This window comes from Enterobacter sp. S-33 (assembly GCF_028735835.1).
In the GTDB taxonomy this organism is placed as follows: Bacteria; Pseudomonadota; Gammaproteobacteria; order Enterobacterales; family Enterobacteriaceae; genus Enterobacter; species Enterobacter vonholyi.
Genome location: NZ_CP117838.1, coordinates 979248 through 1092783 on the forward strand (window position 1 = coordinate 979248; position 113536 = coordinate 1092783).

Sequence of the window (113536 nt, forward strand, 5' to 3'; positions counted from 1 at the left end):
TCGCGTTCGCGAAAAAAGACGGTAACACCCTGGTGATCGTCACCGCGGACCATGCGCACGCCAGCCAGATCGTTCCGCCAGATACCAAAGCCCCTGGCCTGACGCAGGCGCTAAACACCAAAGATGGTGCCGTCATGGTGATGAGCTACGGCAACTCTGAAGAAGAGTCCATGGAGCACACGGGCACCCAGCTGCGTATTGCCGCCTACGGCCCGCACGCGGCCAACGTGGTAGGCCTGACCGATCAAACGGATCTGTTCTACACCATGAAGGCGGCGCTGGGCCTTAAATAATAAAATCCCGGCGGAAATCACATCTGCCGGGTGGTTTTTTTCCTGTCACGAACCAGACTTACAGGGAATGTTCACAAAAGGATGGTGCAATGAAAACAACATTACTGGTTACTCTGCTCTCCGGCCTGTTCCTGGTCGCATCGGCGAACGCGGAAGAGAAAACGTTAACGCCGCAGCAGCAGCGTATGACCACCTGTAATCAACAGGCGACGTCTCAGAGTCTGAAGGGCGATGCTCGTAAGACCTACATGAGCGACTGCCTCAAAAACGGCGCCTCGAAGCCAGCTGAAAAAAGCCTCACGCCTCAGCAGCAAAAGATGCGCGAGTGTAATGCCAAGGCCACCGAACAGTCCCTTAAAGGGGATGACCGCAGCAAATTCATGAGTGCCTGCCTGAAGAAAAAAGTGTAGTTCGAACGGGTGAGCGGCTCCGGCGGCTCACCCGAAATTTCATACTTTCCCCGCAGACCCCCTCTCTATAATTTGGGAAAATGTTTCAGAATATTCCCAAAAATGATGAATGATGAAACGTATTACAACAAAAAGCGCATTCGGGAAGAGTGGAATTTAACCCTTTCTCAGGATGACCCTCACCGCGCCGGCATTCAGTTTGCCCGCCGGGTTCGGCTGGCGCGCGCCGTGGGGCTGGCAGCAATGTTTTTCCCGGTTGCGGGAATGCTGGTCACCCATTTTTTACCCGGAGGCTGGTGGCTTTTACTGGTGGGGTGGGCGTTCGTCTGGCCCCATTTCGCCTGGCAGTTATCCTGCCGGGCCGCGTCACCTCAACAGCAGGAAGTGTTCAATCTTAAGATCGATGCCATCATTGCCGGGCTCTGGATCGGCGTGATGGGGATGAGCGCGTTACCCTCGGCAGCGCTGGTGATGATGGTAGGTATGAATATGATGGGCTCCGGGGGCTGTCGCCTGTTTATCCCGGGGATCCTGTTGACTCTGCTTTCCGCGCTGGTGACGCTGCCGCTTGTCGGGAGCGTGGCTGTTTTCAGGCCCGACCCGGTAGAGTGGGGCCTAACGCTGCCCGTACTGGTGCTTTATCCCATGCTTTTTGCCTGGCTCAGCCACCGCACCGCCGTCAGGCTTGCAGAGCACAAGCAGCGGCTGGAAATGATGAGCACCCGTGACGGCATGACCGGGGTCTTTAATCGCCGCCACTGGGAAATGCTGCTGCGAAATGAATTTGAGCATTGCCGCCGCGACCACTGCACCGCCACGATTTTGCTGATTGATATCGACCACTTTAAAAACATCAACGACACCTGGGGGCACGCTGTGGGCGACGAGGCGATCATCGCCATTACGCGTCAGCTCCAGCGGTCAGTACGGTCAGGCGATGCTATAGGCCGGTTTGGTGGGGATGAGTTTGCGGTGATTATGTCGCAGACCGCGGCGGAAAGCGCCATCGCGGTGATGTCGCGGTTGCATGAGCGGCTGGAAAAACTGACGTTACCGTGCGCACCAAAAGAGGCGCTGCGCATCAGCGTAGGCGTTGCCCCCTGGGGGCCGCAGTTTGGACATTATCGGGAATGGCTGAAGGCGGCTGACGTGGCGCTGTACAGGGCGAAAAATGCCGGGCGCGGCCGCACCGAAGTGGCCGCCTGACGCCCGGTCAGAAATCAGGATTTACTCAGCTTCTCTGATTTTTCCATGCATTTTGCCATTGCCTCAATGACGGCCGAGCGGAACCCGCGCTCCTCCAGCACCCGCACCGCTTCAATGGTGGTACCGCCAGGGGAGCAGACCATATCTTTCAGCTCACCCGGGTGTTTACCGGTCTCCAGCACCATTTTGGCGGAGCCCATGACGGCCTGCGCGGCGAACTTATACGCCTGGGCGCGCGGCATTCCGCCAAGCACGGCGGCATCGGCCATCGCTTCTAAAAACATGAAGACATACGCAGGGGCTGATCCACTGACGCCGACCACCGGATGGATCATCGATTCGGCAATCACTTCTGCTTCGCCGAAGCAGCGGAAAATGTTCAGTACATCAGCCACTTCTTCTGAGGTCACCAGCGCGTTAGGCGTGACGGAGGTCATGCCGGCGTTGACCAGCGAAGGGGTGTTGGGCATCGCTCGGACGATTTTACGATCGTGACCCAGCGCGCGCGCCAGCTGATCGAGGGTGACGCCCGCGGCAATCGACACCACCAGCGTCTCTTTATTCAGGCTGGAGGTGATATCGCTCAGCACTTTGATCATGATGTTCGGCTTGACGGCGCCAAAGACGATATCGGCGACCTGGGCCACTTCCTGCGCGCTTTCGGCGGCGTTGATCCCGTATTGATCGCGCAACGCGGCGACCTTGTCCGGTGACGGGGTATAGACCCAAATCTGACCCGGCAGCACCTGCCCGCTGGCGATCAGGCCGCCCAGGATGGCTTTGCCCATGTTACCGCAGCCGATAAACCCGATTTTCTTGTCCATCACGATTCTCCGTCATTATGCGTTGTTTTCTCTGATTGATAGCTTAACAACGAAATGCAGGCGACAATAGTCGGCAGAGTTATTATGGGGAGACAATATGGCGATTTGGGTTGATGCGGACGCGTGTCCGAATGTGATTAAAGAGATTTTATTTCGCGCCGCCGAGCGCGTTCAGATGCCGCTGACGCTGGTGGCGAACCAGAATATTCGCGTACCGCCTTCGCGGTTCATCCGCTCTTTGCGCGTGCCGGCCGGGTTCGACGTGGCGGATAACGAAATTGTCCGCCTGTGCAGCGCGGAGGATCTGGTGATCACGGCGGATATTCCGCTGGCTGCCGAAGTGCTGGAAAAAGGGGCGGCGGCGCTCAATCCGCGCGGAGAGCGATACTCGCCGTCGACCATTCGCGAGAAGCTCACCATGCGCGATTTTATGGATACGATGCGGGCCAGCGGCGTGCAGACCGGGGGACCGGACAGCCTGTCACAGCGCGATCGTCAGCAGTTTGCTGCCGAACTGGATAAATGGCTGCTGGAAGTAAAGCGCCGCACAGCGTAATGATAATTATTGTCAATTTGTGGTACAGTGTGGCTTCCACAGGGTTGTCATCCCGTACCGCTTTGCAGTAAAGTAATCGCAACATCTTCTGCAATTATTTCTTTACACTCTTCAGCCATCCGGCATCAAGGGGAACACCTGGCTATGACCCAACCCATCTTTTTAGTTGGCCCCCGCGGCTGTGGGAAAACCACCGTTGGCCTGGAGCTGGCACGCGTGTGTCATCGCCAGTTTGTGGATACCGACCACTGGCTGCAAACCGAGGCCGGAAAAACCATCGCTGAGATTGTTGAGCAAGAGGGATGGGAGAGCTTTCGCGCGCGCGAAACGGCCGCGCTGAAAGCGGTCACCACCCCGTCTGCCGTGATCGCGACCGGGGGTGGCATTGTTCTGGCGGAGTGTAATCGTCACTTTATGCGCGAAAAGGGGATTGTGATATACCTTAGCGCGCCGGTGTCGGCCCTGGTTGGGCGTCTGGAAGCCTTTCCGGAAGATGGGCAACGCCCTGCGCTAACCTCCAGGCCGCTGAACGAAGAGGTGAGTGAAGTGCTGGCGGAACGCGATGCGTTATACCGCGAAGCGGCTCACCACGTGGTGGATGCGTCAGCCTCTCCCGAAGACGTTGTGATTCAGATTATTACCGCCCTGCGTTTGGCTTGTGCCAGCTAAGCGGCGTCTATACTTATAGCTCAGACATAAAAAAAGGATGAGCTATGCCAACCAGACCTCCCTATCCGCGTGAAGCGCGCATTGTTACCGTTGAAAAAGGCCATACGGGTCATACCGTGACCTGGTATCAACTGCGTGCCGATCACCCCAAGCCGGACTCGCTGATCAGTGAACACGAGACTGAACAGGAAGCGCTGGATGCGAAACGGCGCTATGAAGATCCCGACATAACCTGAATGTTTTCCTAAACGCTTCAGGATCGTGCCTGAATCACACTTTTTACTCATCGTGAAAGTTAAGCAGGAGTTAATATTTAGTTATTACAAGTAACTCTTGTATCGGCAGGCGATCTTTACATTTCGATGTCGGGATCACCTGCTACGCTTGGTGCTGTTTTGTTGAAAAAACGAACTGTGCAGCGTAGTGAGCCTGTACCTGTGTGCACGATGTTGGAGTAATGGAAGGCGATAAAGATGAAGGCAACGTTGGCGATCCTCACCATTGGTGTGGTCCCTGTAAGCGAAGTGTTACCGCTCTTAACCGAGCATGTATCTGAACAACAGATAACGCATCTTAGCCTGCTGGGGAAGATGAGTCGGGAAGAGGTCATGGAGGACTACGCTGTCGAGGCGGGGGAGGATCCCCTGGCGACGTTATTAAGTGACGGTAAACTGGCGCACGTTTCACGCCAGAAAATCGAGCGCTCGCTGCAGGGCGTGATAGAAGTGCTCGATAATCAAGGTTATGACGTTATTTTGCTGATGAGCACGGCTCCCATTAAGGGGCTCACGGCGCGCAATGCGATTTTGCTGGAACCTATGCGGATCATTCCGCCGCTGGTGGCCTCCATCGTGGATGGTCATCAGGTGGGGGTGATTGTCCCCATCGAGGAGCTCATGGATAACCAGGAGGCAAAATGGCACGTGCTGGAAAAAGTGCCCTTGTACGCGCTGGCGAATCCGTTCTGGGACAGCGAGGCCAAACTCATTGCGGCCGGGAAGGAACTGCTGGAGAGAGGGGCCGATGTCCTGATTCTGGACTGCCTGGGTTTCCACCAGCATCATCGTGATTTACTGCAAAAAGCGCTGGATGTCCCGGTGCTGTTATCCAACGTTCTGATGGCTCGCCTGGCCTCGGAACTGCTCGTGTAATGATTTTGCGTGACAGGTGATGAGCATGGCCCCTATAGTGAATTTTTATCTAAAAATATAAGGGCCAGTTCATGCTTCAGAGTAACGAATACTTTTCCGGTAAAGTGAAATCCATTGGTTTTACCAGCAGCAGCACTGGCCGCGCCAGCGTTGGCGTAATGGCAGAAGGGGAATACACCTTTGGCACGGCGGAAGCGGAAGAAATGACGGTCGTCAGCGGTGCGCTGAACGTCCTGCTGCCGGGCGAAACGGAATGGAAAGTTTACGCTGCCGGGCAAGTTTTCAACGTCCCTGGCCACAGCGAATTTCATTTGCAGGTGGCTGAGCCCACCTCTTATCTGTGCCGCTACCTGAAATAAAAAATTAGCCGGGTGGCGCTAACGCTTACCCGGCCTACGTTTTGCCCGTTATCGCTGCGCTTCGCCGCCGAGACCTTCCACCAGATTCTGAATCAACGCGGCCAGCTCGCCGGTCATCAGGATGAAATCCGCGTCAAAACGCTGGGCGTAATCTTCCCTGTCTATATCTTCGTTCTGATCGCGCAGCTCGTCGCAGAACTTCAGACGCTTCACGGAGCCGTCGTCGCACATCACGAACTGGATGCGCTGCTGCCAGTCGAGCGCCAGCTTGGTGACCACTTTACCCGCTTCGATGTGTACGGCGATCTCGTCGCTGACCAGATCCTGCTTCTTCGCGCGGATCACGCCGCCATCTTCCAGCAGGGCTTTCAGCTCGGCTTCATCAAGGATCTGGAAGCCCTGGGCCGCAGCGCCGCTGCGTACCCATTCGGTCAGCGTCAGCTCGATCGGCGTTTCCAGCGCCAGCGGAACGACCGGTAAAGATCCGATGCTTTTGCGCAGCAGGGCCAGCGTATCTTCTGCTTTCTTGGCGCTGGCGCAGTCCACCATGATCAGCCCGTTGACGGTGTCGATCCACATCATGGTCTGGCTGAAGCGGCTAAAGGCGCGCGGCAGCAGGGAGTGCAGTACTTCGTCCTTCAGCGAATCTTTTTCGGTTTTTTTCAGCTTGCGGCCCTGTTCGGCTTCCAGCTTAAAAATTTTCGCCTCGAGCGCCTGCTTAACCACCGGCGTCGGCAGGATTTTCTCTTCTTTACGGGCACAGACGATAATTTGACCCGTGCTGCTGGCGTGGGTCAGTGCATCGCTTTGTGAACCCATTGGCGGAACCCAACCGGTTTTTGCCATATCCTGGCTACCGCAAGGGGAAAAGGTATAAGCGGCTAACTGTTTTTCCATCTCTTCTGCACGCAGCGAAACGTCGCGGCTGAGACGGTAAACCATCAAATTTTTGAACCACAGCATGATAATTTCCACGGCCTTGTCGTTAAATCAGCGGGCATGATAACGAATTGTCGCATCGCTTGCATTGCTAATCGGGATGCGTGCTTCTACTCTGTTGATAATCAAAATAATGAGGAGAGTCTTGTGCGTATTGGGATCGATTTGGGTGGCACCAAAACAGAAGTTATCGCACTGAGCGAGCAGGGGCAGCAGCTGTTTCGCCATCGTCTGCCAACGCCGCGCGATGATTATCGCCAGACTATCGAGACGATTGCTCAACTGGTTGAGATGGCCGAGCAGGCGACAGGGCAAACCGGGAGCGTAGGGATGGGGATCCCGGGGTCGATCTCGCCGTATACCGGCGTGGTTAAAAATGCCAACTCCACCTGGCTCAACGGTCAGCCGTTCGATAAAGATTTGAGCCAACGTCTGAACCGGGAAGTGCGTCTGGCCAACGACGCTAACTGTCTGGCGGTCTCCGAGGCCATCGACGGCGCGGCGGCAGGTGCCCAGACCGTGTTTGCCGTGATCGTCGGTACCGGCTGCGGTGCGGGCGTGGCGTTTGGCGGACGCGCCCATATCGGCGGTAACGGCACCGCGGGTGAGTGGGGTCACAACCCGCTGCCGTGGATGGATGAAGACGAGCTTAAATACCGCGCTGAAGTGCCGTGCTACTGCGGAAAGCAGGGCTGTATTGAGACGTTTATCTCCGGTACCGGTTTTGCGACCGACTACCATCGCCTGAGCGGCCAGCCGCTCAAGGGTAATGAGATCATGCGTCTGGTCGAAGCGCAGGATCCGGTGGCGGAGCTGGCGCTGAGCCGCTACGAAATGCGGCTGGCGAAATCGCTGGCCCACGTGGTGAATATTCTCGATCCGGACGTGATTGTGCTCGGCGGCGGCATGAGCAACGTCGACCGGCTGTACGCCACGGTACCGAACCTGGTGAAACAGTGGGTTTTCGGCGGCGAGTGTGAAACCCCGATCCGCAAAGCTGTCCACGGTGACTCCAGCGGCGTGCGCGGCGCGGCGTGGCTGTGGCCGGAATAAAAGCAAATAGTGTTTATTCCCTCTCCCTGTGGGAGAGGGCAAGGGTGAAGGGCACCAGAACGCACCGTTCCACCCTTCACCCCACCGCAAATTCCTTATCCAGCCTGCTATACCCCAGCCCGTTAATTTTCTTCACCTTGATCTGCACCGGAATACGCTCTTTCATCGCCTCTACGTGGCTGATCACGCCGATGGTTTTCCCGGTGGCGTTTAGTGCGTCGAGCGCATCCAGCGCCGTATCCAGCGTCTCACTGTCGAGCGTGCCGAACCCTTCATCCAGGAACAGGGAATCGATTCGCGTTTTATGACTCACCAGATCGGAAAGCGCCAGCGCCAGCGCCAGGCTGACCAGGAAGCTCTCGCCGCCTGAGAGCGTGCGGGTATCACGAACCGCATCCGCCTGCCACGTATCCACCACTTCCAGCTCCAGCGCGTCGCTGGCCTTACGCTGCAATAAATAACGCCCGTGTAAACGGTTAAGCTGCTGGTTAGCAAGCCAGACAAGATTGTCCAGCGTCAGCCCCTGGGCGAACTTGCGGAACTTGTCGCCGGTGCTCGAGCCGATCAGCGCGTTCAGGTACCCCCAGTCGTCTGCCTGGCGCGCGGCCTCTTCAATTTCCTGCATCAACGCCAGCTGATGCTGCCGGTTATCGCTGTCCTGCTTAAGCTGCTGACGGAACTCACCCTGATGCGTGGTGTTCTCGCGCAGCCGTTGCGCCAGCTGCTGCAGCTGGCTTTGCAGCGCAGGAGCATCTTCGTTGAGCCCTTCCGGCCGCAGCGCCAGATGAGACTGCAGCTGTTGGTTCGCCTGATCGCAAAGGGCCGCGGCCTGCTGTATCTGGTTTTCCAGCGACTGCTTTCGCTGTTCGAGGTGGCGAATGGCATCGTCATCCAGCAGGGCGGCAAGAAACGCGTCCTGGTCGGCAAAGCAGCTCGCCGAGAGCGCCGCGCTGAACTGCGTCTGCGACTGCTGCAGTCGCTCTTGCTCCAGCTTTTCCTGCTGCTGCTGCGCGGTGAGCTGGCTTTGCAGCGACACGCATTCGTCGTGGATGGCGCGCCAGTTATCAGGGATAACCGGTTCGGCGTCTTCGCTGTTCGTTGCCGGAAGCGCGTCGAGCAGCGGCTTCAGGGCGTTTATGCGTTCCTGAAGCACGCCGTGCTGCGCTTGCTTCTCCTGCCACTGCGCGAATTCAGCTTCACGGGCCTGAAGCCAGGCGGCTTCCTGACCCTCTTCAGGTGCGTTAAGTGAGAGCGCGAGCAGGGCATGTTCTAGCGCCTGGCGCGTGGCCGCCAGCTGCTGCTGATACTGCCGCTCCTGCGCTTCCTGTTCGTTCAGCTGGTTCTGCAGGGTCAGCCGCTGGCTGAGCTGATAAAGCTGGCGCTCGTGCTGTTCCTGTTCGTTCAGCCATGGCGCGATATCGTCCTGAATATTCAAGGTAATGTTCAGGAACGTGCAGGCTGCCACCCACTCTTTAGTGAGCGCTTGCTCTTCCTGAGAAAGCGTCTGCGCGTCGTCTGTTTCACGCTGGATCTGCTGAGTCAGGGCATTGACCTGTCCCAGCACCAGCAGGCCTTCCTCTTTAAGCGCGGCGACCTCTTTTTCCAGGGCATCACGGCGGCGCTGGTTATCCGTCAGCTCAAGCGACTGATATTGCTCAACGGCCGGATGTTCGCAGGAACCGCACAGCGGACAGGGTTTACCCGCCTCAAGCTGCGAACGGTAATGCTCCAGCTTCTTGATTGTTGCTTCGGTTTCGCACAGGGCTTTCAGGTCGAGATAGTGCTGGTTTTTTTCTTTGTACTGCTGGCGGCGCAGCGTCAGCGTTTCATTGAGTTTATTTTGTTCGGCCTGCGCCTTCTGCACGCTTTCACCGCTCTGGCGCAGGCGCTTTTGCAGCGGCTGATAGCGGGCATGCAGCGACGTCAGCTGCTGGCGCAGCGTGCGTGACCGGGACTGCTGCTCCATGGCTACGCTGACTTCGTCCGCCGTTAGCGTCAGCGCATTTTCCGGCATCTCAGCCAGCTTGTTGCGTAATTCACCTATCCGCGCCGCAAGCGAGGCTAACTGCGTTTTATCGCGGTTAAGCTGCGAGAACTGGGCACGCCAGCCTGCAATCTCCAGGCCCAGCAGGCGATAACGCTCGTGCTCCGCCAGCCACTGCGCCAGCGACGTCAGTTCGGCCTGTAGCTGCTCGTGGTTACGCAGTGCAGAGTTGCGGATCCGCGCGCGCAGTGCGGTTTTGGCTTGTAAGCGAGTATTTACTTCGATAATACGCTGCTGCGTTTGCGTCAGGCGCGCGGTTTGTTCCTGCTGATGCTCCCAAAGCGGTCGAAGCTGGGCGGCGGGCAGAGCAAGCTGGAGTTTTGCCAGCTCAGGTGCTGCGTCCGCCAGCGCCTGTTGCGCATGCTGCTGGAGCGCGTTGACGCGCTGTTGCTCTCTTACGAGCTCTTCATGGCGCGTAAGCCACTGAAAATCTTTCTGTTGGCTTTGCTGCTGTTCCAGCAGGATTTTCTCTTCGTCAGTAAGTGCCTGCAAACTTTGCTGTAACTGCTGCTGTTGCTCTTCATTCAACAGCACGACGCCCGCCGCCTGCGCCTCGCATTTTTCAAGCACGCTGCGGGCGGCTTTGTGTTTTTCAAACACCATGGCGGAAATCTGGCCGTAGATCTCGGTGCCGGTCAGCTCTTCCAGCAGCTCGGCGCGATCGCTCGGCTTGGCGTTGAGGAAGGCGGCAAACTGCCCCTGTGAGAGCAGCATCGAGCGGGTAAAGCGGCCATAGTCCAGCCCGGTGAGCGCGGCGGTTTGCTCCAGTTTATCCGTCACTTTGTCGGCCAGGATTTTGCCATCTTCGCAGCGCGCCAGCTCAACGCGCGGTGCCTGCAGGTTCCCGTCAGGCTGGTTGCGCGCCCGGTTCTGGCTCCAGAAGGCGCGGTAGGCGATGCCTTTTACCTCGAACTCCACTTCCGCCAGGCACTCGGCGGTGTCGCGCGTCATCAGATCGTTTTGCGCCTGGGAGACCTTATTCAGGCGCGGCGTTTCGTGATAAAGCGCCAGACAGATGGCGTCGAGCAGGGTAGTTTTACCTGCCCCGGTCGCGCCGGTGATGGCAAACAGCCCGTTGCTGGCAAACGGCTCAGCGGTAAAGTCAATTTTCCACTCGCCCTTGAGGGAGTTGATATTTTTCAGGCGCAGGCTCAGAATTTTCACGCGTTTTCTTCCTCATCATTGAGCGCATGCAGGGTATGGCTGAACAGTTCGCTGAGTCTTGCGCGCTTCGTGTCGTCGATTTCCTCCTGCGAGAGCCTGCGTTCAAACACCTCTTCAACCCGAAGCTCACTGAGCGTTTCGCGTTGAGCGCTTAACAGAATTTTCTCGCGCTGCTCGCGGCTGCGGCGCACCAGTAACACCTCTACCGGCAAGTCTTCGGTCAGCGCCTGGATTTTTCGCTGCATATCGTGCAGGTAGTCGTCGGTGGTGATTTCGATATCCAGCCAGATGGGGGGATCTTGCTCGACGCCGCGCCACTGCTCCAGCTGGGCGGTAATGGCGTCGAGATCGCCCTTCAGCACCGCCAGCGGCTGGGTGACGGGCACCTCCAGCGTGTCGACGGCGCTGAGTTTTCCGTCAGAGAAGGTCACCAGATGCACGGATTTGGCTTTGCCCGTTTCGTCAAAGCTGAGCGAAAGGGGGGAGCCGCAGTAGCGGATGTGCTCGCAGCCACCGACGATCTGCGCCCGGTGAATGTGGCCGAGCGCGATGTAGTCGGCTGGCGGGAAGTTTTGCGCCGGAAAGGCATCCAGCGTGCCGATATAGATGTCACGCACGGCGTCACTTTTACTGGCCCCGACCGTGGTGAGATGCCCGGTTGCAATCACCGGTATCGGCTGGTCACCGCGCAATGCACAGGCTTCGGCGTGCTGCTGGTGGTAATAGTTGGTGATGGCCTGTAATAAATGCTGCTGCTTTTCCGTGCCCGACAGCCCCGCCTGGCTTTGCACGATGTCGCGCGGACGTAAAAACGGTATCGGACACAGCACCGCCCCCGGCGACCCGTCGCGTTTTTTCAGGATCTGCGGGGCGTGCCCGGCGCTGGCGACGACGGTGGTATTGAGAAACGCCAGGATGTCGCGGGATTCATTTAGCGTTGCGACGGAATCATGGTTGCCGGCGACGATCACCAGATGACAGCCGGTTTGCTGCAAATTCACCACGAAGCGGTTATACAGCTCGCGCGCATAGCTCGGCGGCGAGCCGGTATCAAAGATGTCACCCGCCACGATAATCGCATCCACCTCGTGCGTCCGGGCCGTTTCCAGCAGCCAGCCCAGGAACGCTTCATGTTCAGCCGCACGGCTTTTGCTGTAAAAATTTTGACCCAGATGCCAGTCCGAGGTGTGAAGTATGCGCATAGCTGATCCGTGGCAAAAAAGAGAAAGCAGGATTATAAACGTTCAGAGAAGGGAAAATAACCGCTGTAATAAAACAACGGTTTGCCCGTTAACGTGGTACTGTTTTTCATAAATCTGTCATAAATCTGACGCATAATGGCGCCGAATTACAAACTTGTAACGTAAATAAGATAAGACAGGGCAAAGTATGGCGAGACGTATTCTGGTCGTAGAAGATGAAGCTCCAATTCGTGAAATGGTGTGCTTCGTGCTCGAACAAAATGGCTTCCAGCCGGTTGAAGCAGAAGATTATGACAGTGCAGTGAACCAGCTGAATGAACCCTGGCCCGATCTGATTCTGCTGGACTGGATGCTGCCCGGCGGCTCCGGGCTGCAGTTTATCAAACACCTGAAGCGTGAAGCGCTGACCCGCGATATACCTGTCGTGATGCTCACGGCGCGCGGAGAAGAAGAGGATCGCGTGCGCGGTCTGGAGACCGGCGCGGACGATTACATTACCAAACCGTTCTCCCCCAAAGAGCTGGTGGCCCGCATTAAAGCCGTAATGCGCCGTATTTCGCCGATGGCGGTGGAAGAGGTGATCGAAATGCAGGGGCTGAGCCTTGATCCTACCTCTCACCGCGTGATGACCGGGGAAAATCCCCTCGACATGGGGCCAACCGAATTTAAACTCCTGCACTTCTTTATGACCCACCCGGAACGCGTGTACAGCCGCGAGCAGTTGCTGAATAACGTCTGGGGAACTAACGTGTATGTCGAAGACCGGACGGTTGACGTACATATCCGCCGCCTGCGAAAAGCGCTGGAACTGAGCGGCCACGATCGCATGGTGCAGACGGTCCGCGGCACGGGTTATCGTTTTTCTACCCGTTTCTGAACAATGACAGGAGTGTGACGCGTGCTGGAACGTCTGTCATGGAAAAGGCTCGTCTTTGAACTGATCTTATGCTGTATTCCGGCCTTCATTCTGGGGGCCTTTCTTGGACACCTGCCGTGGTTTCTGCTGGCGTCGGTCACCGGGCTGCTCATCTGGCATTTCTGGAACCTGCTGCGCCTCTCCTGGTGGCTGTGGGTTGACCGAAGCATGACGCCGCCGCCGGGAAGCGGCAGCTGGGAGCCGCTGCTGTACGGTCTGCATCAGATGCAGATGCGTAATAAAAAGCGCCGCCGCGAGCTGGGAAGCCTGATTAAGCGTTTTCGCAGCGGTGCAGAGTCGCTGCCGGATGCCGTGATCCTGACGACCGAAGAAGGGACGATCTTCTGGTGTAACGGCCTGGCGCAGCAGCTGCTGGGCCTGCGCTGGCCGGATGACAATGGACAGAATATCCTCAACCTTCTGCGTTATCCCGAGTTAACGCTGTATCTGAAAAAGCGTGATTTCACCCGTCCGCACAATCTTAAGCTCAATAATGGCCGCCATCTGGAAATACGCGTGATGCCCTACAGCGATAAGCAGTGGCTGATGGTGGCGCGCGATGTTACCCAGATGCACCAGCTGGAAGGGGCGCGTCGCAACTTCTTCGCCAACGTCAGTCACGAACTGCGTACCCCGCTGACCGTGCTGCAGGGCTACCTGGAGATGATGCAGGAGCAAACGCTTGAAGGTGCGCCGCGTGAAAAAGCGCTGCACACCATGCGCGAGCAAACGCACCGGATGGAAGGGCTGGTGAAGCAGCTGCTGACGCTCTCGAAGATTGAAGCGGCGCCAACGCTCGCGCTGAATGACACCATTGATGTCCCGATGATGCTGCGGGTCGTGGAGCGTGAAGCGCAGACGTTAAGCCACAAAAAGCATCACCTGACCTTTGACGTCGACAACACGCTGAAGGTGCTGGGCAGCGAAGATGAGCTGCGCAGCGCCATTTCCAACCTGGTGTATAACGCGGTGAATCATACGCCGGAGGGGACGGATATCGTGGTGCGCTGGCACCATACCCCAACGGGGGCCGAGTTTAGCGTGGAGGACAACGGGCCGGGGATTGCGCCGGAGCATATTCCGCGTCTGACCGAGCGCTTCTACCGTGTGGATAAAGCGCGATCGCGCCAGACGGGCGGAAGCGGCCTGGGGCTGGCAATTGTGAAACACGCGGTGAATCACCATGAAAGCCGTCTCGATATTCAGAGTACGCTGGGTAAAGGAACCCGCTTCAGTTTCGTTATTCCGGAACGATTAATTGCCAAAAAGATCGCCTGACGGCGGGCGTGTCATTTTACCTTTCCACGGGTCAGCCATCGCTGGCCCGTTTGCTTTGCAGTCAAGCGAAACGCGGATGAATTTTATACGGCTGGCTGTTTTTTGTTCGCATGATTAGCCATGGGTTTTTCTTATAAACAGCGTATTGTGCTGGTGCGTATTTTCATGCTGGCATATTGTTCTGGTTTTGCGATCCCACCTTGCCTTTAAACGTTATAAGCGTTTAAATTGCGCCCCAGATACTGTCAGACCGACTGTATTTGCGTGGTAAATCGAAAAACTATTCTTCTCCACGCCAGGACGGGAGCATTTCCCGCTGAAATTGAGCAAATTTTCGGCTGTATCGTCCCGTGAGGGATATCGAAAATCTCAATGTTTTCAACACCACATCCACAGGCAGTAAGGTTTTATGACCCATCACTTAAAATCGCGTGACATCATCGCGCTGGGCTTTATGACATTTGCGCTGTTCGTTGGCGCAGGCAACATCATTTTCCCTCCAATGGTTGGCTTACAGGCGGGTGAACACGTCTGGACCGCCGCGTTTGGTTTCCTGATTACTGCCGTGGGTCTGCCGGTGCTGACCGTCATCGCGCTGGCGAAAGTCGGCGGCGGTGTGGATAGCCTCAGCACCCCGATTGGCAAAGTGGCGGGCGTTCTGCTGGCAACCGTCTGCTATCTCGCCGTTGGCCCGCTGTTTGCGACCCCGCGTACGGCAACCGTGTCCTTCGAAGTGGGTATTGCTCCCCTGACCGGTGACGGTGCGATGCCGCTGTTTATCTACAGCCTGATCTACTTCGCGATCGTGATTCTGGTTTCCCTCTATCCGGGCAAGCTGCTGGATACCGTGGGTAACTTCCTGGCTCCGCTGAAAATTGTGGCGCTGATTGTTCTGGCGGTAGCGGCCATCGTCTGGCCAGCCGGCCCGATTAGCGACGCGATGGACGCCTATAAAAACGCCGCGTTCTCTAACGGCTTTGTGAACGGCTACCTGACGATGGACACGCTGGGCGCGATGGTGTTTGGTATTGTTATCGTTAACGCCGCGCGTTCCCGCGGTGTGACCGAAGCGCGTCTGCTGACCCGCTACACCATCTGGGCTGGCCTGATGGCCGGCGTGGGGCTGACGCTGCTGTATCTGGCGCTGTTCCGTCTGGGTTCCGATAGCGCCATGCTGGTTGAGCAGAACGCCAACGGTGCGGCTATCCTTCACGCCTACGTGCAGCACACCTTCGGCGGTGCGGGCAGTATGCTGCTGGCAGCGCTGATCTTCCTGGCCTGTCTGGTTACCGCGGTTGGCCTGACCTGCGCCTGCGCAGAGTTCTTTGCACAGTATCTGCCGCTTTCTTACCGCACCCTGGTATTTATCCTCGGTATCTTCTCCATGGCGGTGTCTAACCTCGGTCTGAGCCACCTGATTCAGGTCTCTATTCCGGTGTTGACGGCGATTTATCCGCCGTGCATCGTACTGGTAGTGCTGAGCTTTACTCGTCCGTGGTGGAACAACTCTTCACGAATTATTGCGCCAGCCATGTTTATCAGCCTGATTTTTGGTATCCTTGACGGGATTAAAGCATCAGCTTTCGCGCACATACTGCCGGCATGGACACAGCGTCTGCCGCTGTCCGAGCAGGGTCTGGCCTGGTTGATGCCTACCGTTGTTGCACTGGTTCTGGCGATTATCTGGGACCGTGCTGCAGGGCGTCAGGTCGCATCGAACGCTCATTAATCAACGGCAACAAACTGTTTAACCACGGGGCTTAAGGCCCCGTGGTTTTTTGTTTTTTTCGTGTTGAATGGCAAGATTTAAATGGAAAGCACTAACAAACTTAAACGTGGATTGAGCACGCGCCACATCCGCTTTATGGCGCTGGGCTCTGCTATCGGCACCGGTCTTTTTTATGGCTCGGCAGATGCCATCAAAATGGCCGGTCCTAGCGTTCTGCTGGCGTACATTATCGGCGGCGTGGCGGCGTATATCATCATGCGCGCCCTCGGCGAAATGTCGGTTCACAACCCCTCCGCCAGCTCATTCTCCCGCTACGCGCAGGAAAACCTCGGCCCGCTGGCCGGGTTTATCACCGGCTGGACCTACTGCTTCGAAATCCTGATTGTTGCGATTGCCGACGTGACGGCGTTTGGCATCTACATGGGCGTCTGGTTCCCGGCGGTACCGCACTGGATTTGGGTGCTGAGCGTGGTGCTGATCATTTGCGCCGTCAACCTGATGAGCGTGAAGGTGTTCGGCGAGCTGGAGTTCTGGTTCTCCTTCTTCAAGGTCGCGACCATCATCATCATGATTGTGGCCGGTTTCGGGATTATTATCTGGGGGATTGGCAACGGCGGGCAGCCGACCGGGATCCACAACCTCTGGAGCAACGGCGGCTTCTTCAGCAACGGCTGGCTCGGGATGGTGATGTCGCTGCAGATGGTGATGTTCGCCTACGGCGGTATCGAGATTATCGGTATCACCGCCGGGGAAGCGAAAGATCCGGAGAAATCCATTCCGCGCGCCATCAACTCTGTGCCGATGCGTATTCTGGTGTTCTACGTGGGTACGCTGTTCGTGATCATGTCCATTTACCCGTGGAATCAGGTAGGCACCAACGGTAGCCCGTTTGTCCTGACCTTCCAGCATATGGGCATTGCGTTTGCGGCCAGCATTCTGAACTTTGTGGTGCTGACCGCGTCGCTTTCGGCGATTAACAGTGACGTCTTTGGCGTAGGCCGTATGCTGCACGGCATGGCGGAGCAGGGCAGTGCGCCGAAGGTGTTCGCCAAAACCTCACGCCGCGGCACGCCGTGGGTGACCGTCGTGGTGATGACCGTGGCGCTGCTGTTCTCGGTTTACCTGAACTACATCATGCCGGAGAACGTCTTCCTGGTGATTGCATCCCTGGCGACCTTCGCAACCGTCTGGGTGTGGATCATGATCCTGCTGTCGCAGATTGCCTTCCGCCGTCGCCTGTCGCCGGATGAGGCGAAAGCGCTGAAGTTCAAAGTACCGGGCGGCGTTGCGACGACCGTCGTGGGGCTGATCTTCCTGGTGTTTATCATTGGCCTGATTGGCTACCATCCGGACACCCGCATTTCACTGTACGTGGGCTGCGCGTGGATTGTGCTGCTGCTGGTGGGCTGGGTGTTTAAATGCCGCCGCGACCGTCAGCTGGCGGAAGCGCAGTAATCTTTTTTTCTCCCTCTCCTTGTGGGAGAGGGTTGGGATGAGGGCATCAGGCTGCACTGGTGCCTCCTCCCCCGTCCTCCTCCCCCAATAAATCCCATCATGGTGAGCTATCCTTAACCACCCTGTGGCAAGGTGACGTCAATTTCATCAAAGGGGATTCGTGATGTTAAATGCCTGGCACCTTCCGGTTGCCCCATTTGTTAAGCAAAACAAAGACAACCTGGTGATTACGCTCTGGCTGGCGGGTGAAAACCAGCCTGAACGCGTGACGCTCCGCGCCGAAATCGATAACGAAGAGACCGGGTTGAAAATGCACAAGCTGCGCAGCCAGCCGCAGCCTGGCATCACGGCCTGGCGGGTGAATATCGACCTGCGCAGCGGGCAGCCTCGCCGCCGCTACAGCTTTAAGCTTTTGTGGAACAACCGTCAGCTGTGGTTTACCCCGCAGGGGTTTAGCCGTTTCCCGCCCGCACGGCTGGAACAGTTTGCGGTCGATTACCCGGATAACGGCCCGCAGTGGGTTAACGATCAGGTCTTTTACCAGATTTTCCCGGACCGTTTTGCGCGCAGCGAAAAGCGCACTGCCGACCAGGATAAGATCTATCACCACCATGCGGCGGGTCATGACATTATTCTGAAAGCGTGGGACGAGCCGTTAACCGCGCAGGCGGGCGGATCGACCTTCTACGGCGGCGATCTCGACGGCATCAGCGAAAAGCTGCCGTACCTGAAAAAACTCGGCGTGACGGCGCTGTATCTCAACCCGGTATTTAAAGCCCCGAGCGTACACAAGTACGATACCGAAGATTATCGCCACGTTGACGCGCAGTTTGGCGGTGACGAGGCGCTGCTGCGCCTGCGTAAGAACACTCAAAACGAAGGCATGCGCCTGATTCTGGACGGCGTGTTCAACCACAGCGGAGATTCGCATACGTGGTTTGACCGGCATAACCAGTCGATGGGCGGGGCATGTCATAACCCGGACTCGCCGCAGCGCGACTGGTACAGCTTTAACGAGGAGGGGCGTGCGCTGGACTGGCTGGGTTACCCAAGCCTGCCGAAGCTGGATTTCCAGTCGCCGTCTCTGGTGAACGAGATTTACGGCGGGGAAGACAGCATCGTGCGCCACTGGCTTAAGGCACCATGGAATATGGACGGCTGGCGCCTGGACGTGGTGCATATGCTCGGTGAAGCGGGCGGAGCGCGGAATAACCTTCAGCACGTCGCCGGGATCACTCGCTCGGCGAAAGCGGCCCAGCCGGAGGCGTTCGTTTTTGGCGAGCACTTTGGTGACGCGCGCCAGTGGCTGCAGAACGATGCGGAAGATGCGGCGATGAACTATCGCGGCTTTACCTTCCCGCTGTGGGGATTCCTCGCCAACACCGATATCTCCTACGATCCAAATCATATCGACGCGGAAACCTGCATGGCGTGGATGGAGAACTACCGCGCCGGGCTGTCGCATCAGCAGCAGCTGCGGATGTTTAACCAGCTCGATAGCCACGATACCGCGCGCTTTAAATCCCTGCTGGGCAAGGATGTCGCGCGTCTGCCGCTGGCGGTCACCTGGCTCTTCACCTGGCCGGGCGTGCCGTGCATCTACTACGGAGACGAGGTGGGGCTGGACGGCAACAACGATCCGTTCTGCCGCAAAACCTTCCCGTGGGAGCCAGAGAAGCAGGACAAGGTGCTGTTCAGCCTGTATCAGCGCCTGGCGAAGCTGCGTAAGCAGAGCCTTGCCCTGCGCTACGGCGGCTGTCAGGTGGTCTATGCGCACGATAACGTGGTGGTGTTTGCTCGCGTCTACAATCAGCAGCGCGTGCTGGTGGCCGTTAACCGGGGCGAGGCGTGCGAAGTGGTGCTGGATGATTCACCGCTGCTGAAGGTGGCGGCGTGGAAGAATAAAGAGGGCAAGGCGACGATACAGGACGGCGTGCTGGCGCTGCCTGCGGTATCCGCGACGATCTGGTTCGGCAGTTAAGACCTGCTAATGTTTCCACCTTTTAAGATGGCGCAAATGCAACGATTTGTGTCAATCTTAACGGATCGTTTACGGTGAAGGTGGAAACATGGACGAGCTTTACATCCTTGGCTGTTTGTTCCTGGTATTTGCGCTGCTGGTTGCGCCCGTGCTTGCGGTTATCGGGTTTAACCGAAGTACGGCAGCGCGGCAGGAGATAGCCCTGCTGCGCCAGCGCATTGAGGCGCTTGAGCACCGCGGCGTGTCTGAGAACGCGCCGGAACCGGTGCAGACCGCCGCGCCGGAGGCTGTTACCGCGCCGATAGTGGAGGAAGCTCCCGCGGCTGCTGACCCCTGGCGCCCCGATATTTCCGCTTCCGTGGCAGAACCCGCTCTGGCGCCTGCGCCAGCGGCAAAACAGCCTTCAGCCTTTGGCGGCATCCTGACGTCGCTGGCGCGCTGGTTCATGCAGGGCAATCCGCTGGCGAAGCTGGGCATTCTGCTGCTCTTCCTCGGCCTCTCTTTCCTGCTGCGCTATACCGTCGAACATTCCCTGTTCCCGCTTGAGCTGCGCCTCGTGGCAACGGCGCTGTTTGCCGTTATTCTGCTGGCGATTGGGTGGCGGGTGCGGCACAGGCAGCGCGTCTATGCGCTGATCCTCCAGGGCGGGGCGACCGGCGTGCTATACCTGACGGTGTTTGGTGCATTTCGGCTCTGGCAAATGTTGCCGATGACGCTGGCCTTTACGCTGCTGGTGGTGATTTGCGCGGCGAGCGTCGGGCTGGCGGTGCTGCAGAAGGCGCTGAGCCTGGCCATGCTGGCGAGCCTTGGCGGATATCTCGCGCCGCTGCTCTTATCTACCGGGGGCGGCAGCTTTGTCGCGCTGTTCTCTTTCTATCTTCTGCTGTCCATCGGCATTCTCGCGATCAGCATCTGGCAGCACTGGCGCGAGCTGAACCTGCTCGGGCTGCTGTTCACGTTCGGCGTGGGCGGCCTGTGGGGGCTGAATGACTACCAGCCCGAAGACTATTGGATCTGCCAGCTGTTCCTGATTGCCAATACGCTGATATTCGGCGTGCTGAGCGTGGCGCTGTCGCTGCGGGCGCAGGAGAAAGGGAAGCAGATTATCGACGGCGTGCTGCTGTTCGCCCCGCCGCTGATCGGCTTCGGGATGCAGTACGGCATGACCCGACACTGGGAATATGGCCCGGCGCTGAGCGCGCTGGGATACGGAGCATTTTATCTCACCCTCGCATACCTCGCGCTGCGTCGCTATCCCTCCCTCGGACGACCGCTGGTCATGGCGGCGCTGGCGATCGGCGGCGGGTTTGCCACGCTCGCCATTCCGCTGGCGCTGTCGGCGCGCTGGACGGCGATGGCCTGGGCGCTGGAGGGGCTGGGGATTCTCTGGCTGGGCGTGCAGCAGCATCAGCGTCGCATGAGCTATAGCGGGACGGCGCTGCTGGTGCTGGCGCTCGGCAGCGCGCTGTGGGCACAAACGGACGGCGTTACGGCGCTGAGCCTGTTCCTCATCTTCGCCATCCTCAGCCTTTGCTGGCTGGCTGCGGCCTGGCTGTGGCGGAATCTCTTTCTGCCGGTCAGCTGGGCGCTACTGGCAGGCGGGCTGCTGTTCTGGATAGTGGCGCAGCTGGGCGCGTCGCAGCTGGTACTGACGAAGGAATTACCGATTCTGGCGGGCGTGCTGGCGCTGACGGCGGCGTCGGTCTGGGGCTGGCGGCAGGTGGCTGCTAGCCTGACGTGGCGGGAGCTGGATGCCAGCAAATGGCTGCTGTGGCCGGTTATGCTGCTGATGGTGGGTTATCAGCTCTGGCATCAGCAGATCGTTACCGCCGGCTGGTCAAACCTGGCCTGGTGCGTTGCGCTTCCTGCCGCGCTAATGCTGTTGCGGCGCGATGGTGAAAGACTCCTGCCGCGCATCGCGATGGGGCTGCATTTGTCGCTGTTCTGGATGATTTTGCTGGCGCTGGCCGCGGAGCTTTACTGGTTTGCCCGGTCTCTGCCGTGGGGAATGGCGGCCTGGGGAAGCGGATTAGCGATGGCCGCAGGCGGCGGGGTGATTATGGCGCTTTCTGCAGCCGTACGGCGTCGCGTGTGGCCGTTCCGGGAGTGGCCTGCGCTCTATGCGTGTCTGGCATCGATCCCTGTCGTCGTGGCGCTGCTGGTATTGCTGGTGGTGACCAATTTCCAGGACGGCGTGGTCTATCGTCAGACCTGGCTGCCGCTGGTGAACCCGCTCGAGGAAGGTGCTGCGTTCGCCTTGCTGGGGCTGGTGGTCTTTTATTGGGTGGTGGATCGCTACTACCCGTCATGGCTTGCGCAAGCGCGCCCGTGGCCTGCCGTCGCGATTATGGCGTTTGGCTTCTGGTGGCTAAACGGTGTGCTGATGCGCGCCCTGGCCTGGTACGGCGACGTGGCCTGGAATATGGCATCGCTGTGGGATTCGCGGCTGATCCAGACAAGCTTTGCCCTGTTCTGGATGTTGAGCGCGCTGGTGGTCATGATCCATGCCACCCGCAAGGCTTCCCGGCAGGAGTGGCTTTGCGGTGCCGCGCTGCTGGGTGTGGTGATGGTGAAACTGATGCTGGTGGACAGCGCGGGCGGAGGCGGTCTGTCGCGCGCGGTGGCGTTTATCGGCGTGGCGATATTGGTACTGATAGTGGGCTATTTCTCGCCGCTACCGCCAAAAACAGGAGATGAAAAATGAAATGGATGAAAGCGGTTGCGTGTACCGCGCTGCTGGCGCTTTCCGGCCCGGCGTTCTGCGACGAAGTACCAACGGAATCGCCCCGTGACTATGCCTTTGGTCGTTCACTCGACACGTCCGTTCCTTCCCGGTGGTATCGGGTAATGCTGCCGCTTGCCGTCTATGAGCAAAGCACGTCGCCGGATCTGCACGATGTCCGCGTCTTTAACCAGTCGGGTGAGCCGGTTCCCTTTAGCCTGATCGCCGCGACGCGCCCGCAGGCGACAGCGCAATCCACGGCGCTGCGCCTCTTTCCGCTTGACGCCTCGCCGCTCGCGGCTGCCTCAGACGCCGGTGACAGCGATAAGATCCGGCTCCGATCCCGAAACGGCATTGAGATTGTGCTGGAGGGGCAAAAAGCCGCTGCGGCCGGGCAACATTACCTACTGACCCTGCCGGAGCAGACGACGGGTGAACTGGTCATATCCCAGCTGCAGCTCCTCTGGAATACCCATGAGACGCCGTGGCAGGGAACGGCGTCGGTCTATTACAGCGAGGATCTCAAGCGGTGGTATACCCTGCGCGAGGATATGCCGCTGCTGGACGTCGTCAGCGGTCAGGATCGTCTTAAGCTCGATCGGCTCGATACCGATACGGTTTTATCTCCCGATGCGAATCGCTATCTCATGGTGGTGCTGAATACGCAGAGCCAGGGGGTAACGTTGACCGGCGTAAACGCAATCAGCGCACCTGCCCAGACGGCCCCGGAAGAGATTAGTCTTGAAGGGGAAGGTGAGCAGCTATCGACAAGTGAAGCTCAGTGGCGCTGGGCGCGCCCGCAGCCGCTGAGTGCTGTCAGCATCTCGCTGAACGGCGATGGCGTTCTTCCCGTGGAGATCGCGTGGCGGAGTACCGAAAAAGAGGCATGGCACCCCCTGAAGAAAGAGGTTATTTACCGTCTGGAGGGGAAAACGTCCGGACCGGTTTCGCTTAGCGGGGGCCTGGTGCAGGCAGTGAAAATCACGACGCTGAATGCGCGACTGCCAGAATACCTGCCGAGCGTTACGGGGCATCGCGACCGCTATGATCTTGTGTTCAACGCGCAGGGGAAAGCGCCGTACGTCCTCGCATGGGGCAACGGTGCCGCAAAGCCTGCCAGCGTGGAGCCTGACATGCTGATCCCAGCCGACCTGCGCAAGACCTATGATATGGCGAACCTGCCGCAGGCCGATATTGTGGATGATGTCGCGTTGGGCGGCGAGGGGCGGCTGAACGCCACCTCTGCAGCTGAGCGGGCGAGCTGGCTGAACGCCCTGCTGGTATGGGGCGTACTGATTGCGGGCGTGATCCTGCTGGCGGGCATGGCCTGGCGCATCTGGCGAGAGACGCAGCGTAAGGCATAAAAAAAGGCCCGCATAAGCGGGCCTTTTTCGTAAACCGTGCCGATTACAGGCTGGATACGTTCTCAGACAGGTATTTAGCTACGCCGTCTGGGGAAGCAGCCATACCTTCTTTACCTTTTTCCCACTGAGCCGGGCACACTTCGCCGTGCTCTTCGTGGAACTGCAGCGCGTCAACCATGCGCAGCATTTCGTCGATGTTACGACCCAGCGGCAGATCGTTCACAACCTGGTGACGAACGATGCCGTTCGCGTCGATCAGGAAGGAACCGCGCAGCGCAACGCCAGCGTCCGGATGTTCGATACCGTAAGCCTGCTGGATTTCGCGTTTGATGTCCGCAACCATTGCGTATTTCACCGCACCGATGCCGCCTTTGTCGACAGGGGTGTTACGCCATGCGTTGTGTACAAACTCAGAGTCGAAGGAGACGCCAACAACTTCCACGCCACGCTTCTGGAATTCTTCATAACGTTTGTCGAACGCGATCAGCTCAGACGGGCAAACGAAAGTGAAGTCCATTGGCCAGAAGAACAGAACGGTCGCTTTACCGTTGGTGTGCTGTTTGAAGTTGAAGTTTTCAACGATTTCACCGTTGCCCAGAACTGCTGCAGCTGTAAAATCCGGAGCCGGACGAGTTACCAGAACCATATGATTCTCCTGTAGATACTAAGGTTATTTGGAACGCAACGCGAGCCAGTATAGAGAGTGTGCATCGATAAGACAAAGAGGTGGTGACAATCGTTCCGCCAGCTTTTACCTATCAATGTCATTTTTATACACAAAATCATTCAAGTTGCATCAAGGCGGCAAGTCTGGGAATCCCCAGGAGCTTACTGAAGTAAGTGACTGGGGTGAGCAGACGTAGCCAACGCAGAGGCAGCTTGAAGGATGACGTGTATTTAAAGCTGTTTGTTTTTCGCCTGCACCATCATGCGCGGGTAAAACTGCCAGAAGCGGGTCTCCAGCGCATCGTAATGTTCATCCAGGTCATACCAGGAATCCCGCAGCGCATCCAGGCGCGGGCGACGGCTCGCCATCCCGTTCAACACGTTCTGGATGAAGTCCATCTCGCGATAGCGCTCCAGCCAGCGTTCCGACCACAGATAGTTGTTCAGATTCACAAAGCGCGGCGGCGAGTCGGGCAGAATGATCGACACCTGCTGGTGGGCATAGCGCACAAATTCTGGCAGGGGTAGCTCCGGCGAGAGCTGTGCCCAGTGGCGCGACAGGAAGTGATCCCACATCACGTCAAGCGTGATCGGCGCAACGCGGCGCGTTTCAGGGCGGAACCACGCTTTGGCTTCCGTCACTTCCGGCAGTTTATCCGTCAGCACGTCGATGCGGCGGTGCATAAAAATCCCGTCGACAACCTCAGGGGAGTAGTCTTCTGCGGGATTACCGCGTACGAAATCGGCCAGCAAATTGCCCGAGAGGGAACTGTCAGCAAGGTGCGCGAGATGCAGGTGAGCGAGAAAATTCATGCGTTTTATTTGTCCGGGGGCGGCTAGTTGTTGCAGCAAAAGGGTGTGAGCACTAGACTATGCCGCCTGTTTTTAAGTCACGAGTATACGTCATGCGCGTCGCCGATTTCTCCTTTGAACTACCTGAATCCCTGATTGCTCACTATCCCATGCCTGAGCGCAGCAGCTGTCGCTTACTGTCACTGGATGGGCCAACGGGCGAGCTGACGCACGGTACTTTCACCGATTTGCTCGACAAGCTCAACCCTGGCGATCTGCTGGTCTTTAACAATACCCGCGTGATCCCGGCGCGCCTGTTCGGCCGTAAAGCCAGCGGAGGCAAGATTGAAGTGCTGGTCGAACGTATGCTCGATGATAAACGTATTCTGGCACATATTCGCGCATCTAAGGCGCCAAAGCCGGGCGCGGAGCTGCTGCTGGGCGATGATGAGAGCATCAAAGCGACCATGACCGCGCGCCACGACGCGCTGTTCGAGGTGGAGTTCAACGACGAACGTACGGTGCTCGATATCCTGAACGCCATCGGCCACATGCCGCTGCCGCCGTATATTGAGCGTCCGGACGAAGAGGCTGACCGCGAGCTGTACCAGACCGTCTACAGCCAGAAGCCTGGCGCTGTCGCTGCGCCGACCGCGGGCCTGCATTTTGATGAGCCGCTGCTGGAGAAACTGCGCGCGAAGGGCATTGAGATGGCGTTCGTGACGCTCCACGTCGGCGCGGGTACCTTCCAGCCGGTGCGCGTGGACAGCATTGAAGATCACATCATGCACTCTGAGTATGCTGAAGTGCCTCAGGACGTGGTGGACGCGGTGCTGGCGGCGAAAGCGCGCGGCAGCCGCGTCGTGGCGGTTGGTACTACGTCCGTGCGCTCACTCGAGAGCGCCGCGCAGGCGGCTAAAAACGGTCTTATCGAGCCGTTCTTTGGCGATACGCAGATCTTTATCTACCCGGGCTATCAGTACAAAGTAATTGACGCGCTGGTGACCAACTTCCATCTGCCTGAATCGACGCTGATTATGCTGGTTTCCGCGTTTGCTGGTTATCAGCACACTATGGCGGCCTACAAGTCTGCGGTAGAACAAAAATATCGCTTTTTTAGCTACGGGGACGCGATGTTTATCACGTACAATCCGCAGGCTTTGAATGAGCGTGTCGGGGAATAAGTCCGCGGCACCGTTTTACAACGTTGGACTGTTTTTCTGACGTCGGAGAAAAAATGAAATTTGAACTCGATACCACCGACGGTCGCGCGCGTCGCGGTCGCCTGGTGTTTGATCGCGGCGTGGTGGAAACCCCCGCGTTTATGCCTGTGGGCACGTACGGCACCGTAAAAGGGATGACGCCGGAAGAAGTAGAAGCCACTGGCGCACAGATTATCCTCGGCAACACCTTCCACCTTTGGCTGCGTCCGGGTCAGGAGATCATGAAGCTCCACGGCGATCTGCACGATTTCATGCAGTGGAAAGGCCCAATCCTGACCGATTCCGGCGGCTTCCAGGTCTTCAGCCTGGGCGATATCCGTAAGATCACCGAGCAGGGCGTTCACTTCCGTAACCCGATCAACGGCGATCCGATTTTCCTCGATCCGGAAAAATCGATGGAGATTCAGTACGATCTCGGCTCTGATATCGTGATGATCTTCGACGAATGTACGCCATACCCGGCAGACTGGGATTACGCCAAGCGTTCAATGGAGATGTCTCTGCGCTGGGCGAAGCGAAGCCGTGACCGCTTTGACTCCCTGCAGAACAAAAATGCGCTGTTCGGCATTATCCAGGGCAGCGTTTACGAAGATTTACGCGATATCTCGGTTAAAGGTCTGGTAGAGATAGGTTTTGATGGCTACGCTGTCGGCGGTTTGGCTGTAGGTGAGCCGAAGGAAGACATGCACCGCATTCTGGAGCATGTTTGCCCGCAAATCCCTGCGGATAAACCACGATACCTGATGGGCGTGGGTAAACCGGAAGATCTGGTTGAAGGCGTACGCCGCGGCATTGATATGTTCGACTGCGTCATGCCAACCCGCAACGCGCGTAACGGCCATTTGTTCGTTACCGATGGCGTGGTGAAAATCCGTAACGCGAAGCATAAGAGTGACACCAGCCCGCTCGATTCTGAGTGCGATTGCTATACCTGTCGCAATTATTCTCGCGCGTATCTGCATCATCTCGATCGTTGCAACGAGATTTTGGGCGCGCGTCTCAATACCATTCATAATCTTCGTTATTATCAGCGCTTAATGGCTGGTTTACGTAAGGCTATCGAAGAGGGTAAATTAGAGAGCTTCGTGACCGATTTCTACCAACGTCAGGGGCGGGATGTTCCACCGTTGAACGTTGATTAATTTTAATAATGAGGGAATTTGAATGAGCTTTTTTATTTCTGATGCGGTAGCGGCAACAGGTGCTCCAGCGCAGGGCAGCCCGATGTCTCTGATTCTGATGCTGGTTGTGTTCGGTCTGATCTTCTACTTCATGATCCTGCGTCCACAGCAGAAGCGCACCAAAGAGCACAAAAACCTGATGAACTCCATTGCGAAAGGCGATGAAGTGCTGACTAACGGTGGTCTGGTCGGTCGCGTAACCAAAGTGGCTGAAAACGGCTACATTGCTATCGCCCTGAACGACACCACTGAAGTGGTCATCAAACGTGACTTCGTAGCTGCCGTTCTGCCGAAAGGCACCATGAAGGCGCTGTAATCCCAACTTTTCCCAAAGGGAACTGCCGTGTTAAACCGTTATCCTTTGTGGAAGTACATCATGCTGGTCGTCGTGATTCTCGTCGGCCTGCTGTACGCGCTTCCCAACCTGTATGGTGAGGATCCGGCTGTTCAAATCACTGGCGCGCGCGGTGTCGCCGCCAGTGAGCAAACGCTGATCCAGGTCCAGAAAACGTTACAAGAAGAAAAAATTACCGCTAAGTCTGTGGCTCTGGAAGAGGGCGCAATTCTTGCTCGCTTCGACACCACCGACACGCAGCTCCGCGCTCGCGAAGCGCTGATGGGCGTGCTGGGTGACAAATACGTCGTGGCGCTTAACCTTGCCCCTGCAACCCCGCGTTGGCTGGCTGCGATGAAAGCAGAGCCAATGAAACTCGGTCTTGACCTGCGTGGCGGCGTTCACTTCCTGATGGAAGTGGATATGGATACCGCGCTCGGCAAGCTGCAGGAACAGAATATCGACAGCCTGCGCAGCGATCTGCGTGATAAAGGCATCGCTTACACCACCGTGCGTAAAGAAGATAACTACGGCATGAGCATCACGTTCCGCGACAGCGCGGCGCGCGATCAGGCTGTAGATTATCTGACTCAACGTCACCGTGACCTGGTGATCTCCTCGCAGGGCAGCAACCAGCTGCGTGCGGTGATGACCGATGCGCGCCTGAAAGAAGCGCGTGAATATGCCGTTCAGCAGAACATCAACATTCTGCGTAACCGTGTAAACCAACTGGGTGTGGCCGAGCCGCTTGTACAGCGTCAGGGTGCTGACCGTATCGTGGTTGAACTGCCGGGTATTCAGGACACCGCGCGTGCGAAAGAGATTCTGGGTGCGACCGCAACCCTGGAATTCCGTCTGGTGAATACCAACGTTGACCAGTCTGCTGCCGCTTCTGGCCGTATTCCGGGTGACTCCGAAGTGAAACAGACCCGCGAAGGTCAGCCAGTTGTGCTGTACAAACGCGTGATTCTGACCGGTGATCACATCACCGACTCCACGTCGAGCCAGGACGAATACAACCAGCCGCAGGTTAACATCTCGCTCGATAGCGCGGGTGGTAACATCATGTCTAACTTCACCAAGGACAACATCGGTAAACCGATGGCAACCCTGTTCGTGGAGTACAAAGACAGCGGTAAGAAAGATGCAAACGGTCGTGCTGTGCTGGTGAAAGAGGAAGAGGTGATTAACATCGCCAATATCCAGTCTCGTCTGGGTAACAGCTTCCGTATCACCGGCATCAACAACCCGAACGAAGCGCGTCAGCTCTCCCTGCTGCTGCGTGCCGGTGCGCTGATTGCGCCAATTCAGATTGTTGAAGAACGTACCATTGGTCCAACTCTGGGTATGCAAAACATCCAGCAGGGCCTGGAAGCGTGTCTGGCCGGTCTGGTGGTCTCTATTCTGTTCATGATCTTCTTCTATAAGAAGTTTGGTCTGATTGCGACCTCTGCGCTGATTGCGAACCTGGTGCTGATTATCGGCATCATGTCCCTGCTGCCGGGGGCGACGCTGACCATGCCGGGTATTGCGGGTATCGTTCTGACCCTTGCGGTGGCGGTCGACGCCAACGTACTGATTAACGAACGTATCAAAGAAGAGTTGAGCAACGGTCGTTCTGTTCAGCAGGCGATTGACGAAGGTTATAAAGGCGCGTTCAGCTCTATCTTCGATGCGAACGTAACAACACTGATCAAGGTTCTTATCCTGTATGCAGTGGGTACCGGCGCTATCAAAGGCTTTGCGATTACAACCGGTATCGGTGTCGCAACGTCAATGTTTACCGCTATTGTCGGCACCCGTGCCATCGTGAACCTGCTGTACGGCGGCAAGCGCGTCAAAAAGCTGTCTATCTGAGGAGTGCGTTGTGGCACAGGAATATACTGTTGAACAATTGAACCACGGCCGTAAAGTCTGGGACTTTATGCGCTGGGACTACTGGGCCTTCGGCATTTCAGGTTTCCTGCTGATTCTGTCCATCGTCATTATGGGCGTGAAAGGCTTTAACTGGGGGCTCGATTTTACCGGTGGTACGGTAATTGAAATCTCCCTGGAAAAACCGGTCGATATGGACCAGATGCGCGAATCGCTGCAGAAAGCGGGCTTTGAAGAGCCGCTGCTGCAGAACTTCGGCAGCAGCCGCGACATTATGGTACGTATGCCGCCGGTGCACGATGCCAACGGCAGCCAGGAGCTGGGCAGTAAGGTTGTTAGCGTGATTAACGAAACAACCAGCCAGAACGCGGCGGTTAAGCGTATTGAGTTCGTCGGCCCAAGCGTAGGTGCTGACCTGGCGCAGACCGGCGCGATGGCGCTGCTGGTGGCGCTGATCTCCATCCTGGTGTACGTCGGTTTCCGCTTTGAGTGGCGACTGGCGGCCGGTGTGGTTATCGCCCTGGCGCACGACGTGGTGATCACCATGGGCATACTGTCGCTGTTCCACATTGAGATTGACCTGACGATCGTGGCATCACTGATGTCCGTTATCGGTTACTCGCTGAACGACAGTATCGTGGTATCTGACCGTATCCGTGAAAACTTCCGTAAGATCCGTCGCGGTACGCCGTACGAGATCTTTAACGTGTCGTTGACCCAGACGCTGCACCGTACCTTGATCACATCCGGTACCACCCTGATGGTGATCCTGATGCTGTTCCTCTTCGGTGGTCCGGTACTGGAAGGCTTCTCGCTGACCATGCTGATTGGTGTCACCATCGGTACGGCGTCGTCTATCTACGTTGCGTCCGCCCTGGCACTGAAACTCGGCATGAAGCGCGAGCACCTGCTCCAGCAGAAAGTCGAGAAAGAAGGGGCGGATCAGCCGTCCATTCTGCCGTAAGGCGACGTTTAGCGCGTTATCGAAATCCCGGTCGGTTGACCGGGATTTTTTTTATCTGCTCCTGACAAACACTCCTGACAGTATGCTGTCAGGAGCCCTGTCGTAGACTCCTTCTGAACCCAAACAACAGGCAGGAGGATGTATGAAAAGCGTCATTAACTGGTTTGAAATTCCGGTCTCGGATATGGATCGCGCCATCAAATTTTATGAGCCCGTGATGCAGCTTGCGCTGCGTCGCGAGAAAATGGACTGTGCGGAGCTGGCCGTTTTCCCGCATGAGGATCCGGGTACCGGAGGCGCACTGGCAAAATTTGACGGCGTTACACCGTCTTTGCAGGGCGCTATTATTTACCTGCATACTGACAATCTGGCGGCCACGCTCGATCGCATCGCCTCTGCGGGCGGCGAGTGCGTGTTTGGCCCGCTGGAACTGCCGCATGGCATTGGCACTATCGCCTTGTTTACCGACAGCGAGGGCAACCGCGTCGGGCTCCATCAACCTGCCTGAGAGCGGATAAAGATATGACCCGACGCGCTGACCGTTTGTTTCAGATTGTGCAGATCCTGCGGGGCAGGCGTCTGACAACGGCAGCGCATCTCGCGGACCGGCTTGGCGTGTCCGAGCGCACGGTATATCGCGATATCCGCGACCTGTCGCTTTCCGGCGTGCCGGTGGAAGGTGAGGCGGGGAGTGGATATCGGCTGATGTCGGGCTTTGACCTGCCGCCGCTGATGCTGACAAATAAGGAGTCCGAGGCGCTGATCGTCGCGATTCGCCTGCTCAAAACCTGGGGTGGGGAATCGCTGTCGCGCGAGCTGGAGTCGGCTCAGGAGAAGGTGCTGGCTATCCTGCCCGAGGAGAGCCGCCGAAAGGCGGAGCAGACGCGGATCTACGCCCCGGACTTTTGCATGCAAAGCCACTCCCGCAGCGATTTTGACATGATTCATCAGGCGATTTCCGCCCAGCGCGTGCTGGCGCTGCATTACCGTGATGAAGCAGGACAGCTCTCAAAGCGCGAGGTTCAGCCGCTGGGGCTATTCTTCTGGGGAGAGCGCTGGCTGCTGGCTGCGTGGTGTGAACGGCGCGATGACTATCGCTGTTTCCGGCTCGACCGATGCCTCAATATTGTGGCTACGGAGAGGCGTTTTAGCGAGAGCGCGGACAGGTCTCTGGCGGATTTTTTGCGGAAGGTGAAGCAGTAAAAGGCCGGGTGGCGGCTACGCCTTACCCGGCCTACATTTGGGTCGTAGGCCCGGTAAGCGTAGCGCCACCGGGCGAAACCCACACTGATTAGAAGTTGTAACCTACAACCAGGTAACCACCCCAACCGGTAGAACGGACGTTTTCTTTCATCCAATTCAGGTCGGCGTCGTCGTTCCACTGACCGCCGTTGTGCCAGTAACGCGCCACTACAGAGTAGTGCCAGTGATCGTAGTTCAGCGCCAGGATGTGGCTGGAGGCGATGGAGTCGTTAGTACGCTGTTTAATACCGTTCTCTGCGTAACCGCTCTTATCTCCCAGTTCTGAACCCCAGTCGAAGTTGGTGAAGCCGATGTAGCTCAGGTTACCGCCCCACAGCTGAGTGATTGGTACAAAGTATTTCACTTTGAAACGGTAGCCATCCCACTCATTCTGGTTTTCTGCACCGTAGTTCTGCCACTGGTATTTCGCGTAAACGTTCAGGGACAGGCTCATTGGCAGGCCGGTGTCAACATCGGTACCCAGACCCATATACCAGGTGCTCTGACGACCAGACTCGTTGCGGCCCATGTCGTAGATATAGTTGTTCGCGAAGTACCACTCTTTGAACGGACCGAAGCTGAGGTCGGTGCCGGTCAGCTTGTCGATGGAGAAGCGCGGCTCGATCTCCATGAACAGCGGAGAACCGTGGTTCCAGATACCTTTTGCCTGAGAGTTACCGCCGAAGAAGACCGGTGCATCCATGTAGCCGTAGAAATCAAACCAGTCTTTCTTGGCGAATGCTTCGTACTCCAGGTAGGTATCGTTGCGGATCTGTGGTCCGAAACGGGTGTGGTAGCTGCCGACGACGTTAACGCTCTGGTGCCACCAGTCGGAGAGGTATTGTGGTTTATCGTTTTCCGCTGCGTTAACAGTGAAAGAGGAAGAAAGTGCCAGCACGGCGCCAGCTGCGAGTAATGTTTTTTTCATAATCATGCCACTGATTGAAATTCCCTTTCGGGAGTGAAAAATGCGCGAATTGCGTTTCTAAATATTTCGTGTTTCTGCGGTGCCTATTATAGGAATCCCTGCTCACAAAAATATGTGTTGTTTCACATATTTCTCACACGCGTAATCGATTGCGTTCACGTTTGCGTACTTTAAACGGGCGGGATTGTAGCGGCAATCATTTATGTTGCCAATCCATACGAAATGTAAATGTTAGCGGAGTGACATTGCGCTCCGCTAAAAAGGAGGGGATTAGTGCGCGGCGGGTTGAATGTCGTGAATGCGGATAAAGCCTAACTGTTCCGGCGTAACGCCGCTTAACTGAAGCGGAATATCCACATCGCTTGGTGCTAAAACACTGGCCGGGGCGGTGAAGAGCTGATTCTTCACGTTCACCTCCTGGTAGTTCTCCGTTGTGCCCTGGATCTGCCCCCACTCGACGGTGCCGCTGAAGGCCGGAAGCGGATCGTTGGACTCGCCCTGAATGCGCAATGTTGCGCGAGTACCATCGGCGTTCGCCGCCACATTCACCAGAGACATTTTTAGCGTGCCGATCTGACTATTGAGACGCGCAGGCGTATTCGCGCCCGGCAGCAGATAAACTCCGCTGCTGGATTTGGCATTCAACGCGTTTTGTTGGGTGATTTTCACCGTTTCTTTGTTCAGCTTGTCCATCGCCGTATTGAGCGTATTGACGCTCTGTTTCAACTGACGGACTTCGGTTTGCTGTGCACAGGCGCTAAGGGTGAAGAGGCTCCCCACCAGCAAGATTTTCAGGTAACGTCTTGTCATTGCGTTTATTTCCTTGAAATAACGGATCGCCTTAATGTTAGCCAGCATCATCATGTGAGATATAGATCCTTTGTCTCAAAAAGCTCTTCCTTTGTTGTCAGGCCAGATCAGGGTAAAATGAAAATTAGTTAACCAGATAACAGGGATACCGTATGCATTGCCCATTCTGCTCCGCTGTGGATACCAAAGTCATCGACTCTCGTCTTGTGGGCGAAGGGTCATCCGTACGCCGTCGTCGGCAGTGTCTGGTGTGCAACGAGCGTTTCACGACCTTTGAGGTTGCAGAGCTGGTAATGCCGCGCGTGGTAAAAAGTAACGACGTGCGCGAGCCGTTTAACGAAGAGAAACTGCGCAGCGGGATGCTGAAGGCCCTCGAAAAACGTCCCGTCAGCGCGGACGACGTGGAGATGGCGTTAAACCACATAAAATCTTACCTTCGTGGTTTGGGTGAGCGTGAAGTGCCAAGCAAAATGATCGGCAACCTGGTGATGGAGCAGTTGAAAAAGCTCGATAAGGTCGCCTATATCCGCTTCGCCTCGGTCTACCGCAGCTTCGAAGACATCAAAGAGTTTGGCGAAGAGATCGCCCGCTTACAGGATTAAGCTCATGCAGGATGAGATTTACATGGCGCGAGCCATGAAGCTGGCGCAGCGCGGTCGTTTTACTACCCATCCCAACCCGAACGTCGGGTGCGTTATCGTCAACGATGGCGAGATTGTCGGAGAGGGGTTTCACTATCGGGCGGGCGAACCGCATGCCGAGGTTCATGCGTTGCGCATGGCCGGTGAGAAGGCGCGCGGTGCCACAGCCTACGTCACGCTGGAGCCCTGCAGCCATCACGGGCGTACGCCGCCGTGCTGTGAAGCGTTGATCGCGGCGGGTGTTTCACGCGTGGTCGCATCGATGCAGGACCCAAATCCGCAGGTGGCTGGACGCGGTCTGTATCGCCTGCAGCAGGAAGGCATTGACGTCAGCCATGGTCTGATGATGCAGGACGCGGAAGCGCTTAACAAAGGTTTCCTGAAGCGCATGCGCACGGGGTTCCCGTATATTCAGCTCAAGCTGGGCGCCTCGCTGGACGGCCGTACGGCAATGGCAAACGGTGAAAGCCAGTGGATCACTTCTCCACAGGCAAGGCGCGATGTGCAACGTCTGCGCGCGCAAAGCCATGCTATTCTCACCAGCAGTGAAACCGTTCTGGCTGACGATCCGGCCATGACCGTGCGCTGGGACGAGCTGAATGCCGATACCCAGGCTCTTTACCCGCAGGAGAACCTGCGTCAGCCGCTGCGTATTGTCATTGATAGCCAGAACCGCGTGACGCCGGAGCACCGCATCGTCCAGCAGCCTGGTGAGACTTGGATTGCCCGTACCAAAGAGGATGCTCGCGAATGGCCGGAAGGCGTACGCAGCATTACGGTGCCGGAGCATAATGGCCATCTGGATCTGGTGGTGCTGATGATGCTGCTCGGCAAGCAGCAGGTGAACAGCATCTGGGTGGAAGCGGGGCCAACGCTTGCCGGTGCGCTCTTACAGGCCGGGCTGGTGGATGAACTGCTTGTTTACGTTGCGCCTAAACTGTTAGGCCACGACGCGCGCGGCCTGTTTGTGCTGCCCGGCCTTGAAAAACTGGCCGACGCACCGCAACTCAAATTTAGCGAGATTCGTCCGGTAGGTCCGGATGTCTGCCTCCACTTAACGACAGCGTAATTGCTCCTTAAATAGGGAAGCAGTGCGCAAAGTATTATGATAAAATCCGCCCCCCTGCGGGGCCAAATGAACCCGTAAAGGAAGAGTATGAACATTATTGAAGCTGCTGTAGCTACCCCGGACGCTCGCGTCGCCATCACCATTGCGCGTTTCAACAACTTCATCAACGACAGCCTGCTGGAAGGTGCGATTGACGCCCTGAAACGTATCGGCCAGGTTAAAGATGACAACATTACCGTTGTTTGGGTTCCAGGCGCTTACGAACTGCCACTGGCGGCAGGCGCGCTGGCGAAAACCGGTAAATACGACGCGGTGATTGCGCTGGGTACCGTTATTCGTGGCGGCACTGCGCACTTCGAATACGTTGCGGGCGGTGCAAGCAACGGCCTGGCACACGTTGCGCAGGATGCTGAAATTCCTGTCGCATTCGGCGTGCTGACCACCGAAAGTATTGAACAAGCCATCGAACGTGCTGGCACCAAAGCCGGTAACAAAGGTGCAGAAGCTGCACTGACCGCGCTTGAAATGATTAATGTATTGAAAGCCATCAAGGCCTGATTTTTTTGTAAGGGGAATTCCGTGAAACCTGCTGCTCGTCGCCGCGCCCGTGAATGTGCCGTCCAGGCACTTTACTCCTGGCAGTTGTCCCAGAACGACATCGCTGATGTTGAATACCAGTTCCTGTCAGAACAGGACGTGAAAGACGTTGACGTTCTGTACTTCCGTGAACTGCTGTCGGGAGTGGCGACTAATAGCGCGTATCTCGATGGTCTGATGAAGCCTTATCTGTCCCGTCTGCTCGAAGAGCTGGGCCAGGTAGAAAAAGCAGTGTTGCGTATTGCGCTGTTTGAGCTGTCTAAACGTGATGATGTGCCGTACAAAGTGGCCATCAACGAAGCGATCGAACTGGCGAAAACCTTCGGCGCTGAAGACAGCCACAAGTTTGTAAACGGCGTACTTGATAAAGCAGCACCTGCGATCCGTCCCCACAAAAAGTGATCCGCAAACCGGAGTCCTGCATTGCCTGACGGGCGGTGCGGCTCCGGTTTTTTCTTTTATTTGCTGAGGCATAACGTATGGCATGCGGCGAATTCTCCCTGATTGCCCGTTATTTCGACCGTGTCAGAACCTCTCGTCTTGATGTTGAAACCGGCATCGGCGATGACTGTGCACTTCTCAATATTCCAGAAAAACAGACGCTGGCAATCAGCACCGACACTCTGGTGTGCGGCCGTCATTTCTTACCGGATATCGATCCTGCCGATCTGGCCTATAAGGCGCTGGCGGTTAACGTCAGCGATCTGGCGGCGATGGGTGCCGATCCCGCGTGGTTAACGCTGGCGCTGACGCTGCCTGAGGTGGACGAATCCTGGCTTGAAGCTTTCAGCGATGCGCTGTTTGAGCAGCTTAACTACTACGATATGCAGCTGATTGGCGGTGATACCACTGCCGGGCCGCTGTCGATGACGCTGGCGATCCACGGCTATGTGCCGCTCGGCCGCGCCCTGAAGCGCTCGGGTGCAAAACCCGGCGACTGGATCTACGTCACCGGTACGCCGGGTGACAGTGCGGCAGGGCTGGCGATTCTCCAGGATCGCTTAACCGTAAAGGATGCCGACGACGCGGCGTATCTGGTGAAACGCCATCTGCGCCCAACGCCGCGTATTCTGCACGGCCAGGCGCTGCGCGAGCGCGCGAGCTCTGCTATCGACCTCTCTGACGGGCTGATCTCAGACCTTGGCCATATTTTAAAGGCCAGCGGCGTTGGGGCGCGCGTTGATCTGGATCTGTTCCCGCTGTCAGAGGAACTGCTTCGTCATGTCGAACCTGAGCAGGCGCTGCGCTGGGCGCTGTCCGGTGGCGAAGATTACGAGCTGTGCTTTACCGTTCCGGAGCTGAACCGTGGAACGCTCGACGTGGCATTAGCGCATCTTGGTGCGAAATTCACCTGCATAGGTCAGATCATGCCGGAGAGTGAAGGGCTGAAGTTTGTGAAAGACGGTGCGCCGGTTACGCTGGACTGGAAAGGGTACGATCACTTCGCGTGAGTTTGTACGCTTTGTATTGCCGGGTGGCGGCTCCGCCTTACCCGGCCTACAAAAGATGGGGCTTATTTAAACCCCACCACCGGATGCGGCTGATACGGGGTCTCCAGCTCGGCAACCTGTTCGGGCGTCAGCGTGATATCCACCGCGTTTAACAGTTCGTCCAACTGCTCTTCCCGGGACGTGCCGATAATGGGAGCCGCGACGCCGCGCTTGCCCAGCAGCCACGCCAGCGCCACCTGGGCGCGGGTTGCGCCGGTATCGTCGGCAATCCCGGCCAGGCGTTCGGCAATCAGCGCATCGCTGGCCTCTGTTCCTTCATAGAGATTTTTTCCCACTTCATCCGAGACCAGACGGGCCGTAGTTTCGCCCCACGGACGGGTCAGGCGACCGCGCGCGAGCGGGCTCCACGGGATAACCGCCACGCCCTCCTGATGGCACAGCGGCAGCATCTCGCGCTCTTCTTCACGATAGATCAGATTGTAGTGATCCTGCATGGTGACAAAGCGCGCCCAGCCGTGTTGGGCCTGGAGATCCAGCGCCTGGGCAAACTGCGACGCGTGCATAGACGACGCGCCGATGTAGCGTGCTTTACCGGCTTTGACCACGTCGTTGAGCGCCTCAAGCGTCTCCTCGATCGGCGTGTTGTAATCCCAGCGGTGAATTTGCAGCAGGTCGACGTAATCCATGTTCAGGCGTCTGAGGCTGTCATCAATGGAGCGCAGGATCTGCGCGCGAGAAAGGCCCTGCGGCAGGTCGCCCACCGGGTAGTAGACCTTGGTGGCAACGACAACGTCATCCCGCCGGGCAAAATCGCGCAGGGCGCGGCCGACAATCTCCTCGCTGCTGCCGTCGGAGTAGCTGTTGGCGGTGTCAAAGAAGTTAATGCCGCCCTCGATGGCGCGTTTGATAATCGGACGGCTGCTCTCTTCCGGCAGCGTCCAGGCGTGGTTTCCCCGATCGGGCTCGCCAAAGGTCATGCAGCCCAGGCAAAGTCGGGATACCTTAAGGTCCGTTTTTCCTAATGTTGTGTATTGCACGGTTCCGCTCCTGCTGTTTAAACACCAGGTTTAAGCATAGCAGGAGCGGAAAAGGTGAGGGATCAGTCCAGCCAGGCGCGGATTTTAGCTTCGATACCGGCAGCGTCCAGGCCAATCGCCGCGCGGGCTTCGTCCTGGGTACCTTGCGGAATGAAATGATCCGGCAGGCCGAGGTTCAGCACTGGCACGGCTTTACGATTTGCCATCAGTACCTCGTTCACGCCGCTACCCGCACCGCCCATGATGGCGTTTTCTTCCAGCGTCACCAGCACGTCGTGGGCCTCAGCCATACTCAGGATCAGAGATTCGTCGAGCGGCTTCACAAAGCGCATATCCACCAGCGTGGCATTCAGCGTTTCAGCCACTTTCGCGGCCTCGGGCATCAACGTGCCGAAGTTCAGGATCGCCACTTTTTCACCGCGACGCTTAACCACTCCTTTACCAAGCGGCAGTTTTTCCAGCGGCTGAAGCTCAACGCCTACGGCATTGCCGCGCGGGTAGCGAACGGCGCTTGGGCCATCCTGATAGTGGTAGCCGGTAAACAGCATCTGACGACATTCGTTCTCGTCGCTTGGCGTCATGACAACCATATCCGGAATGCAGCGCAGGAACGACAGGTCATACGCGCCCTGGTGCGTCTGACCATCGGCACCGACGATGCCCGCACGATCGATAGCAAACAGCACCGGCAGCTTCTGAATCGCCACGTCGTGGATCACCTGATCGTAGGCGCGCTGCAGGAAGGTGGAATAGATAGCGACAACCGGCTTGTAGCCGCCGATCGCCAGGCCCGCTGCAAACGTCACCGCGTGCTGCTCGGCAATGGCCACGTCGAAATACTGGTCCGGATATTTTCTGGAGAATTCGACCATGCCGGAGCCTTCGCGCATGGCCGGGGTGATCGCCATCAGCTTGTTGTCTTTTGCGGCGGTTTCGCACAGCCAGTCGCCGAAGATTTTTGAATAGCTCGGCATGCCGCCGCTGCTTTTTGGCAGACAGCCGCTGGACGGGTCAAATTTAGGCACCGCATGGAAGGTGATCGGATCTTTTTCCGCCGGTTCGTAGCCACGCCCTTTTTTGGTCATGATGTGCAGGAACTGCGGGCCTTTCAGGTCGCGCATGTTCTTGAGCGTGGTCACCAGACCCAGCACGTCGTGACCGTCAACCGGCCCAATATAGTTAAAGCCCAGTTCTTCAAACAGGGTGCCTGGCACGACCATGCCTTTGATGTGCTCTTCGGTGCGCTTGAGCAGCTCTTTGATCGGCGGTACGCCGGAGAAGACCTTTTTACCGCCTTCACGCAGCGAGGAGTAAAGCTTGCCGGAGAGCAGCTGCGCCAGATGGTTGTTTAGCGCGCCGACGTTTTCGGAAATCGACATTTCGTTATCGTTGAGGATAACCAGCATGTCCGGCTTGATGTCGCCCGCGTGGTTCATGGCTTCGAAGGCCATACCGGCGGTGATGGCGCCGTCGCCAATCACGCAGACGGTGCGGCGCTGCTTGTTCTCTTTCTCGGCGGCAACGGCAATACCGATGCCCGCCGAAATGGAGGTAGAGGAGTGGCCGACGCTCAGCACGTCGTACTCGCTCTCACCGCGCCACGGGAACGGGTGCAAGCCGCCTTTCTGACGAATTGTGCCAATTTTATCGCGACGTCCGGTCAGAATTTTGTGCGGATAGGCCTGGTGACCCACGTCCCAGATGAGCTGATCGAACGGCGTGTTATAGACGTAGTGCAGCGCCACGGTCAGCTCTACCGTGCCAAGCCCGGAGGCGAAATGGCCGCTGGAGCGGCTTACGCTGTCGAGCAGGTAGCGACGCAGCTCGTCGCACAGCTTCGGCAGGCTCTCTTTCGGCAACAGACGTAACTCCTGGGTGGAGTCAACTAACGCCAGTGTCGGGTATTTGGCAATATCAAAACTCATCAAAGGCTCATCGAGATATATAGTTTATTTATCACGCTGGATTATATAGTCCGCTAGCGCTTCCAGTGCCGAGGTATCCAGCGATTGCGCAGCCAGTTCATTCAGCGACTGGCGGGCATCGTCAATCAGATCCCGGGCTTTACGTTGGGCTTGCTCAAGGCCCAGCAGGGCGGGGTAGGTACTTTTGCCAAGCTGCTGGTCCGCACCCTGACGTTTACCCAATGTTGCAGTATCGCCCACCACATCCAGAATGTCATCCTGAACCTGGAATGCCAGACCGATACTTTCTGCGTATCTGTCCAGAATCGGCAGGGCTTTGCGCCCTTGTTCACCCGCGCTCAGCGCGCCCAGGCGAACGGCGGAACGAATCAGTGCCCCGGTTTTATGGCGATGAATACGCTCCAGCTGTTCCAGATTAACCTGACGTCCTTCCGCTTCAAGATCCAGCGCCTGTCCGCCGCACATGCCGGCCACGCCGCTGGCCATTGCCAGCTCGGAGATCATCGCCAGACGGTCGCGGTCAGCCACTTCCGCCATTGGCGCGTCGCTCAGAATCGAGAACGCCAGCGTTTGCAGGGCATCACCCGCCAGGATGGCATTCGCCTCACCAAACTTGATATGGCAGGTGGGTTTACCCCGACGCAAATCGTCGTCGTCCATGGCCGGGAGATCGTCGTGGATCAGCGAGTAGGCGTGGATGCACTCAACGGCGGCTGCCGGAGCGTCCAGCGTGCTATCGCTGATGCCAAACATATTGCCGGTGGCATACACCAGGAACGGGCGCAGGCGCTTTCCACCCAAGAGTGCGCCATAGTGCATGGCTTCAACCAGTGGAGTGTTCTGAAAAGGCTGTGGCGCAATAAAACGGCGCAGGGCGTCGTTGGCGCGTACGACACGCGCCTGAAGCTCGTTGGCAAAATCCATTTACTCGGCGTCCGGTGTGAAAGGCGTGGTTTTCGCGTCTTCGCTGTCGGAAAGCAGGATCTGCACGCGCTGCTCGGCCTGCTGCAGCTTGACCTGCCCCTGGCGCGCCAGCTGCACGCCGCGCTCGAATTCGTTGAGCGCCTCTTCCAGCGGGAGATCGCCGCTCTCAAGACGGGTAACAATTTGCTCCAGTTCACTCAGCGCAGTTTCAAAACTGGCCGGTGCGTCGTTCTTCTTCGGCATAGTGAATTGACTCTTATATTCTTCGCCCCGACATGGTAACGGACTCGGGCGGATAAGCAAATAACGCGCAATGTGCACAGGAGCGGCGCGATGGTGGTATACTTGCGCGCCTGGATGCAGCCACGGGTGTGGGCTGCTGTACTCTTTTCCATTACAAGCCTTAACAGGCTTGCCTAAGAAACATTGCCGCCATGAAGTTTATCATTAAATTGTTCCCTGAAATCACCATCAAAAGCCAATCTGTGCGTTTGCGCTTTATTAAAATTCTCACCGGGAACATTCGTAACGTATTAAAGCACTACGACGAAACCCTCGCCGTGGTGCGCCACTGGGACCACGTTGAGGTCCGTGCGAAAGACGAAAACAAACGTCAGGATATTCGCGACGCGCTGACCCGTATTCCGGGGATCCACCATATCCTGGAAGTGGAAGATGTTCCGTTCAGCGATATGCATGACATCTTCGAGAAAGCGCTAGTCCAGTACCGTGACCAGATCGAAGGCAAAACCTTCTGCGTGCGCGTCAAGCGTCGCGGTAAGCACGAATTCAGCTCCATTGAAGTGGAACGTTATGTCGGCGGCGGTTTAAACCAGCACGTTGAAACGGCGCGCGTACGTCTGACCAACCCGGACGTGACGGTGAACCTGGAGATCGAAAACGATCGCCTGCTGCTGGTGAAAGGGCGCTATGAAGGTATCGGCGGCTTCCCTATCGGCACCCAGGAAGACGTATTATCCCTGATCTCTGGCGGCTTCGACTCCGGCGTCTCCAGCTATATGTTGATGCGTCGCGGCTGCCGTGTGCACTACTGCTTCTTCAACCTGGGCGGCGCGGCGCACGAAATCGGCGTTCGTCAGGTGGCGCATTACCTGTGGAACCGCTTCGGCAGCTCCCACCGCGTGCGTTTCGTGGCAATCAATTTCGAACCTGTGGTCGGCGAAATCCTCGAGAAAGTGGACGACGGTCAGATGGGCGTCATCCTTAAGCGCATGATGGTGCGTGCGGCGTCCAAAGTGGCTGAACGCTACGGCGTGCAGGCGCTGGTCACCGGCGAAGCGCTGGGCCAGGTCTCCAGCCAGACGCTGACCAACCTGCGTCTGATCGACAACGTATCTGATACGCTGATCCTGCGTCCGCTCATCTCCCATGACAAAGAGCACATCATCGATCTGGCGCGCGAAATCGGCACCGAAGATTTTGCCCGCACCATGCCGGAATACTGCGGCGTGATCTCTAAAAGCCCAACGGTGAAAGCGGTAAAGGCGAAGATCGAAGCGGAAGAAGAGAACTTCGATTTCAGCATTCTGGATAAAGTGGTGGAAGAAGCGTCCAACATTGATATCCGCGAGATTGCCCAGCAGACCGAGCAGGAAGTGGTTGAAGTGGAGACCGTGAGCGGTTTCGGCGCGAACGATGCGATTCTGGATATTCGCTCCATTGACGAGCAGGATGACAAGCCGCTACAGGTGGAAGGCGTCGAAGTGGTTTCTCTGCCGTTCTACAAGCTGAGCACCAAATTTGGCGATCTCGACCAGAGCAAAACGTATCTGCTGTGGTGTGAGCGCGGGGTCATGAGTCGCCTGCAGGCGCTGTATCTGCGCGAGCAGGGCTTTGCGAATGTGAAGGTGTATCGTCCGTAGTTTCTCGCCCGGTGGCGCTTCGCTTACCGGGCCCACGGTACCGTGCATTTGTAGGCTGGGTAAGGCGTAGCCGCCACCCGGCTTTTTTTATGCACTACTCTTCATAGTAATTATAAATCCCCGCAGGCATCACCAGCGATGATGCCACTTCGTAGGCCTTCTCGCGCCCGACCAGCAGGTCAATAATCTTTAAGCCAAAATCAATCGCAGTGCCAGGCCCCTGGCTGGTCAGCAGGTTTACGCGCGGGTCCCAGACGACGCGTTTGTCCACCCAATGTTCTTCCGGGATAGTATCCTTCAGCCCCGGGAAGCCGGTCATATTGCCGACGGGGAAGATATCGTGCGGAACCAGAACCGTTCCCGCGGCGGCGCAGATAGCCGCGACGATACGGCCTGACAGATGGAACTGACGCACGGTCTCGACCAGCAGCGGGCTGTCGCGAAAACATTCCGCGCCTTTTAGGCCGCCGGGCAGCACGATGATGTCGTAATCTCCGTCTGCCACCTGAACAAGCGGCGCGTCTGCCAGGATTTTCACCCCGCGTGAACAGGTGATTGCAAGATTGCCGTCGCTGGCGACGCTGGCGGTGGTGATCTTAATTCCGCCGCGCACCATCAAATCAATGGTGGTGACCGCTTCCATCTCTTCGCTACCAGGGGCGAGGCAGATCAGTGCTGACGCGCTCATATTCACTCTCCTTACGTTTAACCAGGTCATACAGACGGGCGTTTTCCGGCACGGAAATGCCGTGTGCGCGGGCGCGTTTTAGCAGATAGCCGGTAATGTAGTCGATCTCCGTGTGGCGTAATGCCCGAACATCCTGCAGCATTGAGGAGATGTTTTCTGCTGTACTCTCAATGACCTGCTCGACATAGCAGCGCAAATCGTCTGCCGAGGTATGCAGCCCTTCCCGCTCAACGACCGCCGCGACTTCCGCACACAAAATGGCAACGTCCTGCGGATGATTTTTCAGCTCCCCGTTCGGGCAGTTCCACAGCGCCGTCAGCGGATTGATCACGCAGTTTACCGCAAGCTTACGCCACAGCTGAGGGCGGATGTTGTTGTGCCATGCGACGTCCGGCAAGACCTTTTGCAGAACATCGGCAAGATAGCTGTAGTCGCCATCCTGTGGTCTGGCAGGACCCATGTGCGTCACGCCGCTGGCGACATGCACAATGATGTTGCCGTCGCGACGGGCAGCGTGCGTGGTTGTCGCCATCAGCAGGGGCTGCGGGACGCTTTTCAGCTCATCGAGGGTACCCATGCCATTATGCAGCAACAGTATGGGCGAAGTGGGGGGGAGCTGCGCGGCCAGTGTCTTTACCGCGTCTGAGACCTGCCAGGCCTTGAGCGTCACCAGTAAAAGGTCGCTTTGCGCCAGGAAATCAGGATCGTTGGCGGTGAGAGATTCGTTAAAGATGCTTCCGTCTTCACCAATCAGGTTTACACTGCAGTAGGGTTGGGGCACTCGCAGCCAGCCCTGAACCTCATGTCCGTGCTTGCACAGCGCGGTCAGCCACAGCTGACCAAGCGCTCCGCATCCGAGCACCGTAATTTTCATTGTTCCTCCTCACCTGCAACTGCGCCAGGTGTTACAGCTTAATTATACAGCTAAGCTTCTGTTGAGTTATGCCTCGTAGCGGGTATTATGCAACGCAACAAAAGTGAAGGGAGAAGAAAAGATGCCATCTTTCGATATTGTTTCCGAAGTTGATATCCAGGAAGTTCGCAACGGCGTAGAGAACGCAACCCGCGAAGTTGAGTCACGTTTCGATTTTCGTGGCGTTGAGGCGTCGTTTGAGCTGAACGACGCAAATAAGACCATTAAGGTGCTGAGCGAGTCTGATTTCCAGGTGAATCAGCTGCTCGACATTCTGCGCGCCAAGCTGTTAAAGCGCGGTATCGAAGGGACGTCTCTCGATGTGCCGGAAGAGTTCGTGCACAGCGGTAAGAACTGGTTTGTAGAAGCCAAGCTGAAGCAGGGTATTGAGAGCGCGGTGCAGAAGAAAATCGTTAAGCTCATCAAAGACAGCAAGCTGAAGGTGCAGGCGCAGATCCAGGGTGAAGAAATTCGCGTGACCGGTAAGTCCCGCGACGATCTCCAGTCCGTAATGGCGCTGGTGCGCGGCGGCGATTTGGGACAACCGTTCCAGTTTAAAAACTTCCGCGATTAATATAAAAAGCCCGGTTAAACCGGGCTTTTTATCACGCCTTGAGCGCCTGCTCGACTTCGAAGCGGTTAGTCATTTTACTGTCTATCTTGACGTAAGCGCTGCGCTCTTCCGGGACAATGAGCACGTCCGTCACGCCCTCTTTTTCTTCCAGACGCTGCTTAAGCGCATCGCTAATTTCCACATCATCCGGGATTTCTATCCGCAGGCTGCTCACGTAGCGCGGCTCTTTCATGGTGCTGGCGACCAGCAGCCAGACTGTCGCTAACAGCGCACCGGCGAGAAACACGGTTTGTGAATCAAACAGGCCGTCCACCCAGCCGCCGAGCGAGCCGCCGATCGCCACGCCGAGAAACTGGCTGGTGGAGTAAATACCCATTGCCGTACCTTTGTAACCGGCGGGCGACTCTTTGCTGATAAGCGACGGCAGCAGGGCTTCCATCAGGTTAAAGGCCAGGAAGAACAGCTGCACGCCGGCAATCAGCTCCCAGAAGTGCGGACCGGCACCCCAGAGCACGATTTCGGCAATCAGCAGGACCGCCACGCAGCCCACGAAGACGCGCTTCATTTTGCGCTTCACTTCGGCGTAGATGATGAACGGCACGACGGAGACAAACGAAATCAGCATCGTGACCAGATAGATTTTCCAGTGCTCAGCCGCCGGGAAACCCGCTGCCGCAAGCTGGCCGGGCAGGGCGACAAAGGTAGACATCAGCAGGATGTGCAGACACATAATGCCAAAGTTCAGCTTCAGAAGGCGCGGCTCGACAATCACTTTGCTGAAGCAGCCTTTTACCATCCCGGATTCACGGTTGAGGACGTGGTTTTTGCTGTCCGGCACGACCCACAGGGTTAACGCAATACCAATGGTTGCCAGCACGGCAATCATCCAGAACAGGGCGTGCAGACCCAACGTGTGCGTAATGATGGGGCCAAGCACCATCGCAATCGCAAACGTTACGCCAAAGCTCACGCCGATGAACGCCATTGCTTTGGTGCGGTTTTGCTCGCGGGTTAAGTCGGACAGCAGCGCCATCACCGCGGCGGCAATCGCGCCGGAGCCCTGCAGGGCGCGGCCAAGAATAATCCCCCAGATGGAGTGGGAGAGGGCGGCAATTACGCTTCCGAGCACAAAGACCAGCAGCCCGCCGACGATCAGCGGCTTTCTGCCCACCCGGTCAGAGAGCAGGCCAAAAGGGATCTGGAAAACCGCCTGCGCCAGGCCGTAGATGCCGATCGCGAGTCCAATCAGCGCCTCGCTGGCCCCCTGCAGCGCCATACCGTACGTGGTCAGAACAGGCAGGACCATAAACATGCCAAGCATCCGTAGCGAGAAGACAGTCCCTAAGCCCCAGGTCGCGCGTAACTCGCCTGGCGTCATTTTATAATCGTTCATTACCACCTCAGTTCAAAAGCAGGCCATAGTGTAGTGCGGGGAAGGGGCGGGGTAAATAAAGGGTTATTTAACAAATATTACATGCGTTATTAGTAGATTCAGCGAATAAAAAAGGGTGCCGAAGCACCCCCTTTATTGACCTGTTTTGGCTTACCAGACGTAAGTCAGCAGGTTATGTGAATCCGGCACCATGAAGTCTACGGACATCATCACGGACAGCGAGGTGATGGCCACAATCGAGAACACAAACAGTTTGCGCGCCCAGACTTTGTCATCTTCCACTTTGTAACCGCGCAGCGCCATACCGAGCCACCAGACGCTCACCGCAGCCGCTACCGCCAGATATTTATATCCAGCGTAACCACCCAGAGAGAGCATCAGCGTTGCCACGGCAAAGGCGATGATGTACAGCGTGATGTGGTTCTTGGCAACCGAAATGCCCTTCACGACCGGCAGAACCGGGATGTTCGCTGCCTGATAATCCTTAAAGCGGAAAATCGCGATGGCATAGGAGTGCGGCATCTGCCACAGGCTAAAGATAGCCAGCAGGATCAGCGCACCGCTGTCGAACTCGTTCGTGACCGCACAGTAGCCAATCACCGGCGGCGCAGCGCCGGAGAGAGAACCAATCAGCGTGCCGTAGACGGAGTGGCGTTTCATATACAGGCTGTAGACGCCCACATACACCACGAACCCCATCACCCCCAGCCAGCAGGCCAGTGGGTTAGCACCAAACCACAGCAGCATAAAGCCAGCAATACCCAGCAAGGTGGCGTACACCAGCGAGACGGAAGGGGCGATCAGGCCTTTCACCAGCACCCGATTTTTGGTCCTTTCCATCTTCTTGTCGATATCCATGTCGATGTAGTTGTTAAATACACAACCGGACGCAACAACCAGTGACACACCGACCAGCGTGTAGATAAAGAGGGTGTAATCAATGCTGCCCTTAGAGGCCAGCAGGAACCCTCCGATCACGGAGATCAGGTTGCCAAAGATGATGCCTGGTTTCGTTACTTGCAGGTATTGCTTAAACATACTCGCCGCTCTTAGTGAACCATCATGTTGTAGTTGAGGTTCCACATAATCCAGATGGAACCGACTACCAGGATAGCGATGATAATCACGGTAAAGATAAAGGCGGTCATATTCCAGCCTTCATCGGACTTGGTGTTCATGTGCAGGAAGCAAACCAGATGCACCAGAATCTGAATCACCGCGGTCACCAGGATTGCACCCAGAATAACCGGCTTAGACGCAGAACCGCTCATCACCATCCAGAACGGGATCACCGTCAGGATGATCGACAGGATGAAACCTGTCATGTAGGTTTTTACGCTGCCGTGGGAAGCGCCATGATCGTTAGAATGACTCATTACATCGCCCCCATCAGATAGACAACAGAGAACACACAGATCCACACCACGTCCAGGAAGTGCCAGAACAGGCTCAGGCACAGGATACGGGTACGGTTAGTACTGGTCAGGCCGCGACGGGAGATCTGGAACATCAGGACTGCCATCCAGATCAGGCCGGAGGTCACGTGCAGACCGTGAGTGCCGACCAGCGCGAAGAACGCGGACAGGAAGCCACTGCGATCCGGGCCGAAGCCTTCCATGATCAGGTGATGGAATTCATAGATTTCCATCCCGATAAATCCAGCACCAAACAACCAGGTCAACGCCAGCCAGGAAACAACCTGGCTCTTGTTGTTTTTGTACATGGCGATAGCCGCCATGCCGTAGGTGATGGAGCTGAATAACAGCAGTGCGGTTTCAACCAGAACGAACGGCAGTTCAAAGATGTCCTTGCCGGTCGGGCCGCCCGCTGTGCCGTTCACCAGAACGGCATAGGTTGCGAACAGACAGCAGAACAGAATGCAGTCGCTCATCAGGTAGATCCAGAAACCGAAGACTTTGGTCGGTCCTGTATCGTGGTGCGCATGCTCATGCGCGTGGGCAGTTGAGTGCGCCAGAGTATCAGTTGCCATTTTTCAGCCCCGCTTTAGAAATCTCGTCGAAATGCTGATTTTCCAGCTTCTCAACTTCACGGACTGGTACGTAGTAGTCCACGTCCTCGTCAAAGCTCTTCACAATCCAGCTGATTACGATGCCGGCGAAGCCAACAATCGCCATCCACCAGATGTGCCAGATCATTGCGAAACCAAATACCGTTGCGAAGGCGGCAATCACGATGCCCGCACCGCTGTTTTTCGGCATGTGGATCTCTTCGTAATGAGCAGGTTGCTTGTACGCTTCACCTTTCTCTTTCATTTCCCAGAATGCGTCACGTTCATGAACCTGCGGCACAATGGCGAAGTTATAGAAAGGAGGTGGAGAAGAGGTCGCCCACTCCAGCGTACGGCCACCCCATGGGTCACCGGTCAGGTCACGGTTCTGATCGCGGTCGCGAATAGACACGTAGAACTGAATCAGCTGAGACGCGATACCACAGGCAATCAGCACGGCACCGCCCGCTGCAACCATCAGCATTGGGTGGAACTGCGGATCGATCTGCTGGCTCAGGCGACGGGTCATACCCATGAAGCCCAGCACGTACAGCGGCATAAATGCTACGAAGAAGCCGATGATCCAGAACCAGAACGCGCGTTTACCCCATTTTTCGTTCAGCGTGAAGCCGAACGCTTTTGGCCACCAGTAGGTTACGCCAGCGAAGCAGCCGAAGACCACGCCACCGATGATAACGTTATGGAAGTGCGCAATCAGGAACAGGCTGTTGTGCAGAACGAAGTCAGCGCCCGGTACCGCCAGCAGTACGCCGGTCATCCCACCTACGGAGAAGGTTACGATGAAGCCGATGGTCCACAGCATCGCTGAGTGGAACACGATACGGCCCTGGTACATGGTGAACAGCCAGTTGAAGATCTTCACCCCGGTAGGGATGGCGATAATCATGGTGGTGATACCGAAGAAGGCGTTTACGTTCGCGCCCGCACCCATGGTGAAGAAGTGGTGCAGCCAAACGATGAACGACAGAACGGTAATACACACGGTTGCCCACACCAGAGAGGTGTAACCAAACAGACGTTTACGCGAGAAGGTTGCCGCGATTTCGGAGAACACACCGAACACAGGCAGAACCAGAATGTACACTTCCGGGTGACCCCAGGCCCAAATCAGGTTGATGTACATCATCATGTTGCCACCCATATCATTCGTGAAGAAATGGGTGCCCAGATAGCGATCCAGGGTCAGCAGCGCGATGGTGACGGTCAGAATTGGGAAGGAGGCAATAATCAGGATGTTGGCGCACAGAGATGCCCAGGTAAATACCGGCATCTTGAACATGGTCATGCCAGGGGCACGCATCTTGATAATGGTCACGAAGAAGTTGATACCGGTCAGGGTTGTACCAACACCGGAGAGCTGAAGCGCCCAAATCCAGTAGTCGACGCCAACGCCAGGACTGTACTCAATTCCTGACAGCGGTGGGTAAGCCAGCCAACCGGTCTGCGCGAATTCGCCCACACCCAGTGACAGGTTAACCAGGATAACGCCGACAACCGTGAACCAGAAGCTCAGGTTGTTCAGGAACGGGAACGCCACGTCGCGCGCGCCGATTTGCAGCGGAACGACAACGTTCATCAGACCGATAACCAGCGGCATCGCCACGAAGAAGATCATGATAACGCCGTGGGCGGTAAAGATCTGATCGTAGTGGTGCGGCGGCAGGAAGCCGGCTTCACCCGCAGAAGCGAGTGCCTGCTGGCTACGCATCATGATCGCATCCGCAAAGCCACGAATTAACATGACGATACCGACGATGCAGTACATGATACCGAGTTTTTTGTGGTCAACCGAAGTCAGCCACTCGTTCCACAGGTAGCTCCACTTACCGAAGTAAGTGATCAGGGCCAGTAAGGCCGCGCCACCAATGATAATTGCAGCCACCGTAACCACGATAATCGGTTCATGGTAGGGCACTGCATCCAGTGTCAATTTTCCGAACATTTTCTTCCTCGGCCCCTTAGTGAGCGGTTTCCGCGTGGCTCATGTCCATGCCTTCCATACCTTCGTGCACGCTGTGCTCGCCTTCTGGCTGGGTCATGTCCATGCTCTTGCCGTGATCCATAAATTTGCCAATAACATCTTTGAACAAATCAGGTTTCACATTAGAGAAGTACTCCACCTTGTTGTATTCGCTTGGTGCAGCCACTTTTTCGAACGCCGCCATGTCAGACATGGTGTTTGGAGACTGCTTCGCTTTTTCAACCCACTGGTCGAAAGCGGCACGGTCTGGCGTCGCAATAGCTTTGAACTTCATACCTGAGAAGCCCGGGCCGCTATAGCTGGCGGAGATACCATCATAGGTGCCTGCTTCATTCGCGATCAGATGCAGGTTGGTCTGCATACCGGCCATCGCGTAAATCTGGCTACCCAGACGTGGGATGAAGAAGGAGTTCATTACGGAGTTGGAGGTCACTTTGAACTGAACCGGAGTGTTCGCCGGGAAGGCGATTTCATTCACGGTAGCAATACCCTGCTCTGGATAGATGAAGAACCATTTCCAGTCCATGGAGACCACTTCAATGGTAATAGGTTTCTCATCGTGAACCAGCGGTTTGCTTGGCTCAAGTGCGTGAGTGGTTTTCCAGGTCAGCACGGCAAGGAACAGGATGATCAGAATAGGTACCGTCCAGACCACAGCTTCCACTTTATTGGAGTGTGACCAGTTAGGGCTATACTTCGCATCTTTATTGCTCGCACGATACTTCCAGGCGAAACCAACAGCCATCAAAATGGCAGGAATAACCACAATCAACATCAGGCCAAAAGCCGTCAATATCAGTGAACGTTGTTCCAGTCCAATCTGTCCTTTGGGGTCTAGTAGTGCAGAATCACAGCCACTGAGTAATACAGTGCCCGCGAATAATGACAACCATCCCAAACTTTTATTGTATTTCCCGAGTCTCATTTAACGACCTCAATTCCACGGAGTCTGGTGGCGTTTAAAGTGTGCGGGCATTTTACGGGAAGGTTACATTACTGTAAACATCATTAGGCCTGTGTCAGGAAGGTGTTACCGGGTTCTGCCGCACGTGTCACAAGTGTTGCAAATTATGTCGGTTTTTATGACCGAAGCCGCACGGCATGGGCTTTATAACGAAAGGACCCCCAAGCATACCCTAAAAGGGGCAATTGGTATAACCATTGTTGAAAATAAACAAAAAATTAACAATTAATTATCAATAAAAAGACATATAAAAAACGAAAAATCAAACTCTCGTATGCTGAATCGTTTAATGAAAAATAGCGTTTTGGAATAGGAGCCAATAATTTCCAAATCCTATCCCGCACAAAACAACAAATATTTTTTTTGCGCCTGGCGGCTATTTCGTCGTTATAATTTCGGTTAGTGATTACAACGGGAAATAACCTTTCGCATTTTTCTTCAGGTCATCTGCGTTTTACGCAACGCCATGAAATCAAGCAGACCTCCGATCAGGATCCCGGCGATAGCCAGCAGGGCGCCTGCGTCCAGCAGAAGGGCTTCGAAAGGGAGTGCCAGAGAGGTGCTGGCATTGATAATAAGCACCACGAGCCAGAGCGCCAGAGCAATGCAGCCCGCCATTAACAGACGTAACGCAAAACGGTAGGCGCGGTGATATTCGGTGCGCGGCATAAAGTGTTCTGTTCGCTGGGTATATTCCAGCGTCTGACGGCAGACCAGCAGCAATAAAATTCCCGGCACGGCAGCTACGACCGAGAAGAGATAAAATGTTGGCCAGCCGTGGGCTTCCACGAACCAGCCGGCAATCGGGCCAACGTACACCCGGCCAACGGCTGAGAGCGCCGAGAGCAGAGCGAACTGAGTGGCTGAAAACGACTTATTGCACAGGGTCATCAGCAGGGCGACAAACGCCGCAGTGCCCATGCCGCCGCAGAGGTTTTCGAAGAATACCGCTGTGGCCATGCTGATCGTATGTTTGTCGGTAATCGACAGCAACCAGTAGCCTGCGTTAGAGGCACCCTGAAGGATGCCGAAAATTAGCAGCGCGCGAAACAGCGTCAGACGCTGCATCAGCACACCGCCATAAAGCGCGCCGACGATGGTCGCAAACAGCCCAAGCGTTTTATTCACCACGCCTACTTCACCGGCGTCAAAACCGACGCCGCGGATCAGGAAGGTGGTGGTCAGGCTCATGGCGAAAGCATCGCCCAGCTTATAAAGGACGATAAGCAACAGGATCAGCCAGGCGTTGTTGCGGCCAAAAAAGTCACGCAGCGGTTCGGCGACGGCCTGCTCCAGCGAGCGGGGTACCGGAATAACGTTACTCGGTTCCGGCGCGAACAGCGTCGCGATAATGCAGGGGACAAGCAGGGCGGCCATCAGCCAGTACATACCCTGCCAGCCGAGGTACCTGTCGGCGAGCCACAGCGCCAGCCCGCCGGAAACCAGCATCCCGAGGCGATAGCCCAGCACGCTGATTGCTGCACCAGCACCGCGCTCTTCCGCAGGTAACACGTCCGTCTTCCAGGCGTCGAACACGATATCCTGAGAGGCGGAACAGAAAGCAATCACTACCGCAAGTGCGGCCATCCAGCGAAGCTGGGTGGTGGGTTCAAGAAGGCCCATACCCGCAATAGCCAGCAGCAGCAGAATCTGCGTCATCACTAACCAGCCGCGCCGACGCCCGAGGAAAGGCGGCGTGTAGCGATCCATGACCGGAGACCACAGGAACTTAAAGACATAGGCCTGGCCGACAAGCGAGAAGAACCCAATGGTTTTAAGATCGATGTTATCAACCGTCATCCACGCCTGAAGCGTGCCGGAAGTGAGCGCGAGGGGTAAACCCGAGGCAAAGCCGAGGATCAGCAGAATCGCTGATTTCGGTTGCTGGAAAATGCGTAAGTAATGGCTGGACATGTTCTTATAAAACTGACCCGGTGATACACCGGGTCAGCGAGCGGGATTAACGCGCGTTCTGCTTGATGAAGTCGTGAATGCTGGTGTCCTGCGCCATATCGGCGATGGTATCGGTCAGCACGCTGTTAACGGCGTTAGCAATGTTCTGGTTGGAGGCCTGGAACGCACCTTCAACAGAATAGCTGGCGCGGTAGTTTTTGGTCATCTTGTTGCCATTCTTCGCGGTGGCAATGATGGCGATATCCGCTTTGGTCGCGATGTTGTAGCGCACGTTGCCCTGAGACACGTCAGCGTACAGGTTGTTCACGATGATCTGCAGATCGACCGCGCCGCTTGGGCCAATCATATACCCGCGAGCGGTCATCTGTTTCTCCAGCACTTCCTGCAACAGGAAGCGCAGGTCGCGGGACGCGGTGAGGGTAACCTGCTGGTTATCGCGGGTCACTTTAGCCAGCGCTTGATCCTGACGCTGATCGGCGCCGTTAATGCTCACGGTGACGCCCATCAGGCTTGGGTCCTGCTGAGGCAGGGTGATTTTTGGTGAGACATCAATAGTGGTTGGCGGGGTAGCGCAGCCTGCCAGCATAAAAAGGGCTACCAACGGAAAGAAGAGTTTTTTTAACATTTTCGGGTTCTCAACGAATCGTAAGCATATAAAGAGAAAAATTGTCGCCATCATAACATCGCCAACGGCAAGGGGAAGTGGTCAACGCATGTAAATTCATCGCCTTGTCCGAAAACTGACCAGTTCACCGTTTTTCTCAAACCGTGTATGACAAAACGTATGAGTCTCACAGTGAACTTCATTCGTTTGAATGAGAAAATCAGACGAAAGCTAAATATTTGTTGTCAAGGTGTAATGGAAACGGTAAAAGCGGCTAACATTTAAAGGGATGGGTGACATCCTGGCGTTGTCGGAGGAGTAATTTCATGATGATACGTGAGCATATAGAAGATAAATTAAGGGCAGCGTTCAACCCTGTGTTCCTCGAAGTCGTCGACGAAAGCTATCGTCATAACGTGCCGGCAGGTTCTGAAAGCCACTTTAAAGTGGTTCTGGTTAGCGATCGCTTCACGGGAGAACGTTTCCTGAATCGACACCGCTTGATCTACAGCACCTTGACGGAAGAACTCTCCACGACCGTGCATGCGCTGGCGCTGCATACCTACACCATTAAGGAATGGGAAGGTCTGCAGGATACGGTTTTCGCATCGCCACCTTGTCGCGGTGCAGGCACTATCGCCTGATAAATCGGATTTGCAACGGCTGGAGCTTTTCCAGTATGTTGCTTAGAGATTTCCTCAAAACGGCCTCCGGGCCGTTTTGTTTTGTCTACGTTTTGAGCGGATGGTGCGATTTTAAGGCTAAAAATAGCCTTAAAGTGTGAAAAAAGCCGCAGCAACATGCCCCAACCGTTCTCGACTCACCTAAGTGATGCCGCTATAATGCCGCGTCTTATTGAATGTCTTCGGGATGATTCTGGCGACAGGGAATGTGAATCTGCACTAAGAGAGCATCCCGGTATAACAGACAGATTCAGAGTTGACCGAGCACTGTGATTTTTTTGAGGTAACAAGATGCAAGTTTCAGTTGAAACCACTCAAGGCCTTGGCCGCCGTGTAACGATTACTATCGCTGCTGACAGCATCGAAACTGCTGTGAAAAGCGAGCTGGTCAACGTAGCAAAAAAAGTACGTATTGACGGCTTCCGCAAGGGCAAAGTACCAATGAATGTTGTTGCTCAGCGTTATGGCGCTTCCGTGCGTCAGGATGTGCTGGGTGAACTGATGAGCCGCAACTTTATCGATGCGATCATCAAAGAAAAAATCAATCCGGCCGGCGCGCCGAACTACGTTCCAGGCGAATACAAACTGGGCGAAGACTTCACCTACTCCGTAGAGTTCGAAGTGTACCCGGAAGTTGAGCTGAAAGGTCTGGAATCTATCGAAGTTGAAAAGCCAGTTGTTTCCGTGACTGACGAAGATGTTGACGGCATGCTGGAAACCCTGCGCAAGCAGCAGGCGAACTGGAAAGAGAAAGAAGGCGCTGTTGACGCTGAAGACCGTGTCACCATCGACTTCACCGGTTCTGTAGACGGCGAAGAGTTCGAAGGCGGTAAAGCGTCTGACTTCGTACTGGCAATGGGCCAGGGGCGTATGATCCCAGGCTTCGAAGACGGTATCAAAGGCCACAAGGCTGGCGAAGAGTTCACCATCGACGTGACCTTCCCGGAAGAATACCACGCTGAAAACCTGAAAGGGAAAGCAGCAAAGTTCGCTATCAACCTGAAGAAAGTTGAAGAGCGCGAACTGCCAGAACTGACTGAAGAATTCATCAAGCGTTTCGGCGTGGAAGATGGTTCCGTAGCGGGTCTGCGTACCGAAGTGCGTAAGAACATGGAACGCGAACTGAACGGCGCGGTGCGTAACCGTGTGAAATCTCAGGCGATCGAAGGTCTGGTTAAAGCCAACGAAATCGACGTTCCAGCTGCCCTGATCGACAGCGAAATCGACGTTCTGCGCCGTCAGGCTGCACAGCGTTTCGGTGGCAACCAGCAGCAAGCGATGGAACTGCCGCGCGAGCTGTTCGAAGAGCAAGCGAAACGCCGCGTTGTTGTTGGCCTGCTGCTGGGCGAAGTGATTCGTACCCACGAGCTGAAAGCTGACGAAGAGCGTGTGAAAGGCCTGATCGAAGAGATGGCTTCTGCATACGAAGATCCATCAGAAGTGATCGAGTTCTACGGTAAGAACAAAGAGTTGATGGACAACATGCGCAACGTTGCCCTGGAAGAGCAGGCTGTTGAAGCGGTACTGGCGAAAGCGAAAGTGACCGAAAAAGCGACCTCTTTCAACGAACTGATGAACCAGCAGGCGTAATTTCGCCCCAACGGTTTAAAGTTTGAACAGAAAACCCGTTGCCTTGCGGCAGCGGGTTTTTTTTATCGCAGCTATAGCCCAGGAAGAGTGCTAAAACGCCCTTTCGGTGTTAGCGTAACAACAAAAGGTTGTTATGCTTGAAATAGGGCACTGTAAACCCCATAAGTACGTAATCACGATGAATGAGACTGGCTGATAATCCGTCCGTAAGGTTACAATCAGTACAGCAGGTGTTTTCAATTTTGATCCAGGAGACGGAAATGTCATACAGTGGCGAACGAGATAACTTTGCACCCCATATGGCTCTGGTGCCAATGGTTATTGAACAGACCTCACGTGGTGAGCGTTCTTTTGATATCTATTCCCGTCTGCTCAAGGAACGCGTTATCTTTCTGACTGGCCAGGTGGAAGACCATATGGCTAACCTGATCGTGGCGCAGATGCTGTTTCTGGAAGCGGAAAACCCGGAAAAAGACATTTACCTGTACATTAACTCCCCGGGTGGCGTGATTACAGCAGGGATGTCCATTTATGACACCATGCAATTCATCAAACCTGATGTAAGCACTATCTGTATGGGTCAGGCTGCATCTATGGGCGCGTTCCTGTTAACAGCAGGAGCGAAGGGTAAGCGTTTCTGCTTGCCAAATTCCCGCGTGATGATTCACCAGCCGCTGGGCGGTTATCAGGGGCAGGCGACGGATATCGAAATCCACGCCCGCGAAATTCTGAAAGTAAAAGCGCGCATGAATGAACTTATGGCGCAGCATACGGGTCAACCACTCGAGCAGATCGAGCGCGATACCGAGCGCGATCGCTTCCTCTCTGCTCCAGAGGCAGTTGAGTACGGCTTAGTCGACTCCGTGTTGACCCATCGTAATTGATGCCCGCGACGCGAGTGTGCCGCTATACTAAGGTAGGGCGGCACGCTGCTCATTGCAGCTTGCGTCTTAGAATGGCATTTGCGTCGTCATGTGCGGCACAAAGAACTTAAAAAGAGGTTTGGACTCATGACAGATAAACGCAAAGATGGTTCGGGCAAACTGCTGTACTGCTCTTTTTGCGGCAAAAGCCAGCATGAAGTGCGTAAACTGATTGCCGGGCCGTCCGTGTATATCTGCGACGAATGTGTCGATTTATGTAACGACATTATTCGCGAAGAGATTAAAGAAGTCGCACCGCACCGTGAGCGCAGCGCGCTGCCAACACCGCATGAAATTCGTCATCACCTTGACGACTACGTCATCGGTCAGGAGCAGGCCAAGAAAGTGCTGGCGGTAGCGGTCTATAACCACTACAAACGTCTGCGTAACGGCGACACCAGCAATGGCGTAGAACTGGGTAAAAGTAACATTCTGCTGATCGGCCCAACCGGTTCCGGTAAAACGCTGCTGGCTGAAACCTTGGCGCGTCTGCTCGATGTTCCGTTCACGATGGCGGATGCCACCACCTTGACCGAGGCCGGTTACGTGGGTGAGGACGTTGAAAACATCATTCAGAAACTGCTGCAGAAGTGCGATTACGACGTACAGAAAGCCCAGCGCGGGATTGTTTACATCGATGAGATCGACAAGATCTCCCGCAAATCAGACAACCCGTCCATCACCCGTGACGTATCGGGTGAAGGCGTACAGCAGGCACTGCTGAAGCTGATTGAAGGTACGGTCGCCGCCGTTCCGCCACAGGGTGGTCGTAAACATCCGCAGCAGGAGTTCCTGCAGGTTGATACCTCCAAGATCCTGTTCATCTGTGGTGGTGCGTTTGCTGGTCTGGATAAAGTCATCTCCCACCGTGTTGAAACCGGCTCCGGCATTGGTTTTGGCGCAACGGTGAAATCGACGTCCGAAAAACCAAACGAAGGCGAACTGCTGTCTCAGGTTGAACCGGAAGATCTGATCAAATTCGGTTTGATCCCTGAGTTCATCGGCCGTCTGCCGGTTGTGGCAACGCTGAATGAGCTGAGTGAAGACGCGCTGATCCAGATCCTGAAAGAGCCGAAAAATGCGTTGACCAAGCAGTATCAGGCGCTGTTCAATCTGGAAGGCGTTGACCTGGAATTCCGCGACGAAGCGCTGGATGCTATTGCCAAGAAAGCGATGGTCCGTAAAACCGGTGCTCGTGGTCTGCGTTCAATTGTTGAAGCAGCACTGCTCGACACCATGTACGATCTGCCGTCGATGGAAGACGTTGAGAAAGTGGTGATTGACGAGTCCGTTATTAGCGGTCAAACCAAGCCGCTGCTGATTTACGGCAAACCGGAAGCGCAGCAGGCATCTGGCGAATAATTCACCAAATCATACAAGCAGTTAATCAAAAAGGGGGGATTTTATCTCCCCTTTACTTTTTCCGTATTCATAGCGTTGAATGTGTGGGAAACATCCCCATATACTGGATACATGTTAATGGTTATGTGAAGCACAGTAACATGACCAGCTTACCTGGCGGACACTAACTAAGAGAGAGCTCTATGAATCCTGAGCGTTCTGAACGCATTGAAATCCCCGTATTGCCGTTGCGCGATGTGGTGGTTTATCCGCACATGGTCATACCCTTATTTGTAGGGCGGGAAAAATCTATCCGTTGCCTCGAAGCCGCCATGGATCATGATAAAAAAATCATGCTGGTGGCGCAGAAAGAAGCATCAACGGATGAGCCGGGTGTAAACGATCTTTTCACCGTCGGGACCGTGGCCTCTATTTTGCAGATGCTGAAGCTGCCTGACGGCACCGTGAAGGTACTGGTAGAAGGCCTGCAGCGTGCGCGTATTACCACTCTGTCAGACGACGGCGAACACTTCTCTGCCAAGGCAGAGTATCTTGATTCGCCTGAGCTTGATGAGCGCGAACAGGAAGTGCTGGTTCGCACCGCGATTAGCCAGTTTGAAGGCTACATCAAGCTGAACAAGAAAATCCCACCAGAAGTGCTGACGTCGCTGAACAGCATCGACGATCCTGCGCGCCTGGCGGACACCATCGCTGCCCATATGCCGCTGAAGCTGGCTGACAAGCAGTCCGTGCTGGAAATGTCCGACGTTAACGAGCGTCTGGAATACCTGATGGCGATGATGGAGTCTGAAATCGATCTGCTGCAGGTTGAGAAGCGCATTCGCAACCGCGTGAAAAAGCAGATGGAGAAATCTCAGCGTGAGTACTATCTGAATGAGCAAATGAAGGCCATTCAGAAAGAACTGGGCGAGATGGACGACGCGCCGGACGAAAACGAAGCCCTGAAGCGTAAGATCGACGCGGCGAAGATGCCGAAAGAGGCGAAAGAGAAGGCCGAAGCAGAACTGCAGAAGCTGAAAATGATGTCTCCAATGTCGGCTGAAGCGACCGTTGTACGCGGCTACATTGAGTGGATGGTGCAGGTTCCGTGGAACGCCCGCAGCAAGGTCAAAAAAGACCTGCGTCAGGCACAGGAAATCCTGGATACCGACCACTACGGCCTGGAACGCGTGAAAGACCGCATTCTTGAGTACCTCGCGGTACAAAGCCGTGTAAACAAAATTAAAGGCCCAATTCTGTGCCTGGTAGGACCGCCGGGGGTGGGGAAAACCTCTCTGGGTCAGTCCATCGCCAAAGCGACCGGACGTAAGTATATCCGTATGGCGCTGGGTGGCGTGCGCGATGAAGCGGAAATCCGCGGTCACCGCCGTACCTACATCGGTTCTATGCCGGGTAAACTGATCCAGAAGATGGCGAAAGTGGGAGTTAAAAACCCGCTGTTCCTGCTCGATGAGATCGACAAAATGTCGTCGGACATGCGTGGCGACCCTGCGTCTGCACTGTTGGAAGTGCTTGATCCAGAACAGAACGTGGCGTTCAGCGATCACTACCTGGAAGTGGACTACGACCTGAGCGATGTGATGTTCGTAGCGACCTCCAACTCCATGAACATTCCGGCCCCGCTGCTGGACCGTATGGAAGTGATCCGTCTCTCGGGCTATACCGAAGACGAGAAGCTGAATATTGCTAAGCAGCACCTGCTGCCGAAACAGATTGAGCGTAACGCGCTGAAAGCCAATGAGCTGACCGTTGAGGACAGCGCGATTATCGGCATCATTCGTTACTACACCCGTGAAGCGGGCGTGCGTAGCCTTGAGCGTGAAATCTCGAAGCTGTGTCGTAAAGCGGTGAAACAGCTGCTGCTGGATAAGAGCCTGAAACAGATTGTGATTAACGGCGACAATCTGCATGCCTATCTCGGCGTTCAGCGCTTCGACTACGGCCGCGCGGACAACGAAAACCGCGTTGGTCAGGTGACCGGACTCGCATGGACGGAAGTGGGCGGCGATCTGCTGACCATCGAAACCGCCTGTGTACCGGGTAAAGGCAAACTGACCTACACCGGCTCGCTGGGTGAAGTGATGCAGGAATCTATCCAGGCTGCGCTGACCGTGGTGCGCGCGCGAGCGGAGAAACTGGGAATTAACCCTGATTTCTACGAAAAACGCGACATCCACGTGCACGTACCTGAAGGGGCGACGCCAAAAGATGGTCCAAGCGCGGGTATTGCCATGTGTACCGCTCTGGTTTCCTGCCTGACCGGGAACCCTGTGCGTGCCGATGTGGCAATGACCGGTGAAATTACGCTGCGTGGCCAGGTTCTGCCGATTGGTGGTTTAAAAGAAAAACTGCTGGCGGCACACCGCGGTGGGATCAAAACCGTATTGATCCCTTACGAAAACAAACGCGATCTGGAAGAGATTCCGGACAACGTGATTGCCGATCTGCAGATCCATCCTGTTAAGCGAATTGAGGAAGTTCTCAGTCTCGCTTTGCAGAATGAACCCTCCGGAATGCAGGTTGTAACCGCAAAATAGTGACCTCGCGCAAAGAGCGTCAATAAAAACAAGGCTGGTAAGTGATTTCGCACTTGCCAGCCTTTTTTTGTATAGCTAATTTAGATTGCTGATTAGGTCAGCCATCAACAACGGGTGTTGTAAGGTCATGGCAGGCCTGATATAACTGCTGCGCGGTCGCGTTGTGAAGGATTCAGGCGCGATATAAATTATAAAGAGAGGAAGAGAACAGTGAATAAATCTCAACTGATTGACAAAATTGCTGCTGGTGCTGATATTTCTAAAGCTGCAGCTGGACGTGCGTTAGATGCATTAATTGCTTCTGTTACTGAATCTCTGCAGGCTGGGGACGACGTTGCACTGGTAGGCTTCGGTACTTTTGCTGTTAAAGAGCGTGCTGCCCGTACTGGCCGTAACCCTCAGACCGGTAAAGAGATCACCATTGCTGCTGCTAAAGTGCCGGGTTTCCGTGCAGGTAAAGCGCTGAAAGACGCAGTAAACTGATTGCTTTCCCGTTTCAGGGAAGCCGGAAAGTACAAGGGCGCATCATTTGATGTGCCTTTTTTGTTTGTCCAGACCTGATTTGTGCGAGTTTATGCGAGTTGTGGGCTGACAATCGCCCCGTTTTCTTGTCACAATACGCCTTCACGCGCGACGGGCAGGATTTTCCGTCAGCGTCAGGTAACCAGTCACCTACAGCGGAGTGTTGTTACACCATGATGGACAGCTTACGCACGGCTGCTAACAGTCTCGTGCTCAAGATTATTTTCGGTATCATTATCGTGTCGTTCATATTGACCGGCGTGAGCAGTTACCTTATTGGCGGTGGCGCAAACTACGCCGCAAAAGTGAATGGCCAGGAGATCAGCCGCGGTCAGTTCGAGAATGCTTTTGCCGGTGAACGTAACCGTATGCAGCAACAGCTGGGCGACCAATTCTCTGAACTGGCGGCGAACGAAGGGTACATGAAGACTCTGCGCCAACAGACGTTGAACCGTCTTATCGACGAAGCGCTGCTCGATCAGTATGCCAAAAAAATCGGCCTTGGCATTAGTGATGAGCAGGTGAAAAAAGCCATCTTCTCCACCCAGGCCTTCCAGTCTAACGGTAAATTCGACAACGCGCGTTACAACAGTATCGTCAACCAGATGGGGATGACGGCCGATCAGTACGCTCAGGCGCTGCGTAACCAGCTGACCACCCAGCAGCTCATCAATGCTGTCGTGGGCACCGATTTCATGCTCAAAGGTGAAACGGACGAACTGGCCGCGCTGGTGGCACAGCAGCGTGTTGTACGCGAAGCGACCATTGATGTTAACGCCCTGGCGGCGAAACAGCAGGTGAGCGACGCTGACGTTAACGCCTGGTACGAACAGAACAAGAATTCTTTTGTTTCTCCAGAGCAGTTCCGCGTGAGCTACATCAAGCTGGATGCGGCCGCGCTGCAGGAAACCGCGTCTGATGCAGAGATCCAGTCTTACTACGATCAGCATCAGGATCAGTTCACTCAGCCCCAGCGTAACCGCTACAGCGTGATTCAGACGAAAACCGAGGCTGATGCTAAAGCGGCGCTGGATGAGCTGAACAAAGGCGCTGATTTCGCGACCGTTGCGAAAGCGAAATCCACCGACATTATCTCGGCGAAAAACGGCGGTGATATGGGCTGGCTGGAAGACGCGACCACGCCTGACGAGCTGAAAAATGCCGGTCTGAAAGAGAAAGGCCAGCTTTCTGGCGTCATTAAGTCTTCCGTCGGTTTCCTGGTCGTGCGTCTGGACGACATCACCGCGGCGAAAACCAAGCCGCTGGCTGACGTCCGCGATGATATCGCAGCGAAAGTGAAACAGGAAAAAGCGCTGGATGCCTACTACGCGCTGCAGCAGAAGGTTAGCGATGCTGCCAGCAACGACAACGAATCTCTGGCAGGTGCAGAGCAGGCGGCGGGCGTGAAGGCGGTTGAAACTGGCTGGTTTGGTCGTGACAACCTGCCGGAAGAGCTGAACTTCAAGCCGGTTTCTGATGCCATCTTCAACGGTGGTCTGGTGGGCGAGAACGGCACGCCGGGCAGTAACTCTGACATCATTACCGTCGACGGCGATCGTGCGTTTGTGTTGCGCGTCAGCGAGCATAAGCCAGAAGCGGTCAAACAGCTGGCGGAAGTGAAGGATCAGGTCATCGCTCAGGTTAAGCACAACAAAGCGGAACAGCAGGCGAAACTGGATGCTGAGAAGATTCTGTCCGATCTGAAAGCGGGTAAAGAAGACGCGCTGAAAGCGGCTGGCCTGAGCTTCGGTGAAGCGAAAACGCTGAGCCGTACCGGTCAGGACCCTATCAGCCAGGCCGCGTTTGGGCTGACTCTGCCTGCGAAGGACAAGCCAAGCTTCGGTACTACCACCGATGCGCAGGGTAACGTCGTTCTGCTGGCACTGGATGAAGTGAAAGCCGGCACCTTACCAGAAGCACAGAAGAAAGCGATGGTTCAGGGAATTACCCAGAACAATGCCCAGATTGCCTTCGAAGCCATGATGAGCAACCTGCGTAAAGAAGCCAAAATCAAGCTGGGTGATGTAATGACTCAGCAGCAGTAATTACGTGTCTGCTCGCAGATTTTCGTAACGCTCTGCAAAAACTAAAGGCCGCTTTCGCGGCCTTTTCCATTTCTGCAATCTGCTGTTTGTGCCGGTTTGAACTGGCGGCTATCGTGACGTGGCTGTCAACAAACAAGGAGATAACAGCATGAAATGTGGAATCAAAGCACTGTTAATTACGCTGGCTATTGCCACCACCGGGATGAGCGCGGGCGCGATGGCGTCGGCTCCCGCCGCCAAATCACAAACTACCCAGAGCAAGTCCGACGCGGCAGCGCCGGTGCAAGGGCAAACCAAAGCGATTGACGCCGGTAAAAATGCGGATGATGACGGTACGCGGGTCAGTATCAATTCTGCCTCTGCGGAAGATCTGGCCCGCGCGATGAATGGTGTCGGCCTGAAAAAAGCGCAGGCCATCGTCAGCTACCGCGAAGAGTATGGTCCTTTCAAAACGGTCGACGATCTCAAACAGGTGCCGGGCATGGGCAGCGCGCTGGTTGAGCGCAACCTCTCACACCTGACATTGTAATTACGCAATTTCTTGCACTGCGGCAAAATTTTGCCAGGATAAAGAGGTCATACCAGTTATGACCTCTCATCCTACAATAACAGTAAAGGCTATTGCGCTATGCAGACAAAAATCAAAGTACGCGGTTTTCATCTCGACGTTTATCAGCATGTGAACAATGCTCGCTATCTTGAGTTTCTTGAAGAAGCCCGCTGGGACGGGCTGGAAAACAGCGAAAGCTTTCAGTGGCTGACCGCGCACAACATCGCGTTCGTGGTCGTCAATATCAATATCAACTACCGCCGTCCGGCCGTGCTGGGCGATGTGCTCACGGTGACAAGCCAGGTGCAGCAAATCAATGGCAAAAGCGGGGTGTTAAACCAGGTGGTGACGCTCGATCCAGAAGGGCAGGTGGTGGCTGATGCGCTGATCACCTTTGTCTGTATCGATCTGAAAACGCAGAAAGCGCTGCCGCTGGAAGGGGAGTTGCGTGAAAAGCTGGAGTTGATGATCGCGTAAGACTTGTTAAGGCGTACTCGTGCTGTCGACACCCGTTTTGCGACAGCACGGTCAAGTAGCCCTATTTAAGGCCGGTCTTTTTCTGCATTGCGGCCATCACGCCGGCTTTATCGGCAAGATAGTGGTTCAGTCCGTTAGCGCGAAGATTACAGGCCGCGCACTGGCCGCAACCGTCGCCTTTGATACCGTTATAGCAGGTGAGCGTTTCGCTGCGAACCAGGTCCAGCTTGCCCCAGTAATCCGCCAGCGCCCAGGTTTCGGCTTTATCCAGCCACATGAGCGGAGTTTCAAAGCGCGTCTCTTTCGCCATCCCCAGATTGACGGCGTGGTTTAGCGCTTTCACGAACTCATCACGACAGTCCGGGTAGCCGGAGAAGTCGGTCTCGCAAACGCCCGTAATCACCGCTTCGGCTTTTACCTGATAGGCGTAGATCGCCGTCAGGGTCAGGAAGAGGATATTACGGCCCGGCACGAAGGTATTCGGAATGCCGCTGGCATCAGGTTCGTAGTCCGGGACGGGAATACTGTCGCGTGTGAGGCTGCTCACGGCCAGTTCATTTAACAGCGTAACGTCCAGCACCTTGTGCGCGCGTGCACCCAGTTTCAGGGCAAGTTCACGGGCAACGTCGATTTCAGCGCGGTGGCGCTGACCATAATCGAAAGTGACACAGTGAACTTCATCGAACTGATGAAGGGCCTGAACCAGGCAGGTAGTAGAGTCTTGTCCTCCGCTGAACACGACGACGGCACGTTTCATAAATCATCTCGACTGTTACGGTAAAAACGTTATGTTACCGTCTGCCTGTGGCGGCGACCAGCTTCTTCACGATTTAGGGGCGGGCAGCCAGGCTTCGGTAAAGTCAAACCAGCCGCGGGTATTGAGGCGTATACCATTCACGCCAGGCGGAGCACTGATTTGGTATTGATAATTAAAGAGTGGCGTCAGCACCGCACTCTCCATTAGCTGGTTAAAGATGGCTTGCAGTCCCGCGTGTCTATCCCGAGCCTCTGCCTGCGTCTGTACCGCATCCAGCGTCGCTTGCAAATGGGCGTAAGCCGGTGCGCTAATAACGTGCGGCCAGAGGGCATCGCAGCGCAGCCACTGTTCCAGCGTATATTCTGGCGCTTCGCCAATAAGCCTGTCGCCCATCATGATGTCTGCATCGGCAAGCTCCAGGCATCCGTCCCACGTCTTGGCGTCGTGAAAGATGACGGTCAGTTCACACCCCTGTAGCGCCAGGTATGCCTTCAACTGGCTGGCCATGGTGTGAAGCTCAACAGGGAGATGATAAACCAGCGTCAATGCTTCAGGGAGGGTTACACCCGATAAATCAGGCCATTCGGGGATGGTCCAGCCGGGAAGCAGTTCCTGAGTTGGCGTGATGAGCCCTTCGTTAAGTGGAAGGGTGTGGAGAAGCCGGGAGAGATGAATGATATTGATAAGCCGCTTTGCCTGGAGCTCACTCAGGCGTGCGCTCTGTTTTAGCGTAAGGTAACAGAACCCCAGACTGGTGCTGCTGCTTACCAGCCGCAGACTTTCCAGCTCGTCGGCCTCGCCGATCGCGATTTGCACCGGGTGACGACAGCTGGTACCCAGCCTGTAATCAAAAAGCTGGGGTGTGATCCAATATTCGATGGCTTTGAGCAGCGGATGACTCAGGTGATACTGCTCATGGCTTTCCAGACGAACCAGGTCGGGCTCAAAGGCAGCCAGCCGAAAGGGGCCAGAGCCAACCGAAGGATGGTCGGGATGCGCCAGACGGCTACAGTAGGTTGCCAGCCTGTGCGGTAGCCAGTAGTCAGGTTGATGCAGCGTAAACGTCAGACACTGTGGATGCGTTGTCTCAATATTTAAGACACTCTGTAACAGGGTGCGCAGGGCGGGGAGCGTCAACAGCGCTGTCAGACTTCGCTGGAGTTGCGCCGTTTCTATTTTATCGCCGTTATGCCAGTGAAGGGTGGAGCGAATGTAGAAATGCCAGCGCATGCCGTCAGCAGAGACATCCCAGTGATGCGCCAGATCGCCCGTGGGTTCACTGCTGTTACCGTTAAAACGCGTCAAGCCTGAGAACACCTGTCCTGCCAGATGCTGCTCCGCCCGACCAGGTAAGAACCCCGGCTGCAGCGGCTCCAGGGAGCGATAGTAAGGAATGCGCAGCGTCGGCGTATCGTTTTGCCACTGCCCGCCCAAAAAAGGATGCAGTAATGACCGCAGCGCTTCAGGGGCAAGCTGGGCCAGTTCCAGCGCGTTATGCTGCTGCCCGCTCTTCAGCGCCTCCTCCATCATCGCATTGCGCAGTGACTCCGGCGCGACATGAAACGTCAGCTCACCGCGCTTACCGCGGCCAGACTGCCCTCGCCAGCTCAGCCAGCCCGCCTCCTGGGCCTGACGCAGCAACGTTCGGACATGCCGCTCGCTGCAAAAACAGCGGGCAGCCAGCTCGCTGATAGTGACCTGTTGCGTTGCACCCAGGGAAGGCTGCCAGAGGCGGTGATACTGATTGAGTCGATTGAGCTGGCGCATAAGAAACCCGGAACAATAATTTTCATCTATTCACTATTACTTCCGTATATCTCACACGATACTGATGCACAAGTTAACCGCATCACATTTCGGGAGTAATCATGGCTCGGCTCGCTGCATTTGATATGGACGGTACGCTGTTAATGCCGGATCACCGTTTAGGGGAAAAAACCCTGAACACGCTGAAACGCCTGCACGAGCGTGATGTTACCCTGACGTTTGCCACTGGCCGCCATGTGCTGGAGATGCGCCATCTGCTTGGTGCGTTTTCCCTCGACGCTTTTCTGATTACCGGCAACGGGACGCGAATTCATTCTATAGAAGGCGATGTACTGCACCGTCAGGATCTCAATCCGGAAGTGGCGGATATCGTGCTGCACAGCACCTGGGACACTAAGGCCAGTATCCACGTCTTTAACGATCGGGGCTGGTTTACCGGAAGCGAAATCCCGGAATTATTGCACGCGCATGTATACAGCGGCTTCAGGTACCAGCTTATCGATCTGCGTCGGATCCCCGCCCATGCGGTCACTAAGATCTGTTTCTGTGGCGATCACGACGATCTGTGTCGCTTACGGATTCAGCTGAATGAGGCGCTGGGCGACCGGGCGCATCTGACCTTCTCGGCGGTTGATTGTCTGGAAGTGCTGCCGGTGGGCTGTAACAAAGGTTCCGCTCTGGCGGTTCTGAGCGACCACCTGGGCTTAACGCTGCAGGAGTGTATGGCGTTTGGTGATGCCATGAACGACCGCGAAATGCTGGGTAGCGTAGGTCGCGGTCTGATCATGGGGAATGCGATGGCGCAGCTGAAAGCAGAACTTCCCCATCTGCCGGTTATTGGCCACTGCCGCAATGAAGCAGTGTCTCATTTTTTGACTCATTGGCTGGACAACAACAATCTCCCGTATTCCCCCGAATAGTGAGACCCTTCCAGCAAGCCAGACTTCGGTCTGGCTTTTTTTATTTCACCAGTTCTGCAATCTGCGCTTTCCACGGGGCGATATCGCCGATGTTGGCCTGCACCCACTCCGCATTGTAGTAAGTTTCAAGGTAGCGCTCTCCGCTGTCGCACAGCAGCGTGACGATGGAACCGGTGCGGCTCTCTTCACGCATGCGTGCGGCAAGCTGCAGTGCGCCCCACATATTGGTGCCCGTCGATGCGCCCACTTTGCGGCCCAGCTGCGTTTCCAGCCAGTGTGCCGTCGCCACGCTTGCGGCATCCGCCACGCGCATCATCTCGTCCACCACGTCGGGGATGAAAGAGGGCTCCACGCGCGGGCGGCCAATCCCTTCAATTTTACTGCCCACCGGGCTGCGCAGGCCGGCATCGCGATTTTGCCAGTAGTCGAGGAACACGGAGTTTTGCGGGTCAACCACCATCAGCTGGGTATCGTAACCCTGACAGCGGATGTAGCGTCCGATCGTGGCTGACGTGCCGCCGGTACCGGCGCTCATGACGATATAGGACGGAACCGGATGTGGTTCGTGGGTCATCTGGCGGAAAATACTGTCGGCAATGTTGTTATTGCCGCGCCAGTCCGTCGCGCGCTCGGCGAAGGTGAACTGGTCCATATAGTGGCCGTTCAGCTCGCGGGCCAGCATTTCAGAAGCGGCGTAGATTTCGCAGGCGCTTTCCACAAAGTGGCAGCGTCCGCCGTAAAACTCGATCTGTTCAATTTTGCGTTTTGCGGTGCAGGACGGCATCACCGCGATAAACGGCAGGCCCAGCAGGCGGGCAAAATAGGCTTCGGACACCGCCGTTGAACCGGAAGAAGATTCAATGATAGTCGTGCCTTCTTTAATCCAGCCGTTACATAAACCGTATAAAAACAGCGAGCGCGCCAGGCGATGCTTCAGGCTGCCGGTAGGATGGGTGCTTTCATCTTTCAGATAGAGCTGAATGCTGTCAAATCCCGGCAGGGAAAGGCGAATCAGGTGCGTATCCGCCGAGCGCTGATAGTCGGCATTGATTTCGCTGATCGCATGTTTAACCCAGGTGCTATTCATCATCGTTATCCGTTTGTCATTTTGTGCCTAGGATAGCGAAAAGCACAGAAAAAATTGTTGCTATCTGGCCTTTAAAATAGAATGAAGGGAGAAAAATTTTCTCTGAGAGGTGGGTATGCTAGATAAAATTGACCGCAAGCTCCTTTCATTGCTGCAAAGTGACTGTACCCTCTCTTTGCAGGCGCTGGCAGATGCCGTTAATCTGACCACCACCCCGTGCTGGAAGCGTCTTAAGAAGCTGGAAGATGACGGTATTCTTCTGGGGCGCGTCGCGTTGTTAGATCCCGAAAAGCTGGGGCTTGGGTTGACGGCATTTGTGCTGATAAAAACCCAGCATCACAGCAGCGAGTGGTATTGCCGCTTCGTCACCCAGGTGTCTGAGATGCCCGAAGTGCTCGGTTTCTGGCGCATGGCCGGCGAGTACGATTACCTGATGCGCGTCCAGGTGGCCGACATGAAGCGCTATGATGACTTCTACAAGCGGCTGGTGAACAGCGTGCCGGGGTTATCGGACGTCACCTCAAGCTTCGCCATGGAACAGATTAAATACACCACAGCATTACCTATTGAATAACTTCGTAAAATACCTTCAGGAACAAACCGCGTGCGATTATTTGCCCAATTAAGCTGGTACTTTCGTCGGGAGTGGCAACGCTACCTCGGTGCAGTCGCCCTGCTTATTATCATTGCCATCCTGCAGCTGATCCCGCCGAAAGTGGTGGGCTACGTCGTGGATGGCGTCACCGAACAGCATTACACCACCGCACGGGTGTTGATGTGGGTTGGCACGCTGGTGCTGACGGCGGTCATTGTTTATCTGCTGCGCTACGTCTGGCGCGTGCTGCTGTTTGGTGCGTCCTATCAGCTGGCCGTTGAGCTACGTGAAGATTTTTACCGCCAGCTGAGCCGACAGCATCCCGAATTTTATCTGCGCCATCGCACCGGGGATCTCATCGCCCGCGCGACGAACGACGTCGATCGCGTGGTCTTTGCCGCCGGGGAAGGGGTGCTGACGCTGGTGGACTCGCTGGTGATGGGCTGTGCGGTGCTGATCGTGATGTCCACGCAGATCAGCTGGCAGTTGACCCTGCTCGCCCTGCTGCCGATGCCGCTCATGGCTCTGGCGATTAATCGCTATGGTGAACAGCTACACGAGCGTTTTAAGCTGGCGCAGGCGGCGTTTTCGTCGCTGAACGATCGCACCCAGGAGAGCATGACCAGCATCCGCATGATCAAAGCGTTTGGTCTGGAAGACCGGCAGTCTGCGCTGTTTGCCGCCGATGCGGCAGACACGGGGGCGAAAAACATGCGCGTCGCGCGTATCGACGCCCGTTTCGATCCGACGATTTATATCGCAATCGGCATGGCAAATATGTTGGCCATTGGCGGCGGAAGCTGGATGGTAGTGCAGGGCACGCTTACCCTGGGGCAATTGACAAGCTTTGCGATGTATCTGGGTCTCATGATCTGGCCGATGCTGGCGCTGGCCTGGATGTTTAACATCGTGGAGCGCGGCAGCGCCGCCTACAGCCGCATTCGCGCCATGCTGGCCGAAGCGCCGGTGGTCAATGACGGCAGCGAAGTCGTACCGGAAGGACGCGGCGTCATGCATGTCGACGTCCGCAAGTTTGTCTATCCACAAACGGAGCATCCGGTGCTGGAGAACGTCAGCTTTACGCTTCAGCCGGGCCAGATGCTGGGCATCTGCGGCCCGACGGGATCCGGTAAAAGTACCGTGCTCTCTCTGCTCCAGCGCCACTTTGACGTCACCGAGGGCGATATTCGTTTCCATGATATCCCCCTGACGAATCTGCTGCTGGACGAGTGGCGTGGTCGCCTGGCGGTCGTCAGCCAGACGCCGTTTTTATTTTCGGACACCGTGGCGAACAACATCGCCCTTGGCCGCCCTGGGGCGACGCAGGAAGAGATTGAACATGTGGCGCGTCTGGCCAGCGTTCATGATGATATTTTGCGTCTGCCGCAGGGGTACGAGACGGAAGTCGGGGAACGCGGCGTCATGCTGTCCGGCGGGCAAAAACAGCGTATCTCCATTGCCCGCGCGCTGCTGCTGAATGCTGAAATCCTGATTCTGGATGATGCACTTTCCGCCGTGGACGGCCGTACCGAGCATCAAATTCTGCATAACCTGCGCCAGTGGGGCGACGGACGCACGGTCATTATCAGCGCCCACCGTTTGTCTGCGCTAACCGAAGCCAGCGAAATTCTGGTCTTGCAGCACGGGCACATTGCCCAGCGCGGGCAGCATGAAACGCTTGCCGAGCAGCCGGGCTGGTATCGCGATATGTACCGCTATCAACAGCTTGAGGCGGCGTTGGACGATGCGCCGGAAGAAGATGAGGAGGCCGCCAATGCGTAAGCTCGGAACGATGTGGCCGACGCTCAAACGTCTGCTGGCCTACGGCTCGCCGTGGCGTAAACCGCTCTCCGTTGCCGTGCTTTTACTCTGGATTGCGGCGATTGCTGAAGTGAGCGGTCCTTTGCTCATTAGCTACTTCATCGACAATATGGTCGCCAAAAGCTATCTGCCCCTGGGGCTGGTGGCGGGGTTAGGCGTGGCCTACGTTGGCCTTCAGCTGGCGGCGGCAGGGCTGCACTATGCTCAGTCGCTGCTGTTTAACCGGGCTGCCGTGGGCGTCGTGCAGCAGTTGCGCACCGACGTCATGGACGCGGCGCTTCGCCAGCCGCTCAGCGAGTTTGATATCCAGCCGGTCGGGCAGGTAATTTCGCGCGTGACCAACGATACCGAGGTGATCCGCGATCTGTACGTCACCGTTGTGGCGACCGTATTGCGCAGCGCGGCGCTGATTGGCGCGATGCTGGTGGCGATGTTCAGCCTTGACTGGCGCATGGCGCTGGTGGCGATCACCATCTTCCCGGCGGTGTTGATCGTCATGGTGATATACCAGCGTTACAGCACGCCGATTGTGCGCCGGGTTCGCGCCTATCTGGCCGACATCAACGATGGCTTCAACGAAGTGATTAACGGCATGAGCGTCATCCAGCAGTTCCGCCAGCAGGCCCGCTTTGGCGAACGCATGGGAGAAGCCAGCCGTTCGCACTATATGGCGCGTATGCAGACGCTGCGGCTTGATGGTTTCCTGCTGCGTCCGCTGCTGAGCCTTTTCTCTGCGCTGGTGCTTTGCGGGCTGCTGATGCTCTTTGGGCTGAGCTCAAACGGTACGATTGAGGTGGGCGTGCTATACGCCTTTATTAGCTATCTGGGACGCCTTAACGAGCCGTTGATCGAGCTCACCACCCAGCAATCGATGCTGCAGCAGGCGGTGGTCGCCGGTGAGCGCGTGTTTGAGCTGATGGACAGGCCGCGTCAGGCCTACGGCAATGACGAGCAACCTCTGCAAAGCGGGACTATCGCCTTTGATAACGTCTCGTTTGCCTATCGCGAAGATCGGCTGGTGCTTCAGGACATCACGCTTGACGTTCCGTCGCGCGGTTTCGTGGCGCTCGTGGGGCATACCGGCAGCGGTAAGAGCACACTTGCCAGCCTGTTGATGGGCTATTACCCGGTCACGCGCGGCGAAATCCGCCTCGACGGGCGCCCGCTCGCGTCTCTCAGCCACACCGTGTTGCGTAAAGGCGTCGCGATGGTGCAACAGGATCCGGTCGTGCTGGCCGATACCTTCTACGCCAACGTGACTCTGGGGCGAGACTACACTCAGGAACAGGTCTGGGACGTGCTGGAAAAAGTGCAGCTGGCAGAGCTGGCGCGCGGGTTTAGCGATGGGATCAATACCAGGCTGGGCGAGCAGGGCAACAATCTTTCCGTGGGGCAAAAACAGCTCCTGGCGCTGGCGCGGGTGCTCATTGAAACGCCGCAGATCCTGATTCTGGATGAAGCCACGGCCAGTATTGACTCCGGCACCGAGCAGGCCATCCAGCAGGCACTCTCCGCCGTACGCGACCATACGACGCTGGTGGTGATTGCCCACCGTCTTTCCACCATCGTCGATGCCGATACCATTCTGGTGCTACATCGCGGACAGGCCGTTGAACGTGGTACCCACCGTGAACTGCTGGAAGCAAAAGGGCGCTACTGGCAGATGTACCAGCTGCAGCTGGCGGGCGAAGAGCTTGCGGCCAGCGTGCGCGATGAAGAGTCGCTTAGCGCCTGATGCACCAAAATGAGGCGGCGCACTAACAGTCATTCCTGTTGGTGCAAAACTGAAACGCACCATGCACCGGCATGGTGCGTTTTTTTTCACCAGTTTGTTTATCAAGGCCGTGTAATGCTCTGTGCGCCGCCGTTCCCCCCCGTTTGCATTTCTGGCACATCCCTTGCAATACCTTCTGCGTAAGCTACGGCCATTACCGAATTCTGACTGGAGGGGATCTATGAAGCTGGTTACGGTTGTAATCAAACCATTCAAACTCGAAGACGTGCGTGAAGCGTTGTCTTCAATGGGTATTCAGGGACTGACTGTCACCGAAGTGAAAGGCTTTGGTCGTCAGAAGGGTCATGCCGAGCTTTATCGCGGGGCGGAATACAGCGTTAACTTTCTGCCAAAAGTAAAAATTGATGTCGCGATTGCTGACGATCAGCTTGATGAGGTCATTGATGTCATTAGCAAAGCGGCCTATACCGGCAAAATTGGCGACGGCAAAATTTTCGTTGCCGAACTGCAGCGCGTCATTCGCATCCGTACCGGCGAATCTGACGAAGCGGCATTGTAAATAACGCCTGGCACACAGTGATAGGGATCGAGAAAATGAAGATAGCAACACTTAAAACGGGTCTGGGTTCGCTGGCGCTGCTGCCGGGCCTGGCGCTGGCTGCTGCCCCTGCGGTGGCTGATAAAGCCGATAACGCCTTTATGATGATCAGCACCGCGCTGGTGCTTTTCATGTCCATTCCGGGCATTGCGCTGTTCTACGGCGGCCTGATCCGTGGCAAAAACGTTCTCTCCATGCTGACGCAGGTTGCCGTGACGTTTGCGCTGGTCTGCGTGCTGTGGGTGGTTTACGGTTACTCGCTGGCGTTCGGTACGGGCAACGCGTTCTTTGGTAACTTCGACTGGGTGATGCTGAAAAATATTGAGCTGACCGCGCTGATGGGCAGCTTCTATCAGTATATTCACGTGGCGTTCCAGGGTTCCTTCGCCTGTATTACCGTAGGGCTTATTGTGGGCGCGCTGGCGGAGCGTATTCGTTTCTCTGCCGTTCTGATCTTCGTAGTGGTCTGGATGACGCTCTCCTATGTGCCGATTGCGCACATGGTCTGGGGGGGCGGTCTGCTGGCAACGCACGGTGCGCTGGACTTCGCGGGCGGTACCGTTGTACACATCAACGCCGCGGTAGCGGGTCTGGTGGGGGCCTACCTGATTGGCAAACGCGTGGGCTTCGGTAAAGAAGCGTTTAAACCGCACAACCTGCCGATGGTGTTTACCGGTACTGCTATCCTCTACTTTGGCTGGTTTGGCTTCAACGCCGGCTCTGCGAGTGCGGCCAACGAAATTGCCGCGCTGGCCTTCGTGAACACCGTTGTTGCCACGGCGGGTGCGATTCTCTCCTGGGTGTTTGGCGAGTGGGCGGTGCGCGGTAAACCTTCTCTGCTGGGTGCCTGTTCGGGTGCCATTGCCGGTCTGGTTGGTATCACCCCTGCGTGTGGTTATGTCGGTGTCGGCGGCGCGCTGCTGGTCGGCCTGGTGTCGGGTCTGGCGGGTCTGTGGGGCGTCACCGCACTGAAACGTGTGCTGCGCGTCGACGACCCATGCGATGTATTCGGCGTGCACGGCGTGTGCGGCATAGTCGGTTGTATCATGACCGGTATCTTCGCGGCGAAATCGCTCGGTGGCGTGGGTTACGCGGAAGGTGTCACCATGGTTCATCAGGTGCTGGTGCAGCTGGAAAGTATAGCTATCACCGTTGTCTGGTCTGCCGTTGTGGCCTTCATTGGCTATAAGCTGGCGGATATGACGGTGGGTCTGCGCGTACCGGAAGAGCAGGAGCGCGAAGGTCTGGACGTTAACAGCCACGGCGAGAATGCGTATAACGCCTGATAAACAGCAAAACGGCAACCTCTGGTTGCCGTTTTTAATGTGTATTCCCTCTCCCGGTGGGAGAGGGTCAGGGGGAGGGCATCAGGCCGCACACAATCACCCGCGATTACGCATCACCCCTTCCTGCACCGTCGAAGCGACCAGCACGCCGTCCTGAGTATAAAATTCTCCACGCACAAATCCGCGTGCGCTCGACGCTGACGTGCTCTCCACGCTGTAAAGCAGCCACTCATTCATGTTGAACGGACGGTGGAACCACATGGAGTGATCGATCGTCGCGACCTGCATCCCTTTTTCCAGGAAACCAACGCCGTGCGGCTGCAGCGCCACCGGCAGGAAGTTGAAGTCAGACGCATAGCCCAGCAGATACTGATGGACGCGGAAATCTTCCGGCACGGTCCCGTTGGCACGGATCCAAACCTGGCGTTTCGGCTCGGCGGTATGGCCTTTCATCGGGTTGTGGAACTCAACCGGGCGGATCTCCAGCGGCTTATCGCAGAGAAACTTCTCTTTGACCTGAGGGGGAAGCAGATGCGCCAGCGCGCGAGCAATATCCGTCTCTGATTTTAAAGAATCGGGTGACGGAGCCGGGGGCATCACTTTCTGATGCTCGTAGCCTGGCTCCGGCGCCTGGAAAGAGGCCGTCATGTAAAAGATCGGCTTGCCGCTCTGAATGGCCGCTACGCGGCGCGCGCTGAAGCTGTTGCCGTCTCGCAGAACTTCAACGTCATACACAATCGGTTTTGCGCTATCGCCAGGGCGTAAGAAGTAGCTGTGGAATGAATGCACCAGACGGTCTGCCGGGACAGTCTCCTTTGCTGCGTACAGTGCTTGTCCGACGACTTGCCCCCCGAATACCTGGCGCAAGCCGAGATCTTCGCTCTGTCCGCGAAAGAGTCCTTCCTCAATTTTTTCCAGATTTAGTAATGTCAGCAGATTGTTCAGTGCCTGACTCATAGTTGTCCTCAATAAACGCCGCAGCGAAAGATAGGCAGAGTATAACGCAGAAATGAAAGTGGTCCGATGGGTAGAATAATCTGAATATCGGCACGTTTTCAGGCATAAATCGGTGATCTGTGCCACACTTGAATACGTTATGTGATTGAAACGACATCGGATGGGATCGATCCCGCTGGTGCATTGATAAGGAGACTTCAATGAAACTCGTGCCCATGCTTAGTGGTGTAGCTATTGCGGTGGCGTTGTCCGCCTGTGCCGGTAAGAGCGCCCAGGTGCCGGTTCCAGCTGCAGATCCGAACGGGATTAACACCCTTTCACAGCAGTCCATTCAGCAGCCTAACGTTTCCGGTACAATCTGGATCAAGCAGAGAGTCGCTCTGCCACCGGATGCGGTACTAACGGTAACGCTGTCTGATGCTTCCCTGGCCGACGCGCCGTCTAAAGTCGTGGCCCAGCGTGCGGTCCGTACAGAAGGTAAGCAGGCGCCATTTAGCTTCGTGTTGCCGTATAACCCGTCGGACGTGCAGCCTAACGCCCGTATTCTGCTGAGTGCAGCGGTAACCATCAACGGTAAGCTGGTCTTTATCACCGACACGGTTCAGGAAGCAATCAACAACGGTGGGACAAAAATCGACCTGAACCTGGTGCCGGTGCAGCAGACCGAAGTACCGGTCGCACCGCAGACCAATCAGCCGTCTCTGCCAACCCCACCGACTCAGATGTAATTCCTGCATTTCCCCTCTCCTCCGGGAGAGGGGTCAATATATCCAGCGAAACTTCTGCAAATCAATCTGACCCGACCCTGTCACCTGGACACCCTCTGAAAGTAACGCCTGACGCTGACGCTGAAGATCCGGCCCGGTGAGCGAAATGTTCCCATGACGATTCACCACGCGATGCCAGGGCAACGTACTGCCTTCCGGTAGCCGTTTCAGGACGCCTCCAACCTGTCGCGCCGCGCGCGGGGAACCGGCCAGGCGCGCAACATCACCATAGGTAGTGACATAGCCTTCCGGGATTGAGGCCACGATTTGCCATACGCGCTGTGGAAAGGAGTCGTGTTCGTCCATACCTTCACCTGTGGGGGGAGTTTCTGGAACGCTATGGTAAACGAAGATCTTCATGATTGCTGCGCCTGTTTGCGCAAGAAACCAGCATCCGGTTCCTGGTCACTTGCAATTGGGCTTTAGCACAGGGATAATGCGCCAGCGCGTTGGTTATCAACGCTCTCAATGGGGGCTCTGTTGGTTCTCCCGCAACGCTACTCTGTTCACCAGGTCAGGTCCGGAAGGAAGCAGCCAGGGCAGACGACGTGTGTGCCGGGATGTAGCTGGCAGGGCCCCCACCCATTTGTGCTCCCAATAACTCCTGTTTTCAGTGTTTACCTGGTGCGGCGCAAGTGGCGTATCAATGCCTGCTGGATGTGAGCAGCTTGATGCTGTCGATCACGAGATGCGGTTTCCCACTAACCGTATATTTTTTCATTTATGAGTACTCAGAAATGGATAATTCTCTCAGACGTTTGTCACCTTTATTGAAAAGTGCCGTAGGAACGCCAGGTAAAGCAGGAAACTTTCAGCGCGACGTGATTATCGTGCAATACCTGTTTAATCTCATTAAGCCTATCATCCAGTATGACATCCCAGAAGATGGGATTATTTCCCCGACATTGATCAGAACCATCAGCCAGTTTCAGTCCATTCATTTGCGTTTCCAGCATCCCGATGGGGTTATTGAGCCAGAAGGGAAGACTTTCCGTGGATTAGTTGCTGCTGCGATGAAATATCCCCTTGCGTCCCAACAATCGTCTTTCGCGTCTTCATTTTTTAGGCAACCTTCTGCCAATGAAAATAGCGTCCGTCAGCTGGTTAACGATTATCTGAGAAAAGAGCGCTACAACGTAGCAGATGAAACCCTTGAGCGAAGCAAGCTGATGGCACCTGGTATTGATGGGGCTGTATCGCTGACGGAACAGGACTTTACTGAAGCCTGGGAAAATCTTAATCGTCGGGTAGAACTGAATATCATCAAAGCTTTTTCTATTGTGGAGTCGGGCGGACGATCTGGGTTTAATGCTTTAAATCTACCGATTATTGCGTATGAAGGGCATATTTTCCGTAAATACACCAAAAGGAAATACGATCAAACCCACCCTTTTTTGTCTTATAAATATGTAAAGAAAGCGGGTCCGGAATGGCAAAAAAACAATATCGACCAGCTTTCTGCATGGAATACCCTGGCGAAGGCTTACGCACTTGATGCCGAAGCTGCGATAAAATCGTGTTCATGGGGGATGTTCCAGATTATGGGGTTTAATTACGAATCGTGCGGTTATAAAGATCTCGGCACATTTTTAAAAGATATGAAGTCAAATGCCGGTAAGCAATTAAATGCTTTTTTACATTTGTGCAATAAGAACAGCTCACTACTGTCGGCAATGGTAAATAAGGACTTTTATAATATGGCATTCAACTATAACGGAAGCGATTTCGGTGATTATGACGTTAAAATTCGCAGAACGTATGAAAGCCTGGAGAAGGGGCGGAGATGAAAATTAAAATGATGCGCATAGTTTGCGGTTTTTCAGTCTTAATGGCGGCGTTTTCTTCGTATGCCACGACGCTACAGTCTGGCGTATATGAAAGTTTGTTACTCGCCGTCTCTCCGACGGGCAATATCACCGGGTATTACTCTGAATCGGCTGAAGACAGCGTAAAACGTACCTGCACTTTCTTTCTGACAGGCCATGTTTCAGCGCAACAGCCAGACACCATCACTTCATGGTCTTCATCTGTGCTCGCGGGCCATATTGCCGCGAATACCGCGGGTGTCACATTAGCCATTCCTGATGGGCAAAACCATGCTGGGTGTATGAATGTGCTGATGCCTGAAATTGCGACAGGTCTGGAACTGGAGAGGACGCGGCTGACACAGTGGCAAACGCTGATGAAGGTAAGCAGCCCGCGGGCTTATCTGAGCTCCACGCCTGATGCCGCGACCCGGCGTAAAGCCTGGATCGTTAAAGGAGACGTAGTAGGGGTAATACAAACCCAGGCTGGCTGGGCAGAGGTAGAGTTTGTCGCCCGTAGCGGAAAAATGACGCACGGCTGGGTGAATAGCAATGACGTTCAGCCGTTAACGCCTCCTGCATCCTGATCGATTTATTTCTCACCCTGAATTCAATATTGCCGGGCGATGCTTTCGCATCGGCAATCTCATTAAGCTAATCCGTAACGCTATTTTCCCCGCATGACCGCACCCTATGACACTGAAAATGAGAGTATAGCTAGCCGTCAAGGGCCCACCCATTTGTGCGACAGATATTCCGCTCCCGCTCTCACGGTAGATGAGATCGAACATGCCCGTCGTATGGCCCTGGCAGGTAAAATTGAAGCGTTCACACAATTTGTGAACTCTTGCCGGAGCGTGATCAAAAACTATGAGCCGCCAGTGTTCAGGTTCACAGGGGAAAATGTGGTCGCTTTATCTTCTTGTACGGCGGTATCTTTAAGGACTGCGGTTAGTCGTCCATATTATGGTTATGTTAAAAAAGCCGTAAAAGATGAACAGCCAGAAGACCTATTTACAGTCAAAGGCAGCAATACGAACCTCCAACCACTGATTGAAGAGGTTGGGCGATCCTACATGGTAGTGGAAAATGTGGCTTAGATGGAGTTTGGTCAAAAGCCATACAAAGCCGGGTCAGCCCCGGTTTTTTTGTGTCTGTCGCATGAGAAAACGGCTTGCCAGTGTATACTTTTGGTGATACAAAATCATTGCCCCACCGCTTTTTAGTGCATTGAAATACATAGGTTTTATTAGAAAAAGCTTAGCTGGCAGGGCCCCTATCCATTTCCGCCCTCATAAAATCTTCCTGCTTTCACCTCTCACTTTTGACTGCTATCCCACAATAATATTATGCCTATATCGTGTAATATATATTTCATCTTGCTGAAATATTATTGTCATAAACCTGTAATAATAGACTGTCATTTTATAATTGGACGTCTATTTTCTTCCAAAACTCGAAAAAATTTATATCTGGATAACATTGTTAACTTCGTGTATTAAATAAAGTACTTATTCCGAAGGGAAGTGACAAACATGGCTACAGCGGTATTAAACGTTAAGATTGATGACGCGCTAAAAGAAAGGCTTCGCCACTATGCGGAACTCAATAACGAGAATTTAAGCGTGACAACAGAGAAACTGCTGCTGCTGGCATTCGAAGCAGTAGAAGAGGCGGGAGTATCGGAAGAGGATATTGATAATCAGCATACGGAAGAAGAGAGTGTTTCTCCTTTTACTCCTAAAGAAATCAAGGCTCTACGTAAACTTCTGAAGAAGAGAAAATGAAACAACAACTGTCAACTGCCAGTGACTACAACGAGGCCTGCGATCTGTTGCGTTCAGGCTACGTGAAGCACGTACGTCTTGGCTGGAATGTTGGAAGCGATGAGTTCTTTCGTATTGCGTCTGACTGGTGTGATACCGGTGCAAAAATAAAGAAAGACGGTGATAATTTCGTTATTTCACTAAAAGGCTTTCCTATTCCTCCTCAGCATTAAACACTGACCAGTGAAAACTGCTGACTGCATCTATTACAGTCAGCAGTTTTTATTTTATGATCTGCTTCAAATATTTTAATATTAGATTACGCTGCGTTTTAACGATGGCACGTTTTTATTCAGGGCGAGCCATAACGGTTTGATCCTCAGTAACGCCTGCTCAAGCTCTGTCGATTCCAGCGAGAAGGGCATACGTAAATAGCGGTCAAACGCCCCCGATAAACCAAATCGCGTCCCGGTTCCAAGGTTAATCCCGATTATTTCTGCCCGTGCGGCAAGCTGTGTCGCCAGCATGCCCGGTAGCTCTATCCAGTAGGAGAGCCCGCCTTCCGCCTCGTGGAATTTCCACTCCGGGAAATGTTCTCGCAGCAGGTCACCGCATCGATCGCGCCGTACCGCTAGCATCTTCCGGCGTGCGGGCAGAAACGTCTCGCTGTTGTTAATGAGCCACTGCATTGCCAGCTGTTCCAGCAGCGGCGAGCCTAAATCCAGCGTATCCCGCGTCTGGGCAAGCGTGGCGATGGTGCGCGATGAGGCGCGGATCCAGCCTAGACGCAGCCCTCCCCAGAAGCTTTTGCCGGCAGAGCCTAAAGTGATGACGGTGGCCTGCGGGTTGAAGGCAGCCAGCGGTGGCGGGGGAGGCGCATCAAACCAGAGATCCACCATCGTTTCATCCACCACCAGCGCCGTGCGGGTTTGGGCTGCAATATCCGTGATAGCCTGACGGGTGGCAATATCCATACAGCGCCCGGTCGGATTATGAAAATCCGGCATCAGGTACGCCAGGCGCGGCGCGGTTTGGGCAAGCGTTGCGGCAAAGCCATCCGTATCCCAACCGGTTTCCGGCAGCGACACCCCAACGGGCCGACACTGCGCGCCCTGAATGGCGGCAATCGCCAGCGGATAGGTGGGATGATCGACCACGACGCGATCCCCGGGCCCGGTCATCATCCGCAGGACCAGCGCGAAGCCGCTGACGGCGCCATTGACCACCATCACTTCGTCCGCGCGGGTGGGAAGGCCCCGCGCGGTATAGCGTGCAGCGATGGCTTCCCGCAGCGTCGGCAGCCCTAGCTGATCGTAGCCCGTCAGCGAGAGATGCTGGGTAATGGCCGTGAGCGCATGGGTATACGCCTGATGGATCTCCGGCCCGGCATTGAGGGCGGCAGTGGAGAGATCCAGTGCCGCGCTCGCCGCGGAAAGAGTGGGAACGGCACGCGTATCCGGGAGGATCACGCGTGACCCGCTGCCGTGGCGGCTTTCAAGATATCCCTCTTCACGCAGATGGGCGAGCGCGCTGCTGACGGTGGTACGGCTCACGTCCAGCGCCGCGGCCAGCTCACGCTCGCCCGGCAGCCGCGTATTCAGTGCCAGCCGTCCATCAAGGATTAATAAACGCAGCGCGTCGGCCAGCTGTCGCCAGAGCGGGGTTCGGGATGAGGCTTGTTGCCAGTGGCCTAAAAGGCGTACCAGAGACTGGCTTCCGAAGCGGCGTGATGACATATGCAGTCCACTATTTGAAAACTGGACATTAATCATAGTGCCATTTTAGGTCAGGATGAAAGCCTGGTTCACTGGAGAAGATAAAAATGGTACGTCGTCTGCTACAACTCTATGTCGGTTTAGGACTGTATGGCCTGTCCACCGCGATGTTTATTCGTTCCGATTTGGGCGTCGACCCCTGGGATGTATTTCACCTTGGGGTGGGGTTACAGCTGGGAATGACTATCGGAACGGTGATTATTGTGACCGGCGCTGCGGTGCTGCTGCTGTGGATCCCGCTGCGCCAGATGCCGGGGCTTGGCACGATCAGTAACGTGATTTGTATCGGTCTGGCGGCGGACGCCAGCATGGCGCTTATCCCGGAACTGGAATCGTTACCCGTTCGAATCGCTTTCCTGGTGTCGGGCATCGTGATGAACGCGATTGCGACCAGCATGTACATCGGGGCCGGTTTCGGGCCAGGCCCGCGCGACGGTCTGATGACCGGCATTCACGCCCGGCTGGGGTGGTCCATTCGTAGCGTGCGCACCTCAATTGAAGTGTCCGTCCTGCTGATTGGGTGCGTGCTTGGCGGCACCTTTGGCGTGGGAACCGTACTTTATGCCCTGACCATTGGCCCGCTTATCCAGCTCTGTCTGCCCTGGTTTCGCCAGAAGCCGCGCATTGCGGAAATACCCCAGCCGGAGCGGGTTGTTTAATTTTGCGAAGCGCTCACATGTTTTAACGGCGTCGCTGTGCCACAATAATGGGCCCCGACTCACGCGATGCCACAATGCATGAAAGCTATCACTCTCTATGATGTCGCCCTCCTTGCGGGGGTTTCTTATCAGACCGTTTCCCGCGTCATTAACGACGCGGAGCATGTTTCTGCCCGCACGCGGGAAAAGGTGCAGCAGGCGATGGCGGAGCTGCACTACGTGCCTAACCTGCGCGCACAGCAGCTGGCGGGTAAACGCACCCGCACGCTGGGACTTATCACCACCGATCTGGCCCTGCATGCGCCCTCGCAAATTGTGTCGGCGGTAAAATCCCGCGCGGCGGAACAGGGGGCGAGCGTTCTTATCTCCATGGTGGAACAGCCGCAGCACTGTCAGGTCGCGCTTCAGGCGCTGCTGGCGCAGCGGGTGGACGCGCTGCTGGTGAATGTTCCGCTTGACGATCGTGACGCTGAAGAACTCAGGGCACTGGCGTCGCCCGTCCCGGTGCTGTTCCTCGATGTGGCGCCTTCAGCGCGGGTAAACAGCCTCGTGTTTAACGCGGAGCAGGGGGCGCGTCTGGGCGTTGAGCATCTGCTTTCGCTGGGGCATCGACATATTGCTCTGCTGAGCGGGCCGGAAAGCTCGGTCTCTGCTCGGGCGCGTCTGGCGGGGTGGAAAGCCGCTCTGGCCCGCGCGGGGTATGAAGCCGCTGAGGTGGCTTACGGTGACTGGAGCGCCGCCAGCGGCTATGAGAAAGGGCATGTCCTTCTGTCGGGGACGGTATTACCGGATGCCATTCTGGTGGCTAACGATCAGATGGCGCTCGGGGTAATGCGCGCCTGCGCGGAAAAAGGGGTCGCTATTCCTGGCCAGATGTCGGTGGTCGGGTTTGACGATACGGCCGACAGCGCCTGGTTTTCCCCGCCGCTGACGACCATTCGTCAGGCGTTTCGCGATGCGGGTGAACGCAGCGTGGAATGGCTGCTGGCCCCCACCGGGGAGGAGTCGTGCTGGCAGGTTCAACTGCCGGTGACGCTGGTTACCCGTCATTCAAGCGCACGCCGCAACCCTAAGCAGGCTGAACGCGAGGATCTGGCGGAGCAGCTGAGAAGCCTGGCACTCCTTGCCGAGCAGATTGCCCGCAAATAAAACTTTGTGATCTGACTCGCTACCCTGCGAATGGGCGCTTTACCATCGCCGGGTGCCAGGGCATGTTAACCAAAATTGTGAGCGCTTCGCAAAGAGGTTACTATGTCCACCACTTCACCGCTGACCCTCAGCGCCATTCTGGCCCGTCGGGACTGGGAAAACCCCGGCGTCACCCAGTGGAACCGTCTGCCCGCACATGCGCCGTTACACAGCTGGCGCAATGAATCTTCCGCCAGAGATGACGCCGGATCTACCAGCAGGCGCTCTCTCAACGGGCTATGGCGGTTTAGCTATTTTTCAGCGCCGGAGCAGGTTCCTCAAGCATGGGCAATCGAAGATTGCGCGGATGCCGTCGCAATGCACGTACCGTCGAACTGGCAGATGCAGGGGTTCGACACGCCCATCTACACAAATGTCACCTATCCCATCCCCGTTAACCCACCTTTTGTGCCGCAGGAAAACCCGACAGGTTGTTACTCGCTCACATTTGAAATGGATGACGCCTGGCTTCAGAGCGGGCAAACCCGCATCATCTTTGACGGTGTGAACTCGGCGTTCCATCTGTGGTGCAACGGGAAGTGGATAGGCTATTCCCAGGACAGTCGGCTGCCCGCCGAATTTGACCTCTCGGCGGCATTACGCCCCGGGCAGAACCGCCTGGCGGTCATGGTATTACGCTGGTGCGACGGCAGCTATCTTGAAGATCAGGACATGTGGCGCATGAGCGGCATTTTCCGCGATGTGACTTTGCTGCATAAACCCGATACCCGGATTGCCGATTATCACGTGGTGACGGACCTGAATAAGGAGCTGGACCGCGCGGTGCTGAAGGTTGATGTCGCGCTGGCAGGCGCTGGCTTTGCAGACTGCGAGGTGGTTTTTACCCTGTGGCGCGCGGAGGAAAAATGCGCCTGCGTTTCCCGGCGTCCAGGGTCAGCCATCGTCGACGAGCGCGGCAGCTGGGCAGAGCGCTTAACGGCGGCGATGCCCGTTGAACAGCCCGCGCTCTGGAGCGCTGAAACGCCAGAACTGTATCGCCTGACGATTGCGCTTATCAACCCGCAGGGTGAAGTGCTTGAGATTGAGGCGTGCGACGTGGGCTTCCGCCGCGTTCATATCAGCAATGGCCTGCTGAAGCTCAACGGTAAACCGCTGCTGATCCGAGGGGTTAACCGGCACGAGCATCACCCGGAAAACGGCCAGGTGATGGACGAAACGACCATGCGCCGCGATATCGAAATCATGAAGCAGCACAACTTCAACGCCGTGCGCTGCTCGCACTACCCGAACCATCCGCTGTGGTACCGGCTTTGCGACCGCTACGGGCTGTACGTTGTTGATGAAGCCAACATCGAAACCCACGGTATGGTGCCGATGAGCCGCCTTGCAGACGATCCGCGCTGGCTGCCCGCCATGAGCGAACGCGTGACCCGCATGGTGCAGCGCGATCGTAATCATCCCTCAATAATCATTTGGTCGCTGGGCAATGAGTCCGGGCACGGCGCAAACCACGACGCACTGTATCGCTGGGTGAAATCCACGGATCCGACGCGTCCGGTGCAGTATGAAGGCGGCGGCGCGAATACGGCGGCTACCGATATTGTTTGTCCGATGTACGCCCGTGTCGATCAGGATCAGCCCTTCCCGGCGGTGCCTAAATGGTCAATCAAAAAATGGATCGGTATGCCGGACGAAACGCGTCCGCTGATCCTCTGTGAATATGCTCACGCGATGGGAAATAGCTTTGGCGGGTTTGCGAAATACTGGCAGGCGTTTCGCAACCATCCTCGCCTGCAGGGTGGTTTTGTCTGGGACTGGGTCGATCAGGCCCTGACGAAACAGGACGAAGCTGGCAACGCGTTCTGGGCCTACGGGGGAGACTTTGGCGATAAGCCGAACGATCGGCAGTTCTGCCTCAATGGCCTGGTATTCCCCGATCGCACGCCGCACCCGGCGCTGTACGAGGCGCAGCGCGCCCAGCAGTTCTTCACCTTTACGCGGGTCAGCACCTCGCCGCTGGTGATTGAGGTGCAAAGCGGCTACCTGTTCCGCCACACCGATAACGAAGTGCTGAGCTGGACGGTTGCCCGGGACGGGGACGTGCTGGCCGAGGGCGAGGTGACGCTCTCGATGTCGCCTGAAGGCACCCAGCGTCTGGAGATCGACCTGCCGGAGCTGAAAGCCGGGCCGGGTGAGGTCTGGCTGAACGTTGAAGTACGCCAGCTGCGGGCAACGCCGTGGTCACCGGCTGACCATCGCTGCGCGTGGGAGCAGTGGCCGCTGCCGGCTCCACTCTTTATTGCTCCGCCAGCTCCGGTGGGCGAGCCGCCGGTCTTGACGCAAAACGATCGCGTTCAGGAGATCTCCCATCGTCAACAGCGCTGGCAATTCGATCGCGCAACCGGAAATCTGACTCAATGGTGGCGAAATGGCGTTGAAACGCTGCTTTCACCTCTGACGGATAACGTCAGCCGCGCGCCGCTGGACAACGACATTGGCGTAAGTGAAGCGACGAAGATCGATCCGAACGCCTGGGTTGAACGCTGGAAAGCGGCGGGCATGTACGATCTCACCTCGCGCGTTCTGCACTGTGAGGCAGAGCAGCACGCAGACGAGGTGGTGGTCACAACCCAGCACGTCCTTGAGTATCGCGGCAAAGCCCTGTTCATGAGCCGTAAAGTCTGGCGGGTGGACGAGCGAGGCGTTCTGCATGGCGATATTCAGGTTGATATTGCATCTGATATCCCGGAGCCTGCGCGCGTTGGCCTGAGCGTTCATCTTGCCGAAACGCCGGAAAACGTCTCCTGGCTAGGACTGGGGCCGCATGAAAACTATCCGGACAGAAAGCTGGCGGCACGGCAGGGGCGCTGGACATTACCCCTGGCGGAGATGCACACGCCGTATATCTTCCCGACGGAAAATGGTTTGCGCTGTGATACGCGGGAGCTGACGCTGGGAACGCATCAGCTAAATGGCCAGTTCCACTTCTCGGTGAGCCGCTATAGCCAGCAGCAGCTGCGGGAGACAACCCATCATCATCTGCTCCGGGAAGAGCCGGGATGCTGGCTTAACCTCGATGCGTTCCATATGGGCGTGGGCGGCGACGACTCCTGGAGCCCCAGCGTTGCACCGGAATTCATTCTGCAGACACGTCAGCTGCGCTATACCTTCAGCTGGCAGCAGAACCCTTAACTGACCGTGGAGAGGCGGCCACAGAGCGTGGCCGCAGGCTTACGCCAGAATGCCGCTCAGGCCATGCAGGCTCATGTAAATTCCTACCACGGTAATCAGCGCAGCGGAGATCCACGGTGCCTTACGGGAGAATTCGCTAAACCCGGGCCAGCGTTTGGTCGCGTGCTTGAGGCTTAAGGCGGCAATCGCGCCGGAAGCGACCAGCGTTAACGCCAGACCAATACTGAAGCTGAACACCAGCGTCGCGCCGAGGGCGAAATGCTTCAGCTGCAGGCAGATCAGCAGCACGGTGATGGACGCCGGGCAGGGGATAAGTCCGCCGGTCAGGCCAAACATCACAATCTGTCCGGTGGTGACATTTTGACCGCTGAAGCGGCGGTTAATATCCTGCGCGTGAGCGCGCTGGTGGGCGTCCTGCCACTCTTCTTCAATCAGCGTGTGTTCGTGGTGATGATGATCATGATGGTGGTCATGTTCATGTTCATGTTCATGGTCGTGGTGGTGATGGCTATCATGGTCGTGATGATGATCGTGCGGCTGGCTCTCTTTCCAGGTTCGCCACGCCATCCACAGGGCGATCGCAACGATCAGCACCCCGGAGATCAGCTGGAACCAGGGTTCGGACGTATGCGCATCCCAGCCCCGACCAAACCATAATCCCGCCATCGCAACGAGCCAGACCACCGCCGTATGGGAGAGCGTTGCCGCCAGGCCAAGCAGTACCGCCTGTTTCAGCGTGCCGCGGATGGCAACAATAAAGGCTGCCATCATTGTTTTTGAATGGCCTGGTTCCAGGCCATGCAGCGCACCGAGCAGGATAGCGCTGGGAACAAACAGCCAGGCATTGCCCTGCTGAAGAAGTGAAGCAAAATCGGTCATGGGAAATTCCGGAGTGGAAAGCGTGCGGAGATACTACTCCCCCCCAGTAGCGTAATACTACCCCCCAGTAGAAAAATACTCAGGGGGAGTAGAGCGTGATATGCTTTAAAAGCTAAAAAATTAGGGATACAGAGATGTCACATACCGTTAGAGACAAGAAGATGTTACTGACTCGCCTGAAGAAAATTCAGGGGCAAAGCACCGCGCTGGAAAAAATGCTTAACAGCGATCACGAATGCGCCGAGGTGTTACAGCAGCTGGCGGCAATCCGCGGGGCGGTCAATGGCATGATGATGCAGGTGATCGAAGGACATTTAACCGATCACGTGGTGAAAGAGCCTGAAGAAGCGCAGCGTGAAGCCGATCTTGGCGTGGTGTTGCGGGTGATCAAATCCTATCTCAAGTAGCGTGCGTGCCGAGGTTATTTTCTGCCCAAAGAATAAATTCCGTTTTTGGCAGTGCCTTGCTGTAGTACCACCCCTGCCCGTACTGCACGCCGTGACGGTGTAGCCAGGCGAGCTGCCCTGCGGTCTCGATGCCCTCCGCCACCATCGCCAGCTTCAACGACTTTGCTATTTCAATGATGTGCGGCGTCACGTTTTTATACTCCAGCGCATCGACGAACGATTTATCAATTTTTAGCGTGTCGACGTCCAGATCCTGCAGATAGCTCAGGCTGGAATAGCCCGTGCCAAAATCATCAATATAGACAGGGTGCCCCGAACGGCGGAATGCGGCGATAGCCGGCGCGCTGATTTTGGGATCGGCAAAGCCGCGCTCGGTGAGCTCAAGGGCGATTTGTCGGGGTTGTATTTGCCACTTATTCAGTAGCTGACTCAGTAAAGGTGGCAGGATGCCGGAGGTTAAATCGGCAGGGGCGAGGTTAATGGAGATATGCTGATCGGGATGGCGTTGCAGCCAGTGGCCCATATCTTCAAACACCTTTTCGATAACTAACTGCGTCAGCTGTGAGATGAGTCCCGTTTGCTCGGCAAGGGGGACAAAAATATCCGGCGATAGGCTGCTTCCGTCTGGCTGTGGCCAGCGCGTCAGCGCTTCTGCGCCCACAATTTTTCCGCTACTGAGCGCCACGATGGGCTGATAGTGAACCACAAAATCCCGGCTGTTAATGGCGTCAAGCAGGCGATTGCGCGGCGACTGGATACGACGCAGGATCCGCAGGACAAACAGCGCGGCGAGCAGACTTATTAACATGCCGAACGGTAACCAGAAAAGAAGCTGCCGGTGCCAGGTTTCAGCCAGCGGTTTGAGCGTTGCCCATGCGACGACGGTAAATCCAAGCTCAGGTACAGACTTCATGACGTACATTGAACCGTTGTACTGCACGCTTTTGACATCCCGCTCCTGAACCATGTCGCGGATGTGAGAATTGAGCTTACTGCTGCTGGCGAATATGCGGTGTGTTGTAGTGCCTACCAGGGCGGCATCAATCGCTATCTCGCCGAAAGGGATAACGTCCACCAGCGAGGCAGGATCGACCATGACAAGGTAGTGGCCTTTTCCCAGCACTGCCATGTAGCGGTTAAACCCAAGATCGTTTTGCGTGGTCAGCCATGCGCTGTAACCATCTTCGGTAATGCGCATCGGTGGGGGGAAAGGGGGGGCATGACTGGTTTGCTCGAGGGAGGAGCAGAGCGGCTGAAGGTTATCGATATAAATCACTTCCTGAACATATCGCCACGAGAAAGCGACCCGGCGCATCTCTCTTAACTGCAACGGGCTACACGGCACCCCTTCAAAGGCCTGCAGGTGATCGAGCGCTTCTTTTGCCTGATCCACAACTCTGTCGGTTCTTACCAACACGCGTGACGCATAGTTATCCAGCGCATTGGCAAACTTATCTTCCGCCTGGCGATGGGCCAGCCAGATGCTCAGGCAAATGGGAACCAGCACAGAAAAGATAAGTATGCCAGTCACCAGACTGACCAGATGTCGGGTTTTCATGCTGTCGTGTCCTTCCTCGTATACCCGTTCCTGGGCATTGAGTTCCTTGCCTGAAGAGAAAGATTTTACCGCGAAATGATATAGTTATAGCACGTGGGCAGCCAGGTTTTCATTTTATCTCAGGCAAACGAGAAAATATCGCCCGGCGAGAGGGGGTTGTTTTTTCGAACTGGCCTGGATATTATTTTGTTATGTTATAACAAAACACAAAGGATTTACGATGAAGCCTGATATCCATCCAGCCTATCGCACCGTGGTATTCCACGACACCAGCGCTAATGAATACTTCAAGGTTGGCTCAACCATTAAGACCGACCGCGAAATTGAACTCGACAGTGAAACGTATCCGTACATCACCATTGAGGTTTCTTCAAAATCGCACCCGTTTTATACCGGCAAGCAGAAAACGTTCTCCACGGACGGTAGCGCCGCGCGCTTCCGCAAGCGTTTTGGCGGTTTTCTCAATGCGAAGCGGGGCTAACCATGCAGGTACTTAACTCATTACGCAGTGCAAAGCAGCGTCACCCGGATTGCCAGATAGTCAAACGCAAGGGACGCTTATACGTGATTTGCAAATCTAATCCGCGCTTTAAGGCGGTTCAGGGACGTAAAAAAAGACGCTAGACGCGCGTTTCTCGCCAGCTTTCCAGGGATCTTTTCTGTTTGCCATCGGCAGTAAAATTGTCGGTGGCAAGCCAGCTTTCAAAGGCGCTCGCCAGCGCCGGCCACTCTTTGTCGAGAATAGAAAACCAGTCGGTATCCCGGTTACGGCCTTTTATGACCAGCGCCTGGCGAAAGCGCCCCTCAAACTGAAAGCCCAGACGCAGCGCTGCTTTACGGGAAGGCTCGTTCAGGCTATTGCACTTCCATTCATAACGTCGGTAGCCCAGCGTATCGAACACGTACCGCATCAGCAGATATTGCGCCTCTGTCGACCCTGGCGTGCGGCTTAACAGAGGAGAGAAATGAACGTGCCCCACTTCTACGACCCCGTTTTTAGGATCGATCCGCATCAGGGACAGCGTCCCGACAGGAGACTCGGTCTGGTTATCCATAACGGTAAAGTGGATGGGATCGGATAACTCACTTACGCTCGCCACCCAGTTGGCAAACTCTTCTGCGGTGGCATCAGGTTCACGAAGTAGCCACGTCCAGCTGCGGGTATCTTCGGCCAGGGAATAGGCGGAGAACAACGCGTGGGCATGCTCCACGCGCAGCGGCTCAAGCCGACAATAGTGGCCCTGAAGGACTACCCGGGACGGGTGTTGACGAGGTTGCCAGTCGATAAGGGCTTCGCCTACAGGCTGTCCAAACTCATTGAATGTATTCATTTTTATTTCCATGTCGTTGAAAAGAACTCCAGATTAGTGAATTGCTGGTTCCTTAAAAAGAACCACCAGGCTATGTTTTTCTGGTACCACGAGGAGGGAAGATGAATATACCGGGTGATGAGCTTTACACTTTGCTCCATGCTGCGCTGAAAAAGCGTGAGCAAGAGACGCTCCAGCGCACGCTCTATCATGCTTTGCGGGATGCGATACTGTGCGGCAGGCTTCGGTCCGGCAGCCAGCTGCCCGGTTCGCGAACGCTGGCGCAGCAGATCTCGGTTTCCCGAAACACCGTCAATGCGGCGCTGGACCAGCTCACGCTCGAAGGTTATTTGCTGCGTAACCGTCAGGGGACACGGGTGGGGCAATTCGCTCATCGTACGATTGCCCGAACGCTGCCGGATCCTGACGTCAGGCTGACAAAACGTGTCGCCCTGCTGCCCGCCCCTGTGCCGCGCGACACCCCTGTGATGTCGTTCACGCCGGGAACGCCTGCCATTAACTATTTCCCCTTGCCGCTGTGGCGGCGATTGTACGATCGTGTTCTGCGCGAGGAGGGAAGTGCCCTGTTAGGCTATGGAGACCCGGCCGGTGAACCGTCTCTTCGGGCAGCGATTGCCCGGCATCTCGCCTTGTCCCGTGGTATCGACTGCGACGCCAGCCAGATTGTGCTCACCGAAGGTGCACTTGAGGGGGTCAATCTCTGCACGATGCTGTTAAGCGAGCCTGGCGATGTCGCCTGGGTAGAAAACCCTGGCTATAGCGGGGCAAAGAGTGCGTTTGTTAAAACCGGCCTGGCGATGACGGGAATACCGGTTGATGACGAGGGAATGTGCTGGGAAGGGCTGGATGCGCCTGCCCCCTCAATGATCTTTACATCGCCTTCGCATCAGTTCCCTTACGGGAGCGTGCTCAGCGCGCGGCGGCGGCTGGCGCTGCTGGACCTGGCCCGGCAGCACAACGCGTGGATCATTGAAGATGATTACGACAGCGAGTTCCGTTATGCCGGTGAGCCCGTACCGGCGATGCTGGGAATGGTCAACAATGCGCCCGTTGTGTATCTGGGGACGTTCAGTAAAACGCTGTTTCCGTCACTTCGCATGGGGTTCATGGTGTTACCGTCAGCGCTGGCTAAGGCGGTTCGTCCGGCCATCGGCTCGCTGTTGCGGGGTGGGCATCGTGCCGAACAGCGTACCCTGGCGCTGTTCATTGAAGAAGGTCATTACGCCCGTCACCTTGCCGCCATGCGTCGGCTCTACCGTAAACGCTACCGCCAGCTGCGGGAGGTGCTGGGCGCCGAGCTTCATTCTCCGCACCGCATTCTGGCAGGCGAAGGTGGGATGCATCTGACGCTGGCGATAGACGGTATTGACGACCAGAGGCTGGTGGCGAAGGCGAGAGCGTTTCAGCTGGCACCCGCAGCACTGAGCGGGTATTACCTGGAGGCGAAGCAGGGGCAAACCGGGCTGGTTTTAGGTTACGGTAATACCTCTGCTTCTCAGTTTGCGCCGGGGATCCGACGTCTGCAGGCGTTAATTACGCAGCAGCAGGGCGGGAAAGGGTAAAGACATCATAGAATGAGAGCTGTCCTTTGGTGGAGACCATTTTCTGCAGCTTCTCTTTTTGCCCGGCTTCAACTGCCGGAGAGTGCATGATGTTTTCGATCAGCTCCTCTGGCACGTAACGCGTGTTGTACCATTCGCCGTTATAGCAGACCCGAAAATCGAGCACGTCGATATCTTCGTAACGGTAGCGCGGATTCACGTCGAAAAAGAAAAAGGCGTTAAAGACGACAAACAGTACAACCAGCAGCCAGACGGAGTCCACCAGCGTTTCGGACTTCAGCATAACAATAAGCGTCGCCAGCCAGGCGGCATACATGGCGACAAACAGGCCAGGATGTTTGCGAATAAAGCTAATGCTAAAGCGCGGGCGATTATCGCGCTTTTCGCGGAGGTTAAGATCGTCGATGGTGGCGGTAAGCAGGCGCTGTATCTCGGTCATTTTTTGCCTTCATGAGAGTTGACAATACAGGGTGTCTGCCAATTTTAGGGGAGCCATCAGGCTGAAAAAAGTAACAGTCTGGCGCTAAAAGACTATAACAGTTGACTCCCCGCGACCTCACAGCGTTTTGATAATTTTTGCCGGGTTGCCGCCAACGACGACGTTAGCCGGGACGTCTTTCGTCACGACCGCGCCGGAGGCCACCACCACATTATCACCAATGGTGACGCCAGGGTTAATGACCGCCCGGCCACCAATCCAGACGTTATTTCCAATATTGACGGGTTTTCCAAACTCCACGCCGCTGTTTCGTTCCTCCGCATCCAGCGGGTGGGTTGCCGTATAAATATGAACACCCGGCGCGAGCATACAGTTATCGCCAATATGAACAGGGCAGACATCCAGCATCACGCAGTCGAAGTTAGCGTAAAAGTTTTTGCCCAGATAAATGTTATATCCGTAGTCGCAGCGGAAGCTCGGCTCTATATAAGCGCCTGCGCTTTGTCCGAGAAGTTCCGCCAGAATGTTCTGGCGTTCTGTTTTTTCATCAGGCGCAGTGTGGTTATAGCGGTAAACCAGATGGCGGGCCCGCAGTCGGTCAGCCCGTAATGTCTCATCGCCGGGGCGATAATGTTCACCGGCAATCATTTTCTGTTTTTCTAAGCTCACTGGAAACCTCTCTGGATGTTATTACCGCAGATTAATCGGAACAGGCCAGAAGGGGAACGTTCCCGGAAAGCCGATGTGACCATCGTCACAACATTGCTGTTGTTGAACGCGTTTTACACGGAGACCTGGCTTACGCACAGGGGGCATAACGGGATAGGTAAAACTCAGAACGAGGCGTAGAACTCTACAGACACCCTTCAAAGATTAACGGACAAATTTCCACACAGAAGTAGGGATTTTGTCATACAGCTTATTCATTGTTAGTTCAGCAAGACGATGGTCAGCGGCTGAATAAAATACCGCCAGTTCATTATCAGAAAGCTCGTATTTATTCTTTTCAATGACGCGTTCAAGCGTGTCAATTGACTGACAACGTCGTAAGCGCATCAAATAATCGATCTTTGTGAGTGGTTTATCAGACATAAATTCACCTTAGTAATTGTAATAATTTTAACAGGAAAGACTCACCGGGTTAGCTCTGCTCACGTTGACGAAACAGCGGAATAGCCGATTTCCCGATTTACGCCATTTTTGCAAATCCTGAGCGTTAATGCCGTAACTGCTGAACAACATAAAGGTGTCGTCCAGGTATTCATCAATTTGCTCGATGAGCTTATTATCTTCATTGTACTTAATTTTATAATTAAGTGCGAAAGTTGCGATATGCTCTATCAGCTCATTCAACTGTAAATTGATGGCAGATGTTGGATCGTTTACCCAGCCATGGTTACTTTCATCAAGATTGGCAAGGCAGTCATGGTACAAGGATTCGCAGAGAAATTTCAACTGCGCGATATCATGCCTTTTTGGCGAGTACTCGTCCATAGCGCATCCCCTTCTGAGTGATTTCTTACTCACCGAACATCATTGTCGGGATGGATACAACTGACTTAGCTACATGAGTGCTGTGTTCCTGATAACCTAACTATAAGCCACTCCTTCCTGGATTTCACCGCGCTATTACGAAAAATTACAAATAAAACCGCAGGCTGGGAGCTTGAACGCAAATGGTCGTCCTGGACTCAACGTTTTTATCCAAATTAACGACGGTGCTTTATCGCTTCCTTACGTTTCATTGGCTTAGCAAAAATGATGAGAAAAGTTTAGATTCAGACTTATCTTTGTAAGAACTTCTTATTAGGAATATTCCTAATACTTTAAGCGGGGAAATGAAATTAAAAAAATCCCGATTTCACCGATTAAGTTATCAGTTAATTATGATATGTCTATTTAAGATGGCAGAAAATAAATTGAACCACAATAAGCGTAATTTATGATTTTTTCTGAAAATGAAAAAGGCCGCTAATGCGGCCTTTTTATCATGTGAAACCGGTATCAGTGAGGTTCTACCGAATGACTGTGTTCAACATCTTCATTCTTTCGGCTAAAGCGGCGGCGAACCACCACGAAGAACACCGGTACGAAGAAGATGGCCAATACGGTCGCGGTAACCATACCGCCCATCACACCAGTACCTACTGCGTTCTGCGCACCGGAGCCCGCTCCGGAACTGATAACCAGCGGCAGTACGCCGAGGATAAACGCCAGTGACGTCATCAGGATCGGGCGCAGACGCATACGAACCGCCTCAAGCGTCGCCTCAATAAGACCTTTGCCTTCTTTCTCCATCAGATCTTTGGCGAATTCAACGATAAGTATCGCGTTCTTCGCCGACAGGCCAATGGTTGTCAGCAGGCCTACCTGGAAGTAAACGTCGTTGGTCAACCCACGGAACGTCGCCGCAAGCAGCGCACCGATAACCCCGAGTGGAACCACCAGCATAACGGAGAACGGAATCGACCAGCTCTCGTACAGTGCCGCCAGACACAGGAAGACCACAATCAGTGAAATGGCGTACAGAGCAGGGGCCTGGTTACCGGACAGACGTTCCTGATAGGACATACCGGTCCAGTCATAGCCGATACCCGCAGGCAGTTTGCTCGCCAGCTCTTCCATCAGGTTCATGGCTTCACCGGTGCTTCGGCCCGGTGCGGCCTGACCCAGGATCTCCATCGATGGCAGACCGTTATAGCGTTCCAGACGCGGTGAACCGTATTCCCAGCGTGACGTTGAGAACGCCGAGAACGGAACCATCTGACCATTGCTGCCGCGCACGAACCAGCTGTTGATATCGTTCGGCAACATACGGTACTGCGCCTCTGACATCACGTACACTTTCTTCACACGACCGCGGTCGATGAAGTCGTTAACGTAGCTACCGCCCCAGGCTGCGCCCAGCGTGGTGTTGATGTCACTGATGGATACGCCCAGCGCCTGAGCTTTTTCCTGGTCGATGTCGATTTTGTACTGCGGCGTATCTTCCAGACCGTTTGGACGCACGCCGACCAGCAGGTCAGGGTGTTTAGCTACTTCACCAAACAGCTGGTTACGCGCCTGCGTCAGTTTCTCGTGACCGAGGCCTCCCTGGTCAATCAGCTGGAAGTCGAAGCCGGTCGCGGTACCCAGTTCAACAATCGCTGGCAGGTTAAAGGCGAAGACCATCGCATCTTTAATCTGCGAGAAGGTTCCCATTGCACGGCCGGTGATGGCTTCAACCTTGTTCTTTTCGCCCGGACGTTCAGACCAGTCTTTCAGAGAAACGAAGGCAATACCGGTGTTCTGACCACGACCCGCAAAGCCAAAGCCGTTAACCGCAAACACGGATTCAACGTTGTCTTTCTCTTTGGTGAGATAGTAGTCCGTCACTTCATCCAGCACTTTCTGGGTACGCTCTTGCGAGGCACCTGCCGGAAGCTGCGCCATCGTCAGGAACACGCCCTGGTCTTCATCCGGCAGGAACGAGCTTGGCAGACGAACGAACAGGAAAGCCATGCCCACCACGATGATGATATAGAGCAGCAGGTAACGACCGGTGCTGCGCAGGATGTTACCCACGCTGTCGGTGTAGTGGTGCGTGCTTTTATCGAACATGCGGTTAAACCAGCCGAAGAACCCTTTATGCTCGCCGTGACCGCCTTTCTGAATCGGCTTCAGCATGGTGGCACACAGGGCAGGGGTCAGGATCAACGCCACCAGCACCGACAGCGCCATCGCGGAAACGATGGTAATGGAGAACTGACGGTAAATCGCACCGGTAGAGCCCCCGAAGAAGGCCATCGGAATAAATACCGCAGACAGCACCATCGCGATACCGACCAGCGCGCCCTGGATCTGACCCATCGATTTACGGGTCGCTTCCTTCGGCGGCAGACCTTCTTCCGCCATCACGCGCTCGACGTTCTCGACCACCACGATGGCGTCATCCACCAGCAGGCCGATGGCGAGCACCATCCCGAACATCGTCAGGGTGTTTATCGAGTAGCCAAATATCGACAGGATCGCAAAGGTCCCGAGCAGAACAACCGGCACGGCAATCGTTGGGATAAGCGTCGCGCGGAAGTTTTGCAGGAACAGGTACATAACCAGGAAGACGAGGATGATCGCCTCAACCAGCGTCTTAACCACTTCGTGAATCGAAATTTTGACGAACGGCGTGGTGTCGTACGGGTAAACGATTTTCAGACCTGACGGGAAGAACGGCTCCATCTTCTTCAGCTCTGCGCGGATCGCCGTGGCGGTGTCCAGGGCGTTAGCGCCTGTCGCCAGTTTGATACCCAGACCGGAAGCCGGTTTACCGTTAAACTTCGCGATGATGTCGTAGTTCTCACCGCCCAGCTCGACTTTCGCCACGTCGCGCAGGCGAACCTGCGAGCCGTCCTGGTTCACTTTCAGCAGAATTTTGCTGAATTCATCGGCAGAGGTCAGACGGGTCTGCGCGATGATCGAGGCGTTAAGCTGCTGGCCTTTCACCGGCGGCGTACCGCCTAACTGACCGGCCGCTACCTGGGCGTTCTGCGCTTTAATCGCACTGATCACGTCAACCGGGGTCAGCTGGAAGTTGTTCAGCTTGTTCGGATCCATCCAGATACGCATCGCGTACTGGGAACCGAACAGCTGCACGTCACCCACACCGGAAGTACGGCTGATGGCGTCCTTCATGTTGGCGCCCACGTAGTCGGAAATATCCTCCTGCGTCATGGTGCCGTTGGTGTTGATAACGCCGACAACCATCAGGAAGCTGCTGGACGATTTCTCGACGCTCACGCCCTGTTGTTGTACTTCCTGCGGCAGCAAAGGCATCGCCAGCTGCAGTTTGTTCTGCACCTGAACCTGCGCAATGTCAGCATCCGTACCTGACTGGAAGGTCAGGGTGATCTGCACCGTACCGGTAGAGTCACTGTTTGAGGACATGTACATCAGGTTATCGATACCGTTCATGTTCTGTTCGATAACCTGGGTGACGGTGTCCTGCACCGTTTTCGCATCAGCCCCCGGGTAGGTTGCGGAAATTGTCACCGCCGGTGGCGCAATCGTTGGATATTGCGCAACAGGCAGCTTCAGGATCGCAAGTCCCCCGGCCAGCATGATGATAATGGCGATCACCCATGCAAATATGGGGCGATCGATAAAGAAATTAGGCATGTCTTAACGGCTCCTGTTTAAGTTAAGACTTGGTTTGTTCTGACTGGCCAGCGGCCGAAGCTTGTTGTTTATCGTCAGATTTCACTTCCTGTGCTTTAACCTGCGCGCCAGGACGAACTTTTTGCAAACCAGAAACAATTACGCGATCGCCATCTTTCAGACCTTCCGTCACCAGCCATTTATCGCCAATCGCCTGGGTGGCGGTGATATTGCGCGTTTCGACTTTGTTATCAGCCCCAACAACCAGCGCGCTCGCATCGCCGCGTGGCGTACGGGTCACACCCTGCTGTGGAACCAGAAGTGCGGTTGGATTTGTTCCTTCCTCCAGACGTGCGCGAACGAACATACCTGGCAGCAGATTTTTGTCAGGGTTCGGGAAAATCGCACGTAAGGTGATGGAACCGGTGGTCTGGTCGACCGTCACATCAGAGAATTCCAGGGTACCTTCCTGCGGGAACTTGATACCGTCGTTGGTAATCAGCTCCACCTTGGCTTTGCCGTTTTCCTGTTTCAGGGTGCCGTTAGCCAGCTCCTGTTTCAGGCGCAGGAAATCGTTGCTGGACTGCGTCACGTCAACGTAGATCGGATCGAGCTGCTGCACGGTCGCCAGCGCAGTGGTCTGACCGTTCTGCACCAGAGCCCCTTCCGTGACGGAAGACTTACCAATACGACCGCTAATCGGGGAGGTCACTTTGGTATAGGCAAGGTTAATGCGCGCGGTTTCGACGGCCGCTTTGGCTGCCACCACGGCTGCGTTAGCCTGCTGTGCATCTGCCAGGGCGGTATCGTAATCCTGTTGGCTAATGTACTTAGTGCCGAGCAGTTTTTGGTAGCGGTTCAACGTCAGCTGAGCAATTTTGGCCGCGGCCTGTGCTTTCGCCAGGTCTCCCTTCGCACTCTCATACGATGCCTGATAGGTTGCGGGATCAATCTGATACAGAGACTCACCGGCCTTCACATCACCGCCTTCGGTGAAGTTACGCTTCAGGATAATGCCGCTAACCTGAGGACGCACTTCCGCAATGCGGTAAGCATTTGTACGGCCGGGTAATTCGGTGGTGATTTGTAGAGGTTCAGATTTGAGCGTAACAACGCCTACTTCTGGCGCCTGCTGAGCTCCTTGTTGAGCCGGTTTGTCGTCACATCCTGTTAGCGCTAAGCTGCCTGAGAGCATCAGAACGACCGCCAGAGGCGTTAACCCTCTGTTTTTGTTCATATGTAAACCTCGAGTGTCCGATTTCAAATTGATCAAGGGTCCTGAGTCTAAAACCCATTGCTGCGTTTATATTATCGTCATGCTATGGTACATACATTCACAAATGTATGTAAATCTGACTCCTGTAAATTCACCCACCTATGGCACGAAAAACTAAACAACAAGCGCTGGAAACCCGACAACACATTCTGGATGTGGCAATACGTTTGTTCTCGCAGCAGGGTGTTTCATCCACCTCGCTGGCGCAGATTGCTCAGGCTGCCGGTGTGACGCGAGGAGCGATTTACTGGCATTTTAAAGATAAGTCAGATCTGTTCAGTGAAATCTGGGAGCTTTCAGAGTCCAGCATTAGCGATCTCGAGAGTGAGTATCGGGCAAAATTCCCTGACGATCCACTCTCAGTATTGAGAGAAATATTAGTATATATCCTTGAAGCAACGGTAGTTGAAGAACGTCGCAGATTAATGATGGAGATTATTTTTCATAAATGCGAGTTCGTGGGCGAGATGGCGGTTGTGCAGCAGGCACAGCGCAGCCTAAGCCTGGAGAGCTATGACCGTATTGAACAGAACCTGAACCTGTGTATGCAGGCAAAACTATTACCGGCCAATCTCTTGACCCGACGAGCGGCAATCCTGATGCGCAGCTACATTTCCGGTCTGATGGAAAACTGGCTTTTCGCGCCGCAATCCTTTGACCTTAAAGAGGAAGCCCGCAGCTACGTGGCGATTTTACTGGAAATGCTACAGCTCTGCCCCACGCTGCGCAGCGACGCGCCTTCGCTAACGGCCTGATCCCTTTCCAGGATTTATCTCAGAGGATAACGTTCGCGCTATTCTGCTTTCGGCGAGCGTGATATTCTTCACGCCGGACTATTTTCGGTCATCTTCTGACATCATTCACAACTATGCTGCCCATCAATCGCTCGCAACATCCTGTTTTTGCATTGCTCTTTGCGATGCTATTTTTCTTCGCCACGGCGCCGCTGACCTGGGCCCGCGCCGATAACAGCAACGATATTCCCTCGCGCGGCGATGTTCAGTCGCAGCTCGACACGCTGAACAAACAAAAAGATCTCTCCCCTCAGGAGAAACTCATCCAGCAGGATCTGACAGAAACGCTGGAAACGCTGGATAAAATTGAACGCATAAAAGCAGAAACCGTCCAGCTTCGCCAGAAGGTGGCGCAGGCACCTGAAAACATGCGTAAGGCCACCGAAGCGCTGAATGCCCTCAGCGATGTGGATAACGACGACGAGACGCGCAAGACGCTCTCGACGCTCTCCTTACGTCAGCTCGAGTCCCGCGTGGCTCAACTGCTCGACGACCTGCAAACCGCACAGTCGGATCTCGCAACGTATAACAGCCAGCTTGTCTCTCTGCAGACCCAGCCCGAGCGCGTGCAAAACGCGATGTACGCCGCGTCTCAGCAGCTGCAGCAAATCCGCAACCGCCTCAACGGCACGACGGTAGGCGAAGGCACGCTGCGCCCAACGCAGAATACCCTGCTGCTGGTGCAGCAGACGTTGCTCAATGCGCAAATCGAACAGCAGCGTAAAAGCCTGGAAGGGAATACGGTGCTGCAGGACACCCTGCAGAAACAGCGCGATTACGTCACCGCGAATATTAATCGCCTCGAACACCAGCTTCAGCTGCTGCAGGAAGCGGTTAACAGCAAGCGCCTGACGCTAACGGAAAAAACCGCCCAGGAGGCCGTATCGCCCGACGAAACCGCCCGCATTCAGGCGAATCCGCTGGTGAAACAGGAGCTCGAGGCCAACCACCAGCTTAGCCAGCGCCTGATATTGGCGACGGAAAACGGCAACTCGCTGGTTCAGCAAAATATCAAAGTGAAGAACTGGCTGGATCGCGCCCTGCAGGCTGAACGCAACATCAAAGAGCAGATTGCTGTTCTGAAGGGCAGCCTCCTGCTGTCGCGTATTCTCTACCAGCAGCAGCAGACGCTCCCGTCCGCCGACGAGCTGGAGGACATGACCAACCGCATCGCGGATTTACGTCTGGAACAGTTTGACGTCAACCAGCAGCGCGATGCCCTTTTTCAGAGCGATACCTTTGTCGCCAAAATTGAAGAGGGGCATTCCAGCGACGTGAACCCGGAAGTGCACGACGCGCTGCTCCAGGTCGTGGATATGCGTCGCGAACTGCTGGACCAGCTCAATAAACAGCTGGGTAACCAGCTAATGATGGCCATTAACCTGCAAATCAACCAGCAGCAGCTGGTGAGCGTCTCGAAAAGTCTGCAGGAAATCCTGACCCAGCAGATTTTCTGGGTGAACAGCAACAAGCCGATGGACTGGGACTGGGTCAAATCCTTCCCTGAGACGCTGAAAACGCAGATCAAGAGCATGAAGATCACCGTAAACTGGGAGAAAGCCTGGCCTGCGGTAATGATTGCTTTCCTGGCCGGTTTACCGCTGCTGCTGATTGCCGGCCTGATCCGCTGGCGTCTGGGCTGGCTGAAAAAATACCAGGCGAAGCTGGCCTCCGAAGTAGGGCAGCTGCGCAACGATAGCCAGCTCCATACGCCAAAAGCGATTCTGATCGATCTCATCCGCGCCCTGCCGGTGTGCCTGATTATTCTGGCCGTGGGCCTGATTCTGCTCACCATGCAGCTCAACGTCAGCGATCTGCTGTGGGCGTTCAGTAAAAAACTGGCGCTGTTCTGGCTGGTGTTTGGCGTGTGCTGGAAGGTGCTGGAAAAAGACGGCGTGGCGGTGCGTCATTTCAACATGCCTGCGCAGCTGACCAGCCACTGGCGTCGGCAGATTGTGCGCATCAGCCTCGCGCTTCTGCCGCTGCACTTCTGGTCGGTTGTCTCTGAACTTTCCCCGCTGCATCTGATGGATGATGTGCTGGGCCAGCTGGTGATCCTGCTGAACCTGCTGCTGATTGCGATCCTGATGTGGCCGATGTGCCGCGACAGCTGGCGTGATAAAGAGTCCCACAATATTCGCCTGGTCACCGTGACGGTGCTGGCGATCATTCCGCTGGCGCTGATGGTGTTGACGGCAACGGGTTACTTCTATACCACGCTGCGCCTGTCCGGGCGCTGGATTGAAACGGTCTATCTGGTGATCGTCTGGAACCTGCTTTATCAGACCGTGCTGCGCGGCCTGAGCGTGGCGGCCCGCCGCATTGCCTATCGCCGCGCCATCGCGCGTCGTCAGCATCAGGTGAAAGAGGGGGCCGAAGGCGCTGAGCCGCAGGAAGAGCCGACCATCGCGCTGGAGCAGGTTAACCAGCAGACGCTGCGCATTACCATGCTGGTGATGATCGCCCTGTTTGCCGTGATGTTCTGGGCTATCTGGTCCGATCTTATTACCGTTTTCGCCTATCTCGACAGTATTACCCTCTGGCAATACAACGGTACCGAAGCGGGCGCTGCGGTCATGAAAAGCGTGACCATGGGCAGCCTGCTGTTTGCACTGGTGTCGTCGGTGGTCGCCTGGGCTCTGATCCGCAACTTGCCAGGCCTGCTTGAAGTGCTGCTCCTGTCACGTCTGAATCTCCGCCAGGGGGCGTCCTACGCCATTACCACGATCCTCAACTACGTGATCATTATTGTTGGGGCGATGACGGTCTTTGGCTCGCTTGGCGTCTCGTGGGATAAACTGCAGTGGCTGGCGGCGGCCCTCTCGGTCGGTCTTGGTTTTGGCCTGCAGGAGATCTTCGGTAACTTCGTGTCCGGCCTGATCATCCTGTTCGAACGTCCGGTACGTATCGGCGATACCGTCACTATCGGCACGTTCTCGGGAACGGTTAGCAAGATCCGTATTCGCGCTACCACCATTACCGACTTCGATCGTAAAGAGGTGATCATCCCGAACAAAGCGTTCGTGACCGAGCGTCTGATCAACTGGTCGCTCTCGGATACGGTAACGCGCGTGGTGATCCGCCTGGGCGTAGCCTATGGATCGGATCTGGATAAGGTGAAAGAGGTGCTGTTGAAGGCGGCGTCTGAGCATCCGAAAGTGATGCACGATCCGGCTCCGGCGGTGTTCTTTACCACCTTTGGGCCGAGTACGCTGGATCACGAGCTGCGTTTATACGTGCGTGAACTGCGCGACCGCAGCTACACGGTGGATGAGCTTAATCGCTCTATCGATCGTCTGTGTCGTGAAAACGATATTAATATCGCCTTCAACCAGCTTGAGGTTCACCTGCGTAACGAGAAAGGTGATGAGCATACGGAAGTGAAGCGCGACATTAAGGGCGACGACCCGACTCCGGCTTAATCTATTTTCCCTCTCCCACAGGGAGAGGGTTAGGGTGAGGGGGAAGTTTCCCCTCAAAATCCCGCCGCACAATCTCCAGCGCTTTAAGCACCGTCCCGGCGGGGATCTGATGATTCTCCAGCAGCATAATCAAATCGACGGCCAGCTTTACCTCATCGGGTGCATTTTCCAGTGACATGGGTGTGGCTCCTGTTAACGGGTCAAACGTTCAATGACGCGCTCAATTTCATCCAGCGCCTGACGGCAGCGGACGATGCGCCCTTCCAGCGCGCTAATCTCGCGCATCAATAGCTGCTGCTCTTCCAGCGTTTCGCTGTGGTTCAGACGCACCTCGCGTTCGCGCTTCATCTCAAACAGCCGGCGCTCAAACTCCTGGTTCTCCAGCCGCTTGCGCTGCCATTTACCGAGCCCCGGCGAGGCGCTGTCCCAGGCGCGCAGCGGCCAGGCGGTAATTTCGCGATGCAGGGCGGTGATCTGCTCAGTGAGATGCTCCGCAAGCCACGCCACCTGCTCCTGCCGTTCACTCTCCACCGCATGGCGAAGCTCGTCGAGGTTCGTCTGCGCTTCAGCAAGATAATCCTGAATGACGGTGCTGCGGGTACGAAAAAGCTGCCGGTCAAAGCGCGGCTTCAGCGTGACGTGCCCCATTAGCGGCGTGGCTTGCTCCCGCAGAGCAATCAGCTGATTTTGCAGCCTCTCAAGAAGCAGTGCTGTTTTCAAGGCGCTCTCCAGTGGTAAAGTAGCCGTTCAGTTTGATAACGATTCGCATTATGCAGCGTACTATTTTAATCATCATTGGCTGGCTCGCGGTAGTGCTTGGCACGCTGGGGGTGTTTTTACCCTTGCTGCCGACCACGCCGTTTATCCTGCTTGCGGCCTGGTGCTTCGCCCGCTCGTCGCCGCGTTTTCACCACTGGCTGCTCTACCGCTCATGGTTTGGCGGCTATCTGCGGCACTGGCAAAAACACCGGGCCATGCCGCCCGGCGCGAAGCCGCGCGCGATCGCAGTGATCCTTATCACCTTCGCTATTTCATTATGGCTGGTGAAAATGATGTGGGTGCGGATCCTGCTGCTGGTCATCCTGATCTGTCTGCTTTTCTTTATGTGGCGGATCCCCGTGGTTGATGAAAAGCAACAAAAGCACTGAAGCCTCATCATGGCTGTTGCAATTATCACGCGCAGCCAGTAAATTCGACCGTTTTCGAGCACAGGTGCGCCTGGTCAAAGGTTAAACAATTGTTGCCTTGGCCGACTCGTTGCGCGCTGTGAGTAACACTGTTTCATTTAGGCAAAACCGATGACCGCAACTGCACAGCAGCTTGAATATCTGAAAAACAGCATCAAAAGCATCCAGGACTATCCAAAGCCTGGCATTCTTTTCCGTGATGTCACCAGCTTGCTGGAAGACCCGAAAGCGTACTCGCTCAGCATTGAACTGCTGGTCGAGCGTTATAAAAACGCCGGGATCACCAAAGTAGTAGGTACCGAAGCCCGTGGCTTCCTGTTTGGCGCACCGGTTGCGCTGGCAATGGGCGTGGGTTTTGTGCCGGTGCGTAAGCCGCGCAAGCTGCCGCGTGAAACCATCGCAGAAAGTTACGAACTGGAGTACGGCACCGATCAGCTTGAGATCCACGTTGACGCGATCAAGCCTGGCGACAAAGTGCTGGTGGTTGACGATCTGCTGGCGACCGGCGGCACCATTGAAGCGACCGTGAAGCTGATCCGCCGTCTGGGTGGCGAAGTGACCGACGCGGCCTTCATCATCAACCTGTTCGATCTCGGCGGCGAACAGCGCCTGGAAAAACAGGGTATTACCAGCTACAGCCTGGTGCCTTTCCCGGGTCACTAATCCCGGTTTTCACAACCTCGCTCAATGGGTGAGGTTGTGATAGCATTCCCCTCCATAAATTCACCTTCCAGCGTTGCAGAGCCTGCCCATGAGTTATCAGGTGTTAGCCCGTAAATGGCGACCACAAACCTTTGCTGACGTTGTCGGTCAGGAACATGTGCTGACGGCCCTGGCGAACGGCTTGTCGCTAGGTCGCATCCATCACGCCTATCTTTTTTCCGGCACCCGCGGCGTCGGTAAGACCTCTATTGCCCGTTTGCTGGCAAAAGGTCTCAACTGCGAAACCGGGATTACCGCCACGCCGTGCGGCGTGTGTGATAACTGTCGGGAGATCGAGCAGGGGCGTTTTGTCGATCTGATCGAGATCGACGCTGCCTCGCGCACTAAAGTGGAAGATACGCGCGACCTGCTGGACAACGTCCAGTACGCCCCGGCGCGCGGCCGCTTCAAGGTCTACCTGATCGATGAAGTGCACATGCTGTCGCGCCACAGCTTTAACGCCCTGCTGAAGACGCTGGAAGAGCCGCCCGCGCACGTGAAGTTCCTGCTGGCGACTACCGATCCGCAAAAGCTGCCGGTCACGATTTTATCGCGCTGCCTGCAGTTCCACCTGAAGGCGCTGGACGTTGAGCAGATCCGCGCGCAGCTTGAGCATATTCTTGATGAAGAGAAGATTGTCCACGAACCGCGCGCCCTGCAGCTGCTGGCCCGCGCGGCGGACGGCAGCCTGCGTGATGCGCTCAGCCTGACCGACCAGGCGATTGCCAGCGGTGACGGGAAGCTTTCCACCGAGGCGGTCAGCACCATGCTCGGCACGCTGGATGACGATCAGGCGCTGTCGCTTATCGAAGCGATGATTGCCGCCAACGGCGAACGCGTGATGTCGCTGGTGAATGCCGCCGCTGCCCGGGGTATTGAATGGGAAGGACTGCTGGTTGAGATGCTCAGCCTGCTGCACCGCGTGGCGATGCTGCAGCTTTCTCCGTCCGCCATCGGTGCGGATATGGCCACCATTGAACAGCGGATGCGTGAACTTGCGCGCACCGTGCCGCCTGCCGACGTGCAGCTGTATTACCAGACGCTGCTGATTGGCCGCAAAGAGTTACCGTTCGCGCCGGACCCGAGGATGGGCGTTGAAATGACGCTGCTGCGCGCGCTGGCGTTTCATCCGCGTATGCCATTGCCGGAGCCGGAAGTGCCGCGGCAGTCTTTCGCGCCGGTCGCCCCTACGGCGGTGATGTCGCCGCAGCAGGTCCCACCGCAGACGACACCGCCGCCGCAGCAAAACGTACCGCTGTCGGATGCCACCAGTTCGGTGCTTGCCGCACGCAGCCAGCTGCAGCGTGCGCAAGGAGTAACCAAACCAAAAAAGAGTGAACCGGCAGCGCCAGGAAGAGCGCGGCCGGTGAACAACGCCGCGCTTGAACGACTGGCCTCGGTAACGGAGCGCGTACAGTCGCGTCCGGCACCGTCCTCGCTCGAGCAGAAAGCCCCGGTGAAAGAAGAGGCTTACCGCTGGAAGGCAACCACCATCACCGAAGCGGTGAAGGAAGAGGTCGCCACGCCGAAAGCGCTGAAAAAGGCGCTGGAGCATGAAAAAACGCCGGAGCTTTCCGCGAAGCTTGCCGAAGAGTCCATCGCGCGCGACGCCTGGGCCGCCGAGGTCAGCAAACTTCAGCTGCCTAAGCTGGTGGAGCAGGTCGCGCTGAACGCCTGGAAAGAGCAGGACGGCAATCAGGTACGTCTGCACCTGCGTCCGGGCCAGCGGCACCTCAATTCCCCTGGCGCGCAAAAGGCGCTGGCCGAGGCGCTCGCCGCATTACAGGGTGCGCCGGTTGAATTGACTATCATTGAAGATGATAATCCGGCAGTGAAAACGCCGCTTGAGTGGCGCCAGGTCATTTATGAAGAGAAGCTCGCGCAGGCGCGCGAGGCGATTATTGCGGATAACAACATTCAGACCCTGCGCCGGTTCTTCGACGCCGATCTGGATGAAGAGAGTATTCGCCCCATTTGATCGTGAGTCTGACTTACGGTTGTAATTCCTTAAACGTGAAAGAAGAGAGAAGCCTATGTTTGGTGGAAAAGGCGGTCTGGGTGGCCTGATGAAGCAGGCTCAGCAGATGCAGGAAAAAATGCAGAAGATGCAGGAAGAGATCGCTCAGCTGGAAGTCACGGGTGAGTCCGGAGCCGGTCTGGTCAAGGTGACCATCAACGGTGCGCACAACTGCCGTCGCGTGGAAATCGACCCGAGCCTGCTCGAAGACGACAAAGAGATGCTGGAAGATCTGGTTGCAGCCGCGTTTAACGATGCCGCTCGCCGTATCGACGAAACCCAGAAAGAGAAAATGGCCTCCGTGTCCAGCGGTATGCAGCTGCCGCCTGGCTTCAAGATGCCGTTCTGATGCAAACCAGTCCGCTGCTCACGCAGTTAATGGAAGCACTGCGCTGCCTGCCGGGCGTTGGCCCGAAGTCGGCGCAGCGCATGGCGTTTACGCTATTGCAGCGCGACCGCAGCGGCGGGATGCGCCTGGCGCAGGCTTTAACCCGCGCCATGTCAGAAATCGGTCACTGTGCGGATTGCCGTACCTTTACCGAGCAGGACGTGTGTAACATCTGCACGAACCCGCGTCGTCAGGAAAACGGCCAGATTTGCGTGGTGGAGAGTCCGGCGGACATCTACGCCATCGAACAAACCGGGCAGTTTTCCGGCCGCTATTTCGTGCTGATGGGGCATCTCTCCCCGCTGGACGGTATTGGCCCGGACGATATCGGTCTTGACCGCCTTGAACAGCGTCTTGAGTCCGAAACGATCAAAGAGGTGATCCTCGCCACCAACCCTACGGTGGAAGGGGAAGCCACCGCCAACTACATCGCCGAGCTGTGCTCGCAGTATGGCGTTGACGCCAGCCGCATCGCCCACGGCGTGCCGGTCGGCGGCGAGCTAGAGATGGTGGACGGCACCACGCTGTCACACTCTCTGGCCGGACGTCACAAGATTATTTTCTGACCAAACGGAGGCTGCGCGCGCGGCCTCCGCTTGAAAATTTCCCCCCGTATCCCCATCTCTCACTCAACGTTTTAAAACCCCATTAAATGGCATTGTTGAGGTCGACATAGATGAAAGGACAAGAAACCCGTGGTTTCCAGTCAGAAGTAAAACAGCTTCTGCATCTGATGATCCATTCCCTGTATTCCAACAAAGAAATTTTCCTGCGTGAGCTCATTTCCAACGCCTCGGATGCGGCGGACAAGCTGCGCTTTCGCGCGCTGTCTAACCCGGATCTGTACGAAGGCGACGGCGAGCTGCGCGTGCGCGTCTCGTTTAATAAAGAGAACCGCACTCTGACTATCGCCGATAACGGCATCGGGATGAACCGCGACGAGGTGATCGACCACCTCGGGACCATCGCGAAATCCGGCACCAAGGCGTTCCTGGAGTCCATGGGCTCAGACCAGGCGAAAGATAGCCAGCTGATCGGCCAGTTCGGCGTCGGTTTCTACTCGGCGTTCATCGTGGCGGATAAAGTCACCGTGCGCACCCGCGCGGCGGGCGACAGCGCTGAAAACGGCGTGCTGTGGGAATCCAAAGGGGAAGGCGAATACACCGTTGATGACATCACCAAAGCGGACCGCGGCACCGAAATCACCCTGCACCTGCGTGAAGGCGAAGATGATTTCCTGAACGACTGGCGCGTGCGCTCCATCATCAGCAAATATTCCGACCATATCGCCCTGCCGGTTGAGATTGAAAAACAGGAAGAGAAGGACGGTGAAACCATCGTTTCCTGGGAGAAAATCAATAAGGCGCAGGCGCTGTGGACGCGCAACAAGGCTGAAATTAAGGACGACGAGTACAACGAATTCTACAAGCACATCGCCCACGATTTTACCGACCCGCTGACCTGGAGCCACAACCGTGTGGAAGGCAAGCAGGAGTACACCAGCCTGCTGTACATCCCGGCACAGGCGCCGTGGGACATGTGGAACCGCGATCACAAGCACGGCCTGAAGCTGTACGTGCAGCGCGTCTTCATCATGGACGATGCCGAGCAGTTCATGCCGAACTACCTGCGCTTCGTGCGTGGTCTGATAGATTCCAACGACCTGCCGCTGAACGTCTCCCGTGAAATTCTGCAGGACAGCGCCGTCACCCGTAACCTGCGCAACGCCCTGACCAAACGTGCGCTGCAGATGCTGGAAAAACTGGCGAAAGACGATGCGGAAAAATATCAGACCTTCTGGAAACAGTTCGGTCTGGTGCTGAAAGAAGGCCCGGCTGAAGACATGGCGAACGTTGAAACCATCGCCAAACTGCTGCGCTTCGCCTCTACGCACAGCGACTCCTCCGCTCAGACCGTGTCGCTGGAAGAGTACGTCTCCCGCATGAAAGAAGGGCAGGAGAAGATCTACTACATCACTGCCGACAGCTACGCCGCGGCGAAGAGCAGCCCGCACCTGGAGCTGCTGCGTAAGAAAGGCATCGAAGTGCTGCTGCTTTCTGACCGCATCGACGAGTGGATGATGAACTACCTGACCGAGTTCGACGGTAAGGCGTTCCAGTCCGTTGCCAAAGCCGATGAGTCCATCGACAAGCTGGCGGATGAAGTTGACGAAAGCGCGAAAGAAGCCGAGAAGGCGCTGGAGCCGTTCGTTGAGCGCGTGAAAACCCTGCTGGGCGACCGCGTGAAAGAGGTGCGTTTCACTCACCGTCTGACCGACACCCCGGCCATCGTCACGACCGATGCCGACGAAATGAGCACCCAGATGGCGAAGCTGTTCGCGGCAGCGGGCCAGGCGGTACCGGAAGTGAAATATATCTTTGAGCTTAATCCGGATCATCCGCTGGTGAAACGCGCGGCGGATACCCAGGACGACGCCCGCTTTGCCGAGTGGGTTGAACTGCTGCTGGATCAGTCCCTGCTGGCCGAACGCGGCACGCTGGAAGATCCTAACCTCTTCATTAAACGTGTGAATGCGCTGCTGCTGGCGTAATTGACCACGCCTCCCCTGGTCTTCTCCCTCTCCCTGTGGGAGAGGGCCGGGGTGAGGGGATCAGACCGCACAACTCCAAATAATCACCCCTCATTAACCGTTTCAGCCTTCCCGCCTTCCTTGAGCGATGCCCGTTCTGGTGGTATTGTTTAGCGCTTTTGAAAAATTGAAACGACTTTTGAGGGGATTTTCGCAATGCGTATTATTCTGCTTGGCGCTCCGGGCGCGGGTAAAGGAACTCAGGCTCAGTTCATCATGGAGAAATACGGTATTCCGCAAATCTCCACCGGTGATATGCTGCGCGCCGCTGTTAAATCTGGCTCCGAGCTGGGTAAACAGGCGAAAGACATCATGGACGCAGGCAAGCTGGTGACCGACGAGCTGGTGATTGCTCTGGTTAAAGAGCGCATTGCTCAGGAAGACTGCCGTAACGGCTTCCTGCTGGACGGCTTCCCACGCACCATTCCTCAGGCTGACGCCATGAAAGAAGCGGGCATCAACGTGGACTACGTTCTGGAGTTCGACGTACCGGACGAGCTGATCGTTGACCGCATCGTTGGCCGTCGCGTACACGCTGCTTCTGGCCGTGTTTACCACATCAAATTCAACCCGCCTAAGGTTGAAGGCAAAGACGACGTGACCGGCGAAGAGCTGACCACCCGTAAAGACGATCAGGAAGAGACCGTGCGTAAACGCCTGGTGGAATACCATCAGATGACCGCGCCGCTGATCGGCTACTACACCAAAGAAGCGCAGGCGGGTAACACCAAATACGCCAAAGTTGACGGCACCAAAGCCGTGGCTGACGTACGTGCAGAGCTGGAAAAAATCCTCGGCTAATCGCGCGCCTCTCACCCGGGCTCCCGGGTGAGAAATATTCTCATCTTACCTATTACAGCAATGGGTTTCGTTTAAACGCATTTCCGCTACAATTGACAACCTATCAAATGGTTAAGAGGCGTGAATGAGTCAGGCGAAAACCGGCATCCTGCTTGCCAATCTGGGCACTCCAGAAGCACCTACATCAGACGCGGTAAAACGCTACCTGCGACAATTTTTAAGCGACACGCGCGTCGTGGATTTCCCGCGACTGCTGTGGTGGCCGCTGCTGCGTGGCGTCATTCTGCCGATTCGTTCCCCGCGCGTCGCCAAACTTTATCAGTCCGTCTGGATGGAAGAGGGCTCGCCGCTGATGGTCTACAGCCGTCGTCAGGAAAAAGCGCTGGCCGCCCGCCTGCCGGAGATGCCTGTCGCGCTCGGCATGAGCTACGGCAAACCCTCTCTGGAAAGCGCGGTGGAATCACTGCTGGCGCAGGGCGTGGACCATATCGTCGTGCTGGCGCTCTACCCGCAGTACTCCTGCTCGACCGTGGCCGCCGTCTGGGACGAGCTGGCCCGCATACTGGCGACCCGCCGCCGCATTCCGGGCGTGACCTTTATTCGCGACTACGCGGATAACGAGCTCTACATCAAGGCGCTTGCTAACAGCGCGCGCGCGTCGTTTGAAAAGCACGGTGAGCCGGATCTGCTGCTGCTCTCCTATCACGGGATCCCGCAGCGCTTCGCCAATGAAGGGGATGATTACCCGCAGCGCTGCCGCGATACCACCCGCGAGCTGGTCTCCGCCCTTGGCCTGCCGCCGGAGAAGGTGATGATGACCTTCCAGTCGCGCTTCGGCCGCGAGCCGTGGCTGACGCCATACACCGATGAAACCCTCAAAATGCTCGGCGAGAAGGGCGTGAAGCATATTCAGGTGATGTCGCCGGGCTTCTCGGCAGACTGTCTGGAAACGCTGGAGGAGATCGCGGTGCAAAACCGGGAATTTTTCCTGGAGGCTGGCGGCGAAAAGTACGAGTACATTCCGGCGCTTAACGACTCGCCTGAGCATATTGACATGATGGTCTCGCTGGTAACGAACGGTCGCTAATCGCACTTCGGGCCGGGTTTGTGCTACCATTCCCGGCCCATATTCTTCGTACAGTTCAGACCATGAAATTTCCCGGTAAACGCAAATCCAAACACTACTTCCCCGTCGATGCCCGCGATCCGCTCCTGCAGCAAATCCAGCCAGAAAATGAAACCAGCGCGGCCTGGGTCGTCGGTATCGACCAGACGCTGGTGGACATTGAAGCGAAAGTGGATGATGCGTTTGTCGCCCGTTATGGTCTGAGTGCCGGCCACTCGCTGGTCATTGAAGACGACGTTGCCGAAGCGTTGTATCAGGAGCTGGTGCGCGAAAACCTGATTACCCACCAGTTCGCCGGCGGTACCATCGGCAATACCATGCACAACTACTCCGTGCTGGCAGACGACCGTTCGGTGCTGCTCGGCGTGATGTGCAGCAACATTGAAATCGGCGGCTATGCCTACCGCTATCTCTGCAACACCTCCAGCCGCACCGATTTGAACTACCTGCAGGGCGTCGACGGCCCGATTGGCCGCTGCTTTACCCTGATCGGTGAATCCGGCGAGCGCACCTTCGCCATCAGCCCGGGTCATATGAACAAGCTGCGCGCCGAGAGTATTCCGGAAGAGGTGATTGCGGGTGCCTCGGCGCTGGTGCTGACTTCCTATCTGGTGCGCTGTAAGCCGGGCGAGCCGATGCCGGAAGCGACCATGAAGGCGATTGAGTACGCGAAGAAGTACGACGT

General features: G+C 55.9%; 108 protein-coding genes, 1 other RNA gene and 1 other annotated feature (2 of these 110 only partly in view). Of the genes, 70 read left to right on the forward strand and 39 right to left on the reverse strand.

Annotated elements, in window-relative coordinates:
• From phoA to adrA, 3 genes are all read left to right on the forward strand, one after another.
• Nucleotides 1-293, forward strand: partial view of an alkaline phosphatase gene (gene phoA, locus PUP35_RS04530; protein WP_274242213.1) — the end only. It extends 1123 nt beyond the left edge of the window; only the last 293 of its 1416 coding nucleotides appear in the window; the start codon falls outside the window, past its left edge; the stop codon is at nucleotides 291-293.
• 89 nt (nucleotides 294-382) lie between these two features.
• Entirely contained in the window at nucleotides 383-703 is a 321-nt protein-coding gene (psiF, locus tag PUP35_RS04535; protein ID WP_008503278.1) for a phosphate starvation-inducible protein PsiF, read from the forward strand.
• Nucleotides 704-805: 102 nt separating this feature from the next.
• Nucleotides 806-1909: a diguanylate cyclase AdrA gene (gene adrA, locus PUP35_RS04540; protein WP_111963441.1), complete on the forward strand. Its 1104-nt coding sequence runs from the start codon at nucleotides 806-808 to the stop codon at nucleotides 1907-1909.
• A gap of 14 nt (nucleotides 1910-1923) precedes the next feature.
• Here adrA and proC read toward each other — a convergent pair whose 3' ends face one another.
• Nucleotides 1924-2733: a pyrroline-5-carboxylate reductase gene (gene proC / locus PUP35_RS04545; RefSeq protein WP_111963440.1), complete on the reverse strand. Its 810-nt coding sequence runs from the start codon at nucleotides 2731-2733 to the stop codon at nucleotides 1924-1926.
• Nucleotides 2734-2830: 97 nt separating this feature from the next.
• Between proC and PUP35_RS04550 the strand changes: the two genes are divergently transcribed.
• The 5 genes from PUP35_RS04550 to ppnP all read left to right on the forward strand — a co-directional run bounded on the left by PUP35_RS04550 (nucleotide 2831) and on the right by ppnP (nucleotide 5468).
• Complete coding sequence (locus PUP35_RS04550; RefSeq protein WP_010428006.1) at nucleotides 2831-3289, forward strand: YaiI/YqxD family protein; 459 nt, start codon at nucleotides 2831-2833, stop codon at nucleotides 3287-3289.
• Between the two features lie 144 nt (nucleotides 3290-3433).
• Nucleotides 3434-3958, forward strand: a complete 525-nt coding sequence (gene aroL, locus PUP35_RS04555; RefSeq protein ID WP_274242216.1) for a shikimate kinase AroL — start codon at nucleotides 3434-3436, stop codon at nucleotides 3956-3958.
• Between the two features lie 44 nt (nucleotides 3959-4002).
• Entirely contained in the window at nucleotides 4003-4194 is a 192-nt protein-coding gene (yaiA, locus tag PUP35_RS04560) for a protein YaiA (protein WP_023334675.1), read from the forward strand.
• Between the two features lie 237 nt (nucleotides 4195-4431).
• Complete coding sequence (locus PUP35_RS04565) at nucleotides 4432-5109, forward strand: AroM family protein (RefSeq protein ID WP_032661586.1); 678 nt, start codon at nucleotides 4432-4434, stop codon at nucleotides 5107-5109.
• A gap of 71 nt (nucleotides 5110-5180) precedes the next feature.
• Nucleotides 5181-5468 (forward strand): pyrimidine/purine nucleoside phosphorylase, encoded by a 288-nt coding sequence (ppnP, locus tag PUP35_RS04570; RefSeq protein ID WP_008503270.1) that lies wholly within the window; start codon nucleotides 5181-5183, stop codon nucleotides 5466-5468.
• Between the two features lie 48 nt (nucleotides 5469-5516).
• Here the strand turns inward: ppnP and rdgC are convergent, their stop codons facing one another.
• Nucleotides 5517-6431 carry a recombination-associated protein RdgC gene (gene rdgC / locus PUP35_RS04575; protein WP_023310540.1) on the reverse strand — a complete coding sequence of 305 codons (915 nt, stop codon included), beginning with the start codon at nucleotides 6429-6431 and terminating at the stop codon, nucleotides 5517-5519.
• A 123-nt stretch (nucleotides 6432-6554) separates the two neighbouring features.
• On the opposite strand from rdgC, the gene mak reads away from it, so the two are divergent.
• On the forward strand, nucleotides 6555-7460 hold the full coding sequence (gene mak / locus PUP35_RS04580) for a fructokinase (protein ID WP_111963438.1): 906 nt from the start codon (nucleotides 6555-6557) through the stop codon (nucleotides 7458-7460).
• A 76-nt stretch (nucleotides 7461-7536) separates the two neighbouring features.
• Here the strand turns inward: mak and sbcC are convergent, their stop codons facing one another.
• On the reverse strand, nucleotides 7537-10668 hold the full coding sequence (gene sbcC / locus PUP35_RS04585) for an exonuclease subunit SbcC (protein ID WP_274242219.1): 3132 nt from the start codon (nucleotides 10666-10668) through the stop codon (nucleotides 7537-7539).
• Nucleotides 10665-11870 (reverse strand): exonuclease subunit SbcD, encoded by a 1206-nt coding sequence (gene sbcD, locus PUP35_RS04590; RefSeq protein WP_274242220.1) that lies wholly within the window; start codon nucleotides 11868-11870, stop codon nucleotides 10665-10667. The genes sbcC and sbcD overlap by 4 nt, the downstream gene beginning before the upstream one ends.
• 187 nt (nucleotides 11871-12057) lie before the next feature.
• Here sbcD and phoB point away from each other — a divergent pair, with 187 nt between their 5' ends.
• The 7 genes from phoB to PUP35_RS04625 all read left to right on the forward strand — a co-directional run bounded on the left by phoB (nucleotide 12058) and on the right by PUP35_RS04625 (nucleotide 23315).
• Complete coding sequence (phoB, locus tag PUP35_RS04595; protein ID WP_008503265.1) at nucleotides 12058-12747, forward strand: phosphate response regulator transcription factor PhoB; 690 nt, start codon at nucleotides 12058-12060, stop codon at nucleotides 12745-12747.
• A gap of 21 nt (nucleotides 12748-12768) precedes the next feature.
• The gene (phoR, locus tag PUP35_RS04600) at nucleotides 12769-14064 is read left to right on the forward strand and encodes a phosphate regulon sensor histidine kinase PhoR (protein ID WP_274242221.1); all 1296 of its coding nucleotides are present in this window, start codon (nucleotides 12769-12771) and stop codon (nucleotides 14062-14064) included.
• A gap of 409 nt (nucleotides 14065-14473) precedes the next feature.
• Nucleotides 14474-15793 carry a branched-chain amino acid transporter carrier protein BrnQ gene (gene brnQ, locus PUP35_RS04605; RefSeq protein ID WP_111963434.1) on the forward strand — a complete coding sequence of 440 codons (1320 nt, stop codon included), beginning with the start codon at nucleotides 14474-14476 and terminating at the stop codon, nucleotides 15791-15793.
• Between the two features lie 81 nt (nucleotides 15794-15874).
• The gene (gene proY, locus PUP35_RS04610) at nucleotides 15875-17248 is read left to right on the forward strand and encodes a proline-specific permease ProY (RefSeq protein ID WP_008503261.1); all 1374 of its coding nucleotides are present in this window, start codon (nucleotides 15875-15877) and stop codon (nucleotides 17246-17248) included.
• A gap of 163 nt (nucleotides 17249-17411) precedes the next feature.
• On the forward strand, nucleotides 17412-19229 hold the full coding sequence (malZ, locus tag PUP35_RS04615) for a maltodextrin glucosidase (RefSeq protein ID WP_127729753.1): 1818 nt from the start codon (nucleotides 17412-17414) through the stop codon (nucleotides 19227-19229).
• A gap of 88 nt (nucleotides 19230-19317) precedes the next feature.
• Complete coding sequence (locus PUP35_RS04620) at nucleotides 19318-21933, forward strand: DUF2339 domain-containing protein (RefSeq protein WP_274242222.1); 2616 nt, start codon at nucleotides 19318-19320, stop codon at nucleotides 21931-21933.
• Entirely contained in the window at nucleotides 21930-23315 is a 1386-nt protein-coding gene (locus PUP35_RS04625) for a DUF3999 domain-containing protein (RefSeq protein WP_115874335.1), read from the forward strand. Before PUP35_RS04620 ends, PUP35_RS04625 begins: the two co-directional genes overlap by 4 nt.
• Nucleotides 23316-23358: 43 nt before the next feature.
• Here PUP35_RS04625 and PUP35_RS04630 read toward each other — a convergent pair whose 3' ends face one another.
• Both PUP35_RS04630 and acpH read right to left on the reverse strand, forming a co-directional pair.
• The gene (locus PUP35_RS04630) at nucleotides 23359-23961 is read right to left on the reverse strand and encodes a peroxiredoxin (RefSeq protein WP_008503347.1); all 603 of its coding nucleotides are present in this window, start codon (nucleotides 23959-23961) and stop codon (nucleotides 23359-23361) included.
• Nucleotides 23962-24212: 251 nt separating this feature from the next.
• On the reverse strand, nucleotides 24213-24794 hold the full coding sequence (gene acpH, locus PUP35_RS04635; RefSeq protein ID WP_115874336.1) for an ACP phosphodiesterase: 582 nt from the start codon (nucleotides 24792-24794) through the stop codon (nucleotides 24213-24215).
• A gap of 92 nt (nucleotides 24795-24886) precedes the next feature.
• Between acpH and queA the strand changes: the two genes are divergently transcribed.
• The 7 genes from queA to PUP35_RS04670 all read left to right on the forward strand — a co-directional run bounded on the left by queA (nucleotide 24887) and on the right by PUP35_RS04670 (nucleotide 31553).
• Nucleotides 24887-25957 carry a tRNA preQ1(34) S-adenosylmethionine ribosyltransferase-isomerase QueA gene (gene queA, locus PUP35_RS04640; protein WP_274242223.1) on the forward strand — a complete coding sequence of 357 codons (1071 nt, stop codon included), beginning with the start codon at nucleotides 24887-24889 and terminating at the stop codon, nucleotides 25955-25957.
• A 53-nt stretch (nucleotides 25958-26010) separates the two neighbouring features.
• Nucleotides 26011-27138, forward strand: coding sequence for a tRNA guanosine(34) transglycosylase Tgt (gene tgt, locus PUP35_RS04645; RefSeq protein ID WP_003859110.1), 1128 nt, complete (start codon nucleotides 26011-26013; stop codon nucleotides 27136-27138).
• A 22-nt stretch (nucleotides 27139-27160) separates the two neighbouring features.
• Nucleotides 27161-27493 (forward strand): preprotein translocase subunit YajC, encoded by a 333-nt coding sequence (gene yajC / locus PUP35_RS04650; protein ID WP_003859109.1) that lies wholly within the window; start codon nucleotides 27161-27163, stop codon nucleotides 27491-27493.
• 27 nt (nucleotides 27494-27520) lie between these two features.
• A complete protein-coding gene (gene secD, locus PUP35_RS04655) occupies nucleotides 27521-29368 on the forward strand; it encodes a protein translocase subunit SecD (RefSeq protein ID WP_071957349.1) in 1848 nt (615 codons plus the stop codon).
• A gap of 10 nt (nucleotides 29369-29378) precedes the next feature.
• Complete coding sequence (gene secF, locus PUP35_RS04660; RefSeq protein ID WP_008503342.1) at nucleotides 29379-30350, forward strand: protein translocase subunit SecF; 972 nt, start codon at nucleotides 29379-29381, stop codon at nucleotides 30348-30350.
• Nucleotides 30351-30492: 142 nt separating this feature from the next.
• Nucleotides 30493-30858, forward strand: coding sequence for a VOC family protein (locus PUP35_RS04665; RefSeq protein WP_111963427.1), 366 nt, complete (start codon nucleotides 30493-30495; stop codon nucleotides 30856-30858).
• A 14-nt stretch (nucleotides 30859-30872) separates the two neighbouring features.
• On the forward strand, nucleotides 30873-31553 hold the full coding sequence (locus PUP35_RS04670; RefSeq protein ID WP_111963426.1) for a helix-turn-helix transcriptional regulator: 681 nt from the start codon (nucleotides 30873-30875) through the stop codon (nucleotides 31551-31553).
• 88 nt (nucleotides 31554-31641) lie between these two features.
• Here the strand turns inward: PUP35_RS04670 and PUP35_RS04675 are convergent, their stop codons facing one another.
• Together PUP35_RS04675 and PUP35_RS04680 are read right to left on the reverse strand one after the other, a co-directional pair.
• Nucleotides 31642-32520, reverse strand: a complete 879-nt coding sequence (locus PUP35_RS04675; protein WP_111963496.1) for a nucleoside-specific channel-forming protein Tsx — start codon at nucleotides 32518-32520, stop codon at nucleotides 31642-31644.
• 270 nt (nucleotides 32521-32790) lie between these two features.
• Nucleotides 32791-33330 (reverse strand): DUF3251 domain-containing protein, encoded by a 540-nt coding sequence (locus PUP35_RS04680; protein ID WP_111963494.1) that lies wholly within the window; start codon nucleotides 33328-33330, stop codon nucleotides 32791-32793.
• A gap of 152 nt (nucleotides 33331-33482) precedes the next feature.
• Between PUP35_RS04680 and nrdR the strand changes: the two genes are divergently transcribed.
• The 5 genes from nrdR to thiL all read left to right on the forward strand — a co-directional run bounded on the left by nrdR (nucleotide 33483) and on the right by thiL (nucleotide 37088).
• A complete protein-coding gene (gene nrdR, locus PUP35_RS04685; protein WP_008503337.1) occupies nucleotides 33483-33932 on the forward strand; it encodes a transcriptional regulator NrdR in 450 nt (149 codons plus the stop codon).
• A gap of 4 nt (nucleotides 33933-33936) precedes the next feature.
• The gene (gene ribD / locus PUP35_RS04690; protein WP_115874340.1) at nucleotides 33937-35040 is read left to right on the forward strand and encodes a bifunctional diaminohydroxyphosphoribosylaminopyrimidine deaminase/5-amino-6-(5-phosphoribosylamino)uracil reductase RibD; all 1104 of its coding nucleotides are present in this window, start codon (nucleotides 33937-33939) and stop codon (nucleotides 35038-35040) included.
• A gap of 87 nt (nucleotides 35041-35127) precedes the next feature.
• Nucleotides 35128-35598 carry a 6,7-dimethyl-8-ribityllumazine synthase gene (gene ribH / locus PUP35_RS04695; protein ID WP_006176874.1) on the forward strand — a complete coding sequence of 157 codons (471 nt, stop codon included), beginning with the start codon at nucleotides 35128-35130 and terminating at the stop codon, nucleotides 35596-35598.
• Between the two features lie 21 nt (nucleotides 35599-35619).
• Complete coding sequence (nusB, locus tag PUP35_RS04700) at nucleotides 35620-36039, forward strand: transcription antitermination factor NusB (RefSeq protein WP_006809908.1); 420 nt, start codon at nucleotides 35620-35622, stop codon at nucleotides 36037-36039.
• Nucleotides 36040-36116: 77 nt separating this feature from the next.
• The gene (gene thiL / locus PUP35_RS04705) at nucleotides 36117-37088 is read left to right on the forward strand and encodes a thiamine-phosphate kinase (RefSeq protein WP_274242224.1); all 972 of its coding nucleotides are present in this window, start codon (nucleotides 36117-36119) and stop codon (nucleotides 37086-37088) included.
• A gap of 62 nt (nucleotides 37089-37150) precedes the next feature.
• Here the strand turns inward: thiL and PUP35_RS04710 are convergent, their stop codons facing one another.
• The 4 genes from PUP35_RS04710 to xseB all read right to left on the reverse strand — a co-directional run bounded on the left by PUP35_RS04710 (nucleotide 37151) and on the right by xseB (nucleotide 41217).
• The gene (locus PUP35_RS04710; protein ID WP_111963423.1) at nucleotides 37151-38125 is read right to left on the reverse strand and encodes an aldo/keto reductase; all 975 of its coding nucleotides are present in this window, start codon (nucleotides 38123-38125) and stop codon (nucleotides 37151-37153) included.
• A gap of 62 nt (nucleotides 38126-38187) precedes the next feature.
• Complete coding sequence (gene dxs / locus PUP35_RS04715) at nucleotides 38188-40050, reverse strand: 1-deoxy-D-xylulose-5-phosphate synthase (RefSeq protein ID WP_274242225.1); 1863 nt, start codon at nucleotides 40048-40050, stop codon at nucleotides 38188-38190.
• Nucleotides 40051-40074: 24 nt separating this feature from the next.
• Complete coding sequence (ispA, locus tag PUP35_RS04720; RefSeq protein ID WP_133293879.1) at nucleotides 40075-40974, reverse strand: (2E,6E)-farnesyl diphosphate synthase; 900 nt, start codon at nucleotides 40972-40974, stop codon at nucleotides 40075-40077.
• Nucleotides 40975-41217 carry an exodeoxyribonuclease VII small subunit gene (xseB, locus tag PUP35_RS04725; RefSeq protein ID WP_008503331.1) on the reverse strand — a complete coding sequence of 81 codons (243 nt, stop codon included), beginning with the start codon at nucleotides 41215-41217 and terminating at the stop codon, nucleotides 40975-40977.
• A gap of 191 nt (nucleotides 41218-41408) precedes the next feature.
• Here xseB and thiI point away from each other — a divergent pair, with 191 nt between their 5' ends.
• A complete protein-coding gene (gene thiI, locus PUP35_RS04730; protein WP_111963420.1) occupies nucleotides 41409-42857 on the forward strand; it encodes a tRNA uracil 4-sulfurtransferase ThiI in 1449 nt (482 codons plus the stop codon).
• Nucleotides 42858-42951: 94 nt separating this feature from the next.
• Here thiI and yajL read toward each other — a convergent pair whose 3' ends face one another.
• Nucleotides 42952-43545: a protein deglycase YajL gene (gene yajL / locus PUP35_RS04735; RefSeq protein ID WP_133293882.1), complete on the reverse strand. Its 594-nt coding sequence runs from the start codon at nucleotides 43543-43545 to the stop codon at nucleotides 42952-42954.
• Nucleotides 43508-44419, reverse strand: coding sequence for a 2-dehydropantoate 2-reductase (gene panE, locus PUP35_RS04740; protein WP_248172688.1), 912 nt, complete (start codon nucleotides 44417-44419; stop codon nucleotides 43508-43510). Before panE ends, yajL begins: the two co-directional genes overlap by 38 nt.
• Nucleotides 44420-44540: 121 nt before the next feature.
• Between panE and PUP35_RS04745 the strand changes: the two genes are divergently transcribed.
• The gene (locus PUP35_RS04745; RefSeq protein ID WP_023334701.1) at nucleotides 44541-45032 is read left to right on the forward strand and encodes a YajQ family cyclic di-GMP-binding protein; all 492 of its coding nucleotides are present in this window, start codon (nucleotides 44541-44543) and stop codon (nucleotides 45030-45032) included.
• A 31-nt stretch (nucleotides 45033-45063) separates the two neighbouring features.
• On the opposite strand, the gene PUP35_RS04750 is transcribed toward PUP35_RS04745, so the two are convergent.
• The 8 genes from PUP35_RS04750 to PUP35_RS04785 all read right to left on the reverse strand — a co-directional run bounded on the left by PUP35_RS04750 (nucleotide 45064) and on the right by PUP35_RS04785 (nucleotide 53938).
• A complete protein-coding gene (locus PUP35_RS04750; RefSeq protein ID WP_115874347.1) occupies nucleotides 45064-46425 on the reverse strand; it encodes an MFS transporter in 1362 nt (453 codons plus the stop codon).
• A gap of 150 nt (nucleotides 46426-46575) precedes the next feature.
• Complete coding sequence (gene cyoE, locus PUP35_RS04755; RefSeq protein WP_013095848.1) at nucleotides 46576-47463, reverse strand: heme o synthase; 888 nt, start codon at nucleotides 47461-47463, stop codon at nucleotides 46576-46578.
• Between the two features lie 11 nt (nucleotides 47464-47474).
• Entirely contained in the window at nucleotides 47475-47801 is a 327-nt protein-coding gene (locus PUP35_RS04760) for a cytochrome o ubiquinol oxidase subunit IV (protein WP_006176899.1), read from the reverse strand.
• Nucleotides 47801-48415 carry a cytochrome o ubiquinol oxidase subunit III gene (locus PUP35_RS04765; RefSeq protein ID WP_008503324.1) on the reverse strand — a complete coding sequence of 205 codons (615 nt, stop codon included), beginning with the start codon at nucleotides 48413-48415 and terminating at the stop codon, nucleotides 47801-47803. The genes PUP35_RS04760 and PUP35_RS04765 overlap by 1 nt, the downstream gene beginning before the upstream one ends.
• A complete protein-coding gene (gene cyoB, locus PUP35_RS04770) occupies nucleotides 48405-50396 on the reverse strand; it encodes a cytochrome o ubiquinol oxidase subunit I (RefSeq protein WP_014168864.1) in 1992 nt (663 codons plus the stop codon). The genes PUP35_RS04765 and cyoB overlap by 11 nt, the downstream gene beginning before the upstream one ends.
• Before the next feature lie 16 nt (nucleotides 50397-50412).
• Complete coding sequence (gene cyoA, locus PUP35_RS04775) at nucleotides 50413-51360, reverse strand: cytochrome o ubiquinol oxidase subunit II (RefSeq protein ID WP_274242226.1); 948 nt, start codon at nucleotides 51358-51360, stop codon at nucleotides 50413-50415.
• 477 nt (nucleotides 51361-51837) lie between these two features.
• Nucleotides 51838-53313, reverse strand: coding sequence for a muropeptide MFS transporter AmpG (gene ampG / locus PUP35_RS04780; protein WP_274242227.1), 1476 nt, complete (start codon nucleotides 53311-53313; stop codon nucleotides 51838-51840).
• 46 nt (nucleotides 53314-53359) lie between these two features.
• Nucleotides 53360-53938 carry a lipoprotein gene (locus PUP35_RS04785; protein WP_023310568.1) on the reverse strand — a complete coding sequence of 193 codons (579 nt, stop codon included), beginning with the start codon at nucleotides 53936-53938 and terminating at the stop codon, nucleotides 53360-53362.
• Nucleotides 53939-54243: 305 nt separating this feature from the next.
• Between PUP35_RS04785 and bolA the strand changes: the two genes are divergently transcribed.
• The 9 genes from bolA (at nucleotide 54244) to PUP35_RS04830 (ending at nucleotide 64606) form a co-directional block, all read left to right on the forward strand.
• Nucleotides 54244-54561 carry a transcriptional regulator BolA gene (gene bolA, locus PUP35_RS04790; protein WP_021241655.1) on the forward strand — a complete coding sequence of 106 codons (318 nt, stop codon included), beginning with the start codon at nucleotides 54244-54246 and terminating at the stop codon, nucleotides 54559-54561.
• A 330-nt stretch (nucleotides 54562-54891) separates the two neighbouring features.
• Nucleotides 54892-56190 carry a trigger factor gene (gene tig, locus PUP35_RS04795; RefSeq protein ID WP_133293885.1) on the forward strand — a complete coding sequence of 433 codons (1299 nt, stop codon included), beginning with the start codon at nucleotides 54892-54894 and terminating at the stop codon, nucleotides 56188-56190.
• A 260-nt stretch (nucleotides 56191-56450) separates the two neighbouring features.
• Complete coding sequence (clpP, locus tag PUP35_RS04800; protein ID WP_010428105.1) at nucleotides 56451-57074, forward strand: ATP-dependent Clp endopeptidase proteolytic subunit ClpP; 624 nt, start codon at nucleotides 56451-56453, stop codon at nucleotides 57072-57074.
• Nucleotides 57075-57200: 126 nt separating this feature from the next.
• The gene (clpX, locus tag PUP35_RS04805; RefSeq protein WP_023310570.1) at nucleotides 57201-58475 is read left to right on the forward strand and encodes an ATP-dependent protease ATP-binding subunit ClpX; all 1275 of its coding nucleotides are present in this window, start codon (nucleotides 57201-57203) and stop codon (nucleotides 58473-58475) included.
• A gap of 182 nt (nucleotides 58476-58657) precedes the next feature.
• Nucleotides 58658-61012, forward strand: a complete 2355-nt coding sequence (lon, locus tag PUP35_RS04810) for an endopeptidase La (protein WP_274242228.1) — start codon at nucleotides 58658-58660, stop codon at nucleotides 61010-61012.
• Between the two features lie 210 nt (nucleotides 61013-61222).
• Nucleotides 61223-61495, forward strand: coding sequence for a nucleoid-associated protein HU-beta (gene hupB, locus PUP35_RS04815; protein ID WP_002444653.1), 273 nt, complete (start codon nucleotides 61223-61225; stop codon nucleotides 61493-61495).
• 212 nt (nucleotides 61496-61707) lie between these two features.
• Nucleotides 61708-63579 carry a peptidylprolyl isomerase gene (ppiD, locus tag PUP35_RS04820; RefSeq protein WP_274242229.1) on the forward strand — a complete coding sequence of 624 codons (1872 nt, stop codon included), beginning with the start codon at nucleotides 61708-61710 and terminating at the stop codon, nucleotides 63577-63579.
• A gap of 148 nt (nucleotides 63580-63727) precedes the next feature.
• Nucleotides 63728-64108 (forward strand): helix-hairpin-helix domain-containing protein, encoded by a 381-nt coding sequence (locus PUP35_RS04825; RefSeq protein WP_133293886.1) that lies wholly within the window; start codon nucleotides 63728-63730, stop codon nucleotides 64106-64108.
• A gap of 99 nt (nucleotides 64109-64207) precedes the next feature.
• Nucleotides 64208-64606, forward strand: a complete 399-nt coding sequence (locus tag PUP35_RS04830) for a YbgC/FadM family acyl-CoA thioesterase (protein WP_136195263.1) — start codon at nucleotides 64208-64210, stop codon at nucleotides 64604-64606.
• A gap of 61 nt (nucleotides 64607-64667) precedes the next feature.
• Here the strand turns inward: PUP35_RS04830 and queC are convergent, their stop codons facing one another.
• Together queC and PUP35_RS04840 are read right to left on the reverse strand one after the other, a co-directional pair.
• Entirely contained in the window at nucleotides 64668-65363 is a 696-nt protein-coding gene (queC, locus tag PUP35_RS04835) for a 7-cyano-7-deazaguanine synthase QueC (RefSeq protein WP_274242230.1), read from the reverse strand.
• 66 nt (nucleotides 65364-65429) lie between these two features.
• Nucleotides 65430-67130, reverse strand: a complete 1701-nt coding sequence (locus PUP35_RS04840; RefSeq protein ID WP_274242231.1) for an SgrR family transcriptional regulator — start codon at nucleotides 67128-67130, stop codon at nucleotides 65430-65432.
• Between the two features lie 101 nt (nucleotides 67131-67231).
• Here PUP35_RS04840 and cof point away from each other — a divergent pair, with 101 nt between their 5' ends.
• The gene (cof, locus tag PUP35_RS04845; protein WP_115874355.1) at nucleotides 67232-68050 is read left to right on the forward strand and encodes an HMP-PP phosphatase; all 819 of its coding nucleotides are present in this window, start codon (nucleotides 67232-67234) and stop codon (nucleotides 68048-68050) included.
• A gap of 40 nt (nucleotides 68051-68090) precedes the next feature.
• On the opposite strand, the gene PUP35_RS04850 is transcribed toward cof, so the two are convergent.
• On the reverse strand, nucleotides 68091-69140 hold the full coding sequence (locus PUP35_RS04850; protein ID WP_274242232.1) for a PLP-dependent cysteine synthase family protein: 1050 nt from the start codon (nucleotides 69138-69140) through the stop codon (nucleotides 68091-68093).
• A 112-nt stretch (nucleotides 69141-69252) separates the two neighbouring features.
• Here PUP35_RS04850 and PUP35_RS04855 point away from each other — a divergent pair, with 112 nt between their 5' ends.
• From PUP35_RS04855 to amtB, 5 genes are all read left to right on the forward strand, one after another.
• Nucleotides 69253-69711, forward strand: a complete 459-nt coding sequence (locus tag PUP35_RS04855) for an Lrp/AsnC family transcriptional regulator (protein WP_008503307.1) — start codon at nucleotides 69253-69255, stop codon at nucleotides 69709-69711.
• A gap of 30 nt (nucleotides 69712-69741) precedes the next feature.
• Entirely contained in the window at nucleotides 69742-71514 is a 1773-nt protein-coding gene (locus PUP35_RS04860; RefSeq protein ID WP_223581444.1) for a SmdA family multidrug ABC transporter permease/ATP-binding protein, read from the forward strand.
• Nucleotides 71507-73288, forward strand: a complete 1782-nt coding sequence (locus tag PUP35_RS04865; RefSeq protein WP_111963408.1) for a SmdB family multidrug efflux ABC transporter permease/ATP-binding protein — start codon at nucleotides 71507-71509, stop codon at nucleotides 73286-73288. Before PUP35_RS04860 ends, PUP35_RS04865 begins: the two co-directional genes overlap by 8 nt.
• Before the next feature lie 220 nt (nucleotides 73289-73508).
• Nucleotides 73509-73847, forward strand: a complete 339-nt coding sequence (glnK, locus tag PUP35_RS04870) for a P-II family nitrogen regulator (RefSeq protein ID WP_008503304.1) — start codon at nucleotides 73509-73511, stop codon at nucleotides 73845-73847.
• Nucleotides 73848-73882: 35 nt separating this feature from the next.
• Nucleotides 73883-75172 carry an ammonium transporter AmtB gene (gene amtB / locus PUP35_RS04875; RefSeq protein ID WP_115874359.1) on the forward strand — a complete coding sequence of 430 codons (1290 nt, stop codon included), beginning with the start codon at nucleotides 73883-73885 and terminating at the stop codon, nucleotides 75170-75172.
• Nucleotides 75173-75268: 96 nt separating this feature from the next.
• Here amtB and tesB read toward each other — a convergent pair whose 3' ends face one another.
• Complete coding sequence (gene tesB, locus PUP35_RS04880; protein ID WP_023310585.1) at nucleotides 75269-76129, reverse strand: acyl-CoA thioesterase II; 861 nt, start codon at nucleotides 76127-76129, stop codon at nucleotides 75269-75271.
• A 200-nt stretch (nucleotides 76130-76329) separates the two neighbouring features.
• Between tesB and PUP35_RS04885 the strand changes: the two genes are divergently transcribed.
• Complete coding sequence (locus PUP35_RS04885) at nucleotides 76330-76857, forward strand: YbaY family lipoprotein (RefSeq protein ID WP_024906833.1); 528 nt, start codon at nucleotides 76330-76332, stop codon at nucleotides 76855-76857.
• Between the two features lie 33 nt (nucleotides 76858-76890).
• On the opposite strand, the gene PUP35_RS04890 is transcribed toward PUP35_RS04885, so the two are convergent.
• Nucleotides 76891-77202, reverse strand: a complete 312-nt coding sequence (locus PUP35_RS04890) for an MGMT family protein (protein ID WP_032664021.1) — start codon at nucleotides 77200-77202, stop codon at nucleotides 76891-76893.
• Nucleotides 77203-77374: 172 nt separating this feature from the next.
• On the opposite strand from PUP35_RS04890, the gene ffs reads away from it, so the two are divergent.
• From ffs to PUP35_RS04920, 6 genes are all read left to right on the forward strand, one after another.
• Nucleotides 77375-77471: signal recognition particle sRNA small type (gene ffs, locus PUP35_RS04895), an RNA gene on the forward strand.
• Between the two features lie 162 nt (nucleotides 77472-77633).
• Nucleotides 77634-78683, forward strand: a complete 1050-nt coding sequence (locus tag PUP35_RS04900) for an N-acetylmuramidase family protein (protein WP_271366904.1) — start codon at nucleotides 77634-77636, stop codon at nucleotides 78681-78683.
• On the forward strand, nucleotides 78680-79288 hold the full coding sequence (locus tag PUP35_RS04905) for a hypothetical protein (protein ID WP_127729783.1): 609 nt from the start codon (nucleotides 78680-78682) through the stop codon (nucleotides 79286-79288). Before PUP35_RS04900 ends, PUP35_RS04905 begins: the two co-directional genes overlap by 4 nt.
• 93 nt (nucleotides 79289-79381) lie before the next feature.
• On the forward strand, nucleotides 79382-79801 hold the full coding sequence (locus tag PUP35_RS04910) for a hypothetical protein (protein WP_244599404.1): 420 nt from the start codon (nucleotides 79382-79384) through the stop codon (nucleotides 79799-79801).
• Nucleotides 79802-80236: 435 nt separating this feature from the next.
• Nucleotides 80237-80488 (forward strand): hypothetical protein, encoded by a 252-nt coding sequence (locus tag PUP35_RS04915; protein WP_032638522.1) that lies wholly within the window; start codon nucleotides 80237-80239, stop codon nucleotides 80486-80488.
• The gene (locus PUP35_RS04920; RefSeq protein WP_023310588.1) at nucleotides 80485-80700 is read left to right on the forward strand and encodes a hypothetical protein; all 216 of its coding nucleotides are present in this window, start codon (nucleotides 80485-80487) and stop codon (nucleotides 80698-80700) included. The genes PUP35_RS04915 and PUP35_RS04920 overlap by 4 nt, the downstream gene beginning before the upstream one ends.
• Nucleotides 80701-80781: 81 nt before the next feature.
• On the opposite strand, the gene yczR is transcribed toward PUP35_RS04920, so the two are convergent.
• Nucleotides 80782-82203 (reverse strand): MocR-like transcription factor YczR, encoded by a 1422-nt coding sequence (yczR, locus tag PUP35_RS04925; protein ID WP_274242233.1) that lies wholly within the window; start codon nucleotides 82201-82203, stop codon nucleotides 80782-80784.
• An 86-nt stretch (nucleotides 82204-82289) separates the two neighbouring features.
• Between yczR and yczE the strand changes: the two genes are divergently transcribed.
• From yczE to PUP35_RS04940, 3 genes are all read left to right on the forward strand, one after another.
• Entirely contained in the window at nucleotides 82290-82901 is a 612-nt protein-coding gene (gene yczE / locus PUP35_RS04930) for a membrane protein YczE (RefSeq protein ID WP_111963402.1), read from the forward strand.
• A gap of 78 nt (nucleotides 82902-82979) precedes the next feature.
• The gene (locus PUP35_RS04935; RefSeq protein WP_274242234.1) at nucleotides 82980-84050 is read left to right on the forward strand and encodes a LacI family DNA-binding transcriptional regulator; all 1071 of its coding nucleotides are present in this window, start codon (nucleotides 82980-82982) and stop codon (nucleotides 84048-84050) included.
• 102 nt (nucleotides 84051-84152) lie between these two features.
• A complete protein-coding gene (locus tag PUP35_RS04940) occupies nucleotides 84153-87242 on the forward strand; it encodes a beta-galactosidase (RefSeq protein ID WP_274242235.1) in 3090 nt (1029 codons plus the stop codon).
• Nucleotides 87243-87281: 39 nt separating this feature from the next.
• On the opposite strand, the gene PUP35_RS04945 is transcribed toward PUP35_RS04940, so the two are convergent.
• Complete coding sequence (locus PUP35_RS04945; protein ID WP_274242236.1) at nucleotides 87282-88121, reverse strand: nickel/cobalt efflux protein RcnA; 840 nt, start codon at nucleotides 88119-88121, stop codon at nucleotides 87282-87284.
• Between the two features lie 134 nt (nucleotides 88122-88255).
• On the opposite strand from PUP35_RS04945, the gene PUP35_RS04950 reads away from it, so the two are divergent.
• Nucleotides 88256-88528, forward strand: a complete 273-nt coding sequence (locus PUP35_RS04950) for a metal-sensing transcriptional repressor (protein ID WP_115874368.1) — start codon at nucleotides 88256-88258, stop codon at nucleotides 88526-88528.
• Here PUP35_RS04950 and PUP35_RS04955 read toward each other — a convergent pair.
• Nucleotides 88521-90086 (reverse strand): EAL domain-containing protein, encoded by a 1566-nt coding sequence (locus tag PUP35_RS04955; RefSeq protein ID WP_133293897.1) that lies wholly within the window; start codon nucleotides 90084-90086, stop codon nucleotides 88521-88523. The genes PUP35_RS04950 and PUP35_RS04955 overlap by 8 nt on opposite strands.
• A 220-nt stretch (nucleotides 90087-90306) precedes the next feature.
• On the opposite strand from PUP35_RS04955, the gene PUP35_RS04960 reads away from it, so the two are divergent.
• Together PUP35_RS04960 and ykgO are read left to right on the forward strand one after the other, a co-directional pair.
• The gene (locus PUP35_RS04960; RefSeq protein WP_274242237.1) at nucleotides 90307-90567 is read left to right on the forward strand and encodes a type B 50S ribosomal protein L31; all 261 of its coding nucleotides are present in this window, start codon (nucleotides 90307-90309) and stop codon (nucleotides 90565-90567) included.
• A 2-nt stretch (nucleotides 90568-90569) separates the two neighbouring features.
• Entirely contained in the window at nucleotides 90570-90710 is a 141-nt protein-coding gene (gene ykgO, locus PUP35_RS04965; protein ID WP_003859006.1) for a type B 50S ribosomal protein L36, read from the forward strand.
• Here ykgO and PUP35_RS04970 read toward each other — a convergent pair.
• The gene (locus PUP35_RS04970; protein WP_133293898.1) at nucleotides 90707-91417 is read right to left on the reverse strand and encodes a GNAT family N-acetyltransferase; all 711 of its coding nucleotides are present in this window, start codon (nucleotides 91415-91417) and stop codon (nucleotides 90707-90709) included. The two genes, ykgO and PUP35_RS04970, sit on opposite strands and share 4 nt — an antisense overlap.
• Nucleotides 91418-91518: 101 nt before the next feature.
• Between PUP35_RS04970 and pdxR the strand changes: the two genes are divergently transcribed.
• Nucleotides 91519-92979, forward strand: a complete 1461-nt coding sequence (pdxR, locus tag PUP35_RS04975) for a MocR-like pyridoxine biosynthesis transcription factor PdxR (RefSeq protein ID WP_274242238.1) — start codon at nucleotides 91519-91521, stop codon at nucleotides 92977-92979.
• Here the strand turns inward: pdxR and PUP35_RS04980 are convergent.
• From PUP35_RS04980 to acrA, 6 genes are all read right to left on the reverse strand, one after another.
• The gene (locus tag PUP35_RS04980) at nucleotides 92951-93418 is read right to left on the reverse strand and encodes a YlaC family protein (protein ID WP_023310598.1); all 468 of its coding nucleotides are present in this window, start codon (nucleotides 93416-93418) and stop codon (nucleotides 92951-92953) included. The two genes, pdxR and PUP35_RS04980, sit on opposite strands and share 29 nt — an antisense overlap.
• Nucleotides 93419-93535: 117 nt before the next feature.
• Nucleotides 93536-94087, reverse strand: coding sequence for a maltose O-acetyltransferase (maa, locus tag PUP35_RS04985; protein ID WP_023310599.1), 552 nt, complete (start codon nucleotides 94085-94087; stop codon nucleotides 93536-93538).
• A gap of 204 nt (nucleotides 94088-94291) precedes the next feature.
• Nucleotides 94292-94510: an HHA domain-containing protein gene (locus PUP35_RS04990; protein ID WP_008499287.1), complete on the reverse strand. Its 219-nt coding sequence runs from the start codon at nucleotides 94508-94510 to the stop codon at nucleotides 94292-94294.
• 27 nt (nucleotides 94511-94537) lie between these two features.
• Entirely contained in the window at nucleotides 94538-94912 is a 375-nt protein-coding gene (gene tomB / locus PUP35_RS04995; protein ID WP_008499288.1) for an Hha toxicity modulator TomB, read from the reverse strand.
• A gap of 510 nt (nucleotides 94913-95422) precedes the next feature.
• Nucleotides 95423-98569 carry a multidrug efflux RND transporter permease subunit AcrB gene (gene acrB / locus PUP35_RS05000; protein ID WP_029741964.1) on the reverse strand — a complete coding sequence of 1049 codons (3147 nt, stop codon included), beginning with the start codon at nucleotides 98567-98569 and terminating at the stop codon, nucleotides 95423-95425.
• Nucleotides 98570-98591: 22 nt separating this feature from the next.
• On the reverse strand, nucleotides 98592-99785 hold the full coding sequence (gene acrA, locus PUP35_RS05005) for a multidrug efflux RND transporter periplasmic adaptor subunit AcrA (RefSeq protein ID WP_115874373.1): 1194 nt from the start codon (nucleotides 99783-99785) through the stop codon (nucleotides 98592-98594).
• Nucleotides 99786-99925: 140 nt separating this feature from the next.
• Here acrA and acrR point away from each other — a divergent pair, with 140 nt between their 5' ends.
• Complete coding sequence (gene acrR / locus PUP35_RS05010) at nucleotides 99926-100579, forward strand: multidrug efflux transporter transcriptional repressor AcrR (protein WP_023310602.1); 654 nt, start codon at nucleotides 99926-99928, stop codon at nucleotides 100577-100579.
• 113 nt (nucleotides 100580-100692) lie between these two features.
• The gene (gene mscK, locus PUP35_RS05015) at nucleotides 100693-104040 is read left to right on the forward strand and encodes a mechanosensitive channel MscK (protein WP_274242239.1); all 3348 of its coding nucleotides are present in this window, start codon (nucleotides 100693-100695) and stop codon (nucleotides 104038-104040) included.
• 1 nt (nucleotide 104041) lies between these two features.
• Here mscK and rsmS read toward each other — a convergent pair whose 3' ends face one another.
• Both rsmS and priC read right to left on the reverse strand, forming a co-directional pair.
• Entirely contained in the window at nucleotides 104042-104218 is a 177-nt protein-coding gene (gene rsmS / locus PUP35_RS05020; RefSeq protein ID WP_127729803.1) for a pleiotropic regulatory protein RsmS, read from the reverse strand.
• 14 nt (nucleotides 104219-104232) lie between these two features.
• On the reverse strand, nucleotides 104233-104760 hold the full coding sequence (gene priC / locus PUP35_RS05025) for a primosomal replication protein N'' (RefSeq protein WP_127729805.1): 528 nt from the start codon (nucleotides 104758-104760) through the stop codon (nucleotides 104233-104235).
• A 50-nt stretch (nucleotides 104761-104810) separates the two neighbouring features.
• Between priC and PUP35_RS05030 the strand changes: the two genes are divergently transcribed.
• The 9 genes from PUP35_RS05030 to PUP35_RS05070 all read left to right on the forward strand — a co-directional run.
• Nucleotides 104811-105188 carry a DUF454 family protein gene (locus PUP35_RS05030; RefSeq protein ID WP_274242240.1) on the forward strand — a complete coding sequence of 126 codons (378 nt, stop codon included), beginning with the start codon at nucleotides 104811-104813 and terminating at the stop codon, nucleotides 105186-105188.
• Nucleotides 105189-105338: 150 nt separating this feature from the next.
• Nucleotides 105339-105890 carry an adenine phosphoribosyltransferase gene (apt, locus tag PUP35_RS05035; RefSeq protein WP_274242241.1) on the forward strand — a complete coding sequence of 184 codons (552 nt, stop codon included), beginning with the start codon at nucleotides 105339-105341 and terminating at the stop codon, nucleotides 105888-105890.
• 88 nt (nucleotides 105891-105978) lie between these two features.
• Complete coding sequence (gene dnaX, locus PUP35_RS05040) at nucleotides 105979-107907, forward strand: DNA polymerase III subunit gamma/tau (RefSeq protein WP_274242242.1); 1929 nt, start codon at nucleotides 105979-105981, stop codon at nucleotides 107905-107907.
• Nucleotides 107237-107301: a sequence feature (DnaX frameshifting element), on the forward strand. Its footprint overlaps the gene before it by 65 nt.
• Nucleotides 107908-107962: 55 nt before the next feature.
• Nucleotides 107963-108295: a YbaB/EbfC family nucleoid-associated protein gene (locus PUP35_RS05045; protein WP_003858972.1), complete on the forward strand. Its 333-nt coding sequence runs from the start codon at nucleotides 107963-107965 to the stop codon at nucleotides 108293-108295.
• Nucleotides 108295-108900, forward strand: coding sequence for a recombination mediator RecR (recR, locus tag PUP35_RS05050; RefSeq protein WP_008499298.1), 606 nt, complete (start codon nucleotides 108295-108297; stop codon nucleotides 108898-108900). The genes PUP35_RS05045 and recR overlap by 1 nt, the downstream gene beginning before the upstream one ends.
• Nucleotides 108901-109010: 110 nt before the next feature.
• Complete coding sequence (gene htpG, locus PUP35_RS05055) at nucleotides 109011-110885, forward strand: molecular chaperone HtpG (protein WP_115874379.1); 1875 nt, start codon at nucleotides 109011-109013, stop codon at nucleotides 110883-110885.
• Between the two features lie 195 nt (nucleotides 110886-111080).
• Nucleotides 111081-111725: an adenylate kinase gene (gene adk, locus PUP35_RS05060; protein WP_006809841.1), complete on the forward strand. Its 645-nt coding sequence runs from the start codon at nucleotides 111081-111083 to the stop codon at nucleotides 111723-111725.
• Between the two features lie 124 nt (nucleotides 111726-111849).
• Nucleotides 111850-112812: a ferrochelatase gene (gene hemH, locus PUP35_RS05065; protein WP_023616311.1), complete on the forward strand. Its 963-nt coding sequence runs from the start codon at nucleotides 111850-111852 to the stop codon at nucleotides 112810-112812.
• 62 nt (nucleotides 112813-112874) lie between these two features.
• On the forward strand, nucleotides 112875-113536 hold the 5' portion of the coding sequence (locus tag PUP35_RS05070) for an inosine/guanosine kinase (RefSeq protein ID WP_045909745.1). It continues 643 nt past the right edge of the window; only the first 662 of its 1305 coding nucleotides appear in the window; the start codon lies at nucleotides 112875-112877; its stop codon lies off the right edge, out of view.

Excerpts from the sequence above, each read along its gene's own strand:
- tig (WP_133293885.1), top strand. The coding sequence starts at position 54,892 with ATGCAAGTTTCAGTTGAAACCACTCAAGGCCTTGGCCGCCGTGTAACG.
- yajC (WP_003859109.1), top strand. The coding sequence starts at position 27,161 with ATGAGCTTTTTTATTTCTGATGCGGTAGCGGCAACAGGTGCTCCAGCG.
- acrA (WP_115874373.1), bottom strand. The coding sequence starts at position 99,785 with ATGAACAAAAACAGAGGGTTAACGCCTCTGGCGGTCGTTCTGATGCTC.
- PUP35_RS04630 (WP_008503347.1), bottom strand. The coding sequence starts at position 23,961 with ATGGTTCTGGTAACTCGTCCGGCTCCGGATTTTACAGCTGCAGCAGTT.
- PUP35_RS04900 (WP_271366904.1), top strand. The coding sequence starts at position 77,634 with ATGGATAATTCTCTCAGACGTTTGTCACCTTTATTGAAAAGTGCCGTA.
- dxs (WP_274242225.1), bottom strand. The coding sequence starts at position 40,050 with ATGAGTTTTGATATTGCCAAATACCCGACACTGGCGTTAGTTGACTCC.
- yczE (WP_111963402.1), top strand. The coding sequence starts at position 82,290 with ATGGTACGTCGTCTGCTACAACTCTATGTCGGTTTAGGACTGTATGGC.
- PUP35_RS04935 (WP_274242234.1), top strand. The coding sequence starts at position 82,980 with ATGAAAGCTATCACTCTCTATGATGTCGCCCTCCTTGCGGGGGTTTCT.
- acrB (WP_029741964.1), bottom strand. The coding sequence starts at position 98,569 with ATGCCTAATTTCTTTATCGATCGCCCCATATTTGCATGGGTGATCGCC.
- glnK (WP_008503304.1), top strand. The coding sequence starts at position 73,509 with ATGAAGCTGGTTACGGTTGTAATCAAACCATTCAAACTCGAAGACGTG.
- cof (WP_115874355.1), top strand. The coding sequence starts at position 67,232 with ATGGCTCGGCTCGCTGCATTTGATATGGACGGTACGCTGTTAATGCCG.
- PUP35_RS04885 (WP_024906833.1), top strand. The coding sequence starts at position 76,330 with ATGAAACTCGTGCCCATGCTTAGTGGTGTAGCTATTGCGGTGGCGTTG.
- PUP35_RS05045 (WP_003858972.1), top strand. The coding sequence starts at position 107,963 with ATGTTTGGTGGAAAAGGCGGTCTGGGTGGCCTGATGAAGCAGGCTCAG.
- PUP35_RS04565 (WP_032661586.1), top strand. The coding sequence starts at position 4,432 with ATGAAGGCAACGTTGGCGATCCTCACCATTGGTGTGGTCCCTGTAAGC.
- PUP35_RS04765 (WP_008503324.1), bottom strand. The coding sequence starts at position 48,415 with ATGGCAACTGATACTCTGGCGCACTCAACTGCCCACGCGCATGAGCAT.
- ispA (WP_133293879.1), bottom strand. The coding sequence starts at position 40,974 with ATGGATTTTGCCAACGAGCTTCAGGCGCGTGTCGTACGCGCCAACGAC.
- cyoB (WP_014168864.1), bottom strand. The coding sequence starts at position 50,396 with ATGTTCGGAAAATTGACACTGGATGCAGTGCCCTACCATGAACCGATT.
- proC (WP_111963440.1), bottom strand. The coding sequence starts at position 2,733 with ATGGACAAGAAAATCGGGTTTATCGGCTGCGGTAACATGGGCAAAGCC.
- PUP35_RS04785 (WP_023310568.1), bottom strand. The coding sequence starts at position 53,938 with ATGTTAAAAAAACTCTTCTTTCCGTTGGTAGCCCTTTTTATGCTGGCA.
- bolA (WP_021241655.1), top strand. The coding sequence starts at position 54,244 with ATGATGATACGTGAGCATATAGAAGATAAATTAAGGGCAGCGTTCAAC.
- panE (WP_248172688.1), bottom strand. The coding sequence starts at position 44,419 with ATGAAAATTACGGTGCTCGGATGCGGAGCGCTTGGTCAGCTGTGGCTG.
- PUP35_RS04665 (WP_111963427.1), top strand. The coding sequence starts at position 30,493 with ATGAAAAGCGTCATTAACTGGTTTGAAATTCCGGTCTCGGATATGGAT.
- yajL (WP_133293882.1), bottom strand. The coding sequence starts at position 43,545 with ATGAGCGCGTCAGCACTGATCTGCCTCGCCCCTGGTAGCGAAGAGATG.
- malZ (WP_127729753.1), top strand. The coding sequence starts at position 17,412 with ATGTTAAATGCCTGGCACCTTCCGGTTGCCCCATTTGTTAAGCAAAAC.
- mscK (WP_274242239.1), top strand. The coding sequence starts at position 100,693 with ATGCTGCCCATCAATCGCTCGCAACATCCTGTTTTTGCATTGCTCTTT.
- sbcD (WP_274242220.1), bottom strand. The coding sequence starts at position 11,870 with ATGCGCATACTTCACACCTCGGACTGGCATCTGGGTCAAAATTTTTAC.
- PUP35_RS04840 (WP_274242231.1), bottom strand. The coding sequence starts at position 67,130 with ATGCGCCAGCTCAATCGACTCAATCAGTATCACCGCCTCTGGCAGCCT.
- tgt (WP_003859110.1), top strand. The coding sequence starts at position 26,011 with ATGAAATTTGAACTCGATACCACCGACGGTCGCGCGCGTCGCGGTCGC.
- PUP35_RS04680 (WP_111963494.1), bottom strand. The coding sequence starts at position 33,330 with ATGACAAGACGTTACCTGAAAATCTTGCTGGTGGGGAGCCTCTTCACC.
- acpH (WP_115874336.1), bottom strand. The coding sequence starts at position 24,794 with ATGAATTTTCTCGCTCACCTGCATCTCGCGCACCTTGCTGACAGTTCC.
- lon (WP_274242228.1), top strand. The coding sequence starts at position 58,658 with ATGAATCCTGAGCGTTCTGAACGCATTGAAATCCCCGTATTGCCGTTG.
- yczR (WP_274242233.1), bottom strand. The coding sequence starts at position 82,203 with ATGTCATCACGCCGCTTCGGAAGCCAGTCTCTGGTACGCCTTTTAGGC.
- PUP35_RS04940 (WP_274242235.1), top strand. The coding sequence starts at position 84,153 with ATGTCCACCACTTCACCGCTGACCCTCAGCGCCATTCTGGCCCGTCGG.
- PUP35_RS04855 (WP_008503307.1), top strand. The coding sequence starts at position 69,253 with ATGCTAGATAAAATTGACCGCAAGCTCCTTTCATTGCTGCAAAGTGAC.
- PUP35_RS04825 (WP_133293886.1), top strand. The coding sequence starts at position 63,728 with ATGAAATGTGGAATCAAAGCACTGTTAATTACGCTGGCTATTGCCACC.
- PUP35_RS04670 (WP_111963426.1), top strand. The coding sequence starts at position 30,873 with ATGACCCGACGCGCTGACCGTTTGTTTCAGATTGTGCAGATCCTGCGG.
- PUP35_RS04620 (WP_274242222.1), top strand. The coding sequence starts at position 19,318 with ATGGACGAGCTTTACATCCTTGGCTGTTTGTTCCTGGTATTTGCGCTG.
- pdxR (WP_274242238.1), top strand. The coding sequence starts at position 91,519 with ATGAATATACCGGGTGATGAGCTTTACACTTTGCTCCATGCTGCGCTG.
- ykgO (WP_003859006.1), top strand. The coding sequence starts at position 90,570 with ATGCAGGTACTTAACTCATTACGCAGTGCAAAGCAGCGTCACCCGGAT.
- xseB (WP_008503331.1), bottom strand. The coding sequence starts at position 41,217 with ATGCCGAAGAAGAACGACGCACCGGCCAGTTTTGAAACTGCGCTGAGT.
- nrdR (WP_008503337.1), top strand. The coding sequence starts at position 33,483 with ATGCATTGCCCATTCTGCTCCGCTGTGGATACCAAAGTCATCGACTCT.
- ribH (WP_006176874.1), top strand. The coding sequence starts at position 35,128 with ATGAACATTATTGAAGCTGCTGTAGCTACCCCGGACGCTCGCGTCGCC.
- PUP35_RS04980 (WP_023310598.1), bottom strand. The coding sequence starts at position 93,418 with ATGACCGAGATACAGCGCCTGCTTACCGCCACCATCGACGATCTTAAC.
- PUP35_RS04990 (WP_008499287.1), bottom strand. The coding sequence starts at position 94,510 with ATGTCTGATAAACCACTCACAAAGATCGATTATTTGATGCGCTTACGA.
- PUP35_RS04550 (WP_010428006.1), top strand. The coding sequence starts at position 2,831 with ATGGCGATTTGGGTTGATGCGGACGCGTGTCCGAATGTGATTAAAGAG.
- htpG (WP_115874379.1), top strand. The coding sequence starts at position 109,011 with ATGAAAGGACAAGAAACCCGTGGTTTCCAGTCAGAAGTAAAACAGCTT.
- clpP (WP_010428105.1), top strand. The coding sequence starts at position 56,451 with ATGTCATACAGTGGCGAACGAGATAACTTTGCACCCCATATGGCTCTG.
- clpX (WP_023310570.1), top strand. The coding sequence starts at position 57,201 with ATGACAGATAAACGCAAAGATGGTTCGGGCAAACTGCTGTACTGCTCT.
- tesB (WP_023310585.1), bottom strand. The coding sequence starts at position 76,129 with ATGAGTCAGGCACTGAACAATCTGCTGACATTACTAAATCTGGAAAAA.
- proY (WP_008503261.1), top strand. The coding sequence starts at position 15,875 with ATGGAAAGCACTAACAAACTTAAACGTGGATTGAGCACGCGCCACATC.
- PUP35_RS04890 (WP_032664021.1), bottom strand. The coding sequence starts at position 77,202 with ATGGACGAACACGACTCCTTTCCACAGCGCGTATGGCAAATCGTGGCC.
- hemH (WP_023616311.1), top strand. The coding sequence starts at position 111,850 with ATGAGTCAGGCGAAAACCGGCATCCTGCTTGCCAATCTGGGCACTCCA.
- PUP35_RS04955 (WP_133293897.1), bottom strand. The coding sequence starts at position 90,086 with ATGAAAACCCGACATCTGGTCAGTCTGGTGACTGGCATACTTATCTTT.
- PUP35_RS04625 (WP_115874335.1), top strand. The coding sequence starts at position 21,930 with ATGAAATGGATGAAAGCGGTTGCGTGTACCGCGCTGCTGGCGCTTTCC.
- rsmS (WP_127729803.1), bottom strand. The coding sequence starts at position 104,218 with ATGTCACTGGAAAATGCACCCGATGAGGTAAAGCTGGCCGTCGATTTG.
- thiI (WP_111963420.1), top strand. The coding sequence starts at position 41,409 with ATGAAGTTTATCATTAAATTGTTCCCTGAAATCACCATCAAAAGCCAA.
- PUP35_RS04920 (WP_023310588.1), top strand. The coding sequence starts at position 80,485 with ATGAAACAACAACTGTCAACTGCCAGTGACTACAACGAGGCCTGCGAT.
- PUP35_RS04750 (WP_115874347.1), bottom strand. The coding sequence starts at position 46,425 with ATGAACGATTATAAAATGACGCCAGGCGAGTTACGCGCGACCTGGGGC.
- PUP35_RS04850 (WP_274242232.1), bottom strand. The coding sequence starts at position 69,140 with ATGATGAATAGCACCTGGGTTAAACATGCGATCAGCGAAATCAATGCC.
- PUP35_RS04830 (WP_136195263.1), top strand. The coding sequence starts at position 64,208 with ATGCAGACAAAAATCAAAGTACGCGGTTTTCATCTCGACGTTTATCAG.
- brnQ (WP_111963434.1), top strand. The coding sequence starts at position 14,474 with ATGACCCATCACTTAAAATCGCGTGACATCATCGCGCTGGGCTTTATG.
- ppiD (WP_274242229.1), top strand. The coding sequence starts at position 61,708 with ATGATGGACAGCTTACGCACGGCTGCTAACAGTCTCGTGCTCAAGATT.
- tomB (WP_008499288.1), bottom strand. The coding sequence starts at position 94,912 with ATGGACGAGTACTCGCCAAAAAGGCATGATATCGCGCAGTTGAAATTT.
- queA (WP_274242223.1), top strand. The coding sequence starts at position 24,887 with ATGCGCGTCGCCGATTTCTCCTTTGAACTACCTGAATCCCTGATTGCT.
- apt (WP_274242241.1), top strand. The coding sequence starts at position 105,339 with ATGACCGCAACTGCACAGCAGCTTGAATATCTGAAAAACAGCATCAAA.
- PUP35_RS04910 (WP_244599404.1), top strand. The coding sequence starts at position 79,382 with ATGACCGCACCCTATGACACTGAAAATGAGAGTATAGCTAGCCGTCAA.
- adrA (WP_111963441.1), top strand. The coding sequence starts at position 806 with ATGATGAATGATGAAACGTATTACAACAAAAAGCGCATTCGGGAAGAG.
- thiL (WP_274242224.1), top strand. The coding sequence starts at position 36,117 with ATGGCATGCGGCGAATTCTCCCTGATTGCCCGTTATTTCGACCGTGTC.
- acrR (WP_023310602.1), top strand. The coding sequence starts at position 99,926 with ATGGCACGAAAAACTAAACAACAAGCGCTGGAAACCCGACAACACATT.
- PUP35_RS04960 (WP_274242237.1), top strand. The coding sequence starts at position 90,307 with ATGAAGCCTGATATCCATCCAGCCTATCGCACCGTGGTATTCCACGAC.
- cyoA (WP_274242226.1), bottom strand. The coding sequence starts at position 51,360 with ATGAGACTCGGGAAATACAATAAAAGTTTGGGATGGTTGTCATTATTC.
- PUP35_RS04865 (WP_111963408.1), top strand. The coding sequence starts at position 71,507 with ATGCGTAAGCTCGGAACGATGTGGCCGACGCTCAAACGTCTGCTGGCC.
- dnaX (WP_274242242.1), top strand. The coding sequence starts at position 105,979 with ATGAGTTATCAGGTGTTAGCCCGTAAATGGCGACCACAAACCTTTGCT.
- PUP35_RS04745 (WP_023334701.1), top strand. The coding sequence starts at position 44,541 with ATGCCATCTTTCGATATTGTTTCCGAAGTTGATATCCAGGAAGTTCGC.
- aroL (WP_274242216.1), top strand. The coding sequence starts at position 3,434 with ATGACCCAACCCATCTTTTTAGTTGGCCCCCGCGGCTGTGGGAAAACC.
- recR (WP_008499298.1), top strand. The coding sequence starts at position 108,295 with ATGCAAACCAGTCCGCTGCTCACGCAGTTAATGGAAGCACTGCGCTGC.
- phoB (WP_008503265.1), top strand. The coding sequence starts at position 12,058 with ATGGCGAGACGTATTCTGGTCGTAGAAGATGAAGCTCCAATTCGTGAA.
- PUP35_RS04760 (WP_006176899.1), bottom strand. The coding sequence starts at position 47,801 with ATGAGTCATTCTAACGATCATGGCGCTTCCCACGGCAGCGTAAAAACC.
- PUP35_RS04915 (WP_032638522.1), top strand. The coding sequence starts at position 80,237 with ATGGCTACAGCGGTATTAAACGTTAAGATTGATGACGCGCTAAAAGAA.
- ribD (WP_115874340.1), top strand. The coding sequence starts at position 33,937 with ATGCAGGATGAGATTTACATGGCGCGAGCCATGAAGCTGGCGCAGCGC.
- PUP35_RS05030 (WP_274242240.1), top strand. The coding sequence starts at position 104,811 with ATGCAGCGTACTATTTTAATCATCATTGGCTGGCTCGCGGTAGTGCTT.
- PUP35_RS04970 (WP_133293898.1), bottom strand. The coding sequence starts at position 91,417 with ATGAATACATTCAATGAGTTTGGACAGCCTGTAGGCGAAGCCCTTATC.
- amtB (WP_115874359.1), top strand. The coding sequence starts at position 73,883 with ATGAAGATAGCAACACTTAAAACGGGTCTGGGTTCGCTGGCGCTGCTG.
- PUP35_RS04905 (WP_127729783.1), top strand. The coding sequence starts at position 78,680 with ATGAAAATTAAAATGATGCGCATAGTTTGCGGTTTTTCAGTCTTAATG.
- PUP35_RS04945 (WP_274242236.1), bottom strand. The coding sequence starts at position 88,121 with ATGACCGATTTTGCTTCACTTCTTCAGCAGGGCAATGCCTGGCTGTTT.
- adk (WP_006809841.1), top strand. The coding sequence starts at position 111,081 with ATGCGTATTATTCTGCTTGGCGCTCCGGGCGCGGGTAAAGGAACTCAG.
- psiF (WP_008503278.1), top strand. The coding sequence starts at position 383 with ATGAAAACAACATTACTGGTTACTCTGCTCTCCGGCCTGTTCCTGGTC.
- queC (WP_274242230.1), bottom strand. The coding sequence starts at position 65,363 with ATGAAACGTGCCGTCGTCGTGTTCAGCGGAGGACAAGACTCTACTACC.
- ampG (WP_274242227.1), bottom strand. The coding sequence starts at position 53,313 with ATGTCCAGCCATTACTTACGCATTTTCCAGCAACCGAAATCAGCGATT.
- rdgC (WP_023310540.1), bottom strand. The coding sequence starts at position 6,431 with ATGCTGTGGTTCAAAAATTTGATGGTTTACCGTCTCAGCCGCGACGTT.
- cyoE (WP_013095848.1), bottom strand. The coding sequence starts at position 47,463 with ATGTTTAAGCAATACCTGCAAGTAACGAAACCAGGCATCATCTTTGGC.
- PUP35_RS04950 (WP_115874368.1), top strand. The coding sequence starts at position 88,256 with ATGTCACATACCGTTAGAGACAAGAAGATGTTACTGACTCGCCTGAAG.
- yaiA (WP_023334675.1), top strand. The coding sequence starts at position 4,003 with ATGCCAACCAGACCTCCCTATCCGCGTGAAGCGCGCATTGTTACCGTT.
- PUP35_RS04675 (WP_111963496.1), bottom strand. The coding sequence starts at position 32,520 with ATGAAAAAAACATTACTCGCAGCTGGCGCCGTGCTGGCACTTTCTTCC.
- ppnP (WP_008503270.1), top strand. The coding sequence starts at position 5,181 with ATGCTTCAGAGTAACGAATACTTTTCCGGTAAAGTGAAATCCATTGGT.